This is a genomic window from Micromonospora sp. NPDC049301, assembly GCF_040678715.1.
GTDB lineage: Bacteria > Actinomycetota > Actinomycetes > Mycobacteriales > Micromonosporaceae > Micromonospora.
Map to the genome: position 1 here is coordinate 291705 of NZ_JBFAQO010000007.1, position 97900 is coordinate 389604.

At 69.1% G+C, this 97900-nt stretch carries 78 protein-coding genes and 7 pseudogenes; 37 read left to right on the plus strand and 48 right to left on the minus strand.

Annotated elements, in window-relative coordinates; genetic code table 11:
- Window positions 1-431, minus strand: a 431-nt coding sequence (locus AB0K07_RS22605; protein WP_363757390.1) for a PepSY domain-containing protein, incomplete at its 3' end; no start/stop codon positions are given.
- Window positions 432-760: 329 nt separating this feature from the next.
- On the opposite strand from AB0K07_RS22605, the pseudogene AB0K07_RS22610 reads away from it, so the two are divergent.
- The 4 genes and pseudogenes from AB0K07_RS22610 to AB0K07_RS22625 all read left to right on the plus strand — a co-directional run.
- A pseudogene (locus AB0K07_RS22610) lies at window positions 761-1020 on the plus strand (glycoside hydrolase family 15 protein); the annotation flags it as partial.
- A gap of 374 nt (window positions 1021-1394) precedes the next feature.
- Window positions 1395-1712, plus strand: a complete 318-nt coding sequence (locus AB0K07_RS22615) for an adenylyltransferase/cytidyltransferase family protein (protein WP_363757391.1) — start codon at window positions 1395-1397, stop codon at window positions 1710-1712.
- Between the two features lie 464 nt (window positions 1713-2176).
- On the plus strand, window positions 2177-2362 hold the full coding sequence (locus AB0K07_RS22620) for a hypothetical protein (RefSeq protein ID WP_363757392.1): 186 nt from the start codon (window positions 2177-2179) through the stop codon (window positions 2360-2362).
- Window positions 2363-2471: 109 nt separating this feature from the next.
- Entirely contained in the window at window positions 2472-3170 is a 699-nt protein-coding gene (locus AB0K07_RS22625) for a hypothetical protein (RefSeq protein WP_363757393.1), read from the plus strand.
- Between the two features lie 176 nt (window positions 3171-3346).
- Here the strand turns inward: AB0K07_RS22625 and AB0K07_RS22630 are convergent.
- Together AB0K07_RS22630 and AB0K07_RS22635 are read right to left on the minus strand one after the other, a co-directional pair.
- Window positions 3347-3460, minus strand: a pseudogene (locus tag AB0K07_RS22630) (IS6 family transposase); the annotation flags it as partial.
- 602 nt (window positions 3461-4062) lie between these two features.
- A complete protein-coding gene (locus tag AB0K07_RS22635; RefSeq protein ID WP_363757473.1) occupies window positions 4063-5016 on the minus strand; it encodes a S8 family serine peptidase in 954 nt (317 codons plus the stop codon).
- Window positions 5017-5063: 47 nt separating this feature from the next.
- Here AB0K07_RS22635 and AB0K07_RS22640 point away from each other — a divergent pair, with 47 nt between their 5' ends.
- Window positions 5064-5783: an IS6 family transposase gene (locus AB0K07_RS22640; protein ID WP_363757394.1), complete on the plus strand. Its 720-nt coding sequence runs from the start codon at window positions 5064-5066 to the stop codon at window positions 5781-5783.
- Between the two features lie 301 nt (window positions 5784-6084).
- Here AB0K07_RS22640 and AB0K07_RS22645 read toward each other — a convergent pair whose 3' ends face one another.
- Together AB0K07_RS22645 and AB0K07_RS22650 are read right to left on the minus strand one after the other, a co-directional pair.
- A complete protein-coding gene (locus tag AB0K07_RS22645) occupies window positions 6085-8517 on the minus strand; it encodes a M14 family metallopeptidase (RefSeq protein ID WP_363757395.1) in 2433 nt (810 codons plus the stop codon).
- A gap of 416 nt (window positions 8518-8933) precedes the next feature.
- A complete protein-coding gene (locus tag AB0K07_RS22650) occupies window positions 8934-9191 on the minus strand; it encodes a hypothetical protein (RefSeq protein WP_363757396.1) in 258 nt (85 codons plus the stop codon).
- A 325-nt stretch (window positions 9192-9516) separates the two neighbouring features.
- Here AB0K07_RS22650 and AB0K07_RS22655 point away from each other — a divergent pair, with 325 nt between their 5' ends.
- Complete coding sequence (locus AB0K07_RS22655; protein ID WP_363757474.1) at window positions 9517-12030, plus strand: S8 family serine peptidase; 2514 nt, start codon at window positions 9517-9519, stop codon at window positions 12028-12030.
- Window positions 12031-12098: 68 nt separating this feature from the next.
- Here AB0K07_RS22655 and AB0K07_RS22660 read toward each other — a convergent pair whose 3' ends face one another.
- The 3 genes and pseudogenes from AB0K07_RS22660 to AB0K07_RS22670 all read right to left on the minus strand — a co-directional run bounded on the left by AB0K07_RS22660 (window position 12099) and on the right by AB0K07_RS22670 (window position 13808).
- Entirely contained in the window at window positions 12099-12629 is a 531-nt protein-coding gene (locus AB0K07_RS22660; RefSeq protein ID WP_363757397.1) for a tetratricopeptide repeat protein, read from the minus strand.
- A 92-nt stretch (window positions 12630-12721) separates the two neighbouring features.
- A pseudogene (locus AB0K07_RS22665) lies at window positions 12722-12888 on the minus strand (N-acetylglucosamine-6-phosphate deacetylase); the annotation flags it as partial.
- Window positions 12885-13808 carry an ROK family protein gene (locus AB0K07_RS22670; RefSeq protein ID WP_363757398.1) on the minus strand — a complete coding sequence of 308 codons (924 nt, stop codon included), beginning with the start codon at window positions 13806-13808 and terminating at the stop codon, window positions 12885-12887. The gene AB0K07_RS22670 and the pseudogene AB0K07_RS22665, both read right to left, overlap by 4 nt.
- A 142-nt stretch (window positions 13809-13950) precedes the next feature.
- On the opposite strand from AB0K07_RS22670, the gene AB0K07_RS22675 reads away from it, so the two are divergent.
- Window positions 13951-14103 carry a hypothetical protein gene (locus AB0K07_RS22675; protein WP_363757399.1) on the plus strand — a complete coding sequence of 51 codons (153 nt, stop codon included), beginning with the start codon at window positions 13951-13953 and terminating at the stop codon, window positions 14101-14103.
- Between the two features lie 397 nt (window positions 14104-14500).
- Here the strand turns inward: AB0K07_RS22675 and AB0K07_RS22680 are convergent, their stop codons facing one another.
- Window positions 14501-16000 (minus strand): Gfo/Idh/MocA family oxidoreductase, encoded by a 1500-nt coding sequence (locus tag AB0K07_RS22680; RefSeq protein WP_363757400.1) that lies wholly within the window; start codon window positions 15998-16000, stop codon window positions 14501-14503.
- A gap of 229 nt (window positions 16001-16229) precedes the next feature.
- Window positions 16230-17123, minus strand: a complete 894-nt coding sequence (locus AB0K07_RS22685) for an SIS domain-containing protein (protein ID WP_363757401.1) — start codon at window positions 17121-17123, stop codon at window positions 16230-16232.
- A gap of 208 nt (window positions 17124-17331) precedes the next feature.
- Here AB0K07_RS22685 and AB0K07_RS22690 point away from each other — a divergent pair, with 208 nt between their 5' ends.
- Genes AB0K07_RS22690 through AB0K07_RS22705 form a run of 4 tightly spaced genes read left to right on the plus strand, consistent with a single transcriptional unit; the run spans window position 17332 to window position 21365 of the window.
- A complete protein-coding gene (locus AB0K07_RS22690) occupies window positions 17332-18666 on the plus strand; it encodes an extracellular solute-binding protein (RefSeq protein ID WP_363757402.1) in 1335 nt (444 codons plus the stop codon).
- A 21-nt stretch (window positions 18667-18687) separates the two neighbouring features.
- Entirely contained in the window at window positions 18688-19614 is a 927-nt protein-coding gene (locus AB0K07_RS22695; protein ID WP_363757403.1) for a sugar ABC transporter permease, read from the plus strand.
- A 3-nt stretch (window positions 19615-19617) separates the two neighbouring features.
- Complete coding sequence (locus AB0K07_RS22700; RefSeq protein WP_363757404.1) at window positions 19618-20544, plus strand: carbohydrate ABC transporter permease; 927 nt, start codon at window positions 19618-19620, stop codon at window positions 20542-20544.
- A 53-nt stretch (window positions 20545-20597) separates the two neighbouring features.
- Window positions 20598-21365 carry a DeoR/GlpR family DNA-binding transcription regulator gene (locus tag AB0K07_RS22705; protein ID WP_363757475.1) on the plus strand — a complete coding sequence of 256 codons (768 nt, stop codon included), beginning with the start codon at window positions 20598-20600 and terminating at the stop codon, window positions 21363-21365.
- A gap of 16 nt (window positions 21366-21381) precedes the next feature.
- Here AB0K07_RS22705 and AB0K07_RS22710 read toward each other — a convergent pair whose 3' ends face one another.
- Window positions 21382-22215, minus strand: coding sequence for a class II fructose-bisphosphate aldolase (locus tag AB0K07_RS22710; RefSeq protein WP_363757405.1), 834 nt, complete (start codon window positions 22213-22215; stop codon window positions 21382-21384).
- Entirely contained in the window at window positions 22212-23165 is a 954-nt protein-coding gene (locus AB0K07_RS22715; RefSeq protein ID WP_363757406.1) for a hexose kinase, read from the minus strand. The genes AB0K07_RS22710 and AB0K07_RS22715 overlap by 4 nt, the downstream gene beginning before the upstream one ends.
- A 245-nt stretch (window positions 23166-23410) precedes the next feature.
- Between AB0K07_RS22715 and AB0K07_RS22720 the strand changes: the two genes are divergently transcribed.
- Complete coding sequence (locus AB0K07_RS22720) at window positions 23411-25192, plus strand: glycoside hydrolase domain-containing protein (RefSeq protein ID WP_363757407.1); 1782 nt, start codon at window positions 23411-23413, stop codon at window positions 25190-25192.
- A gap of 825 nt (window positions 25193-26017) precedes the next feature.
- Here the strand turns inward: AB0K07_RS22720 and AB0K07_RS22725 are convergent.
- From AB0K07_RS22725 to AB0K07_RS22740, 4 genes are read right to left on the minus strand one after another with little or no spacing between them, the layout of a single operon-like run.
- Window positions 26018-26776 carry an amidohydrolase family protein gene (locus AB0K07_RS22725; RefSeq protein WP_363757408.1) on the minus strand — a complete coding sequence of 253 codons (759 nt, stop codon included), beginning with the start codon at window positions 26774-26776 and terminating at the stop codon, window positions 26018-26020.
- Complete coding sequence (locus tag AB0K07_RS22730; RefSeq protein WP_363757410.1) at window positions 26773-27513, minus strand: hypothetical protein; 741 nt, start codon at window positions 27511-27513, stop codon at window positions 26773-26775. Before AB0K07_RS22730 ends, AB0K07_RS22725 begins: the two co-directional genes overlap by 4 nt.
- Window positions 27510-28406 carry a dihydrodipicolinate synthase family protein gene (locus tag AB0K07_RS22735; protein ID WP_363757411.1) on the minus strand — a complete coding sequence of 299 codons (897 nt, stop codon included), beginning with the start codon at window positions 28404-28406 and terminating at the stop codon, window positions 27510-27512. Before AB0K07_RS22735 ends, AB0K07_RS22730 begins: the two co-directional genes overlap by 4 nt.
- Window positions 28403-29578 (minus strand): DegT/DnrJ/EryC1/StrS family aminotransferase, encoded by a 1176-nt coding sequence (locus AB0K07_RS22740; protein ID WP_363757412.1) that lies wholly within the window; start codon window positions 29576-29578, stop codon window positions 28403-28405. The genes AB0K07_RS22735 and AB0K07_RS22740 overlap by 4 nt, the downstream gene beginning before the upstream one ends.
- Before the next feature lie 81 nt (window positions 29579-29659).
- Between AB0K07_RS22740 and AB0K07_RS22745 the strand changes: the two genes are divergently transcribed.
- Window positions 29660-30880: a hypothetical protein gene (locus tag AB0K07_RS22745; protein WP_363757413.1), complete on the plus strand. Its 1221-nt coding sequence runs from the start codon at window positions 29660-29662 to the stop codon at window positions 30878-30880.
- A gap of 52 nt (window positions 30881-30932) precedes the next feature.
- Here the strand turns inward: AB0K07_RS22745 and AB0K07_RS22750 are convergent, their stop codons facing one another.
- The 7 genes from AB0K07_RS22750 to AB0K07_RS22780 all read right to left on the minus strand — a co-directional run bounded on the left by AB0K07_RS22750 (window position 30933) and on the right by AB0K07_RS22780 (window position 38288).
- Window positions 30933-31988, minus strand: coding sequence for a dihydrodipicolinate synthase family protein (locus tag AB0K07_RS22750; RefSeq protein WP_363757414.1), 1056 nt, complete (start codon window positions 31986-31988; stop codon window positions 30933-30935).
- Window positions 31989-31996: 8 nt separating this feature from the next.
- The gene (locus tag AB0K07_RS22755) at window positions 31997-33013 is read right to left on the minus strand and encodes an NAD-dependent epimerase/dehydratase family protein (protein ID WP_363757415.1); all 1017 of its coding nucleotides are present in this window, start codon (window positions 33011-33013) and stop codon (window positions 31997-31999) included.
- A 207-nt stretch (window positions 33014-33220) separates the two neighbouring features.
- Window positions 33221-34102: a Gfo/Idh/MocA family oxidoreductase gene (locus AB0K07_RS22760; RefSeq protein WP_363757416.1), complete on the minus strand. Its 882-nt coding sequence runs from the start codon at window positions 34100-34102 to the stop codon at window positions 33221-33223.
- A 55-nt stretch (window positions 34103-34157) separates the two neighbouring features.
- Window positions 34158-35162: a hydroxyacid dehydrogenase gene (locus tag AB0K07_RS22765; protein WP_363757417.1), complete on the minus strand. Its 1005-nt coding sequence runs from the start codon at window positions 35160-35162 to the stop codon at window positions 34158-34160.
- Complete coding sequence (locus tag AB0K07_RS22770) at window positions 35159-36058, minus strand: carbohydrate ABC transporter permease (RefSeq protein WP_363757418.1); 900 nt, start codon at window positions 36056-36058, stop codon at window positions 35159-35161. Before AB0K07_RS22770 ends, AB0K07_RS22765 begins: the two co-directional genes overlap by 4 nt.
- Window positions 36055-36984, minus strand: coding sequence for a sugar ABC transporter permease (locus AB0K07_RS22775; RefSeq protein ID WP_363757419.1), 930 nt, complete (start codon window positions 36982-36984; stop codon window positions 36055-36057). The genes AB0K07_RS22770 and AB0K07_RS22775 overlap by 4 nt, the downstream gene beginning before the upstream one ends.
- A 62-nt stretch (window positions 36985-37046) precedes the next feature.
- Entirely contained in the window at window positions 37047-38288 is a 1242-nt protein-coding gene (locus AB0K07_RS22780; protein WP_363757420.1) for a sugar ABC transporter substrate-binding protein, read from the minus strand.
- Between the two features lie 149 nt (window positions 38289-38437).
- On the opposite strand from AB0K07_RS22780, the gene AB0K07_RS22785 reads away from it, so the two are divergent.
- Together AB0K07_RS22785 and AB0K07_RS22790 are read left to right on the plus strand one after the other, a co-directional pair.
- Window positions 38438-39763 carry a Gfo/Idh/MocA family oxidoreductase gene (locus tag AB0K07_RS22785; protein ID WP_363757421.1) on the plus strand — a complete coding sequence of 442 codons (1326 nt, stop codon included), beginning with the start codon at window positions 38438-38440 and terminating at the stop codon, window positions 39761-39763.
- 150 nt (window positions 39764-39913) lie between these two features.
- Window positions 39914-41773, plus strand: a complete 1860-nt coding sequence (locus AB0K07_RS22790; protein WP_363757422.1) for a hypothetical protein — start codon at window positions 39914-39916, stop codon at window positions 41771-41773.
- Window positions 41774-41902: 129 nt separating this feature from the next.
- On the opposite strand, the gene AB0K07_RS22795 is transcribed toward AB0K07_RS22790, so the two are convergent.
- Window positions 41903-44170: a hypothetical protein gene (locus AB0K07_RS22795; RefSeq protein WP_363757423.1), complete on the minus strand. Its 2268-nt coding sequence runs from the start codon at window positions 44168-44170 to the stop codon at window positions 41903-41905.
- A gap of 180 nt (window positions 44171-44350) precedes the next feature.
- Between AB0K07_RS22795 and AB0K07_RS22800 the strand changes: the two genes are divergently transcribed.
- Window positions 44351-46303 carry a hypothetical protein gene (locus AB0K07_RS22800; RefSeq protein ID WP_363757424.1) on the plus strand — a complete coding sequence of 651 codons (1953 nt, stop codon included), beginning with the start codon at window positions 44351-44353 and terminating at the stop codon, window positions 46301-46303.
- Window positions 46304-46402: 99 nt separating this feature from the next.
- Here the strand turns inward: AB0K07_RS22800 and AB0K07_RS22805 are convergent, their stop codons facing one another.
- Window positions 46403-48454, minus strand: coding sequence for a hypothetical protein (locus AB0K07_RS22805; RefSeq protein ID WP_363757425.1), 2052 nt, complete (start codon window positions 48452-48454; stop codon window positions 46403-46405).
- A gap of 339 nt (window positions 48455-48793) precedes the next feature.
- Between AB0K07_RS22805 and AB0K07_RS22810 the strand changes: the two genes are divergently transcribed.
- Both AB0K07_RS22810 and AB0K07_RS22815 read left to right on the plus strand, forming a co-directional pair.
- Window positions 48794-50725 carry a hypothetical protein gene (locus tag AB0K07_RS22810; RefSeq protein WP_363757426.1) on the plus strand — a complete coding sequence of 644 codons (1932 nt, stop codon included), beginning with the start codon at window positions 48794-48796 and terminating at the stop codon, window positions 50723-50725.
- 102 nt (window positions 50726-50827) lie between these two features.
- Window positions 50828-52762: a hypothetical protein gene (locus AB0K07_RS22815; RefSeq protein WP_363757427.1), complete on the plus strand. Its 1935-nt coding sequence runs from the start codon at window positions 50828-50830 to the stop codon at window positions 52760-52762.
- A gap of 36 nt (window positions 52763-52798) precedes the next feature.
- Here AB0K07_RS22815 and AB0K07_RS22820 read toward each other — a convergent pair.
- A pseudogene (locus AB0K07_RS22820) lies at window positions 52799-52963 on the minus strand (IS5/IS1182 family transposase); the annotation flags it as partial.
- 226 nt (window positions 52964-53189) lie between these two features.
- Here AB0K07_RS22820 and AB0K07_RS22825 point away from each other — a divergent pair.
- Complete coding sequence (locus tag AB0K07_RS22825; protein ID WP_363757428.1) at window positions 53190-53882, plus strand: hypothetical protein; 693 nt, start codon at window positions 53190-53192, stop codon at window positions 53880-53882.
- A gap of 132 nt (window positions 53883-54014) precedes the next feature.
- On the opposite strand, the gene AB0K07_RS22830 is transcribed toward AB0K07_RS22825, so the two are convergent.
- Together AB0K07_RS22830 and AB0K07_RS22835 are read right to left on the minus strand one after the other, a co-directional pair.
- A complete protein-coding gene (locus AB0K07_RS22830; RefSeq protein WP_363757429.1) occupies window positions 54015-54779 on the minus strand; it encodes a hypothetical protein in 765 nt (254 codons plus the stop codon).
- A 759-nt stretch (window positions 54780-55538) separates the two neighbouring features.
- Window positions 55539-55994, minus strand: coding sequence for an AAA family ATPase (locus tag AB0K07_RS22835; RefSeq protein ID WP_363757430.1), 456 nt, complete (start codon window positions 55992-55994; stop codon window positions 55539-55541).
- Window positions 55995-56798: 804 nt separating this feature from the next.
- Here AB0K07_RS22835 and AB0K07_RS22840 point away from each other — a divergent pair.
- The 5 genes from AB0K07_RS22840 to AB0K07_RS22860 all read left to right on the plus strand — a co-directional run bounded on the left by AB0K07_RS22840 (window position 56799) and on the right by AB0K07_RS22860 (window position 61548).
- Complete coding sequence (locus tag AB0K07_RS22840) at window positions 56799-58109, plus strand: MFS transporter (protein ID WP_363757476.1); 1311 nt, start codon at window positions 56799-56801, stop codon at window positions 58107-58109.
- A 289-nt stretch (window positions 58110-58398) separates the two neighbouring features.
- A protein-coding gene (locus tag AB0K07_RS22845) for an IS3 family transposase (protein WP_363757431.1) occupies window positions 58399-59654 on the plus strand; the annotation gives its coding sequence in 2 pieces (ribosomal slippage) (window positions 58399-58690 and window positions 58690-59654; 1257 coding nt in all).
- A 66-nt stretch (window positions 59655-59720) separates the two neighbouring features.
- Window positions 59721-60293, plus strand: coding sequence for an integrase core domain-containing protein (locus tag AB0K07_RS22850; protein ID WP_363757432.1), 573 nt, complete (start codon window positions 59721-59723; stop codon window positions 60291-60293).
- Between the two features lie 146 nt (window positions 60294-60439).
- Window positions 60440-61231 carry a CPBP family intramembrane glutamic endopeptidase gene (locus tag AB0K07_RS22855; RefSeq protein ID WP_363757433.1) on the plus strand — a complete coding sequence of 264 codons (792 nt, stop codon included), beginning with the start codon at window positions 60440-60442 and terminating at the stop codon, window positions 61229-61231.
- 74 nt (window positions 61232-61305) lie between these two features.
- Window positions 61306-61548, plus strand: coding sequence for an IS3 family transposase (locus AB0K07_RS22860; RefSeq protein ID WP_363757434.1), 243 nt, complete (start codon window positions 61306-61308; stop codon window positions 61546-61548).
- 76 nt (window positions 61549-61624) lie between these two features.
- Here the strand turns inward: AB0K07_RS22860 and AB0K07_RS22865 are convergent, their stop codons facing one another.
- From AB0K07_RS22865 to AB0K07_RS22895, 7 genes and pseudogenes are all read right to left on the minus strand, one after another.
- Complete coding sequence (locus AB0K07_RS22865) at window positions 61625-62260, minus strand: SMI1/KNR4 family protein (protein WP_363757435.1); 636 nt, start codon at window positions 62258-62260, stop codon at window positions 61625-61627.
- A 290-nt stretch (window positions 62261-62550) separates the two neighbouring features.
- Window positions 62551-63036: a hypothetical protein gene (locus tag AB0K07_RS22870; protein WP_363757436.1), complete on the minus strand. Its 486-nt coding sequence runs from the start codon at window positions 63034-63036 to the stop codon at window positions 62551-62553.
- A 427-nt stretch (window positions 63037-63463) separates the two neighbouring features.
- Window positions 63464-63754 (minus strand): annotated as a pseudogene (locus AB0K07_RS22875) (transposase); the annotation flags it as partial.
- 251 nt (window positions 63755-64005) lie between these two features.
- Window positions 64006-66762 carry a bifunctional YncE family protein/alkaline phosphatase family protein gene (locus AB0K07_RS22880; RefSeq protein WP_363757437.1) on the minus strand — a complete coding sequence of 919 codons (2757 nt, stop codon included), beginning with the start codon at window positions 66760-66762 and terminating at the stop codon, window positions 64006-64008.
- Between the two features lie 4 nt (window positions 66763-66766).
- Complete coding sequence (locus AB0K07_RS22885) at window positions 66767-68122, minus strand: ABC transporter permease (RefSeq protein ID WP_363757438.1); 1356 nt, start codon at window positions 68120-68122, stop codon at window positions 66767-66769.
- Window positions 68119-69195 carry an ABC transporter ATP-binding protein gene (locus AB0K07_RS22890; protein WP_363757439.1) on the minus strand — a complete coding sequence of 359 codons (1077 nt, stop codon included), beginning with the start codon at window positions 69193-69195 and terminating at the stop codon, window positions 68119-68121. Before AB0K07_RS22890 ends, AB0K07_RS22885 begins: the two co-directional genes overlap by 4 nt.
- Window positions 69196-70988: 1793 nt before the next feature.
- Window positions 70989-73193 (minus strand): hypothetical protein, encoded by a 2205-nt coding sequence (locus AB0K07_RS22895; protein ID WP_363757440.1) that lies wholly within the window; start codon window positions 73191-73193, stop codon window positions 70989-70991.
- Window positions 73194-73524: 331 nt separating this feature from the next.
- On the opposite strand from AB0K07_RS22895, the gene AB0K07_RS22900 reads away from it, so the two are divergent.
- Window positions 73525-73812, plus strand: coding sequence for a transposase (locus tag AB0K07_RS22900; protein WP_363757441.1), 288 nt, complete (start codon window positions 73525-73527; stop codon window positions 73810-73812).
- Window positions 73813-75018: 1206 nt separating this feature from the next.
- Here the strand turns inward: AB0K07_RS22900 and AB0K07_RS22905 are convergent.
- Together AB0K07_RS22905 and AB0K07_RS22910 are read right to left on the minus strand one after the other, a co-directional pair.
- Entirely contained in the window at window positions 75019-75525 is a 507-nt protein-coding gene (locus AB0K07_RS22905; RefSeq protein WP_363757442.1) for an excalibur calcium-binding domain-containing protein, read from the minus strand.
- 350 nt (window positions 75526-75875) lie between these two features.
- Window positions 75876-76217 (minus strand): hypothetical protein, encoded by a 342-nt coding sequence (locus AB0K07_RS22910; RefSeq protein WP_363757443.1) that lies wholly within the window; start codon window positions 76215-76217, stop codon window positions 75876-75878.
- A 2106-nt stretch (window positions 76218-78323) separates the two neighbouring features.
- Here AB0K07_RS22910 and AB0K07_RS22915 point away from each other — a divergent pair.
- Window positions 78324-78611, plus strand: a pseudogene (locus tag AB0K07_RS22915) (hypothetical protein); the annotation flags it as partial.
- 506 nt (window positions 78612-79117) lie between these two features.
- Here AB0K07_RS22915 and AB0K07_RS22920 read toward each other — a convergent pair.
- Complete coding sequence (locus AB0K07_RS22920; protein ID WP_363757444.1) at window positions 79118-79480, minus strand: YciI family protein; 363 nt, start codon at window positions 79478-79480, stop codon at window positions 79118-79120.
- Window positions 79481-79960: 480 nt separating this feature from the next.
- Here AB0K07_RS22920 and AB0K07_RS22925 point away from each other — a divergent pair, with 480 nt between their 5' ends.
- The 3 genes from AB0K07_RS22925 (at window position 79961) to AB0K07_RS22935 (ending at window position 81622) form a co-directional block, all read left to right on the plus strand.
- A complete protein-coding gene (locus tag AB0K07_RS22925; RefSeq protein WP_363757445.1) occupies window positions 79961-80092 on the plus strand; it encodes a hypothetical protein in 132 nt (43 codons plus the stop codon).
- 73 nt (window positions 80093-80165) lie between these two features.
- The gene (locus AB0K07_RS22930) at window positions 80166-80588 is read left to right on the plus strand and encodes a hypothetical protein (RefSeq protein WP_363757446.1); all 423 of its coding nucleotides are present in this window, start codon (window positions 80166-80168) and stop codon (window positions 80586-80588) included.
- Window positions 80585-81622: a C40 family peptidase gene (locus AB0K07_RS22935; protein WP_363757447.1), complete on the plus strand. Its 1038-nt coding sequence runs from the start codon at window positions 80585-80587 to the stop codon at window positions 81620-81622. The genes AB0K07_RS22930 and AB0K07_RS22935 overlap by 4 nt, the downstream gene beginning before the upstream one ends.
- A 6-nt stretch (window positions 81623-81628) precedes the next feature.
- On the opposite strand, the gene AB0K07_RS22940 is transcribed toward AB0K07_RS22935, so the two are convergent.
- Both AB0K07_RS22940 and AB0K07_RS22945 read right to left on the minus strand, forming a co-directional pair.
- Complete coding sequence (locus AB0K07_RS22940) at window positions 81629-82525, minus strand: hypothetical protein (protein WP_363757448.1); 897 nt, start codon at window positions 82523-82525, stop codon at window positions 81629-81631.
- Between the two features lie 554 nt (window positions 82526-83079).
- The gene (locus tag AB0K07_RS22945) at window positions 83080-83556 is read right to left on the minus strand and encodes a hypothetical protein (protein ID WP_363757449.1); all 477 of its coding nucleotides are present in this window, start codon (window positions 83554-83556) and stop codon (window positions 83080-83082) included.
- Window positions 83557-83953: 397 nt separating this feature from the next.
- On the opposite strand from AB0K07_RS22945, the gene AB0K07_RS22950 reads away from it, so the two are divergent.
- Complete coding sequence (locus AB0K07_RS22950) at window positions 83954-84610, plus strand: tyrosine-type recombinase/integrase (protein ID WP_363757450.1); 657 nt, start codon at window positions 83954-83956, stop codon at window positions 84608-84610.
- A 93-nt stretch (window positions 84611-84703) separates the two neighbouring features.
- Here AB0K07_RS22950 and AB0K07_RS22955 read toward each other — a convergent pair whose 3' ends face one another.
- Window positions 84704-85306, minus strand: coding sequence for a helix-turn-helix domain-containing protein (locus AB0K07_RS22955; RefSeq protein ID WP_363757451.1), 603 nt, complete (start codon window positions 85304-85306; stop codon window positions 84704-84706).
- Window positions 85307-85372: 66 nt separating this feature from the next.
- On the opposite strand from AB0K07_RS22955, the gene AB0K07_RS22960 reads away from it, so the two are divergent.
- Window positions 85373-85711, plus strand: a complete 339-nt coding sequence (locus AB0K07_RS22960; protein ID WP_363757452.1) for a hypothetical protein — start codon at window positions 85373-85375, stop codon at window positions 85709-85711.
- Window positions 85708-86679: a zinc-binding dehydrogenase gene (locus AB0K07_RS22965; RefSeq protein ID WP_363757453.1), complete on the plus strand. Its 972-nt coding sequence runs from the start codon at window positions 85708-85710 to the stop codon at window positions 86677-86679. Before AB0K07_RS22960 ends, AB0K07_RS22965 begins: the two co-directional genes overlap by 4 nt.
- Before the next feature lie 500 nt (window positions 86680-87179).
- Here the strand turns inward: AB0K07_RS22965 and AB0K07_RS22970 are convergent, their stop codons facing one another.
- Window positions 87180-87401, minus strand: coding sequence for a transposase (locus AB0K07_RS22970; RefSeq protein WP_363757454.1), 222 nt, complete (start codon window positions 87399-87401; stop codon window positions 87180-87182).
- A gap of 65 nt (window positions 87402-87466) precedes the next feature.
- Here AB0K07_RS22970 and AB0K07_RS22975 point away from each other — a divergent pair, with 65 nt between their 5' ends.
- Window positions 87467-88075, plus strand: coding sequence for a class I SAM-dependent methyltransferase (locus AB0K07_RS22975; protein WP_363757455.1), 609 nt, complete (start codon window positions 87467-87469; stop codon window positions 88073-88075).
- 121 nt (window positions 88076-88196) lie between these two features.
- Here the strand turns inward: AB0K07_RS22975 and AB0K07_RS22980 are convergent, their stop codons facing one another.
- Entirely contained in the window at window positions 88197-88550 is a 354-nt protein-coding gene (locus AB0K07_RS22980) for a hypothetical protein (RefSeq protein ID WP_363757456.1), read from the minus strand.
- Window positions 88551-88952: 402 nt separating this feature from the next.
- On the opposite strand from AB0K07_RS22980, the gene kdpA reads away from it, so the two are divergent.
- Window positions 88953-90608, plus strand: coding sequence for a potassium-transporting ATPase subunit KdpA (gene kdpA, locus AB0K07_RS22985; protein WP_363757457.1), 1656 nt, complete (start codon window positions 88953-88955; stop codon window positions 90606-90608).
- A gap of 83 nt (window positions 90609-90691) precedes the next feature.
- Window positions 90692-91024 (plus strand): YnfA family protein, encoded by a 333-nt coding sequence (locus tag AB0K07_RS22990; RefSeq protein ID WP_363757458.1) that lies wholly within the window; start codon window positions 90692-90694, stop codon window positions 91022-91024.
- Window positions 91025-91168: 144 nt separating this feature from the next.
- On the opposite strand, the gene AB0K07_RS22995 is transcribed toward AB0K07_RS22990, so the two are convergent.
- The 5 genes and pseudogenes from AB0K07_RS22995 to AB0K07_RS23015 all read right to left on the minus strand — a co-directional run bounded on the left by AB0K07_RS22995 (window position 91169) and on the right by AB0K07_RS23015 (window position 96234).
- Window positions 91169-91891 carry a hypothetical protein gene (locus tag AB0K07_RS22995; protein WP_363757459.1) on the minus strand — a complete coding sequence of 241 codons (723 nt, stop codon included), beginning with the start codon at window positions 91889-91891 and terminating at the stop codon, window positions 91169-91171.
- A 437-nt stretch (window positions 91892-92328) separates the two neighbouring features.
- Window positions 92329-92547, minus strand: a pseudogene (locus AB0K07_RS23000) (DedA family protein); the annotation flags it as partial.
- A gap of 51 nt (window positions 92548-92598) precedes the next feature.
- Window positions 92599-93507, minus strand: coding sequence for a peptidase M23 (locus AB0K07_RS23005; protein WP_363757460.1), 909 nt, complete (start codon window positions 93505-93507; stop codon window positions 92599-92601).
- An 845-nt stretch (window positions 93508-94352) separates the two neighbouring features.
- The gene (locus AB0K07_RS23010) at window positions 94353-95750 is read right to left on the minus strand and encodes a bifunctional DedA family/phosphatase PAP2 family protein (protein ID WP_363757461.1); all 1398 of its coding nucleotides are present in this window, start codon (window positions 95748-95750) and stop codon (window positions 94353-94355) included.
- Between the two features lie 148 nt (window positions 95751-95898).
- Window positions 95899-96234 carry a hypothetical protein gene (locus tag AB0K07_RS23015; protein WP_363757462.1) on the minus strand — a complete coding sequence of 112 codons (336 nt, stop codon included), beginning with the start codon at window positions 96232-96234 and terminating at the stop codon, window positions 95899-95901.
- A gap of 249 nt (window positions 96235-96483) precedes the next feature.
- Between AB0K07_RS23015 and AB0K07_RS23020 the strand changes: the two genes are divergently transcribed.
- Together AB0K07_RS23020 and AB0K07_RS23025 are read left to right on the plus strand one after the other, a co-directional pair.
- Window positions 96484-97068 (plus strand): hypothetical protein, encoded by a 585-nt coding sequence (locus tag AB0K07_RS23020; RefSeq protein ID WP_363757463.1) that lies wholly within the window; start codon window positions 96484-96486, stop codon window positions 97066-97068.
- Window positions 97069-97383: 315 nt separating this feature from the next.
- A complete protein-coding gene (locus AB0K07_RS23025) occupies window positions 97384-97839 on the plus strand; it encodes a hypothetical protein (RefSeq protein ID WP_363757464.1) in 456 nt (151 codons plus the stop codon).
- The last annotated feature ends 61 nt before the right edge of the window (window positions 97840-97900 follow it).

Below are 97900 nucleotides of genomic sequence, written 5' to 3' on the forward strand. Positions count from 1 at the left end.
ACGTCAGCCACGGAGTCCCGCTCGTCCCGTACGACCTGGCCGGTCGCCGCGTCCACGTCCACCCGAATGCGGGTGCCGTCCTTCGCGATCCGTACGCTCCACACCAGACGGCCGTGTTCCTGCTCCTTCTCTACCTTGACGACCTGGCCGCCTCCGGTACGCGCGAGCGCGATCTCGACGGCCCGCTGTTGACCGACCGACGTGGCAGCCGTCGGCGCACCGCTCGGCCCGGCTGTCCGGTCCGGCGTCGGCTGGCCGGTCCGGTCCTCAGTCGGCCCGCCGGTCGGATCGTCGGCCCCTCGGCGGGACGAATCATCGGTTGGCGTGGTGACGGCGGCTGGCGACGAACCATCCCGGTTCGGGACCACCTCTGCGGCCCCGGCCCCGATGGCGGTACCCACCACTGCGGTGACGAGCGCGCCGCCGGCCAACAGGATCAGGCTCTTGCGGGTCATGGCGAACCTCCTAATTGTTGCTACCTGTGGAATCGAGGTTCGCCCGATGGGGGATAGCGGCGCGCTGTGCGGACGCTAAGCCGAGGTAAAGCCGCGCGAGCGCTAGGCGGGCCTGGGCGGTGGTCCCAGTTCGAGGACCACCCGTGCCCCGTCGACAGCTCGAGTCGGCCGCCGCTGTCCTGGACTGCGCGGCGGGCGATGTCCAGGCCGAGGCCGGTCGAACCAGCGAAACCCGCGCCGCGCTGGACGACCGCGCCGGCGTCAGCTGGGCTCCGTTGGGCGCTGTTGCACTATGTCATCGCGCCGTGAGGCGCTCGGCGAACGAACCCGCCGGCTTCGTGTGGTGCTCGTTCTGGCTGGTGGGGTGCCTGGTGCTCGCCGGCGACAACCAACGAGCGACGGAGCTCTTCGAGCGCACCTGCACCAAAGCCAACGACCTCGGCATCTTCGCCGAGCAGATCGACCTGGTGACGGGTGAACACCTGGGCAATAGGCACAGGCGCTGTCGCACATAGGCCAGATCATCGCCGCCGCCCGGCTCACCGACCCGACCATGCACTTTTGATCAACTCGGGGCGTGGCACGCGCATGCCGGCACCTCACCACCCTCGCCCTGGCAGCCCTCACCGGCCGCACTCGACTCCGTGGCGCTGCTGGTAGATGGTCGGGTCGAAGGTCGGTGGCCAGCCGGCACTTCGAGACCTTCTTTCCTCGGTTCGCGGCCTGGCTGCTCCCAATCTGCTCCCCCTCCCTGGGTTCCGAGCCGAGCCGAGCCGCTCGGCCGCCGCCAGACAGCGAGCCCAGCGACAGCAGGCACCGGGCTCCCTGATCTAGTTTCACAGCCCGTCGGTCCTACTGGCGCTCTTAAGGTCACCGCGCCTGGTTAGCGGCAGATCAGGAGGTCGGCGGTGACGACAAGGCCCAAAGTCGGGTCGGCACATGTACGGCTGGGATGATCGTGGCCATGTGGTGGGAGTCGCGGTGACGGCTACGTCGGATCGTGCAATGGCGCCGGTACTCGGTTCGTTGGCGGTCTATCCCGGTACGTTCGATCCGTTCACCCCGGGGCACCGCGACGTGGTGGCCCGTGCCCGGGTGATGTTCGACCAGATCATCGTGTTGTTGGCGGTGAACGCCGACAAGCGACCAACCGCCGCGGGCACGGCCAGGGCCGTACGCGTGCGTGACGCCATGTCGGCAGCCTGGGGCAATGTCGAGGTGGACACCTGGACCGGCCTAAGGATCTGCAGGTGTTGAGCATGCTCTGCAGGGCCGACTTTTCCGAGGACTGCAGGGTGAGGCTCCAGCCGTCGTACGGGCTGTACCAGCGGCCGGAGGTGGCCGCGCAGGAGCTGTTGACCACGACGGAGGTGCCGTCGCGCTTGAGGACCTGCTCGCAAGTGTCGCAGGCGCCGCTGATGGTGATCCAGTGCGGGAAGAGATCGCGGGAGTAACCGCTGGTCGAGCCCTGCGCCCGTACCGTCAGCGCGTTGAGCTGTGACTGTGCGGTCGCCTTGGACGGGATACCCGGCGGCGTGGCCAGGACCGGTTGAGCCTCCACCGCTACCAGACACGCGCCGGGGGCGCCGCTGCCTGGTATCAACACCTGCTCGCCGCTCTGGCCGACCCGGCCAGCCCAGACCGCGACGACGCTGTTGCGACGCTCGGCGCGGGCTTCGATCCCGCCCGTTACCACCACGCAACCGCCGGATAGGGCAGCCGTGACCACCAGTCGACATCGCGCGGCACTCGCCGAATTCCTGGACGCGCTGGCAACCCGGCCGCGGACCCTGGGCGTGGAGGGGATCGTGGTGGCACTCGTCGCGCACGCCCAGCGGCTACCCGCCAGCAGTCGCCGGGAACTCGCCCGGATCGGCGCGGAACTCACCGAGCGCTACGCACGCTGACAGCCCACCTTCGACACCGTCAGCTAGCCGGACGACGTTGCCTGACAGCAAGTTTAAGTTTTGCTTATCGAGTTGTCGATCAACGAGGGAAGCTCGGTACCTTGCCCGAATGCGACACATCAAGACCGTAATCGCCGCGCTCATCGTGGGTCCGCTGGCCTGGGTCCTGCTCGCCGCTGGACAAGGCCGGTCCCTGCGGGTGTTCGCGGATGCGCAGGACAATGGTGATGCGCTCGACCCCAACGCTCTGCTGAAGCCGTTGCTGGTATTGGCGGCTGCTGGCCTTCTCCTCGGGCTCATCGCCACCGTCCGGATCTCCCCGATCGGCTCGGTGCTGACCGGACTTGCGTACACGGTCAGCTACGCAGGCCTGTTGTTCAGCCCGGCACGGCTGCTGGACCTACTCAGTCACAAGCTGAGCATGGCGGGTTACCAGATTGACTTGCTCACCCCCGTACGGACCGGGACGACGCTGCTGCTGGGCTCGCTGCTCCTGGTCGGGGTCGCCAGTGTCCAGCGGTGGCGGCGCTGGCCGCAGTCGGACGCCGATGAGCCGACGATCGTTGTCCCGGACACGATCATTCCGCCGGTATCGGAACGGGACCGCCCACTCGGCGCGGACGAGCTCGGCTCGACGAAGCAGGGTGAGGATCCGACGAAGCCGGGTAAGTCCGACGAACCGGAGCCGGCGATGGTCGGCGGTTCACGCTGGACCGATTCGCCGCGCAGCCATTCCACGAACGAGCCCTGGCAGTCGGACGCGACGCGCTGGCAGTCCCCGCCGCGGGGGACGGGCTACCCGAGCTGACCGGGAAGCCCGCGTCAACGGTCCAGGCAAGTCGGCGCAGGGCAACACCGAGCGTGGTGATGCCCTCCCTGCTGACCCTGGTACGTCGCGACCTTCGGACGGCGCCGTTGCACCGATCATCCGGGGCGTGGCGAGCGAACCGGGCGGCGTCGGCCAGCAGCGGGTGAACCGTTGCACCACCGGAAGACGGTGACGTGGTCGACCTCGGCACCGCGCTCAGCCAGGAGTTCCTCCACGTCCCGGTAGGAGAGGTTGTAGCGCAATTACCAGCGGACCGCGACGACGATCACCTCTGCGGGGAACCGGAACCCGGTGAACGCAGACTTCGGCGGCGACCAGGGACGACGACGACTCGACCGCGGCACCGGTCAAGCCTGCCTCGATCCCTCGACGGGCAACGCAATAGACCCCTCCTCATCGATGCTCATGCGCCGACCTTGCCACAGCGACGTATGACAGGCCCCGATTCCTCATTCGGGCACACTCATCTGGCCGCGATCCGCGCGCTACGCAGCGTCACGCCGAGCTGGCCCGGTGGCCTTTCGGACGTAGCCGATGAGCGGGGGCGGTCATGCCGTCCGGGCTTGCCAATCCGAGTTCCGCTGCTGTTTGGATGGTGGTAACGGAGGCGGTTCACCCGGCTGAACCAAGGCAATGCCCCTCGGCGCACCCCGACACCAGGACCACGGCGGCGATGAAGCGTGCACCCCGCCGATGGTGGGCAGGTGCTGACGCGTCGCTTCTCGGTGCAGAGGGCAGCCGGGACGCCCTGACCCGGAGGACCGGGCTGTCCGTCGCGGACGCCCGGTCCCCCGAAAGCTCCCGGTATTCAGGGGAGCAGCCCAGCGCTCGAAGTGTTGCCTGTCCTCGAACGCCATCAGCTGATCGGCCGTCAGGCAGGTGTTGCCCTCAGCCGTACCGACGAGGCGTACGCGTCGACGAGGCCGGTTCCCTTGTCGACTGCGGTGGTGTAGGGCCCGACGGTCTGGTAGGCCGCGCCGTCCGTGAACTTGTACGCCGTGGCCTTGAGCGCGTCCTCGACCTGGGCCGGGGTCGCGTTCGGTGCGACCTGGAACAGCTGGGTGACGATGCCCACGACATGCGGGGTTGCCATCGAGGTACCGCTGATCGTGTTGAACGTGCCGAGGTCCAGGGGCCCGGGGCCGTTGTGCGGGTCCAGACCGGTCGAGCAGATCAGCAGGTATGGCCGGCAGGCCGAGGTGATGTTCGATCCGGGTGCCGAGACGTCCGGGTAGGTCTCCGGGTGTCCCGCCGCCCCGCGGCTGGAGAACGTCGACACGCTACCGTCGCGGGTGCCGGTGCCGTGATCGTCGTAGGAGGCGACCATGAGGATGCCCGGAGTGGGGTCCTGACCCGGAGGGTTGGTGGCGCTGTTGTCCGGGCCGTCGTTGCCGGCCGCCCAGACGGTGATGACACCCTCGGCGGCCAGCGCCCGTTGCAACTTGGTGGTCGCCGAGTTCGGATCGAACGCCCCACCGCCACTGGGGCCGTACGAGTTGTTGCTCACCTTGATCGGTGGGCAGCCCGCGCACGGGTTCAGGTGATGGTCGAGCACCCAGTTCAGCGCGCTGTCCGCACCGAAGATGCTCAGTCCCGCGCCGACCGACAGGCTGATCAGCGTGGCGTCAGGGGCAGCGCCGTGCAGCCGGGTGCCGTCGGTGAGCGTCGTGTCCCGCCCGGCGACGATCCCCGCGACGTGCGTGCCGTGCCCGCCGGCCGACAGCGTGTCGGTGTCGTTGGCCGCGGTCAGGTCGAGGAAGCACGAGTCGTTGGGGAGCGGGAGCGGTAGGCCCAGGTTGGTGAGCGGGCCGCAGATGTTCTTCAGAGGGTCCGTTGCGTTGCCGTGTCCGGGGACCGAGACAGGCTTGACGGGTGAAGCGGTCGAGTCGTCGTCGTCCCTGGTCGCGGCCGAAGTCGGCGTTCGCCGGGTTCCGGTTTCCCGCGGAGGTGATCGTCCTCGCGGTCCGCTGGTACCTGCGCTACAACCTGTCCTACCGGGACGTGGAGGAACTCCTGGCTGAGCGCGGTGCCGAGGTTGACCACGTCACCGTGTTCCGCTGGGTGCAACGGTTCACCCCGCTGCTGGCCGACGCCGCCCGGTTCGCTCGCCACTCACCAGGTGACCGGTGGTTCGTCGACGAGACCTACGTCAGGGTCAACGGCGTCTGGCGCTACGTCTACCGCGCGGTCGACCAGCACGGGCAGGTCATTGACGTGCTCGTCTCGGCCCGCCGCGATGCCGCCGCGGCCCGGCGGTTCTTCCGGCGTGCGCTGCGGATGCTGAAGGTGACGCCCAGCGAGGTCGTCACCGACGCCGCACCGGTCTACCCCGCGGTGCTCGACGACCTGATCCCCTCGGCTTGGCACCACGTCGAGCAGCACGCGAACAATCCGATCGAGGCCGATCACAGCCAGCTCAAGCACCGATTACGACCCATGCGTGGGCTCCGGACCGACCCAACCGCACACGTGATCATCGCCGGACACGCGTTCATCCAGAACCTCCGCCGCGGGCACTACGAACTCGGGCTCGACAGTCAGCCCAAGCTTCGAGTCGCTTCGGCTTTCAGTGAGCTCGCCTGGGTGATCTGACCGCAGACCCGACCCGGGCGTAACGCGCCTCCCGATCAGATAATGCAACGGCACCCGGTCACCTTCAGGCGCCGGTCTTGCTGCTCGCCGGCGAGTACGACGTCGGGCTGGACCGAAGCGCGCCGCCGAGTACGCCGGCCTGTTCCCGCGGGCCGAGTTGGCGGTGCAGCCGGGCGCCGGGCACTATCCGTGGCTCGACGATCCGGAGTGGTTCGTGGAGACGATGGCCGGTTTCCTGCGTTGAGCGGTGACGGCCGCGGCGCCCAGGAGCGCCGCGGCCGTCCCTACCTGCCGTGATTCGTCAGCTGGTCGGCAGGACCGCCTGGCCCTTGCGGTAGTTCTTGCCGCTGCCGTCCGGGGTGTAGTTGTTCTCGACGTTGCCGGCCGAGTCGACCGAGAACCAGTTGATCCGGGTGCCGGCCGGGATCGTCAGGGTCTCCCCGCCCTCGCGGATGCCCGCCGAGCCGTAGAGCGTCGACGAGTACGTTGGCGTAGCGCCGTCGAGGGTGTAGAAGACCGAGGCGGGCTCGGAGACGCCGAAGGTCACGTTCACCATGTCCGGCGTGGAGCTGGGGGCGACGGTGAGGGTGCTCTTCGGCCGGGTGTGGTCCTTGGCGAAGTCCCGGGCCACCCGCATCAGCTCGACCAGGCCATTGGAGAACTCCATCGCCTCGGAGTGCGCCTCCTCCCAGTCCGGTTGGAAGGACGTGCCGACCTCGAAGTTCCAGGCGTAGATGCCGTACTTGTACCAGAGCATGTCGCCGGAGTTGCCCGCCGCCGAGTAGAGCACGTCGGAGATCGGGCCGGTGCGTGCCGGGGTGACCGCCATGTTCCGGTGCTGCTTGATGGCGGTCAGGATGCGCGAGGACGCGCCCCAGAAGGCCGACTCCTCGGCCAGCGTCGGCCGCGGCGCCGAGATCCGGTCCGGCAGGGCGTACGCGCCCGGCGACCACATGAAGTAGTTCCCGGAGGAGTGCAGGTTCATCGAGAACTTGATGTTGGGTCGGGCGGCCAGCCAGTCGAGGTTGCGGTTCTCCGGCTCGGAGAGCTCGCTCGGCCCGGCGTAGGTGCCGCTGGTGCAGCTCGACGACGCGCCCGAGTATCCGTCGAAGAGGCTGTACTCGGTGTAGTTGCGGTTGTTGTCGACGCCCCACGAGTCGCGGCCGAGGAAGTCTGCGGCCCCGGTCGACGGGCAGTGGTTGGTCATGTTCTTGCGCTGGGAGTTGAAGTCGTAGAAGGAGTAGTGACCACCGTCCGGGTTGACCGACGGAGCGATCCAGATGTCCAGGTTGTTCAGCAGCTGCTTGGTCTGCCCGTCGTGCGCGTAGTTGCGCAGCAACCGCTCGGCGGTCTCGACGGTGACCAGCGGCGGCACCCACTCCCGGGCGTGCTCCTGCGCGTAGGCGAGCACCCCCGGCCTCGAACCGTCCCGAACCTTGCCGATCCGGATCGCGTACACCGGCTGCGGATCGCGGGAGACGGAGGCCGGCGCACTCAGGTCGTCGGTGAGCAGGGTCCGCGCCGCCGGCGCGACCACGCCGCCGCCCGGGCTGCCGCGATAGGTGTACGCCTTGACCAGCGACCCGGCCACGGCGTTGAGCGCCGCGACGACCTCGGCCGCCGTGCTGGTCACCGCGCCCGCGCCGTCGGTACCGAGGGCCACCCGGATGGTCTTACCGCTCACGGTCACCGCCAGCGCCGCGTTGCCGACGCCCGGGTTCACCAGTTCCACCGAGATGTCGTTGCCACCCTGGTGCCCCCAGGCCAGGGAGTCCACCGCGACCCGGCTGGCGTTGGCGCTGCCGAGGACGGCCTGGGCGTGCCGCCGGTAGCCGTTGGTCTTGTACGGCAGCTCGACGATCTCGGCCAGGTTGGGGAACTCGGCGGCGAGCTGGTGAATCCGCGCGTACAGCTCGGTCGGGGTGAGGTAGCTGGTGACGAAGTCCTTCTGGTAGCCCGGTCCCTCCGGGCTGGTCTCGGGGGTGGGCAGCCACTCCTGCACCTTGACCTCGGCCACGTCCCCGGTAGGGCTGGTGATCCGGATACGGTCCGGCCGGCTGGTCACCGACGAGGCGCCACGGTGGTAGAGGTAGACGCCGGCGTCGACAAAGCGGGAAATGGTCTGCGTGCCGCCGGAGCCGATCGCGGTTCCCGTCCCACTGTCCCGCTCGACGGTGAGCGTGTTGCTGGCCGTCTGGCCCTGCGCCCACTTCGCCTCGACGGAGAGGACCTGGCTGGCACCGGAGGTGTAGTAGTCCGCGCGGATGATCTTGATGTCGGAGACGTCCGGAGCGGTCGGGTCGGCCGCGGCGGCGGCGAACTCCCGGTTCTCGGCAAGGTGCGCGGCGATGGTCGACTCGCGCTCCTCGACGCGGGCCCGGGCGTCCTCGGGGCGATGCAGCACGTCGCCGAGGGTGAAGCCGGCCGCGGTCAGCCGGGCGGCTTCGCTCGGCGTGAGCACCGCGTGCGCGACCACGCCGTTCTCCGAGCGTTCGACATGGTGGTCGAGGTCTACTCCGGTGGCGACCAGCGCGTCCAGTTCCGCGGTGCCGGCGAGCAGCACCTCCACGACGTTCGCCGGCTCTCCGGCGACCGGGCCGGAATCGGCCGGTGCGGCGGCGTCCGGCGCGGTCGCCGAGGCCGGACTGACCAGCAGCACGACGGCCGTGGCGGCGGCCAGCGCCGCCGGGACCGGGAGGCGGCGTCGCCACCGCGCGGGTAGGGATTTCGGCATGGTGATGTCTGCCCTTCTGGCTACTCGGCCTGATGGCCGTAGGAGATGGCCGAGGGGCACGCCCGGGGTACGCGGCTCCATCCGTTGGGTCGCGTGCGGTCGTTGCGGCAACCGAGCGCGCGACACGCTGACAAAGGGAAGGTGACGTCGTCCGGCTCCGTCGCCTCGACAGGACCCGCATCGCCGAATTGCGGGGCGTCGAACGATGGTGACGGAGGCTCTCTGGTGACAGTTGGTGGACTGAGGCAATCCTCAGCTGTCACAGCGTGAACTGTCAATCCTATGCGGGGCCCGTTGACTCTCGGGCGGTAGTCCTCACCGAACACGCCGAAGAGGTGGGTAGGTGGGGCAGGTCCCGCGCCAAGCCTTCCTGAGCCCAGAAGGCGTCGACGGACCGCCTGCTGTCTCGGGTCAGGTCACCGCGGAGCGGACGCCGAGGCCGATGAGGACGCGCCGGTGAGCCGGTCGAGGGTACGGCGCACGCATGGGGTGCGCAGCAGCCGTGCGGCTGCGCCGGTGACCGCGGTCCAGCCGGCCAGCCAGAAGGTGTGCAGCAGGGCGTGTGCGGTGGCGAGCACCAACATGGGGACCAGCACCGGCCCGGACGGGTGGAGGAACTGCGGGGCGAGGGTGAGGTAGACGGCGGCGGCCTTGGGATTGTGCACGTCCGACACGGAGTCTCGACCAGGACCGTCACTCATCCGGCCCCGCGAGGAGACCATGGCCCGATCTATAACAGTTACATGCATCGATTTAGACGGTCACTCAAGCCGCTTCTGGTGGATCGATTTGCCCTCTTGACGAGGCCCTTCTGTCGCAGTCTAATTGATGATCATATCCGGGGGGCCGCGCGTGGGAGGGTTCCGGCTCGCCGTTCTGACGTGGCGGGGTTTCCTTATTTTGTCTCGACCAGCGCGTGTAGATCATGGGGCTCGGACGCAACAGGCCGCCCCCGTCCGTTAGAGATATCGCCCTATCGGGAAGGAGCCGGAAATGAGCATGAGGTCTACGAGTCGGCGGCAGTTCCTACGGCGACTGGGAGGCGCCCTTGCTGCCGGAGCAGGCATTGCGTTTTTCCCGGCCGGGTTCGCCTCGGCATCGTCCAAGACCGGTCCGACATCGACCCCTGGCCATACGGGCGGCGGGCCGGCGTACCCGGGAGACCCCGGCTTTGTCGCCACGAGTCCAGGGGAACTAGATGCCGCTAAAGCCAGTTGGGAAACGCCGGAATATGGTTATTATACCGGCCATAATCCTTCTACTCCTGGCACAGCGGTCAATTCTCCATGGCAGCTCGTCGCGGTAAACGCGTCCACCGCCTACGCCCTAGGGTACTGCGGGCAGGGCGTCACGCTGGGCATGATGGATTCGGGCTATAGGGCTACACACGAAGCATTCCAGACCGGGCTGATCGCTTCGGTGAGAGCGGAGGGTGTCTACGGCACGTCCGGCTTCGGGTATCGTAACGCAGCAACCCCGGCGAACCCGTTTACTGCGGGCGAGCCGTTCACTGTGGCCGGCGACCAGGCGAGAACAAGTGACTACGGGCACGGGACCGGCATGCTTGGGGTTACCTCCGGCATGCGCGATGGTAAAGACCAGCACGGCATCGCCTTTGGGTCGAAGATGTATGTCGCCAGGACCGGCGGTTCCGATACCCAGTCCCACGGCCCCTTCCACGATTACGTGTACTGGCATACAGCCAATAAGGCCCTGGTCGGCGCAGGCGCCCAGGTCATCAACAGCAGTTGGGGCTCCTATGTCCAGACTACTGACAGAACCCGCTTTGACGGCTTAGGAAACGACCTTGGAGTCAACGGCAATCTCGCCAACGCTTACCAACTGCGTGGCAAAGACGGCGCCAGCGCCACGGCGATGGCGACCATTATCCCCAACGAGTACCTGAAGGATCTGGAGTACCAGTATTTCCTCTTCAAGAAGAGCTATTCGGAAGGCGGCATTCAATACAATCCGAACTACCCCGGACGCTCCTTCATGGATGCCATCTGGGACGCCATCAAGGTCAGCGGTACCGTCAACGTAAGGTCGGCCGGCAACAACGACTGGAGCAACCCGTATTTTCGCCCGGCGTATCCCTTCTTCAATCCCTTGGCGGAAAAGCAGTGGGTCTCCGTCGGCGGGGTGCAACCGCCCACTGCAGCCAATCCCGAATACACAAAGCAGTTCGGGTACAACGAGGCGGGGCTCGCCAAATGGTGGACCGTGTCTACCCCTTCAAACAGCGTTCGGACCACGAACAGCGGTGGTGACACTAACTATTCAAACTCGAGCGGCACGTCTCCGGCAACGCCCGTTGCGACAGCGGTGATGGGGGTTCTGCTCTCCCGCTATCCGAACATGGACGCCAAGCAGGTGCGTGAGCTGATGTTCACTACGGCGAACAACAAGATGTCTGACGGTGTGAGATTCCTCGGCACTGGGCAAACCTCCCCCTCCGGGGCATCCATCGCCTGGACCGCTCCCGACGGTCTTCCGGACGAACGCTGGGGCTGGGGGATTCCCGATCTGGCCAAAGGCATGTACGGCCCCGGCCAGCTCCTGAGCCCCATGACCTACAAAATGGATAAAGCGCCCCTGGACGTCTGGTCGAACGACATCAGCCAGATCGCGATCAAGGAAAGGGAACGGGAAGATCTGGAGTGGCTGGCGCGCTACAAGGAGCAAGGCATTGCCTACGCCGGTGAATTCAGCCCCAACGTACTGAACCCGGACGGCACGCTTAACGAACAGGCATTCATGCTTCAGGGCATTTTGGCTGATCCTTACATCCAAGCTATCACCAACGGCCATCCCGAGTTGTACGACAAGATCACCTATGAGGACGCCGTCAAGTGGCGCAAGGAATGGATGGACGAGCGCGCGGCCTACATTCAGAACAACATCGACAACAACCTCTACACGGCTTCTCTGACCAAGCAAGGCCCCGGGACGCTGATCATGACGGGCGACGACACCTACGAGGACGGCACGACGGTTGAAGGCGGTAAGCTTTCGATCACCGGCTCGCACGCAAGCTCGATCGACGTCAAGGGCGGCACGCTCGGCGGCAGCGGTTTCGTGGCAGGCAGCATCGACGTCGACAGCGGCGTGCTGCAGCCCGGTCTGTCGTCCGGGGAAGCGGCGTCCGCGGCGTCCCTCACCCTCACCGACGTCGCGCCCGGCAACGTCCTGAACGTCGGCGGCGACGTGACCGTCAGCCGAGCGGGTCGCCTCGCCATCACCATCTCCGGCGACCACGACTACACGAGCGTGCGGGCTGCGGGTGACCTGGTGCTGGACGGCGAACTCGCCCTAGACATTCGCGCGCCTCTCACTCCGGGCACGGTACTGACGATCATGAGAGGCGACTCGATCAAGGGCAACTTCCATTCCCTGCCGGAACGGCGGATCCTGAACGCGGGCCACCACATGTTCAGGGTGTCCTACCAGGACGGCGATGTGACGCTGACCGTCGTGCGGACGCTGCCCAGGGCAGGGTCCGGCGGCGTCTAGCCGCACGTGGCCTGGCCAGCCAGGCTCAGGTTTTGCCTGAGCCTGGCTGGCCAGGCCTTCGCCCAGGTTCAGCCGCCCTGACCGCCATGGTCGATAAACCTGCCGAACCAGTCCAGAACCCGGTCGTAGGCCTGCGCCGCGGCGTTGGCGTTGTGGTTCGGGCCGATGTCGTTGAAGAACACGTGGTTCACACCGGGGAAGACGACCATCTCGTGTTCCAACCCGGCGGCCTCGACGTCCAGATGGCGACCGCACATCAGCCTCGCGTACGCCAACACCGACGGTGCCCCGGTCCGCCGGACCGCCGCGGCCGGCGACGACTCGGCGCTGGCCGACTCGGCCGCGACCGCGTACGCCGACACCGCCTCGTCGTGCCGTCCGGCACGCTCGAACAGCCGCCCCAGGCGGTCCGCGGCGGCCAGGGTCGTCTCCTGGTCCGGACCGGCGAGCGCGACCCGGTACGCCGCGTCGGCCTCGTGCGGCCGCCCACCGCGCCTCAGGGCCTGGCCGCGATGCAGCGCAGCCGCATGGGACCGCGGCCCGCCGAGCTCCGCGAGCTGGTGCTGCGTCTGGCCGCGGAGAACCCGACATGGGGGCATCGTCGCGTGCAGGGTGAGCTGGCTGGTCTGGGTTACCGGAGCGCGGCCAGCACGGTCTGGAAGATTCTGCCCCGGGTCGGCGTCAATCCGGCGCCCGCCCCGCCGTGGGTGTGGATGTCCACAGAGCCGGGCACGATCCGGTGGCCGTCCCGGATGGATACTCGGCGACGGCGGTGATCCGGTCCCCGTCGAGTTCCACGCAGCCCAGCTGGATGACCCAGGTCGGGGTGAACACCTTGCCGCTGATCCGCTCGGTCACGACGCCTGCAGGTAGTCGAGCGCGAGTAGGGCGGCGCCGAGGCTGCCGGCCCCGTCGCCGAGTGCGGCCCGCGCCAGCCGCGGCTCCCGGTGAAACGTAAGCCGCGCGCGCAGCGCCGCCCGGAGCGGATCGATCAAAACGGCTCCAGCCTCGGCGAGCCCGCCGCCGATCACCATCACCTCCGCATCGTAGAGCGCCTGTCCGGTGAGGAGCCCGTCGGCGAGCGCGTCGACCGTGTCGCGCCACACCTGCCCAGCGAGTTCCTCCCCGGCGGCGGCCCGCGCGGCGACGTCAGCCGCGGTAGCGGGCGTACGGGCCAGTTCCCCGTAACGTCGGCTGACCGCGGCCGCCGAAGCGACCGCCTCCAGACAGCCGAGCTGGCCGCAGCCGCAGCGCGGCCCGCCGGGACGTACCACGATGTGACCCAGTTCGCCAGCGGCGCCGTGCGCGCCCGCGTAGGCCGACCCGCCGACCACGTGAGCGGCGGCGATGCCGGTGCCGATCGCGACGAAGAGCACGTCCCGGCTTCCCCGCCCGGCGCCGAGCCGGGCTTCCGCCACGCCGCCCACCCGCACGTCGTGCCCGAGCGCCACAGGCAGCCCGAGCCGCGCGACCGCCAGGTCCCGCAACGGTACGTTCCGGAAGCCGACGTTCGCCGACCAGACCGCCACGCCGGCCACCTCGTCGATCACCCCGGGTACCGCGATGCCCACCGCCACCGGAGTCAAGCCATCGGCGCGGGCCTTGCCGGCCAGCCCCCCGGCGACGGACAGGACGGTCTCCATGACCGCCGCCGGACCTCGATCAGCGCCGGTGGCGTGCCGTTCGGTGTAATGGCTAGTTCCATCCGCCCGGACCAGCGCGGCCTTGATGCCAGTACCGCCCACATCCAACGCGACGACCACCGCGCCTTCGTTCACCGTTTCCCCTCGCCACACTCGCACCTGATCCTGCTGGTCCGCTCACTGCGCTCGCTCACGCCGTCCCGTCGCCGCGCTCGGCGCAGCTTGTTTTCAGGGGCGCCCGGTCCATGTAGCTGTGGTAGGCCCAAGCCGTCCGGGCGTGGCTGCGAAGGAATTGGGTCATCGGTTCCCCCTCTTCGTCGGCGTCTGCGCGCCGCGGCAGATCCTGCGCCATTCGAGCGGTGGGCTGGCGCCGCTGATCGGCGGCGAGCGGGTCATCGTCGTCGCCGCCTCACCCCGCAAACTGGGTTGAGCAAAGGCACATCACGCTCGCGCGACGCTGGCTGCTGGCAGCCGGCCGTGCGGGTCGACGGCCACTAAGCGCCTCACAGACGTCGGCGCGGATGGTGGCCACCGTCCGGGCCGACCCACGTTCACGGGCCGTACAGACCGTCTTGGTGATCATCGTCTGATGGACCTTGTCGCCGAACGCCTCCACCACCGGCTGGTGTGAGACAACGGGGGTGCGATTGGGTGGTGGACATGCGGCCGGCGGATCCGTAGGTTCACCGACTCGGTGGTCGTTGGTGTGCTCTGACGACGCTTGCGGCGGTCCACTGCGCTTCGGGCGACCCAGGGCACCGGGGTCGGGCACGGACAATACCGTTCGTGCCCGACCCCGGGAGCGTCAGCTCAGCCCGCGCCTATGCCTACCGGCGCGGCCGGCCGTTGCCGTCCAGCCACGGGTCCTCCGGCCGCGGCCGGTCGAATGTGGGGCGTGCCTGCGTCCAGTGGCCGCGGGTGAAGTCGGGCACCTTGACCGACTTGAAACCCTTGCCCTTCAGCGACTCGTGGCTGAGCGGGATCACCGAGCACCACGCCGCCGAGTCGTAGACGTCGATGTCCGGGGTCATGCCCAGGCGCATCAACTGGACCATCCGGAAGATGGAGATGAAGTCGCCGCCGCCGTGCCCACCGTACTGGCTGGCCAGGTTCTGCAGGGCCGGCCAGATCCAGTGGTCGTGCTGGTTCATGATCGCGCTGAAGGCACTGCCGGTCCGCCACGCGTGGTTCGTGTGACCGAGCGACTCCAGGTAGATCCGGGCGTTGTCCAGTTCCAAGGAACCCCGGGTCCCGGTGAGCGTGGTCTCCCGGCTGTACGGGTGGGGCGAGTTCACGTCGTGCTCGACCCGGATGAACCGGTCGTTGACGGTCTTGATGAAGACCTGCTTGCGGTCCCCGGAGATGTAGGGATCGTCGTCCCAGGACGGGTGGTCCGCGCCGACGCGCGGGTCCTCCTCGCGGAACAGGGCCAGCGCCTTGGGCCGCGAGGCTACCGCGACGAGTTCGTCAAAGCGGTCGCCGCGGTTGATGTCCAGGCAGGCCGAGACCGGCCCGAGCCCGTGCATCGGGTAGTGGGCGGCGTTCATCCGGGTTTGCCAGCGCCGCCGCCAGTGCTCCGGGTAGTAGGCACCCCCGAAGGTGTACGGCCAGCGCAGGTCGTGGACGTAGCCACCGGAGGCGTGCTGCAACTCGCCGAAAAGCCCCGCCTTGGCCATGTTGAACATCTGCATCTCGGGGCGGAAGTAGTTCACGTTCTCCAGCAGCATGCAGTGCTTGCCGGTGCGCTCGGAGGTACGGACCAGGTCCCAGATGTCGTCCAGGTGCGGCGCGATCGGCAGCTCGATGGCAACGTGCTTGCCGTGCTCCATGGCAGCCTTGGCCATCGGGTGGTGCCACTCCCACGGCGTGGCGACATAGATCAGGTCGATATCGTCACGACGGACGAGCCGCTCGAAGTCCTCCTCGCCGTTGGAGTAGCCGACCGGCTCCTTGTCCTGGAAGCCCTGGGCCATGACTCGGCTGATGGTCTCCGCGACGTGGTCGGGCCGGATGTCGCAGACCGCGGTGATCGTGGAGACGGCGGCCCACCGCATGGCCTGGTCTCCGCCGCGGTTGCCAAGGCCGATGATGCCGACGCGCACCTCGTCGAAGCCCTCAAAGGGCACGTTGACCATGGACTTCTCTTTGCCCTTGATCCGGGCAGGTTCGTCCGCGGGTGCCGCACTGGCCGCCGCGCCCGGAAGTAGGGCGCCGCCCAGTCCGGCCGCGGCGCCCAGCGCGCCCACGCCCTTCAGGACGTTACGACGCGACGGGTGGGACCCGGCCGCCGCGGTGGGCTCGTTCGGGATGGCTTCGTTGGGACTCACGTGGATCAGCTCCTCTGCGGGAATGTGACGCGTCACGCGAAATTTCAAGCAGTATCGATCACTCCACTTGCGAGCGCAATGGCCGATCGGAGATCTTCTGCTTGAAGGTGATCGATTGACGCACGATCCTGGCGCAATTGCTTAACCATGCTGGCGGACGCGGGGGGTCAGTCAGCGCCGGACCACCTGGCCCGGCTACCTTCGGCACCCTGACCCGGGTGTGGAGCGGTCAGCCGTCGAGGATGACCGACCGGGACAGGTTGCGCGGCTGGTCGGGGTTGAGCCCTGCTGCCCCGGCTCTCAGCAGGCACAACTGTTGCACGCGGACCAGATCGGCGAGCGGATCCACCTCGGACCACTCGAAGTGTCCGCCGGTGGATCGGACCTGGTCCGCCAGGCCGACGGGAACCTCTCCGAACGCCCAGACGACCCGGCCGGGCGCGGTGATGCTTAGCGGCCCGTGCCGGTACTCCATGGCGGGGTAGGACTCGGTCCACAGTTGGGTCGTCTCGCGTAGCTTCAGGGCCGCCTCGTGCGCGAGCCCGACCGTCCAGCCGCGTCCGAGGAAGGTGATCTGGTCGGCCGTCGCGGCCGGGCTCGTCGCGTCGGCGCCACGGTCGAGAATCTGCCGTGCCTGTTCGGCGACCGGACGTAGGTCGTGACCGAGGGCCGCCCGCAACAGCGCGAGGGTGGTCGTCGCGAAGCGGGTCTGTACGACCGAACGCTCGTCGACGTCGCTGAGCACGATCGGACGGGCCAGGCTCACCGCCGGGGACGTTGCGTCGGCGGTGATGACGGTGGTCGGCGCACCGTCGCGGCGCTGCTTAAGGACGTCGAGCACCTCGGTCGTGGTGCCCGAGCGGGTAATGCAGAGCACCCGGTCGTAGCCACGGCCGAGTTGGTGTTCACTGGCCGGCCACGCGTCGGTGATGCCCTCGCCGGCGCTTTCGCGCAGGGCCGCGTAGGCCTGGGCGACGAATAGCGATGTTCCACATCCGAGTACCGCGACTCGCTCGCCAGGCTGCGGAAGGTCCATCGCCACGGAGGGCAGCACGTCCAAGACACGGAGCCAGTCATCCGGCTGGGTCTTGATCTCGGCCGTCAGGAAAGTTCCTTCACTCATCGGGTGCCTCGTCCTCATGGTTCATGCGAGCGGGTTTGGAAGGGTCTCCAGAATGGAGCGCTCTGATCGAACCTGTCAAGAAGGCTGCGGAACCGGTCAAGAACATGCATCAGGTCCGGAAGGGACCACCCACGGCCTGAGCAGGAGTTACAGCGAAAGGCCTTGACGTTGCTCGGGGCGGCACCGCAGAATCCCTCCAGGCAACGGCATGATCGTGCACGATTCCAAAGAGAACCGGTCAGGAACGATCACGGCCAGCCAGGATTCCGATCACGACCTTGGCGATGTCCCTGCGTCAGTGGAGGCGGATATGAAGAGATTCGTGCGTTCGTGGGCAGCCGTAGCGGTTGCCGGCCTGACGCTGACAGGTTGCGGCTTCGGCGCCGACGACGGGCAGAGTGAGGGCGGCAGCACGCTGTCGTTCCTGGTGCCCAGCTACAGCGACGGCACTAAGGCGCTCTGGGAGGGCATCATCGCCGACTTTGAGGCGGCCCACTCGGACATCAATGTGGAGCTGGAGATCCAATCCTGGGACAACATCAACGATGTTGTCCGTACCAAGGTCCAGTCGAACGCGGCACCGGACATCCTCAACATCGACGCCTTCTCGGGTTTCGCGGCGGACGACCTGTTGTACTCCGCCGACGAAGTGGTGTCGGCGAACACTGCGGCGGACTTCCAGCAGTCCTTCGCGGACAACGCCTCGATCGACGGCACCATGTACGGCCTGCCGCTGATCGCCTCGGCCCGCACCATGTTCTACAACACCGAACTGTTCGAGCGCGCCGGCGTCGCCGCACCGCCGAAAACGTGGGATCAGTTGCTCGACGCGGCGAAGAAGGTGGCCGGTCTCGGCAACGGCGTCTACGGCTACGGCATGCCGCTGGGCAGCGAGGAGGCCCAGGCGGAGACTTCAATCTGGACCTTCGGCAACGGCGGATCATGGACCAACGGGTCGACCATCGCGGTCAACACCCCCGCGAACCTCGAAGCCGTCACGTTCATGAAACGGATGATCGACGAAAAGGCCACCCAGCCCGACCCCGGGGCTTCCGACCGGACCCCCATGCTGGACGTGTTCATCCAGGGCAAGATTGGCATGGTGGTGGCGCTCCCGCCCACCGTCGGGCAGATCGCGGAGAAGAACCCGAGCCTCAAGTACGCGAGCGCGCCGATCCCCACCAAGGACGGTCAGCCGATGACCCTCGGGGTCGCCGACCACCTGATGGCGTTCAAGAACAAGGGTGACAAGCAGGAAGCGGTCAAGACCTTCCTCGACTACGTGTTCAGCGCACCGGTCTACACGACGTTCGTCGACACCGAGGGATTCCTGCCCACCACCAAGTCCGGTGCAGCGGCGCTGGCCGGCAAGACGAAGATCGCGAGCTTCCTCGAGGTCCTGCCCAACGCCCGGTTCTACCCCAGCACGAACCCGCAATGGGCGACGACCCAGGGCGCGATGCAGAGCCTGATGGGACAGATCGGGCAGGGCAAGGAGCCCGGGACGGTGCTGGATGAAATCCAGGCCAAGGCCAACGGCTAGAGCCTGCGCGGTTCACAAATGATGACCAACCAACTCATGGAAGTGCCGGCACCCGCGATCTCGGCGCGTCGTCAGGCACGCCGGGACCTGGTGGCGGCACTTCCATGGCTGTTGCCGGCGCTGACGCTGATTGTCACTATCGTCCTGTTTCCGGCCGGCTATCTGGTCTGGACCTCGACCCGGGACGTGTCGCCGGTCGGGGTGGACCGCGGCTCGGCCGGGTTCGACAATTATGTGACGCTGTTCGACTCCCCCGCATTGGGCAGGGTGCTGCTCAACACCGCGATCTGGGTGGTCGGCGTCGTCGTGGTGACGCTGCTCGTCTCTATGGCGCTCGCGCAATTCCTTGACAAGGCCTTCCCTGGACGCCGACTGGTTCGACTCGCGGTCATCGTCCCGTGGGCGGCCAGTGTCGTGATGACGGCCACCGTCTTCTACTACGGACTCGATCCCTTCTACGGCGTCATGAACCAGTTCCTGGTCGACCTTGGGATCCTGGATACCGGGTTCGGCTTCACCCGACAGCCGGTGCCGGCCTTCCTGGTGGCCATGGGAGTGGCGGTGTTCGTCTCGCTGCCGTTCACCACGTACACGATCCTCGCCGGGCTGCAGATGGTGCCGCGCGAGGTGGTGGAAGCCGCCTCGGTGGACGGCGCCGGATCGGTGCGGACCTACTGGAGCGTGATCTTCCCGGTCCTGCGGCCGGCGATCGCCGTCGCCGTGCTGATCAACATCATCAACGTCTTCAACTCGCTGCCCATCCTCCGCACGCTGACCGGCAGCATTCCCGGGCACGACGCGGACACCACCACCACATTGATCTTCAAATACATCCAGCAGGACCGCCAGGTCGAGACGGCGAGCGCACTGGGTGTCGTGAACTTCGTCATCGTCCTCGCGGTCATCGGTATCTACCTCCGGGTTGTCCGGCCGATGAGGGACGAGTGAGCCTTGGCGACGACGGCAACCAAATCTCAAGGCGATGAGCGCGCCAAGAAGTCGGTGCGCGCCAGCGGAGACAACGGTCGCACCCGAAGCCGTGGCGGGCAGCGCCACGGCGGCCGCCGATGGTTGATGGCATCGGCCGGCGCGGTGGTGGCGTTGTTCTTCCTGGCACCCTACCTGGTGATGTTGATCGGCTCGTTCAAGCGGCACTCGGAGATCCTGCGCATTCCGGCCACATACGTGCCGACCGAATGGGTGCCCTCGAACTACGCGTCGATGTGGTCCACGCCGGAGACGCCGCTCGCCTACAACCTCGTCTCCACCATAATCATCTCGGCCTGCGGGACACTGCTGGTCCTGGTGGTGGCCATGCCGGCCGCCTATTACACGGCCAAGCACCGCTTTCCCGGACGGCTGGCGTTCCTGCTGCTGGTGCTGGTGACCCAGATGCTCCAGCCGACCGTACTCGCGGCGGGGCTGTTCCGGCAGTTCCTCGCGATCGGCATCGACGACACCTGGCTCGCTATGATCCTCGTCAACGGCGCGTTCAACCTCAGCTTCGCGGTGTGGATCATGCACAGCTTCTTCGCCGGGGTGCCCAAGGAGATAGACGAGGCGGCAATGATCGACGGTGCCAGCAAACTGCAGACGCTGCGGCGGGTAACCCTGCCGGTGGTCTGGCCGGGCATCGTCACCGCGATCATCTTCACGTTCGTCGCGTGCTGGAACGAGTTCGCGGCCAGCCTCGTCATCTTGACCACGGCGGAGAACCAGCCGCTGACCGTCGCCATCACAAAATTCGTCGGTCAGTACGATTCGGCGTGGCAATACGTCTTCGGAGTCTCTATCGTCGGCATCGTGCCCGTGATCATTCTCTTCGCGTTGGTTGAAAAGCGCCTGGTGGCAGGTCTCACGGCGGGGGCCATCAAGTGAGCACGGTCGAGGCCGCCGCCGACCGGGCGGACGGCCGCGACCGCCCCCAGCGCCTGCAGGCGCTGCTCGACATCCTGGGCGCGCGCGGCCGGCTATCCGTCGCCGAGGCGGCCAGCGCCCTGCAGGTCTCCGAGGCGACGGTCCGCCGGGACTTCACCACCCTGGCGGAGCAACAGTTGGCGGCTCGGACGCACGGCGGCGTCGTGGCCACGTCCGTCTCGTACGACCTGCCGGTCCGCTACCGGGGCCGGGGCGACAACGGCGCCAAGGAGCGCATCGCCGCGATCGCCTGCGATCTCGTCGAACTGGGCGACGTGGTCGCGTTCAACGGTGGCACCACCACGTCCGCGACGGCCCGACGACTCGCCGCGCGGGTCGACCTCGCCCAGGCCGATCAGCGGCCGGCCGTGACGGTGGTGACGAACGCACTCAACATCGCCACGGAGATGGTGCTGCGACGCCACGTCCGTACCGTCATCCTCGGCGGTGTGGCACTGCCCCAGTCGTACGAGGTGACCGGGCCGCTGGCCACGATGGTGCTGAACGAGCTGTGGCTCGACGTGCTGATTCTCGGGGTCGACGCGTTTTCCCCCGACGGCGGCACGTCCTGTCACGACGAAGGCGAGGCCGGCATCAACGCGACGATGGTCCGGCGGTCCCGTCGGGTCGTCGTCGTGGCCGGCTCGGAGAAGCTGGGCCGGCACTCCTTTGCCCGGATCTGCGACGTCAACGCGGTGGACACCCTGGTGACCGACGACGGCGCGGACGCGAAGGTCGTCGCCGACCTGCGCGCCGCCGGGGTCAACGTGCTGCTGGCCTGAGGCCCGCCCCGCGCCGTCACGGGGCGAGCAGGGTGACCAGATGGGCGACCTGCCTGGCCACCGCATCCCTGCCCGGACCGAAGTACTTGCGCGGGTCGACCAGGTCCTCGTCGGCGGCGAGCGCACGCCGGACCGCACCCGTAAGGGTCGCGTTGAGATGGGTCGCGATGTTGATCTTCGACATCCCTTGCGCGACTGCCGACCGCAGGCCCGCCTCGGAGACCCCGGACGAGCCATGCAGGACCAGCGGCACCGGCACCTTCGCCGCGATCGCGGCGATCAGTTCGTCGTCGAGGACCGCGTCACGGATCAGCATCGCGTGCGAGGAGCCGACCGCGACCGCGAGCGCGTCGACGCCGGTGGCGGCGACGAAGGCGGCCGCATCGTCCGGATCGGTCCGTACGCCGGGTTTGTGCGCGCCGTCCTTGCCGCCGATCTCACCTAGTTCGGCTTCGACCCAGACCCCGCGCGAATGACACCAGGCGGCGAGTTCCGCGGTCAGGGCGACGTTCTTCTCGTACGAGTACCCGGACGCGTCGACCATCACCGAGGGCACGCCGAGTTCGACCGCCTGCTCGACGAGCTCACGCCGGGTGGCGTGATCCAGGTGTACGCAGACTGGCACGGACGCTTCCGCCGCGATCCGGAGGCAGGCGAGCGCCAGCGGCGCCAGGCTGCCGTGGTAGCGGGCCGTATTCTCCGATAGCTGCAGCACAACAGGGCGTACCGCACGTTCGGCGCCGGCCACGATGCCCTCGGCATGCTCAAGCTGGATGACGTTGAACGCCCCGACGGCCCGGCGGTCCCGCGCCGCCGGGATGACGAGTTCCGCCATCGAAGCCAGCGTCATGCTTCCTCCACTTTCACCTGATCACGCCAGCGCCGGTAGGCACGGACGTCTACCTCACCGGCGACCGGACGGAGCACCGCTGCCGCCGACAGCGCCACCGCGTCGACGAGCAGGCCGCGCCAGTCGACGGCGTCCAGCGACCCGGCGGCCGCGAGCTGCCGGGCGACGGCCGCGCAGGCCGCGTCCCCGGCGCCGGTCGCGTTCCCCTGGATCCGCTCCGGCGGCGCAGCGAGCATGGCCCGATTCGGTCGCACCACAGCCATCCCCTCGGCGCCCAGGGTCAGCACGACGGCGGGGACCTGGCCGGCGGGGGGCAGCAGCCGGCGGGCCGCCCGCACGGCCTCGGCCGGCGTCGAGGGCCGGTGGCCGACCAACTCGGCCATCTCGTCCGCGTTCGGCATCAGCACGGCCCCGCCAGCAGCCGCCACCGCCTGCAGAGCCGGGCCGCTGACGTCCACGACGGCCGGTACTCCGGCGGCGATCGCCGCGTCGACCAAGCGGGCCGGAAGCCCCGGGTCCACGCCGGGCGGCAGGCTGCCGGAGACGACCAGCGCGTCGGCACCGGCCAGGAGTTCACTCACGTGCCGGGTCAGGGCGTCGGCGGCGGCCGGCGGATCCACCGGTGCATAGCCAGGCTCCCACAACGACGTCGTCACTCCGTCGGTCTCCTGTACGACCAGCGTGCGCCGGACGTCCGGCAGTACGTCGAGCAGGTCGGCCGGCACGCCGGCCCGGTCGAGAGCGGCCTGCAGGGCCACGCCCCCCGGACCGCCGCACATGCCGGTGACGAGGACCCGCTCCCCCAGTTCGTGCAGTACCCGGCCGACGTTGACGGCCTTGCCACCGGGGCGTTCGCTGACGGTCCGCACCCGCTGCACCCGGCCCCGGTGCAGTTCCCCCAGCCCATAGGTCACGTCGAGCGCCGGGTTCGGCGCAACGGCGAGAATCACGTTTCCCGCTCGGTCATCGTGACTCCTCGTCAGGGTTTGGTGCCGGCTGCTCAGCATGGAGTTTCATGCTCGATATTACCAAAAAGTTGTCGCTATCGCGCACCCCCTCGACCGGTTCGGCTCGGGTCGACCCCCGCCCAGCTGAGCCCGGCGTCCAAAGTGGCTTCTTGCCTCGCGGCGTGCGCTGATCAATACTGATCGCTATCAGTCGGATCCCGGCAATATCGCTCACAGGAGTTGATCACGTGCCTCCTTCCGCACCGTCGAACATCACCCGTCCACGAACCACAGCGGTCCGATCACGCCGCCTCAGCGTCGGGCTCGCGGCCGTCGCGCTTCTGGTCGGATCCGTCGCCGCACCCACTCCGGCCAGCGCGCGGCAGCCCACGGACGCCCTCAAGATCTGGGTGCCGACCGGCGACTTCGCGTCCTCGTCGTTCGAGCGCGTCCCGCAGGTCACCCCGGAGTCGGTGCCCACCGGTACCGACCGACAACTGTCCTTGACGACCGTCCGGGGCGGACAAGCGTCCGCCCAAATCGCCGTGGCCAGCACCCAGGACCTCGAGAAACTCCGGGTGCAGGTTGGTCCGTTGAAGCCGACCGGCAAGGGCGGCGCGATCTCGAAGGCGATCCAGGTCCGCTATCCCGCCTACATCCCCGACGACCGGGGCGGGATGATCGCCGACCCGCTGCGCGAGGTCGACCGGGTGGACGTGCCCGCCGGCCAGGCGCAGCCGGTCTGGTTCACCCTCGCCGTACCACCGGACGCCCGCCCCGGCACCTATCACAGCCGGATCACCGTGACCGCCCACAAGGTCAAGGCGGTCGAGTACGACCTGACGGTGGAAATCGCCGACGTGACCCTGCCGCCGGTCGCCGAGCGGGACTTCCACCTGAATCTTTGGTTCCAGCCGGACACCGTCGCCGACCAGGCCGGCCTCGAACTGTGGTCCGACCAGCACTTCAAGGCCATCCGGCCGTACCTGGAGGACCTGGCCTCGCGCGGCCAGCGCGTCATCAACTCGGCGATCGCCGAGGACCCGTGGCCGGTGCTGTGGCCGGACGGCCAGTGGCGGTCGCAGACCTACGTGCCGTACCACTCGACCGTCGACTGGTTCCACGACGGCGAGCAGTGGTCGTTCGACTTCGCCAACTGGGACCGTCTGGTCGAGGAGGGTATGCGGGCCGGCGTCGGCCCGTACATCCACGCCTTCGGGCTGCTGATGTTCCGCGGCTACCAGCACGTCGTCTACACCGACACCCGGACCGGTCAGCGGGTGGACCAGGAGGTCTCACTGGGTGGCGCGGAGTGGAAGGACGCCTGGTCGGCGTTCCTCGTCGCGTTCGAGGACCACGTACGGGACCGGGGCTGGCTGGACCGGACCTACCTCGCCTTCGACGAGCGGCCCGCGAGCGAGATGCAGGTGGCCATCGACCTGGTTCGGGAGGTCGCACCGGTCTTCGTCGACCAGATCGCGATCGCCGGATCCGCGAGCACCGACGCGTTCGCGCAGGACCTGTCGCTCAACTACTCCGACGTTGACGACTGGTCGCAGGAGATGATCGACCGGCGCAGGGCGGAGGGCAAGAAGACCACCTTCTACACCTGGTCAAACCCGGCCTACCCGAACACGGTGACCCCGGCCGCACCCCTCGGCGCACGCGTGCTGTCCTGGCTCGGCGCACAACGCAACCTCGACGGCTACCTGCGTTGGGCGTACAACTCGTGGCCGCAGGACCCGTACACCGACGGGTCCTACCGCTACCGCCAGGGCGACGAGTACCTCGTCTACCCGGGCAAGGACGGACCGGTGTCGAGCATCCGGTGGGAGCTGTTCCGCGACGGTCAGGATGACTTCGCCCTGCTCGACCAGCTAGCCGAACGCGGTGGCCAGGACCACCCGGTGCGGGTGGCCGCGCTGGCCGGTGTCGAACCCGCGGCCACCCCCGGGCCGGCCGCCTACCAGGCGCTGCTCGACGCCCGAGCGGCGGTCGTCGAGGCATTGGCGGACTACCCGACCGACTGACCACCGGCCGCCACCGGCACGGCCGGCGGCTTGCCGCGCACGCCGTGTCGCGTGACCTGCGGCGGCCACCGCCAATCGGCCGCGAGCGCCCCTCAAAGGCCGCCTCGACGGAGCGGGCGGTGGCCGTCGCGGCCCCCGCATGCCCGCACACGAACAGGCATCGCCCACCTCTTCAAGCACCTGATGTTCCATCCGTTTACAGCACGGCACGCCCTACGGGCCGAGGGCAATCGACCACTGAAGTTCGGTTTCGCTTCCGGCTGAAGACGATGGCGTCCCTACTGAACGTTGGTGGCGCTAGCCGGTGAAGTGCGGCTTGCGCTCAACACGAGGCACCCGGAGGCCCCCCAGCTCAGGAACGGACGCAGTTGCCTGTGCGTCCATAAGGGTCGGCTACATCAAGAGATCATGTGGGATGTCTCGTGCGAGGCGCCTCGTGCCGGGGCAAGGCCGACGATGCTCGGTGCCGAGGAGATGCTCGAGAAGGCTACGGACAACGAAGTCCTCACTAAGGGGCGGGGCGTCGAACTGCCGGGCTGGTGTCCCTGCCATCAACTCGCTCACCCAACCAAGAGCTTCGAAGGGTCCTGTCGTTGCTGCACGCAGGTCGCGGCCATCGGGGTGGATCCGGTTGCGTCCGTCGCAGTATCCCGACCTCCGAGCACCATCGGAGCACCAACCGGATCGGGCAAGTGCGGGATCACTACGTTGTTGATCGCGTCGGGCCGGTGGGCCCTTCCCAACTTCGATCTCGTTGAGATCGAAGTTGGGGAAGGGCCGCCGGTGTGACGCCTCGCGGGCGCTGCCGGGCGGCGGCCCGCTGCCTCATCCGCTGGCTCGGGAGACCGTGTGGGCGGACAGGTCGAGCCGGAACAGTTCGGCGGCGTTGCGCCAGGCGACCCGCTCGGCCAGTTCGGGCGCCAAGTTGGCGGCGAGCACCGCCCCGTACGCGGCGGCCGGATCGATCAGCGTGGCGTCGGTGCCGAAGAGCAACCGCCGTGGGTTCACGGCCGCCGCCACCGCGGCGAAGCGACCCGCCTCCGTGTGCGAGAAGCAGGGCTCCAGCCAGAGCCGATCCACCCCGTTGGCCGCCTCGATGGCGTGCCGCCACCCGTTCGCGCCCATGTGCCCGGCGATGGCCCGCGCCCCGGGGACGTCCGCCACCGCCTGGGCCAGGTCGAGCGGCGTCGTGTCCCAGGTGTGCACGAGGGCGGGCAGGCCGTGCGCGGCGGCCAGTTCCAGGGCCGCCCGGGTCTGCGCGGAGTTCGCCGGCGAGCCGGTGTAGTCGGTGTGGATCTTCACGCCGACGAACCGGCCGGTGGGCAGCAGCTCGCGCAGGTCCCGTTCGGCGTCGTCCAGCCGGCGCGGGTTGATCGTCAGGTAGCCGAGCAGCCGGTCGTTGCCCTCCAGCACGCGGGCCATCGCCCGGTTGCCGGCGGCCGCGTCGTAGATCACCGCCTCGGTGGCGGAGACCACGGCCAAGTCGATGCCGTACCGGTCCATCACCGCGAGATTGGTCGCGACCGCGCCGACCTCCATGCTGAAGAACCACGGCCCCCAGTGGGCGTGCACGTCGATGATCATCGGGCCAGCCCCAGGATCCGGCGGGCGTTTCCCCCGGTCACCGCCGCGACCGCGGACGGACCGATCCCGGTCCGGGCCAGCCGCAGCCGCGGCACGACGGGCTCGTAGAACGGGGTGCGGGAGCCGTAGAGCAGGCGCTCGACGCCGAGGTGCGCGGCGACGGTCTCCAGCGCATCCGGCGAGTTGAGCAGCCGGGTGGAGGTGTGGAAGCCCGGCTCGTCGCGGGCCACCACCACGAAGTCGCCCAGGTGGTAGAAGTGCGTGTCGAGGAAGACTACGGTCGCGCCGCGCAGCGGCCGCCAGAACCGGCGGACGTCTCCGCCGGTGAGGACGACCAGGCCGGCCTCGGCGGCCCGGCGGGCGACATGCCGCACAGACGGGAAGTCCGCCTCGACGCGCTGCTCGTCGGGGAACAGCCGAACGGCCCGGAAGCCGCGCTCGGCGAGCCGGACGACCTCCCGCTCGGCGCCGAGCGGGTCGCGCAGGTCCAGCCCGCCGACCGGCAGTACGCCGGGGCCGGCGAGGGCGGCCACCTCGTCGTTGCCGCTGCGCACGTCGAACAGGGCGGCGCGCAGGCTCGCCACGGCTGCCCGCTCGATGCCGTTGGCGGCCAGCGTGTCGGCGACCGCCGCCGGCTCGCCGCCAGGCCCGGGCCGATCGGCGTACCGGCCGACGAGCACGTCGATGTCGAGGGTGATCGGCGGCAGGTCGCCGGCCACGAATGGGTTGCCGGTCACCCGCGCCCCGCCACCCGCAGCACCCGGTCCCGGTCGCCGTCGGGCAGCGCCGGTGCGTGCGGGTCGCCCGCGTGGCCCACCGGGATCCGCCCTTCCTCGGCGGCGATCCAGAGCATGCGCTGCACGTACCCTTCCATCGGTTCGGTGAACGTGACCTCGGCCTGCCGGTCGAGGTCGGCGGAGGCGGTGACGAACTCGTCGTAGCGCTTGTCGGCGTAGGCCCGCAGCACCCGGGCGGTGACCGGGACCGCGGCGGCGGCCAAGCCGACCAGGGCTGCCTCGGCGCCCCACATGAGCGACGGGCCGAACATCCGGTCCTCGCCGGTGACCGCCAGCCGGTCGGCGCGGTGCGCGGCGGCCAGGGCTGCCTGGCAGGCGAGGGCGTCGTGCAGCCGGGCCACCTTCACCCCGGCGACACCGGGGTGTCGCAGCAGCTCGGCCAGCGTGGGCTCGGCGTACGGCCGCAGGTAGAGGTCGAAGGCGAGCATCGGCAGGCCGGCGGCGTGCCAGAGCGCGTCGTGGTGGGCAACGGGATCGTTGTGCACCGGGAAGACCAGCAGGCCGGCCGCACCGAGGGCGGCCGCCCGCGCCGCCTGCGCAACCACCTCGTCGGTCCGCTCCCCCGGCTGGCCGCCGACGCCGACGATCACCGGCGCCCCAGTGTCGACGGCGCGGCGGATGACCAGAGCGCGGGTGGACTCGTCGTGGTACGGGCCGCGTCCGGTGTGCGCAAGCACCGCCAGGGCGTCCGCCCCGTCGGTGACCAGCCCTCGCAGATAGCGGCCGAGCACGTCCGGGTCGACGGCGCCGGTCGCGTCCACCGGGGTGGCGGTCGCGGCGATCAGCCGCCAGCGCAGCCGGTCGCGCAGCGCGGCGGCGATCGGAGCGATCACGAGGTCACCGCGGCGCGGACGGCCCGGGCGATCTCGTCGACGTGGGCGTCGGTGTACCGCTCGTTCCAGTCGACCACCAGTAGGGTCCGCTCGATCATCCGCTCGGCGATCGGGAACGACCCGGGTCCGTAGGCCGGCAACCGGTCCGCCGGTGGCACGGTCAGCGGGAAGCGGGAGTCGCCGTAGACGGGGGCCTCGGTCAGCGCCGGGGCGCAGTGCAGCGGCTGTTCCAGGTAGCCGGCGCGGGCGGGGATCCCGGCGGCGGCTAGTTTCCCGGCCACCCCGTGGTTGGTCAGCGGCGGGTCCAGCACGATCGGGAACAGCCACCAGGCGTGCGCGTCCACGTCCGCCGGCAGGTGCACGCCGGGCAGGTCGGCCAGCGCGTCGACCAGCCGCCGGGCGGTGCGTCGCCGGTCGGCGAGCACCCCCGGCAGCTTCGCCAACTGGGCCCGGGCGACGGCTCCGGCGAGCTCGGTCATCCGGTAGTTCAGGCCGAGGCCGACGTGCCGGCGGGACTCGTCGCGCGGCCAGCCCTTGTCGGCGAAGAGCCGCATCCGGCGGGCCAGCACCGCGTCGTCGGTGACGGCCAGACCGCCGTCGCCACAGGTGATGTGCTTCCACTGCTGGAGGCTGAAGCACCCGATCGCGCCGGCCGCGCCGGCGAGGGTGCCGTCCGGGTAGCGGGTGAGCCACGCCTGGGCGCAGTCCTCGATCAGCGGCACGCCGGCGGCATCGGCGACCGCGCGCAGGTCGGCGGCAGCGCCGAACAGGTGCACCGCGAGGATCGCCCGCGTGCGCGGCCCGATCGCGGCGGCGACCGCCGCCGGATCCAGGTTGCCGGTGTACGGATCGACGTCGGCGAACACCGGCACCGCGTTCTGCGCGAGAATGGGCGCGACCGTGCCGAAGTCGCTGATCGGAGAGGTGATGATCTCGTCGCCCGGATCCGGCGCGACGGCGGCGACGGCCAGGTGCAGGGCCGCGGTTCCCGAACTGGCGGCGACGGCGTGCGACACTCCATGGCGGTCGGCCATCTCGCGTTCCAGGGCGCGGACCTCCGTGCCCCAGACCGAGCTGAGCATGCCTGACTCGAGCACCCGGCTGACCGCGGCCAACTCCTCCGCGCCGATCGTCCGGCCGCTGGCGTCGGCCATGCTGGGAAACGACGACACGTACCCTCCCGGGCTACAGTAATACCGGGCCTGACCGTAATCTTGTGCTGCGAACAATGCAACCCCCGACAGGAGGCAGCGGTGACCATCGAGATCGGGGTCATCGGTCCGCACGACCTGGTCGACGACGTGGCCGCGACCTGCGAGGAGCAGCCCGGCGTCACCGCCCGCCGGCTGCACTACGACCACGAGTCGCAGGCCCCCGCGATCGTCGAGGCGCACGCCGGCCAGGTGGACGCGTGGCTGTTCACCGGCGTGGTGCCCTACACCCTCGCCCGGGATGCGAACTCCCTCAACCGTCCGGCGGTCTTCGTCGACTACACCGGAGCGACGCTGCTCCAGGCCGCCGTGCGGTTGTTGCGCGCCGGGCACGACGTCACCCGGATGTCGATCGACACCGTCACCGGCGCCGACGTCGCGACCACCTTCGGCGAGGCGGTCCTGCCGATGGACCGGGTCCGGTCGCTGCCGTACCGCAGCGGCCTCAGCTCGGAGGACGTGGTGGCATTCCACCAGCGGCAGCGCAAGGCCGGCGCGGACGTCGCGGTCACCTGCATCAGCTCGGTGTACGAGGTGCTGCGCCACGAGATGCCCGCGTTCCGCCTGGCCCCGTCGAACCACTCGGTCCGCACGGCGCTGCGCCAGCTCCTGCTGCAGGTGGGCAGCCAGGCCCAGGAGGACGCCCAGATCGCGCTCGGCCTGGCCAACCTCTCCGACGGCGACGACGGGCTGCTCAAGGAGGTCGCCGGGCTCGGGGGCACGCTCGCGCGGTTCGCCCCGGACACGTACCTCATCGTCACCACCCGTGGCCCGCTGCACGACGCGACCGGCGGGTTCACCGCGCTGCCGATGCTGCGCCGCCTCGCCGACCGGCACGAGACCGTACAGATCGGCTTCGGCCTGGGACGCAGCGCCGCAGAGGCGGAGAACCTGGCGCGGCGGGCGCTGAGCCGGGCACGCCGGGTCGGCCCGACCACGGCGGTGCTGTCGCTGCGCGGCGAGACCGACATCGTGCTCGAGTCGACCACGCCGGCCCCGCCACCGTCGGAGGTGAACCTGGCCGTCATCGCCCAGCGGGTCGGCCTGTCGGTGCCCACCCTGCTGCGGCTGCGGGAGGTGCGCACGACGGTCGGCGACGAGCCGCTGACCAGCCGGGAGGTGGCCGACCAGCTGCGCGTGCAACAACGCACCGCCCGACGGATGCTGTACCGGCTGGAGCTGGCCGGCCTGGCCGAGCGGACCGGCAACCTCGCCTCCGGCACCAGCGGCCGCCCGCTGACGCTCTACCGGCTGACCCTCTGAGACGATCCGGCCCACGCCCCCGTCGGCGTGGACCGGATCCTCTCGGCACGCGTCAGGACAGCCACTCGTCCAGGTGTTCGGCGACGAAGTCGTCGTCGCGCAGGTGCTGGTAGGCCCGGTGCACCCGGTCGAGTTCGGCGAGCTGTCCCGGCGAGAGCTCCTCGTCCGGGTCCAGGCACCACCGGCCGGCCAGCAGGCCCTGCCGGCGCAGCACCTCGTGGATGCCGGGAATGCAGCCGTGGTAGCCGTTGGCGGCGTCGAAGATGGCCGCGTTGGCGTCGGTCAGGTGACCGTCCAGGGTGAGCAGCCGACGCAGCGCGGTGTCGTCACCGGCCCGGGCCCGCCGGGCCTCGTCGAGCAGGGTCACCGCGGTGCGCGCCCAGACCGCCCACTGGCCGAGCAGGCCGCCGACGAACTCGACCTCCACCGCCCGCCCGTCGACGACGACCCGGTGCGGCGCCACCAGGTCGGCCAGGATGTGGTCGTCGTTGCCGGTGTAGAGGGCGAGGTCGCCGTTGCGGCCGGCCGCGCAGACGCCGTGCAGCACGTCGAGCGTGCGGTAGCGGTCGAACGGCGCCACCTTGATCCCGACCACCGAATCGAGGGCGGCCAGCCGGGCCCAGAAGTGCCGGGACAGCACCCGGCCGCCGACGGCCGGCTGCAGGTAGAAGCCGATCACCGGCAGGACCTCGCCGACCGCCCGGGCCCGTTCGACGAGAGCGTCCTCGTCCAGCGGCCCGTACGGCGACAGCAGCACCATGTGGTAGCCGAGCGAGGCCGCCAGTTCCGCCTCGGCGACGGCCTGCGCGGTGTCCCCGCAGGCCCCGGCGACCAGGATCGCGTCCGAGCCGGCCGCGGTCTCGGCGGCCAGTTCCAGCACCGGGGCGAGCAGGCCCACCTGCGGGTCGTGGATGGCGAACTGGGTGGTGTGCACGCCGACGGCGATGCCGCCGGCGCCGGAGGCGAGGTAGTAGCGGGTCAACGCCCGCTGCCGGCGCTCGTCGAGCGTGCGGTCGGCGTCCAGGGCGAGCGGGTGGGCGGGGATGACGCACCCGTGCCGGAACCGGGCCAGCGCGGCGGCCTGTCGGGTGCTCGATGCGGTCAACACGGTCTCTCCTAGAACTTGCCGTCGCGGCGCTGGAAGCCGGTCGGCTTGTCGAGCAGGGGCTGGCCGTCGGCGACCCAGTCCGCCGTCAGTTCGATCAGCTCGGCGAGGGGTACGTCGGGGTAGCCGAACAGGCCGTGGCAGAGCTGGGCGTTGGACAGCAGCGCGGTCGGCGCCTCGGTGCCGGTGAGGATCGGCTCGCGGCCCAGCCGCGCGGCGACCGCGGCGGCTATCTGGCGGACCGAGACCAGCTCCGGCCCGGTCAGGTTCAGCACGAACGGCGGTGTGGCGGTGTGGTGCAGGGAGCGCAGGACGACCTCGTTGGCGTAGCCCTGCCAGACGACGTTGGCGTGTCCCATGGTGAGGTCCACCGCCTGGCCGGCGTGCACGGCGCGGGCGATGTCCACGAGCACGCCGTAGCGCATCTCGACGGCGTAGTTGAGGCGGATCAGGGCCAGCGGGGTGTCGTCGCGCAGCGCGAAGTTGGTGAGGATGCGCTCGCGGCCCAGGCAGGACATCGCGTACTCGCCGACCGGCTGGAGCGGGGTCTGCTCGACGCAGCCGCCGGCGGTCACCGGCACGAGCGGGTAGACGTTGCCGGTGCTCAGCGCCACCAGGCGTGACCCGGCGAAGCGCTGCGCGACCCGGCCCGGCAGGTAGGTGTTGGTGGCCCAGGTGGCGTGCTCCCGGCCGGAGGTGCCGAACTTGGCACCGACCAGGAAGACGACGTTCGCCGCGTCGGGCAGCGCGGCCAGCGCGGCGTCGTCGGCGACGTCCGCCTCGACCACCTCGGCGCCCTCATCGCGCAGCGCGTCGGCCAGGCCTGCCTCGGAGAAGCGTGACACGGCGACGACCCGCGCGCCGGTGCCCGCCGCCGCGACCCCCCGCAGCGCCAGCCGCACCAGGCTGGGCCCCAGCTTGCCGCCCGCGCCGAGGACCAGGATGTCGCCGTCGAGCTTGCGCAGGTCGTCCACCAGGACGTCCCGCGGGCGGGAGAGCCGCTCCTCCAGGTCCGTCACCGTACGCATGCCACCACACCCCTTCCGAAGTAACGGTCATGACCGTAACTTCCGGCCACGGGAGCGTCAAGGTGTCCGGGGAGGTGGGTCGACCGGCGCGGGCTCGACGGGCACGGCGAACCGGCCGTCCGGTTCGCACGTCAGGGGCAATCGGCCGGCTGCCCGGTGTCAGGCCGGGCGGGCTGCGCGGCGTCCGGCCGGGCGGGCTGCGCGGCGTCAGGCCGTGGCGCGCGCTGCGGCGAGAAGGCCCAGCACCGCCCGGGTCTGCGCCCACGGCACCGGGCTCGGCCCACCTCGGACCATGCCCCGGAACGCGTCGATGGTGGCCCGGTAGCCGAGCTGGTCCGGGCCGCCGCGCAGCACCACCCGCTGCTCCCCACCGCCGGTGTGGACGGTCACCTCGTACGCCTCGCCCTCGCTGACCCCGAGCACCTCGACCGCGCCGGGCACCCCGTCCTCCCACTGCAGCGCCAGCAGCCCGGTGTCCTCGGAGTGCAGTCCCCGGTGCCGGCGTACGGTGCCCGCGGCCCCGACCAGCCGTACCGCCGGCCCGAGCAGCGCGACCAGCAGCTCCACGCCGTGCAGTCCCATCATCACCAGTGTGCCGCCACCGACGGCCGGGTCGTCCTGCCACGGGTTGTAGCCGGTGGCCCAGAGGCCGACATCGTGGCGCACCGTGGCCCGGACCGACAGCACCTCGTCGCGCGGCACGTCGAACGCCACGAAGTCCGGCGCGAAGCGCAGCACCGAGGAGGTGAGCACGAGCTCGGGCGCCCGCTGCACGACGCGTTCCAACCGGTCGAGCTGCCCGAGGGTCGCGGCGGCCGGCTTGTTGACGAAGCAGGGCAGCTCGCGGGCCAGCACCTGGGCCAGCGCGTCCGGCACGTCCGGGGTCGGGACGGTGAGCACCACTCCGTCCGGGCCGGTCGCCAGCAGCGCGGCCAGGTCCGGCGCCACGGCGACGTCCGGCTGCTCGGCCCGGAACCGGGCCAGCCGCTGCGGATCGGGCTCCCACACCACCAGCTCAGCGTGGTCACGCAGCGCGCGGGCGTCGGTGTAGGGGTGACTGGTGGCGAGTCCGGCCAGAGCGATGCGCATGAGCGCAGAGGCTACTTCTCCGGTCTCCGGCCGCGCCAGAGCAGGTCAGCCCGGGTCAGCCCGTCCGGGCGAGCTGCTCCGGCCGCACCTCGTGGGCCAGCGGCCGCCCGCGGAGGAACCGGTCGATCTCGGCCACCACGATCGCGCCGGCCCGCCGCCGCGACTCCACCGTCCCGGCCGCCTCGTGCGGCGTCAGCAGCACGTTCGGCAGCCCGCGGAGCGGATGGTCGACCGGCAGCGGCTCGGCGTCGAAGACGTCCAGCGCGGCGTCGATCCGGCCGGTGCGCAGCGCGGCGAGCAGCGCGGTCTCGTCCACCAGCGCCGAGCGGGCGGTGTTGACCAGCAGCGCCCCGTCCGGCAGCAGGGCGAGCTCGCGTGCCCCGATCATCCCGGCGGTCTCCGGCAGCACCGGAGCATGCAGGGAGACCACCAGGCTGCGGGCAAGCAACTCGTCGAGGCCGACCCGTTCGACGCCCAGCGTCACGGCCTCCGCGCCGGACAGGTAGGGGTCGGCCACGAGCACCCGCGCTCCGAGCGCCCGCACCAGGCCGAGGTACGCCCGGCCGGTCCGGGACGCGCCGACCACCCCGACCGTCGCGCCGCGCAGCTCCCGGCGGGGCGGGGCGCCCTTCGCGCTCGCCCAGTCGGCCCCGGTGCGCAGCGCGTGGTCGAACCGGTGCAGCCGGTGCAGCAGCGCGAGGGTCAACGCGAGGGCCTGCTCCCCCACTGCGTACGCCATCGCGTCGCCGGCCTGGGTGACGCGTACCCCGCGGGCGAAGCTCTCCGGGGTGACGAACGGTTTCACGCTGGCCCCGGTGTGCGCGAGCAGCCGCAGCCGTGGCGCGGCGGCGAGCGCCGCGGCCGTCAGCGGTGCGGTTCCCCAGCCGGTGACGACGACGTCGGCGTCGGCGAGCAGTCCCGCGAGCACGGCCTCGTCGCCCACGTCGGCGCGGTCGGCGGGCAGCCGCACCTCGCCGAGGCGCTGCAGCGCGGCCCAGGTGTCGGGGTCGAGGAACAGCTCGCGGACGTACGGCGTCGCCGCCACGGCGATGACGGTCACCCCTTGATGCCCGTGGTGGAGACGCCCTCCTGGAAGTACCGCTGGCCAATCAGGTAGGCCATGAAGATGGGCACGAACGCCACCACCGAGCCGGCGAGCAGCATGTTCAACGGCACGTTCTCCTGTTGCAGCGAGGCGATGCCGGTGGTGAGGGTCCGCATGTCGAGGCTCTGCCCGACGATGAGCGGCCACAGGAAGTCGTTCCAGTGCCAGAGGAAGACGAAGACGCCCAGTGTGGCCAGGATCGGCTTGATCAGCGGCAGCACGATCGAGACGTACACCCGCCACTCGGAGCAGCCGTCCAAGCGGGCCGCCTCGAACAGCGAGTCGGGCAGCGACGCGATGAACTGGCGCATGAGGAAGACCGCCTGGGCGTTGGCCAGCGTCGGCACGATCATGCCCCAGTAGGTGTCCACGCCGTTCAGCTCGGAGATGATGATGAAGGTCGGGATCATCGTGACGTGGTACGGCACCATCAGCATCGCCAGGAACGACCAGAACATCGTCTCCTTGCCCGGGAATCGCTTCTTGGCGAAGGCGTAGCCGGCCATCGAGGCGAACAGCAGCACGCCGACGACGGACACCACCGAGTAGACGAGCGTGTTCCCCATCCAGCGCAGCACGCTCTTGGCACCGATGACCTGGTCGTACGCCTCCGTGGAGAACGGCCAGGGCAGCAGACTGTCCGGGAAGGTGACCGGCCCGGTCGGCTTGAGCGACAGCACGACCATCGCGTAGAAGGGGAAGAGGGTGAGCACGGCACCAGCCAGCAGCAGCGCGGTGCGCCCGATCACCCAGCCCCGGCCGGCCCGGTCCGCGCGGTAGGGACGCCAGGCCCGCCGGGGCCGTTCGGTGGCCGGGGCGGCGGCGGCCGGGGGCGTGATGGTGTCGGTCATTCTTCCCTCCCCAGGGTCAGCCGCTGGATCAGCGCCACGACGATCGTCATCACGAACAGGGCGACCCCGACCGCGCTGGCGTAGCCCAGGTCGAAGTACTTGAACCCCTGGTCGTAGAGCAGGTAGACGAGGCTGTAGCTGGAGCGGACCGGCCCGCCGCCGGTCATCACGTAGATCATGTCGAAGACCTGGAACGACACGGTGGTCTCGATGATGGCGACGAAGAACAGCGCGGGCCGCAGCTGCGGCAGCGTGACGTACCGGAAGCGCTGCCAGGCCGAGGCGCCGTCGGTCAGCGCCGCCTCCTCCAGTTCCGCCGGGATGTCCTGGAGCCGGGCGAGCAGGATGAGCATGCCGTAGCCGAAGCGGGACCAGACCGATACCAGCACCAGGGCCGGCACCACCAGCGCGCTGTCGGCGAGCCAGGAGCCGGCCGGCAGGCCCAGCGCGCCCATCGCCCGCGACCACGGCCCACCGTCGGCGAAGACCCAGGTGAAGACCACCCCGGCGAGGACCAGGCTGGTCACCACGGGCAGGAAGAAGATGGACCGGAAGAGCTTCGCGCCGCGAAAGGCGCGGCGGGTCAGCAGTGCCATGCCGAGGGAGGCCAGCATCGACAGGGGTACGGACAGCGCGGTGAAGAGGACCGTGACGCGCAGCGCCGACCAGAAGGTCGGGTCGTCGATGAGTCGGCGGAAGTTCTCCAGGCCGGCCCAGCTCGTGTCACCGCCGATGGTGTAGTCGGTGAAGCCGAGGATCACTCCGGCGATCGCGGGGGTGAACCGGAAGATGGCGAAGAGCAGCAGGAACGGCAGGACGAACAGCAGGGCCGTGCCGGCCTCACGGGCGGACGGCCGGCGGAGGCGCCGGACCTCGCTCCCCGGCCGGCGTGGCCGCCGGACCTGGCTCTCCGGTAGTGCAACCATCTGACAACCTTTCTCGGCGGCTCGCGGTGGGCAGGGTACGCCCACCGCGAGCCGCGCCAGGATCAGCGGAGCAGCGGTGCGGCGGCCTTCGCCGCGTCGTCGAGCGCCTGCTCCACTGACTTCTTGCCGAGCAGGGCGGCCTGGATCTCCGGGAAGAGGACGCCCTGGACGTCCCGGGCCTTCTCGTGCAGCGGGCCGACGGTGCTGGTGGCTACCTGCTGCTCCTGCACACTGAGGACAGGGTCACCGGCGTAGAGCGTGCCGGTGGACTTCCGCGGGGAGAAGAAGTTGGAGGCCAGGTCGTACTTCTTCGTGTTCTCGGCGTTGGTCGCGAAGGCGATCCACTTGCCGGCCGCCTCCTTGTTCTTGGCGCCCTTCAGCATCGACAGGGAGCCAACGGTGCCGTAGCCGATCTGCTTGACGTCGGTGAGGTGCGGGACGGCCTGGATGTTCTCCTTGCCCCACAGCTTCTCGACCTCCGCCACCGGCACGTGCCAGACGCAGCCGACCTTGTTCTGGCCGATGCGGGTCTGCTCGATCGACGGGACGTTGGTGATCAGGCTCTTGTCGACGTAGCCGCCGTCGACGAGTTGCTTCACAAAGGTCAGCGCCTTCTTTCCGGCGTCGCTGTTGAAGGCGACCGACGTGCCGTCCGGGCTGAACACGTCACCGCCGGCCGACCACAGCAGCGGGTAGAAAGTCTGGTTCAGGGTCTGCTTGGAGTCACCGGGGTACGCCGCGATGTCGTAGCCCTTGGCCTTGAACTTCGGCGCCAGGGTGAGCAGGTCGTTCCAGCTGGTGGGGTAGGTCGTCTCGCCGACGGCGGCGAAGACCTTCTTGTTGCAGATCGGGGTGGCGGCGCTGGTGAGGATCGGCGCGCCCATCATCTTGCCGTCGATGCTCACCGACTTCGTCAGGTTCTCGTGGTAGTCGCTCTTGGCCGCGTCGTCGAGGTACTTGTCGACCGGCTCGATGTTGCGGGCGTACTTGGGCAGCTGGTCGGGGATCAGGTAGACGACGTCGGGCCCCTTGTTGCCGGCGATGGCGGTGGCCAGCGCCTGGTCCCGGTTGGCCCAGGGGAAGACTTCGGTCTTGACCTCGATGTTCGAGTTGGCGGACTGGAACGCCTTGACGGTCTCGTCCCAGTGCGCGCGGTGCTTCGCCTCGTCGACGATCACCGGATATATCCACATCGTCACGGTGGTCTTGCCGGAGCCACCGGAGCCGGAACCGCCACAGCCCGTGGCCACGAGTGCGGCGACGAGCGCCACCGCGACGGCCGACAGCCTCTTGCGAACACGCATCTCGCATCCTTCCGGGGGAGTCAGGTTCGCCGTACATTAACTTACGGTCCGGGCCGATACTAGAGCCGAAGAGTATCGAGGTCGCACCGTTACTGTTCGTACGAGCGTCGCGCCGGATCGATCCAGCCCCGTAATAGTGAAGGAACCCGATGACCGTCTCCCTGGCCATCGTCGGCGCGGGCGACCGCGGTACCACCTACGCCGGCTACACTCTGCGTTCCCCCGACGAGGCGCGGGTCGTCGCCGTCGCGGAACCCCGGGACGCGCACCGCACCACGCTCGCCGACGCACACCGGCTGCCGCCGTCCGCCCGGTTCGACTCGTGGCAGGCCCTGGCCGCCCGGCCCCGGCTGGCCGACGCGGTCGTGCTGGCCACCCCCGACCGCGAGCACGCCGAACCGGCCGCCCGCTTCGCCGCACTCGGCTACCACGTCCTGCTGGAGAAGCCCATCGCACCGATCGAGGCCGAGTGCGAGGCGGTCACCGCGGCGGCGGAACGCGCCGGCGTCCTGCTCGCCGTCTGCCACGTCCTGCGCTACACCCGCTACACCGAGGCGGTGAAGCGGTACGTCGAGGCGGGCACGCTCGGCCGCATCGTCGGCGTGGAACACCTGGAGCCGGTCGGCTGGTGGCACTTCGCCCACTCCTACGTGCGCGGCAATTGGCGCCGCGCCGACACCTCGTCCAGCAGCCTGCTCACCAAGTGCTGCCACGACCTCGACTGGCTCCGCCACGTCGTGAACGACACCCCGGTACGGGTCAGCAGCGTCGGCGGGCTGCACCACTTCCACCCCGGCAACCGGCCGGTCGGCGCCGCCGACACCTGCCTCGACTGTCGCGTCGAGCCGCACTGCCCGTACTCGGCCGTCCGCTTCTACCGCGACTGCCTCGCCGATCCCGACCGTCGGGTGTGGCCCCTGTCGGTGGTGACCCGCGACCTGACCCCTGCCGGAGTGACCGAGGCGCTGCGGAACGGCCCGTACGGGCGGTGTGTCTTCACCGGCGGCAACGACGTCGCCGACCACCAGAGCGTGACGATCTCCTTCGCCGGCGGGGCGACCGCCACCCTGACCATGAGCGCCTTCACCCCCGGCGGTCACCGGCGCACCCGCATCATGGGCACGCACGGCTACCTGGAGGGCGACGGCGAGCAGGTCACCGTCACCGACTTCGTTACCGGCGCCACCGTCACCACCGACACGCGGGGCGGCGGGGCGGACGCCGGAACCGGCCACGGCGGAGGGGACATGCGGTTGATGGCGGCCTTCGTCGAGGCCGTGTCGACCGGTGATCGGTCCGCGGTGCGGTCGGGGCCACAGGAGTCCCTGGACAGTCACCGGATGGCGTTCGCGGCGGAACGCAGCCGGCTCGCGGGCGGGATCCCCGTCGCGCTCGCCGCGCCCGACAGGGGCCGACCGAGCCCGGCAACGACCCCGCCGGCGCTCCGGGCCGATGTTGATTCTTCGACGAATTGATGATTACGGTGAGGGCCAAAATAGACGAAGGGATGTTTCATGGCCCTCGATCGACCACGGCGCGCCGCGCCGCTCGCCGCCCTCGTGACACTGCTCGCCGCCACCGCCGTCGGCGTCCCCGCGCGCGCTGCACCGGTGACAGAAGTACTGGTGGGAACCCCTCACCACAACCTCGCGATCTACGGCGCGACGTTCGGGTCGACCGCCGCCGGCGACTACGCGTACGCCGTCGCCCGCGGCACCACCGGCGAGTTGAGCGTGGTGGACACCCGCACGGCGGAGGTGATCCGGACAATGCCGTTACCCGGCGCTGGAGGATCCTGGGGCGGCACGGTCATGCCCGACGGCACCGCCTACATCGGTGCCGACAGCAAGCTCTTCCGCTACCGGCCCGGGGCCGACCAGGTGGAGGACCTGGGCTCGCCCGTACCGGGCGAGACCGCCACGTGGCGCCTGGCGAACGACGGCCGGCGGGTGTTCGTCGGCACCTTCCCCAACGGAAAGGTTTACTCGGTCGACCACCGCAGCGGGGCAGTACGCGACTACGGCCAGGTCTGGCCCGGCGAACAGTACGTGCGCAGCCTCGGCGTGGCGAACGGAAAGGTCTACGCGGGCCTGGGCACCGTCGCCCGGATCGTGGAGGTGGACGTCGAATCCGGCGACCGCCGCGAGATCCCGCTGCCGGAGCAGTACCGGGCCGAGCAGTTCGTCTACGACCTCGACGTCCACCAGCAGACCCTCTTCGCGCGGCTGACCAACAGCAACCGGCTGCTGGTCCACGATCTCAGGACCGGCGAGTGGGTCGCCGACCTGGGCACCAGCCCCGGGTTGAACGTCTCGCCACCGGACGCCAAGAAGAACGTCTACTTCGGATCGACCGGTGGCCGCCTCATGGCCTACAACCTGAACACCCGCACCGTCACCCCGACCGGCTTCACCGGATTCGGCACCGCTCGCGGCTTCGGCTGGACCCACCTCGACGCCGACGGTTGGCCCGGCCGGACGCTGGTGACGATCAGCCTGGGCGGGATGCTCTCCTACTTCAACCCGCAGACCGGGGCGCACAAGGTCGTCTCCTCCGGCGTGCAGGGCCTGCCCGCCCAGTTGCAGACCGTGGTAGCCGGCCCCGACGGCAAGATCTGGTCAAGCGCCTACCCCAGCGGCGGGATCACCTCGTACGATCCCGCCACCGGCACCTTCACCGAGAATCCCACCGCACTGGGCCAGGCCGAAGGGCTGCACTCGTACCGCGGCCTGATCTACGCCGGTGTCTACCCGGGCGCGAACCTGTTCGAGCTCGACCCGGCCAGGCCCGTCGTCCGGGGCAGCAACCCGCGCCAGTTCGGGTCGCTCAGCTCGGCCCACCAGGACCGTCCCTTCGCCATCACCGGCGTCGGTGACCGAATCGCGTTCGGGACGATCCCGGAGTACGGACAGCTCGGTGGCGCGCTCGCGATCGTCGACCCGGCCACCGGCGCGCAGCAGGTGCACCGCGACGTCGTACCCGAGCAGAGCGTCACCGCCCTGGCCACGGTCGGAGAGTTGGTGCTGGGCGGCTCCGGCGTCTGGGGTGGGCTCGGCGCGGTACCGACGCAGACCGAGGCGAAGCTCTTCCTGTGGGATGCGGCGACCTCGACGAAGGTCTGGGAGGGCGTACCCATTCCCGGCGCGAAGGCGATCACCCGGTTGATCGTCGGCGCGGACGGTCACGTGTGGGGCGCCACCGCCGGGACGCTGTTCGAGTTCGACCCGGTGGCCAGGACGGTGCTCAGGACCGTCGAGGTGGAGCCGTTCGACTGGAACGTCGACCACGTGTGGCGCAGCGACCACCTGGCCTTCGCGCCGAACGGCGACCTGTGCGGCAACTTCCGCACCACCGTGGCGTGCGTGGACCCGGCCACCCTCGCCGTCCAGAGGCTGGCGACGGGGATCGACGACGTCTGGACCATGGACGCCACCGGCACTATGTACTACGCCCGAGGGGGCCAGCTCTACCAGCTCACGCGCTGAGCCCCGACGTCGACCAGCCCCCGCTCTCCCCGCGAGAGGAGAGCGGGGCTGGTCCGTCTGATCGCCGCCCGGCGGTGGCTCGGCACGCCGGGGATGACCTGCTCAGGAGAGCAACTGCCGGCGCGGCGGCTACCGGCCGATGCCGGACCTCGCGGCCGCCGCCACGATCGCGTCCTTCTCGCCGCGGCTGAGCAGGCCGGCCTCGACCAGATCGCCGGTGACTGAGGCGACGTGTGCGACGAACGCGCCGTGGCTGTCCCAGTGCGCCTCGTCGCGAATCAGGTCGTTGACCGTGCACCCACGCTCGGCGTACCTGTTCGGCACGCCGGACCCGCCGCCCGCGTGCACCTGGGACCGCAGGTCGGAGCGGGGGCAGTCGTCCGGCTCCGGCACGTACCGCAGCAGGTGCGAGCCGTACTGGACCGCCCCGTTGGCCGCCTTGACCCCGTTGCGGAACCAGAGGTTGCCCTCGCCGTCCTGGGTCACCCGGTAGGTCTGCGTGTCCCGGATGGTCCGCACAGCCTTCGACAGTGGATCGATTCTGTGCAGGTACCCGTCGAGCGCGGCGTAGACGTGCTCATCGGCGGCGCTGACGACGAGTTCGTCGGCCACCCCGGAGGAGCGGCCTGGCACGTCGAGGCGGTGCGTCACCGTGCCGGTCGCCGGGTCGAGGACGAACACGTCGCCGTCGGCGAGGCCCCAGATCATCCCATCCGGGGCGGCGACCAGCGAGGTGATCGAGTCGGCGCCGGGCACCGGGGTGTACTCGGCGGTCTTCTCGCCGGTCGCCAGGTCGGCCGTGAACACCTTGGCCTCGGCGGCGCGCGGCACGGTGCCCCCGCCGCCACTGATCGTGGTGCCCGCCCACAGCTGGTCGCCGACCACGGCAAGGCTGATGACGCCCTGGTCAGCGACGATGTTCCGGCGGGTGGTACGTGCGCCGGTCGCCGTGTCGTAGACCGTCAGCGCACCGCCCCACAGGCCGTAGTCGGGGGTGCTGCCGATGTAGATCCGGCTTCCGGACGAGGCGAAGGCGATCGGCCGGTTCTGCCCGTCGGGCTGGAGGCGGAACAGCTCGCGCGGGTTGGTGCCGAGCTGGTACGGCCGGGCCGGGTCGTAGACCAGCACCCCACCGTACGGGTACACGCCCTGGTACATCCTGCCCTCGTGCCAGCCGAAGCCGTCGGCCTGCCCGAGCCGGCCCACGTTGGTCGCCGTGCTGGTGGCCGGGTCGAGGACGGCGAGGTTCCCGTTGATGTAGAGGTTGGTCCAGATCCGGCCGTCCGGGCCGGCGGTGATGGTGTTGATGTCCAGGGCCTGCGGCGGGAACGGCAGCTGGTACCGCTCGCTGGCGCCGGTCGCCGGGTCGTAGCGCAGCGCCTGCCCGGCGTAGTTGCCGATCACCGCGTACAGCCGGCCGTCGAGGAAGCCGAACCCGATGCCCGCGCCGTCGCTGCGCACCGGCGCCCCGGTGGTGTCGCGCACCGGTCCGACGGTGTCGGTCGGCAGGTCGTAGCGCCAGAGTTCGGTGCCGGAGGTGAAGTAGACCGACCGGCCGTCGGGGGCGAGCGGCGAGGTGCCGCGCGAGCCCATGGTGAACCCGTCGGCCAGGACCGCGCCGGTGTCCGGGTCGAGCACCAGCCCTTGGAGCTTGTTGCGTTTGACGAAGAGCTTCCCGCCGACCAGGTTGATGTCGTACGGGTAGTTCGCGTCGCCGCGCAGCGCCTCCGGCCAGATGTCGCGCTTTTCCCCGGTGCCCAGGTCGAGGCGGACCAGGTGGCCGGCGGTGCCGACCGCCGCCCAGAGCACATCGCGCGCGGGGTCCACCGCGACATCGACGACGTACTGCTCGCCGGCGTACATCCGGCCGTGATCGCGGAAGCCCTCGCCCGGGACGTAGGAGAAGACGTGCGCGCCGGGGTAGGTGCCGCCGTAAACCCGGCCGTCCGCGCCGGGCCGCAGGCCGTAGAGGACGGTCTGCCCGGCGACCGGGGCGCCGAGGTCCACGGTGGTCCGGGTCTGCGGGTCGTACGAATAGAGATGGGCGTTGGGGTAGCTGCCGGCGTACACGGTGCCGTCGGCCGTCTGGGTGATTCCCCAGGCACCGGAGGAGTCGGGCAGGTAGGCGGTGTCCAGCAGCTCGCGGGTCACCGGGTCGGTCACGCTGAGCACCCCCGGTGATCCCATCTGGACCCCGTAGACGACCGGCCGGTTCTCGGCGCCGGTGCCGTAGTGGGCCTCGAAGACGGTGAGGGCGGTCTGCTGGACACCGAAGTCGGTGACGGTGCCGGGCGTCGCGCCGGCCGGAACCGCCGAGGCGGCAGCGGCGGCCGGGAACAGGGCGGCGGCGAGCGCCAGGACGGCGACGGGCACGAGGGTACGGCGGAACGACGACACGGGCGACCTCCACGTTCGACGATGCCGGCACCCTATTACGGTGGCGTCCGGAATTCCAGAGCCGCCAATCGATGCATACGATCGGTGGTGAACTTACGGGTGGAACCTCGACACGATGCGCCCGACATGGTGGGCTGTAGCAGTTACAGTCCTGACCGAAACCCTGAGTCCCTGGAGGTCGTGTTGCGACTTACCGCGCTGACCGCGGCCCTTGCCCTCGCCGCCGCCGCGCTGGCGGTCCCGGCGGCAACCGCCCACGCCGAGCCGCCGGCCGCGGCGGCAACCGTCCACGCCGGAGCACCGCCCGGCACCGTCACCGACCTCGGACCCGCGTCCGAGGTCACCTCCGTCAACGGCGCCGAGCTGATCGACGGCACGATCTACACGGCCACCGGTGGTGTGACGCCGATCGTGGTGGGCGGCTACGACCTGGCCGAGCAGCGGGTGAACCGGCGCTACGAACTGCCCACCGGCGCTGGCGCCTGGGCCACCGCGGCGGTCGGCACCGACCTGTACGTCGGCACCTATGACCCGGGGGACCTGTACCGGGTGGACACCGCCGGCACCGCCGTCACCAAGGTCGCCGACGTCTCCCCCGACCAATTCATCTGGGCCCTGGCCGCCGCGCCCGACGGCGTCCTCTACGGCGGCACCTATCCCAACGGCCGGGTCTTCTCCTACGACCCGGTCACCGGCGCCACCCGCGACTACGGCGTCGCCGTCCCCGGCGAGCAGTACGTGCGCAGCATCGCCGTCGACGCGACCACCATCTACGCCGGGGGCGGCGCGCACGCCCACTTGATCGCCATCGACCGGGCCACCGGCGCGAAGCGGGAGATCCTGCCACCGGAGTTCGCCGACCGTACCTTCGTCGGCACCCTCGCCCTGGAGGACGGTCTCCTCGCCGCCGCCCTCTCCCCCACCGGCACCATGCTGCTGATCGACACCGCGGACCCGTCGCGCTACGAGGTCGTGCAGACTCCGGACAGCTACATCACCGCGATCGCCATCGACCCCGGCCGCGACGACGTCTACGTGGGCACCCGGCCCTCGGGCACGCTGCGCCGGTACGACCGGGACACCCGGCAGCTCAGCACCCTGGCCGTGCCCTACGACGGCGCCTCCTTCGGCCGACTCTTCGTCACGGGCGACCAGCTGCGCGGCGTGGTCACCAACACCGTCGTCACCTACGACGTGACCACCGGCGAGTTGACCGGCGTCGACCTCACCGAGGCCGGCATGCCGCCGGCACCGGAACTGGCCATGGCGATCGCCACCGACGGCCCCCGGGTGTACGTCTCCGGCAAGGCCGGTGTGCAGGTGCACGACCTGGTCGCCGGCACCTCCACCCGCCGGTTCCTGCCCGGCGAGGCCAAGGCGATGACCCCGGTCGCCGGTGAGATCTGGATGTCGGTCTACACGCTGGCGTACCTGTTCCGGATGGCACCCGACGGCGACCCGCGCCGGGTGACCACGATCGGCCACGAGCAGACTCGGCCGCTCGACGCGATCTGGTCCCCCGCCGACAAGCTGCTCGTCGTCGGCACCGAACCGGAGTACGGCCGCCACGGTGGCGCGGTCTCGTTCTACGACCCCCGGGCCGGCGCGCTGGACGTGCACCGCGACGTCATCCCGGACCAGTCGATCCGTTCGGTGGCGGTCAAGCACGGCACCGCGTTCCTCGGCAGCAGCATCAACGGTGGATTGGGCACCACGCCCCGGGCCACCGAGGCCCGGCTCGCCGGCTTCGACCTGGCCACCCGGACGAAGACCTGGGAGATCAGCCCGGTACCCGGCGCGAAGCAGATCGTCGAACTGGTCGCCACCGGCGACCGGATCCTCGGCCTCACCGAGACCGGCGTGCTCTTCGCCGTCGACCAGCGGACCCGCCAAATGGTGGCCGCCACCACTGTCGCGTCCGGGCAGAACACTCTGGTGCAGGTCGGATCGGCGATCTACGGCACCAACGGGAGGGACGTCTGGAAGCTGGACCCGGCGACGATGACGGTCACCCCGTTCGTCACCGGCCTGAACGCCGAGTGGTACGGCGGCGGGGCGCTGCTCACCGCCGCCCCGGACGGCTCGGCGCTGTACGCCCTGCGCGGTCGCAACCTGGTCCGCATCCAGCTGTAGACCCCGCATTCCGGTGCGCAGGACGCGGGCCGGCGATCCCGAGGGGGGATCGCCGGCCCGTCTCCGTCTCTGCGCTGTGCGCGGCCGAACGGGCGGCGGTCAGCCGGTCACGGTGACCCGGTACAGGTGCTCGCCGGCGCCGAGGAAGAGCCGGCCGTCCGGATGCACGGCGAGGAACTCCGCCGGCTGCTTCAGCAGCTGCCGCGTGGCACCGGTGGCCAGGTCAACCTGCACCACCTGCTCGCTGCGGACCAGCGCGTACAGCAGGTGACGCGGGGCGTCGTAGCCGAGCTTGCCGCGGCTGTCGGCGACACCCGGGGCGATCTGGAGGCGCTGGACGACCGAGCGGGTGGCCAGGTCGACGGCGAAGAGCTGGCCGCCGGCCAGGCCCCAGAGCAGCCCGGTGCGGTCCACCGCCAGCGCGGGGATCGCCGTCGCGCCCGGTACCGGCACGAACTCGAACGTCTTGGCGTCGCCGGCGACGTCCCAGCCGAACAGCATCGCCTCGTTCTGGGTGGGCGGGGGCACGCTGTACCCACCGGAGATGGAGGTGCCGCCTACGAGCAGGCCGTTGACGTGGCTGAGGCTGACGATCGACTGGTCGGTGACCACCGGCCGGTGCACGCGCGACGCGCCGCTGGCCTTGTCCACGATGGCCAGCACGCCACCGAGGGTGGTGTTGGGCATGGTGCCGTACGCGACCTTGTCGCCGGCGTCGGTCAGCGCCCGCGCCCGCACCTGGTCGGCGGCCTTCAGGTCGAGCAGCTTCGCAGGGTTGTCGGCGCTGCCGGGCAGGCCGGGCGAGTACTCGGGGCTGTGCCACGGCGCGGCCGGGTCGTACCGGTACAGCCGGGAGTCCGGGTACGCCCCGAGCCAGATCCGGTCGCCGGTCTCCAGCACGCTCTCCACCTGGGCGAACCGCTGGAAGGTCGACACGCCCGTGTCCGGGTCCACCCGGGCCAGGCCGCCGTTGAGGTAGCCACCAAGCCAGACTGTGCCGGTCGGGCCGACGTGCAGCGCCGCGATGGGGATCGGTGCGCCGGGCACGTCGGTCGGCACCACGTCGGCCCGCCCGGTGAGCGGGTTCCAGCGGAACATGTCGCCGCGCCAGAGCAGCCCGACCAGCGTGCGACCCGGCCAGTCCCGGTCGTGGAGGTTCACCCAGCCGATGCCCCGGTTGTTGACCACCCGGCCCGGGAAGACCAGCGGGGTGTCGGTGAACGTCCGCTTGCCGGGGTGGTAGCCGGTGAGCCGCCCGGCGCGGGTCAGGTAGACCAGGCCGCCGGGCCCGGGTGCGGAGACGTCCAGGCCGGCGACGTCGTCGATCAGGTCGGTCCACCGCCGCCGGGCGATGTCGTACACGCCGAGCCGGCCGGTGGTGGCGGAGCCGAACCGCGCGTACACGCGGCCGTCGTGGGCGTTGAGGTCGTACACCGTCTGGCCGGTGCCGTCGCCGAGGCCGTCGGGCAGCGGGAGTTCGCGCTGCTCGCCGGTCAGCTTGTCGATCTCGAACAGGTGGGCGTCCGGCTGGGTGCCGGCGTAGATCGTGTCGGCGGTGACCGCGAGGCTGCGGACGTACTGGGCGCCGGGCAGCACCTGGCCGTAGTCGCGGGTCGTCCCGGTGGCCGGGTCGTGGGCGAAGACCCGCGCGCCGGGGAAGGTGCCGCCATAGACGATGCCAGCGTCGTCCACGGCGATCCGCCAGATGTACGTCTCGGACGGCAGTGGACGGCCGAGGTTCTCGATTGGGCTGTCCGGGCCGGGCTGGCGGCGATACAGGTCGCCGGTGTTGTACGCGCCGACGTAGACGGTGCCGTCGGGTGCGGCGGCCACCGCGTACGAGCCGGGGGCGCCGGTGAGGTCCTGGGCGGAGACGGTCCGCCCGGTCGGCGGGTCGATCGCGACCAGCCGGGCGGGCTCCCCGGACACCGCGGACCAGAGCACCGGCGTCCCGGTCGGGCCGGGGGCGACGGTGCCACCGATCAGCAGTACGTCGCGCAGGGGGATGCCGAAGGGGTCCACGGTCACCCCGGCGGCGGACTCCCCGGTCGTGACGCCGGCGGTCGCGGGGCCCGCGGTCCAGGCGACGGGCAGGGCCGGCACCGCGGTGAGGGCGACGGCGGAGCGGAGCAAGGTACGGCGGTTCGTCATGGGACGCCTGCCTCTCTTCCAGCGGCCACCGGGGAGCCGGCGGCCGAGCCGTGACGGTCAGATACCGGAATCTCGATGAGGCCTGGGATAAGCGATCCATCCCGGGCGTCGGTGAGCTGTTGCTGGTGCTACCCCTCGCGACCCATATCGGACAGGGCCGCAATGACCCTAGGCCGCGTTCTTCGTCGGCGTCAACGCCTCGCGGTCACCTGCCGGCAGCTGCATTCCCGGTAGGTGTCCCCCTCCCTTCATCAACGAATTTCTCTTCGACCATGTCCCGGCGGCAGGCAGTCGTACTAGACTCTTCGCAATTCCGGTCCCGGCCGAAAGGCAGTGCCCATGGTCGCCCGTCGTCATCTCCTGCAGGCCGCCGCGCTCACCGGCGGAGCGGCACTGCTCCCGTCAGCCCCTGCCCACGCCCAGGCCGCCGCCGAACCCGAGGGCACCGTCACCGATCTCGGCCCGGCCAGCGTCACCACCCCGCTGGGGAACGGCGAGTTCGTCGGTTCGGTGCTCTACGCCGGTACCCGCGGCCTCTCGCCCAACCTCGTGGGCGGCTACGACCTCGCCGCCGACGCCGTCACCTCCCACACCGACATCCCCAGCGGAATCGGCGTGTGGGCGATGTGCCGGGTGGGCACCGACGTCTACGTCGGCACCCACAGCCGCTCCGACCTCTATCGGCTCGACACGGTGACGGGTGTCCTCGACAGGGTGGGCGCCTACCCGTACCACTTCATCTGGAACCTCGCCTCCGCACCGGACGGCAAGGTCTACCTCGCGATCTCCGAGCCCGGCCGGGTCGTCGAGTACGACCCGGCGACAGGAGAGAGCCGCGACCTGGGCGTGACGGTCGACGGTGAGGCGTACGTGCGCAGCATCGCCGCGGACGAGACCACCGTCTACGCGGGCGTCGGCGCGCACGCCCACCTCATCGCGATCGACCGGGCGACCGGAGCCAAGCGCGACATCCTTCCCGCCGCGCTCGCGGGCCGGGACTTCGTGGCGAGCCTGACGCTGTCCGACACCCACCTGGCCGGTGGCATCTCCTCCAACGGCGAGGTGCTCGTGCTCAACAAGGCCGACCCGACCGATCACCGGGTGCTGGCCACTGGCGAGAAGTACGTGACCTCGGTGCTCATCCACGGCGGCTACGTCTACTTCGCCGGACGGCCGTCAGGGATGCTCTACCGCTGCGCGATCGACGGCGGGACCGTCGAGGCCCTGGGCGTGGCCCAGCCCGAAGCCGCCACCCACCGGCTCCTCGTCCGCGACGGCCTCGTCTACGGCGTGCAGGACGGCGCGATCGTCGTCGTCGACCCCGCCGACCGTTCGCTGCGCTACGTCAACCTCGTGCAGCGTGGCTTCCGGGCCGCGCCCGAGGAGCCCATGTCGGTGCACAGCGACGGGAGGCGCGTCTACGTCGGCGGTAAGGGCGGCGCGGACATCCACGACCTCGCCACCGGCACGCGTACCCGCCTGGGCATACCAGGCGAACCCAAGACGGCGCTGACCGTCCGCGACGCCACGTACCTCGGCGTGTACACCCAGGCCCTGCTCTACCGCCACCGCGCGGGCGAGCCCGAGGCCACCCTGCTGGCCAGGACCGGCAACCAGCAGGACCGCCCGCGGGACCTGGCGTACGACGAGGCGACCGGGCTGATCGCCATGACCACGCAGCCGGAGCCAGGACACCTCAACGGGACGCTGGCGCTCTACGCGCCGCGGACCGGCCGGTTCGACACCTACCGGCCCGTCGTCGAGCGGCAGAGCCTCTACGCCGTAACCTGCCGCGCCGGCGTCGCCTACCTCGGCACGAACATCCAGGAAGGGCTCGGCCTGCCGCCGGTCACCACCACCGCCCGGCTCGCCGCCTTCGACCTGCGCAGCCGCCGGTTGTGCTGGCAGGTCGAACCGGTGCCCGGGGCAAAGGTCATCCCCGGCCTCGCGCACACCGCACTCGCCGTCTACGGCATCACCGACAGCGGGGTGCTCTTCGAGTACGACCTGCTACGACGCAAGGTCACCCGAACCACGAAGGTCGGCGCGCGCGGTGCGGACCTGCACATCGTCCGGCGGGTCGCCTACACCACCGACGGCAACGCCGTTTACAAGATCGACCTGGTGACGTTCACGGTCACCACCATCACCGACGGACTGGCCGGAGAGTGGTTCGGCGGCGAACCCAAACTCGCCCTGGACCCGTCCCGGCGCGCCCTGTTCGGCCTCAAGGAACGCAACCTGGTCCGCATCACGATCGCCGGCCACTGACAACGGGCGACCGCCCGCAACCCGCCAGTGCCAGCCGGACTCCCACGGGCTGCGGATAGGGGCCCGACTTCGAGAGATCTCTTATGGAAGAGGAGCAGGCGCATGACGCATCTCAACCGACGTAACGTGATTCAACTAACGGCACTGTCCGCGCTGGGCGGCAGCGTGCTCGGCGAACTGCCGGCCGCAGCCGACGGACTACGTCGGCCGGGGCAGTTCGGCCCGGCGTCGCTGAGCGCGGCCATCGTCGGCATGGCCGTGGACGGCACCACCGGGTACTTCGTCACCCGGGGGCAGACGCCGCCGAAGGTGGTCACATACGACATCGTGTCCCGCACCGTGACCGACGTGGTCTCGCTCGAGCGGGGCGACGGCGGGTGGGCCTGCACCGTCTCCGGCGGCAAGGTCTACATCGGAACGTACTCGTTCGGCGACATTGTCGAGTACGACCCGGCGACCAGGGTGGCCCGGCGACTCGGCACCATCGGCCCGTCGGGCACGATCGTGTTCGCCGCCACCACCGCGCCGGACGGCGTCGTCTACTTCGGCACCTATCCCCGTGGTGAAGTGTGGTCCCTGCAGCCGGCGACCGGAACGCTGACCAACCTCGGGCGCGCCTTCCCCGGATCCCAGTACGCCCGCCTGCTCGCCGCGGACGAGACCTACGTCTACGCGGGCACGATCCCCGCCCACATCGTCCGGATCGACCGCAGCACCGGGGCGAAGGTCGACATCATGCCCGTCGGCACTCCGCTCGATTCGGGTCTAGGCGCACTGGCCGCGGGTAGCGACCGCGTCTACGCCGCATCCTCCTTCGGGGTCCACGACATCGCCCGCGACGGCTCCGGCTACGTCGAGGTGCCTGCCGACGAGGAGTACCTGGTCGACTCCCTGACCGTCACGGGCGACGGTGGGCTGCTCGCCCTCGGACGGCTGACCGGATCGATTCTCCGCCGGGAGGGCGACCGGTTGGCCAGAATCGCCCAGGGCCCGGAAGGCGACGAGGGACGCGGCGTGGCGCTGCTCTCCGACGGCACCGTCTTCGCCGCCAACGGCAGCGGTCGGGTGTCCATCCTCGCGCCCGGCCGGAACACGGTGGAGCAGGACGATCTGACCAACGACACGCGGGCCGCCGGACCCGAACTTCTCCAGTCGATGTGCGCGGCGCCCGACGGCTCGGTGTATGTGGGCGGGCACTTCGCAATCACCGTGCACGAACCCGCTCGTGGCATCAGCCGCCGGTATCCCGTCGCCGGTGAGGCCAAGGACATCGCCGCGTGGCGGAACCGGATGATCAGTGCCCTGTACCCGAGCGGGGAGGTCATCGACCTGGACCCACGGACCGGTCGGGTGCGCAGCTTCGGCAGGATCGACAACAATCAGCAGCGGCCCTGGGACGTGGTGCACCACAAGCCGTCGGGCCTCGTCCTGATCGCGTCGGCCCCGCGTTACGGCAGCCTACAGGGCGCCCTCACGCTCCTGGACCCAGCGACCGGGAAGATGGAGGTACGCCTCGACATCCTGCCGAACCAGGCGCTGAACGCCATCGCGCTAGACGGGGACCTCGCCTACATCGCCGGGGACACCTGGGGCGGCAACGGTATCCCACCCACCGAGCCGACCGCCCAGGTGGCGATATTCGACATCAGCCGTCGCGAGGTGGTCGACCGGTTCGCGCCGCTGCCCAACCAGCCCAGCATGCAACACGTCGAGGTCCTCAACGGCGTGCTCTACGCGCTCTATAAGCGCACGAGCGGCAGTTGGCTCGCGTACGACCTCGCCACCCGCACCGTTCTGCGGTCCGGCAAGCTCAGCGGCTACGGAGAGATTGTCGCCCACCGCGGCCGCATCTACGCCGGGGCGAACTTCGGCGACAACATCTACGAGCTTGGCCCCGGGCTGGAGTCGGCGGTGCGGCTGCACACCGGCATCGGCACCAACTGGTACACGGTTCCTCGGATCGAGCCTGTCCTCGGGGCTCGCAAGGCATGGACGGCGGTAGATCGGAAACTCGCCCTAATCGAACTGCCGTCCTGACGGGCCGCGGAGGGTGTCGCTCCGCAGCCCCGCTGATCATGGAAGCCAGATGATGGCGGCGATGAGGACCAGGCTGGGGCGGTAGAGGGATGCGCGCTTGGCGTACCGGATGGCCACGTCACGGCATTGCTTGAGTCGGTTGAAGCAGCATTCCACGACGTTGCGCTTGCGGCAGATCGCCTTATCGAAGGCTGGTGGCCTGCGGCCGGCGCTGCCTTGCGCACCTGTGGGGCTCGAGTACCCGGTTCGGCCGTCTGAAGTGCGGGCTTGAGCCCGGTGCAGCCGTCATGCTCGTGGCCATGAGCACGTCGTTGGTGTACCTGCTGCTTCGCCAATTACTGCAGATGTTGTCCCAGCTCGCCCGCGACGATAGGCCAAAAGACCTGGAAATCCTGGTGCTCCGCCATAGGGTGTGCTGCGCCGCCAGGTGACCCGCCCCGACCTCGAACCCGCCGACCGGGTGGTGCTGTCGCGGCTGCTGCCCCGTCCGCGCTGGTCGGTGTTCTTCGTGACCCCGGCGACGCTGCTTCGTTGGCACCGTGAACTCGTCGCGGAGTTCGACCGGGTCGTCCCACCGTCTGGCAATCTGCAGGTGGCCGGGAAACAGTTCTGGCTCGGCCCGGCCAGGTCCGGAGTCACGGTGGCGCTCTGGGCCGACACCGACGTCATCCACCTGCTAATCGCCGGCGCCCGGATCAAGTCAGTGCGTTCGCACCTGTCGGTCGCCGACCTCTCTGCTCTGATGCGTCAGGGCGGCCGCCCGGCCGGTCCGCCACCGCTGCCGCCGGCCGAGCAGGGTGAAGCGGTCGAGGTGGACCGGACCGTGAATCGGGCCGGCAGCGTGTCGCTGGGTCAGCACCTGGTCCTGGCCGCGGAAATCCTCGGCGGGCGTCGGGTCGGGATCCGCATCGAAGCAGCGATGCTGAGCGTCTTCGACCTCGACACCCGTCAGCTGCTACGGACCCGGCCAAGCCCGCTGACCCCGGCCGGCCCGGCGCTCGGCCCGTTAGGGCAGCAGACCAAGCAGCCCGAGTCCCTGGTCACAGGTGACACAGCGCCCTCCGTGACGTTCGCTGCGCTGCCTCCTGCGCCAAGCTTGGTCATGATCAAGCGCGTCTAGTCGGTCACAAGCGTGGACGGAGGGGGCGCCCACACCGAGCAGCAACACGCCGACCCCTACCAGGTCTGCTCACCCCCGCCGGCCGGACTTCGCCGGCCGGAACGTCTGCCGCCGGCTACCCGGTAGGTGCGCTCAGGGGAGCAGAATCGGGTCACCCAGACCGATGCCGGGCAGGCCGCCGCCGTTATTGCCGCCAGCGACGTCTACGCCCGCCTGTAACGGGCTTTTTAGTTTTCCCGGGGCGTACAACTGGATCCGCAATCGGGAGATGCCGGCCACGCTGATGTTAATCGATGCCGGGTTCCCGGGCGTGGCGGTATATGTCTTGGGCGTGTGGCGGTCCAGCGTGATGTCGATTCGGTACTTGCCGGTGCTGGTATCCAAGACGGCCGCCGTGGCCTTGAACCGGCTGAACTTCTTGCCCAGAGTCACCTCGCGTACTTGTGGAGAAGATCCGTCGCAGTAGAGCGAGCATTCGTAGACCAGTGCTCGGCCGTACGTCGTGCCGTTGATTTCCACCGTGCCGGGCTCGTCGAGGTCGATGCTGCTGTTGGTCTCTTCATCGACGGCGGGCAAGTCGAGCAAGGAGGTCGCCATCACCGCAGGTGGTTCCGTGGTCGTCGGCGTAGATGGCCTTGCCTGCGTCGATGTCGCGTTGGCCGGTGGGGTTGGCGATCCCCGTGGGGTCGTCGGACCCGCGTCCTGGGGGGAAGTTCCGGCATCCGGTTGTGACCGGAGCTCCGCTACCGCCTGGATACCGCCGAAGACAACGAGAGCCACGATCAACGCGGCCACATACCGTCTCATGCGATGGGTTTTGTCCGCCATGGCGTCAGCGACGACGCCGGCGATCGCGCCGCCGATGAACGCTGCAATGGCCGCCACGAATGTCAACATGACTCAAGTGTGCATTGCCACAAGCCGGGTGCAGTGGTCGACCCGGCCGATGGCTTGGGTCCGAGTCAACGCAAGCGGGTGACCCTCGCTGGCCGCGACTAGGCGTTCGCGCTGGCCGGGAAGCAGCCACTCCCCTGGTCCAGCGGCATCGGCCAGCCGAAGCACCTCGCCCGGAGCCAGTGGCGGCAGCTCAACCGTCCGGTCGTCGGTGATCAGCGCGTCACGGATCGGCCGCGGCAGGATGCCAGTCGTCTGTGTGCCAAGCACGACGAACACCCCTCCGGTATGCCTGCCGGTCCGGGCAACTCCTCCAAGAGCGAGCGCGACGGGTTCTGCTCGCGCGGGATGTGGTCGAGGCCATCGACTACGATCACATTCGCTTCCTCGCTGTCGCCACCGCTCGCCGGCGTCGGCAAGCTGCTCCTGCAGGACGGCGCGCTGGGTCCGCAGGTCGTTGCCGTATCCGCGACGGCGGAAGCCGACACATTCCAGCGCGAGACTGACGTCGTGAAGGAAGCTGTCGGCCTCACCGCGCCCACTCAGCGGGTCGGACGCGTCGGGAACGAACGCGTAGTACCGGACAACCCGCCGCTGTGGCCAGGTCAACCACCGCCGCAGGTAGGCACGCCGGCAACGCAGAAAGAGTCCGCTGCCTCCACCCGCCCGAAGGCAGGTGGAGGCGGTGTCTCCTCGCTTGTGAAGCTGTCAGATCCGGTTCTTGACCGTGGTGCGTACGCCGTCGTCCGTGGCGACCGCCTCTCAGATGAGGCCGACCGACGTAGGCGTCTGCCCGATCAGCGCGGTGGTAATGGTGATGCTGGCGGTGCCGTTGACCGACCAGCCCTTGTCCGTCTCCCAGGTGTCCTGGAGCTCCACTCCCGTCACCGAGATCAGCACGCCGTCGCTGCCGCCGCCGACGCGGTCGGCGCGCTGGTCGGCTTCCCGCTCCATCGCGCCGCCGTAGTTATTGCCGACACCAAGGCGGTCGATCTCAGTGGCCACGTTGTAGAACGACTCGGCGCGCAGGAAGAACCCAGTGCGTGGCTTACCGATCCCGCGAACCGATCGCAGGTACTCGCCCAGAGGCCACTCTGCGGCTCGGGTGCTGAATCGGAAGTTGACTGATCCGCCCTCGGGGTTGAACCCAGCCGCCACCGCGATCGCCTCGATCAACGTCGACTTGCCGGTGCCGTTGTCGCCGACCAGAAACGTCACTGCCGGCCACCGGCGCGCCCGCTTCAACGGCGGGTTCTAACAACATCGCAAACCTGTGCTGGTCATGCCTGTGGTGCAACACTTGGCCAACCGAACGACACCCCGGCGCAACAGACCACGGCGGGCACCAACCGACGGCGTGAATGCTAACGACGAGTAGACCGCGGCAGGTTAGATGACGACACGACGCGACTCCTGAACATAATCTTTAGGTCTCGACACCCGAAAGATCATCAGAGCCGCGCTCGTCCCACAACTCCCACCTCGTCCGATCCTCAACACAAGGACAGAACACCCCAAGCCGGAACAACGCTGGGGCGGTGACCGATGCCTCGGGCGTCTGGGAGATTCCCTCCGCCATGACTCCCTCCCCGGCGCTCGCCCTGAATCCCGTCCCCGGCTTCCGGTCACGGGTGGAGCCAGCGCTGGCCCGCGAGAGCCACGGATGCTGGGACCTCCGGATCCGCGGAGAGCTCACCAGTTCACTGCCGTTGGGTGCAGTTGAGGGCTGTTCAGTGCACCCCGCTGCTCCCAATCTGCTCCCCGATGACGATCACCGGCCAGGCGCTCGGGCGGCACGGGTTGCCCGGAGTCAAGAGCTCGGACGCAAGAAGCCGACTCGGGATTGTGAAGGCGTACCTGGGCGTAAGCCGGGCTCATCAGGGGATGACATCGGTGATGAGTGAGAGTTTCCACAGCCGGGGTGAACGGGCACGACGCCGCCCTGGTCGACGGCGGCGCGTTTCAGACACGGTTCGGGTCGTCGACCGGTCGAGGCTGCGGCGGACAACCGCCGCCACGGCGATGGGCAACATGATCGAGTGGTTCGACTTCGGGGTCTACAGCTACGTTGCTGTGACCCTGGGCAAGGTCTTCTTCCCGGGAGCCAGCCGGCCCGTACAGCTCATCTCCGCCTTCGCCACGTTCGCCGCTGCGTTTCTCGTTCGGCCGCTGGGCGGGTTGTATTTCGGCCCGCTGGGCGACCGCATCGGTCGCAAACGCGTGCTGGCAACGACCATCATCCTGATGGCGGCCGGGACCTTCTCCATCGGGCTGCTGCCGAGCTACGCCAAGATCGGCCTCTGGGCACCGGCGCTGCTGCTGATCGCCCGGCTCGTGCAAGGCTTCTCGACCGGCGGTGAGTACGGCTCGGCGATGACCTTCATCGCCGAGCACTCCCCCGATCGGCGCCGCGGGTTTTTGTCCAGCTTCTTGGAGTTCGGCACCCTGTCCGGATACATCCTCGGCGCGGGGCTGGTCACCGGTCTGGTCGCGACGCTGTCCGAGCCGGAGATGCTGTCCTGGGGCTGGCGGGTTCCGTTCCTGCTGGCCGGCCCGCTCGGGCTGATCGGGCTGTACCTGCGCGTGAAACTGGAGGAAACTCCGGCGTACGAGGAACTGGACCGGCGTGCCCCAGTCCGCGCCACCGGACTGGGGCAGGAGCTCCGGCGTATGGCCAGCGAGGAGCGTCGGGCGTTGCTGGTGTGCGCGGGCCTGGTCGTGGCGTGGAATGTCACCAGCTACATGCTTTCGGCATACCTGCCCAGCTATCTCTCCACAGAACTCGGTCTGCCGCAGACCCGCGCGCTGGTGGTCGTGCTGGTCGTCATGGTCGTGCTTTTGGCCCTGATCGCGTTCGTCGGGCGAATCTCCGACCGAGCCGGACGCCGGCCGGTGCTGATGGCCGGCAGTGGCCTGCTCGTCGTCGGATCGGTGCCCGCATTCCTGCTCATCCGCTACGGCACGCTCACCACGATCTTGTTGGGCAGCATGTTGGTCGGGCTAATGCTGATCTGTTTCAGCAGCACCGCGCCGGGCACCCTGCCAGCGCTGTTTCCCACCGACGTCCGGGCCGGGTCGCTGTCGGTGGTATTCAACTTCGCCGTGTCGCTCTTTGGCGGCACCACGCCGCTGGTTACCGAGGCGTTGGTACACGCAACGGGAAACCTGCTCGTACCTGGCTTCATACTGGCCGGGGCAGGACTGATCGGGACGGTGTCCGTGCTCTTCCTACCGGAGACGGCCCGAAAGCCGCTGATCGGCTCACCGCCGCTGGCCAGCGACGAAGAGGAGGCTGAGGAACTCGCACGCCAGCACGTGCATCGGGCAAGCTGACTGCTGGTGTCGCCGACGGCTGGCAACGCCACAGCCGTGCGGCGCTCTGCGAAGCCCTGGCCTACAAGCTGACCGAGCCCCTCACCTGAGGAAGAACCTCGCCTGACCGCCGCATTCGCCGGCCACGCTGGCCACCTTACCGGGGCGAGCTCAGACTGGGTTTCCCCCGCTTTGATGGAGCGCGTCGAGCAGGCGATGCGGCAAGCCGTCGCCACGCTGCCCGACGAGCTGGTTTGCACCGTCACCTGGGACCAGTGAACCGCCCCGAGGCTGGTAGAGACCTCTTTGCTTGAGAGGATCTGACCATGCCGAAGCAGTACCCGAGAGACTGCGGGAGCGGGCGGTGCGTCTGGTGCTGGAGCACCGGGGCGACTACGCCACCGAGTGGGAGGCGATCGGATCGATCGCTACCAAGCTGGAGATCGGGTCGGCCGAGACGCTGCGCAAGTGGGTCCGCCAGGCCGAGGTCGACGCCGGCCAGCGCGCCGGAGTCAGCAGCGAGGAGTCGGCGGAGTTGCGCCGTCTGAAGCGGGAGAACGCGGAACTGCGGCGGGCGAATGAGATCTTGAAGGCCGCATCGGCTTTCTTTGCGGCCGAGCTCGACCGGCCACAGCATCGCTCGTAGCGTTCATCGACGCGCACAAGGAGCAGTTCGGCGGAGTCGAGCCGATCTGCCGTGTCCTGACCGGTCACGGCCTGAAGATCGCCGCCAGCACCTACGACAAGAGCAAGGCCATGCCGCCGTCGGCACGGGCGGTGCGGGACGCCGAGATCACCGCGGAGATCCGGCAGGTGCACCAGGCCAACTACGGCGTCTACGAGGCCCGCAAGATTTGGGCGGCGCTGCGCCGCGACGGCCACCAACTGGCCCGGTGCACGGTCGAGCGGCTGATGCGCCAGGCCGGCCTGGCCGGCGTGGTGCGGGGCCGCAAGATCCGCACCACCATCGCCGACCCCGCCGGTGAGCGGGCGCAGGACCTGGTGCAACGCGACTTCACCGCGCAGGCGCCGAACCGCTGCTGGGTCGCGGATTTCACCCACGTGGCCACCTTCGCCGGCGTGGTCCACGTGGCGTTCGTCGTCGACGTCTACTCCCGGGCGATCGTCGGCTGGTCCGCGGCCCCCACCAAACACACCACCCTCGTCCTGGACGCCCTCGACATGGGCCTGTGGCGCCGCGACCGCGACGGCCGCCCGGTCGAGGCGGGCCTCATTCACCACTCGGATGCGGGATCGCAATACACGTCGTTCCGGTTCACCACCCACCTCGTCGACGCCGGCATCGACGCCTCCATCGGCACCGTCGGCGACGCCCTGGACAACGCGCTGATGGAATCCACCATCGGCCTCTACAAAACCGAACTGATCAAACCCAGGCGGCCGTGGCGCAGCCTGGCCCAGGTAGAACTGGCCACCGCTGAATGGGTCGACTGGTACAACCACCGGCGGTTGCACTCCGCCCTGAACTACCTGCCGCCAGCCGAATACGAATCGATGTTCTACGCTCACCACCAGCCCGACCAGCAAGCCCTGGTCACAGTCTGAGGACTCCACCAGACTCGGGGCGGTTCAGTCGGCCCTGCCCCGCGTGAGATCGACGCCAGTTGGCGGATGTTCCTGCGGGCCCAGGCCTCCGGGCTGCTGGCGACCGACTTCTTCCACCTCGACACCATCACGCTACGACGCCTGTACGTGCTGTTCGTCATGGAGATCACGACCCGGCGGGTGCACATCGTCGGCGTCACCGCCCACCCGACCGCCGCCTGGACTACCCAGCAGGCCCGCAACCTGCTGATAGATGTCGGCGACCGGATCAACGCCTTCCGGTACCTGGTTCGTGACCGCGACGCCAAGTTCACGCCGATGTTCGACGCCGTGTTCGCCGCCGAAGGCATCGACGTGGTGAAGACACCGCCACGCACGCCTCGGGCGAACGCGTACGCGGAACGCTTCGTGCGCAGCGTCCGGGCCGAGTGCACCGACCGGGTCCTTATCTACAACGAACAGCACGCCCGCACCGTGCTGCGCGACTACGAGGACCACTTCGTCCGGCACCGGCCCCACCAGAGCCTGGAGCAGCATCCACCCGACTACGACCCCGACGCGGTCGTCGCGATCGACAAGCCGATCCGGCGACGCCGCGTCCTGGGCGGCGTCATCAACGAATATCGTCGAGCCGCTTGATCCGCCAGGCAAATCTCCAGCACACAGCCTTAAACAGAGTTTTGGCACGGTACAGGCCGGAATGATTCGGCCGAAGCGGGGTAGCCGGCGCCGTGATACGGCGGCGAGGCGTGGACCTGACTCGGTATGAAGGAACAGAGGGTGGCATGACGCCGCCGTCGAACTCGCGGCACCTCCTACCGGCGGACAGCCGACGCCTATCCGTGGTCGCGTTCGTCGGCATGGTCGTCGCCTACCTGGTCGTGCTCCACGGGCTGGCACTGACCCTGACCAGTGGCCTGGAAACGAGGTACGCCGCGCCCAGAACGCTGGACGAGATGTGGCGCAGCATCACGGTTCCGGAGGCGGTCTCCGTCGTGCTGGTGATCGCGGCCATCTCCTGGCTTCGCTGGTGGCCGCCGGTCCTGCGGGATAACCATCCGGTCCAGCGCTGGGTCGTGGTCGTGCCCATCGGCATGGGGACCTGCGCTCTCATCGTGACCGACTACGGCGCCCTCGCCACCAAGGGCGCCACTTTCACCCTGACACTCCTGCTCTCCGCACTGCTGATCGGCGCCAGCGAGGAACTGATATTCCGTGGGCTCGGGGTGACCGTGTTCCGCTCCACCGGGTTCACCGAAGGAAAGGTCGCCCTGTGGTCCACGGTCATCTTCGCCCTCGCCCACGCCACCAACCTGCTCACCGTAGGTGCCGTAGCCTTCGCCCAGGTACTGACCACCATGGTCGCCGGCTACTTCCTCTACCTCATCCGACGCCGCTCCGGCGGCATCACCGTGCCGGCCATCATCCACGGAATGTGGGACTTCTCCCTCATCTCAGCCCAGGTAATCCCGGGCAAGCCCTACCTCCTCTCACTCCTGGCCATCGTCACCATGGCGGTCCTGGCCATCGTCGTACTGGCACGCCGGCACCACATCGAACCAGTCACCGCCCAGTAACCCTGACGGCCGGTCGTTGGCGCACCAACGTCGGCGCTGATCAGCTGACCGCGCCCGGCAGCACATCGATCCCGGTGACTGGCCCGCTGCAATCGCAGACCGACCTTCCCGTCGCCGAGGCCACCTTCTCCACCATCAAGGTCGAGTACGTCCACCGCCGCCACTTCCGCACCCGCACCGAGGCGCGCCTGAAGATCGCCACCTGGATCACCGACTTCTACAACCTGCGCCGCAGGCACTCCGTCTGCCACTGGCGATTACCCATCGACTACGAACGATCAACGGCCGGCGCCCTGGAGGCCCAGTCCCTCTCCTAGCGATCCAACTCGCTGCGAGGGGCGACCTTCTCGCTTAAACCGTGTGGCGGAACCTTCGAGGCAGGTCACGGCGCGGTTATGGCCGGCTCCAACTCTGGAACATGTCTGCGTACGGATCGGGCTCGCCCGTGATGGGGTCGAGGCCGGCTAGGAACTGACGGTCCTGTTCACGCCAGTGGACGAAAGGCTCGATGCGGCCCCACAGGGAGACATCGATGAGCGGGCACTTGTCGAACTCGCCAAGCAACAGGCGCCTGAGGAACTCCGCCATCCCACATTCAAAAAGCGCCAGGCTGGCTTCGCCCCATGACACATGGCGTCGGTACACCACCACTGGCCACTGGTCCGGATCTGAGCCGCTCATCAGCCAGCCCAGAAGGTCGGGGTTGCTGCAGCCGACCCCCCAGGCCAGTACGGCGTCCGCCTCTAGCTCCGTGCCTGCTACCCCACCCTCCTCTTCCCAGTGGTGGCGCAAGTTTGGCGTCTCGCCAGCGATCGTCCCGCCGCCCCACGCCGAGTCGACGGGCAGCGGTAGGAGGATGCTTAGTTGGCCGCCAATGCTGCCGCCGCCGTAGACCGCCATGAAGGCGCGATAGTCGGCCGGCAGACGGGCGCTCAACTGTTTTTCGGCGGCATCCCAGTCCACCTCTTCGTCGGCGCCATGGGTTGGCGGCATGATCCGGGTAAGTGCATCGACCTGAGCAGCAGTCACGACTTCTACCCCTCGTTGGTTGTGCCGCGATATTAAAGATCGAGACTGACAGAGCGACCTCACGGGCCCACTGCTGGATTCCCCAGGGCACGTCGGGAGCCGGGGTTGGGAGCCACCGGGCCGAACGGAGCGGAACGAGGCCGCGACCGATGGCGCTGCGGAGCCCGCGCCGACCACGGCGACGCGGACCGGTGTGGACGGTTCCGGAGTGGCCTCGGGAGTCTACGGATCAGATGGCGGCGGCGTGCCAGCCACGTGCCCACGTTGTAAATCTTGCGGACCGTGGAGGCCTACCGCCGGTCGCCTGTCGACAGGTGGGGTGCCATGTAACGGATCAGGGGCCCGTCCGGATCGTGGTAGTCGAGAATGATGTCCGGTACACCGACCGCCGTTGGGTGCGACTCCCCTGCCTTCTGGTGGCCGACGTCGCCATTGCGTGGAGTGGGGGCGGCGGAAGCTACGGTGATATTTACGCGCTGCACCCCACGGTCGGTCTGCCTGGCCGATCCGGACGTAATCACGACAACCGTCGAACTGTTCTCCTGCCGATCCGACGGCGGGCCGCTTGCGCCTACCGGGTTCGGCTTCACGGGCAGGCATCGGCAGGCGCGGCCGCGGGCGTGCAGCGCTTGCGCCAGGTGATCGACCACGGCGAGGTGTGAGTTTGGGCAGGCCACGGCCACTCTTAGGCCTTTGTCGACCGACGCGGCGATGATCGTGTCGGCAATAGTCGCTAGCGCTGCGCGCTCGCGCGCGATGGCGAAAAGGTCAGGCACGGTGGTGCCCTTGACCCGGGCTGGACTTCACGTCGGTAGAGGCGCGACCACCCCGGGCGGTTGTTACATCGGTAAGGCCTCAGCCAGCAGGGCTACGCCATGACGAACGGGCTCTGCGCCCCCATAGCAGCCGCACGGCCTGTCTTGAGCAGCTGGCTGTCCGCGCGGAGGCGGTACGAGCACGGCCAGTAGGCCTGGCAGTCTCGACACCGGCGGGGGTCGTCATCACACTGCCGGTGCCGGTCTGCCAACGCCTGCCACTGCTCCAGGTCCATGTCCATGTCCCTCTAATGCCCACCACCGCCACCCCGTCACACTGTCCAGGCGTAGTAGGTCGACTCGGCGATGTTGAGAACCCGTAGCAGGAGCGCGACCGCGAAGCGGCCAGTGTGTTCAGAAATGAACGTCATGACCGTCGCCGGGTCGGGTCGAGCTCCGCCGCGAAATACGCGCTCGCGGCCTTGAGGATCTCGTTCGCCCGGCGCAGCTCAGCGTTCTCCTTGGCCAGCCGGCGGTTCTCTTCAAGCAGGTCCGTCCTCGGCCGGTCGTGGCGCTCGCCGGCGTCGGCCTCCGCCTGACGAATCCAGTTACGCAACGCCTCGTGATGCACGTTCAACTGCTCAGCCAGACGCCGGATCACCGGCTTCGGGTCCGACTCGCGATACAGTCGCACAGCCCGCGCCCGCAGCTCGTCGGGGTACTTCTTCGGTGCTGCCACGGATCTTCCTCCCCATGGCCATCAGACCATGATCAAGAGGCTCCATGGAAGCGGGGGGAACTCAGGGCCTGTTCGGGTGGCTGGTGCGTTCGACCTCGCGGCGGGCTGCGGCGGCGTTTGCGCTCGGGTGGGCAGTGATCCGCTCGGGCAGACATCGATGGGTCAAATCCTGTATTTGCCACACAGGGGACAGAAGGGCCCCTGGCCAGCGGTGACGCCGGTCAGGGGCCCCTTGACGCGATCGGCCTACGTCAGCCGTCGGATTCCGGCGAAGGGATGTAGGCGCCGGGCACGTCCTCCGGCGCGACGATCTTGTCCTCGCCGGGGTACGGCTTCTTCCAGTCGTGCGCCTGGTACCACGTGAAGTGGTTCATCTGCGCGGGGTTCGCGTAGTCGGGCTTGGCGTCGGGTCCGGTCAGACGCTGGTGCGACTTCCACTCGTCCCACTGCGCCGCCAGTTGCTGCTTGTCCGCCGGCACAGTCGCCGACGGTGCGGCCGCGGCGAGGGGGTTCTGCGGCGCGGGCGTGTCGAGGCTGCAGGCAGGCGGGGTCTTCAGACCCGCGGTCAGCGAGGTCCGGTTGGGCAGTGCGGTGAACGGCGTGAAGTCTGCGTTCTGGGTGAACGCCTGACGCATCGGGCTGGCGGCGCTGTCCTTCTGGTTCATCGGGTGGATCCCGAGGATCTGCTCGATGGTCCGGATCATTGTGATCTGCGTGTAGTAGTGGCTGTCGACGACGCCGCGCTGGGCCCAGGGGCTGATGATCTGGATCGGGGCGCGGTGGCCGTCGACGTGGTCGAGGCCGGCCTGGGAGTCGTCTTCGACCACGAAGATCGCCGAGTCCTTCCAGTACGGGCTGTGCGAGATCGTGTCGACGATCTTGCCGACCGCGAGGTCGTTGTCCGCGACCTGAGCCGCCGCGTTCGGCGGGCCACCAGTGTGGTCGCTGGAGAGCCAGAACATGTTCAGGTTCGCCGGCCCGTTCTTCTGGAAGTCACGCTTCCAGATCTCGTACCGGTAGATGTCCGGGACGCTGGTGTCGTACTTCGGGAAGCCGGGCACCGACACGCTGTTGAGCGACGGGATCGGCGAGGACGAGACCATGTTGTAGGCGGTGTCCTGCCCGGTCGCAGCCATGTTCTTGGTGTCGCAGTACAGGTTCTGCCAGCTCGCCCCGGCCGGCTTGCTCAGGAACTGGTGGAACTCGCCAAAGTCCCGCACGGTCTTTCCGGCTGCCTGCGCACCGGTCCAGATGAATCCGGTCCGCTGGTGGCCGAGAGCATCGTCCTCGGTGTCGTAGCTGCGGATGTACTCACCGCCCGTGGACTCGGTGTACTCCGGGTTGTCGGCCTGCATCAGCCAGTTGTGGCCCTCGGCCGAGTTCGTGCCGATGTCGTAGGTGTTGTCGTACAGCCCGAACTGCTTCGCCATCGCGTGCTGGTTCGGCGTCACGTTCTCGCCGAACTGCGCCAGCGACGGGTCGCCGTTGCCGCGCGGGTCGTCACCGAAGAGCTGGTCGTAGGTCCGGTTCTCCTTGACGATCATGAAGACGTGCTTGATCGTGGACGGGTCGCCGAGCCGCTTCGGCACCGGCTCCGCCTTCGCCTTGGTGCCCTTGGCCAGCTTGACCGAGCCGCCGGTCCAGCCGTTCTGGCTGAAGACCTTGCCGGTCTCGGACTTGATGACCTTGTCGCTCGGCAGCCTGAACCGCTGCAGGCTCGACGTCGTGTCGTGGGTGCCGTGCCCGGCGCTGTTGGTGGGTCGACGGGCGTCGATACCGCGGGTGTTGGAGACCAGCACGTCGTTTCCGATCGTGGCGATCTCCGCGGGGAAGTAGTCCGTCGGGAGCAGTCCGACGTAGCTGACCGGCTCCAGTGGGGTCGTGTAGCGGTAGACGGCGACCGCGTTGGCGCGGCCGAGCGTTACCAGCAGGTGGCCGTCGTCGGTGAGCGTCACGGCGTTGGGCTGGTAGCCCACCGTCGCCTCCGGCCACGGCCGGGTGGCGATGGTCTGGACGACCTTGTTGCTCGCGGTGTCGATGACCGACACGTCGTCGCTGTTGGTGTCGGTGACGAACAGCGCCCCGTTCTTGGCGTACAGGGCGGTCGGGTGCAGGCCGACGTCGATGCTGGCGACGGCCGCAGCCGGGGTCGCCAGGTCGATGACGCTGACCGTGCCGGTGGTGGTGGCAGCCGTTGACGGGTCGGCCGGCACCTGGGTGTTGTACGAGTTGATCGTGGTCTCGCCAGGCAACGCCTTCCGCCCGCCCTCGTTGCTGACGTAGAGCTTGCTGCCGACCATGATCACGTCGCGGGGGGCGTTGCCCACGGCCCAACTCTGCGTGACAGCCCCGGTCGCCGTGTCGATGGCGACCACCCGGTTCTGACCGTTGACGGCGGAGTACACGGTGGTGCCGTCGGGCGAGAAGACCGCCTCGGCCACCAGCGCGCGCTTGGGTCCGTCCTGGGGGATCTGGATGAACGCCGGGTTGGCCAGGGTGCCGTCCGGGTTCACGGTGAACCTGCGGTAGCCGTCGGCCTGGCCCAGCCACAGCTGGGAGCCGTCGGGCGAGTACGTGGGGCCTTCCTGGCCCACGTCGTTGCCGCTGATGCGCAGGTTCGCCGCAGCGTTGTTGCCGACGAGCTGCTGCACCTTCCAGGTCTTCAGGTCCACGATGGCCAGCGCCATCCCACCGTCGGTGACCGAGGCAGTCAGGTGGGTGCCGTCCGGGCTGACCGAGGACGACATGATCTTGCCGTTGTTGACGACGAGACGTTCACCGATCGGGTTGATGTACTGGTCGTCGGACACGACCAGGCCCTTGTCGGTCAGCTGGCCGACCTGGTCGGTGCCGAACTGGTGCGTCTGGGCGAAAGCGATGCCGGTGCCTGCGGCGACGACGACAGCGGTGGTGCCTGCCGTCGCCAGGGGTAGCCGGCGGGCGATGCGTCGACGGAGAGGGCCGGATTGGTCCTTCTCCACACGCCGACGGCGGCGCGTTACCTGCATGGAGTCATCCCTTCGTGGTGTGGAGCAGTTCGACGTTGCCGTCGAACTGCCAGAGCGGGTTCGGTGCGTCCCCGGTTGAGGTCCGCACCAGGAAGTAGCCGTTCACTTCCTTCGGTCCGTCGCCATCGGCTACGAACCGCCCGTCTGGGGTGACGTCGAGCTGGTAGATGGCCGACCCCGCGGCCTCGACGTCGGGGAGATGCCAGGAGACGACGCAACGCCAGTCGTTGCCCGGCCCTTCGGCGGCGAGCTTCCCGCCGCCCTTGTTGCACGTCGCCGTTGCCCGCAGCTGCGCTTCGGTGACGTCGGGGCGGTTGAGCTGCCTGGTCTGCATGCGGTAGAGGTGGGCGAATGCCGTGGCGACCGAGCGCTGCACCTTGTCCTGCTCAACCCCGGTGCCCGTGGCCGGCGACGCTACGGCGACCACCCCGACCGTCACGGCGAGCAGCCCGACCAGCGGCAGAGCTCCGACGGTGACCGCGCGGCGCGCCGAACCGTCGTCGGTCAGGTTGGTGAAGTCGCGTCGCAGGAACAGCATGTACGCCAGCGCTGTCGCGGTCACGGCCCACACCAGGCTGACCACGATCCCGATCAGGAGCCGGCCGAGCTGCGGCGGGCTGGTGAACAGACCGTTCCAGGCGATAAAGGCATAGCCGGGCAGCGCGAGGCGCACGGCGACGGGCAGCGGCAGCATCTGGGCAAGCTGCATCGCGAGCGCGACGAGCGCGGGCAGCAGCAGCCCCATCGGAGACCGCCCCAGCGCGACGGACCCGAGCAGTCCGACAGCGGCGAGCGCCAGGGTCGGGGCGAGCACGCAGACCCAGGCGAGCATGGTCATCCCGGCAGCGTCCCCCCGCGTCAGCAGGTGGCCGTCGAGGCCGACCAGCGGCTGGTTGCCGACCGCCACGACCCCACCGACCGCGCTGGAACAGGCCAGCCCGGCCACGAGCAGCAGGATGACAGTGAGGCTGGACAGTGCCTTCGCGGCGAAGATCCGTCGAGGCGACCGGACCGCCACGAGCAGGTGGCGCCAGGTGCCGAGCCGGTCCTCGGAGGCGAACACGTCGCCGGCCACCACCGAGGTCAGCAGCGGGAGTGCCCAGGTGCCCGCGAAACCGAGCGTCACCAGCGGTCCCGCCCACCCCGTGGCGTGCATCCAGCGACCGAAGAGGGTGTCGACGGGCAGCGAGCTCTGCTGACTCACCGCGGCGACGAACAGCGCCGGCGCGATCCAGCAGGCGAGGACCAACAGCCGGATCCGCCATTGGGAGACCAGCTTGACCAACTCAAAGCGATAGCCGCGCGCCACCGAGACGCGGCGCGCGCCGACAACGCGGTCGGCGGCGATGGTCGCGGTCACTGAATGGCCTCCTGCTGTTCGGTGAGGGCGAGGAACGCGGCCTCGAGCGGCGACACCACGGGTGCAAGCTCACGCACCCCGATGCCGGCGTTCACGAGCCGCACCACCAGCTCGTCGAGGGCGGGTGCCAGCGCGCGCACGACGAGCACCTCGGCGTCCCGTGCGCCGGCGTCGTCGACGTGGATCCCGGCCGTGTTGGCAGCCAGCCGCCGGGCGGCCTGGGGGTCCGAGGTGCGCAGCCGGTAGTCGAGTTCGCGGTTCTCGGCGGCCAGCTTGCTGAGCGGGCCGGAGAAGACGACCCGTCCGGTGGCGAGGATGGTGACCTCGGAGCACAGTGCCTCGAGATCGTCCATGCGGTGGCTTGAGAGCACGACGCTGGTTCCGCCGGTCGCGAGCCGGGTGAGGACACTGTGTACGTGTTTTTTGCCGGCCGGGTCGAGGCCGTTGGAAGGTTCGTCGAGCACGAGCAGCCGGGGCTTGGTGAGCAGGGCGGCGGCGAGCCCGAGCCGCTGACGCATGCCCAGGGAGAAACCGCCTGCGCGGTCGTCGGCGACATCGGTGAGCCCGACCTGGTCGAGCACGTCGTCGATCCCCGTGGTCCGCGCGTCGTAACCGCGGAGAGCCGCCAGGGCGGCGAGGTTCTGCCGGGCGGTGAGCGAGGGGTAGAGGCCGGGCCCATCCACGAAGCCGGCGACGCCGTCGGGAGCGGCGAGCGCCCGAGCGATCGGCGTACCGAGGATCTCGAGGCGGCCGCTGTCGGCGACGGCCAGGCCCAACAGGAGGCCGAGCAGTGTCGTCTTGCCGGCGCCGTTCGCCCCGACCAACCCGTGGATCTGCCCCTGGGTTACATCCAGATCGATGCCGTCGAGCGCGACGACGTCGCCGAAACATTTGGTGATCCCGCGAGCCCGGATTGCGAGGAGTGCGTCCATGAGCCCCTTCTTTCGTAGCCTTAAGCAACTTAGGGACGGCACACAACGCAGGCAGGGACAGCTGGCTGAACGCTCATGGAACAGGAGACGACGGGCATCCCAGGGCCCGGAGTAGTCCACGATGGGCTGCCAGTTCAACATCGGCCGCTACAGGGTGCCGGACGAACGCACGCTGCGTAACGCCAAATTGGCAGGGCCGATCCCGCCGCGCTGACCACTCGCTCGCCTTCGGTCGCGACCCACGGGCTGATCAATCCCGGTCGACGCCAGCCGGTGCGGTGGCCCTGCCGGGTACGGGAACCTGTCTACTCTGGTCCGAGCCGAGCGAGATGTACTGACCACGGACGGCGTCAGTGAGCGGGAACAGCACCGTAGTCCACCAGGCCGCCGCCGCTGATGCGCCGCGCTCGCCCACTGAGCCATCCGCTTGCGAACACCTGACGCCGGCACCGAGAAACGCAACGTGCACTCGTCCGGGACGATCCTCCTTATGATCAGCGGCCACGCGCGACACGCGAGCGCCACCTCCCGACACGGCCTCGGGCAGGATTTGCGTTGTGCTCGTAGCCTCCGCCGGCACCTGTGCAGCGGCAGCGCGCGGTGCAGGGGGGCGGGGGCGCGGGAGGGACCCGATGCCCTCACCGAGCGCTCGCGGCGAGCATGTTGCTTTCTGGCCACCCTGGCGGGCCCGGACGACCGCCAGCCGGATCAGCCGTTGCGGCTTGCCAGAACGACGGTGGAAGCGCCACCAGGCATCGGTGGGCGCGGCCGCATGATCGACCCACATCGGACGATCGAGTCGACGCGGACGCGGCTACACCGACGGAGAAGGACAGGCCGGGACGTAGGACAGCTTCGTCGTATGAGCACCATTCGAGCACCAATGCGTCCAGTCGGCATGGAACGACAAGAGGCGCCTGACCCCCTTTTGGCAGGTCAAACGCCTCTTAATCTTGTGCGCCCGAAGGGACTCGAACCCCTAACCCTCTGATCCCTAGACAGATGACTGTCTATGCACTTCGAGGTTGGTTCAGACAGCACCCCCGGTCCCGCTCAACCCAACTGCGTCCCGGTAGATACCAGCAGGTCGGGGCAATGCATACATCGAAAGCGATGGCTTTGAGTTTCTCTGGAAGGGGGCAAGTCCGACCAAGTACCGGCGTGTCCGCTCCAGTTCGCCGACGTACGATCACCACCCGAGCACCAGGGTCCGCGGCTGCACCGATACCCCCATCACCGGCCGCCGCGCCAGGCCGTGGGCTCCCGCTGACTGTGCAGGTGGGAACAACGGCGCAGCAGGCCAGCCAGCTCGTTGTTCGACACGGAACCGCTGGCGGCACCCAGCCGAGCCAGCGTTTCGGCCCTCCCCTCTGCTCCGGTCACCAGTGCCCGGGAAGCCGTGGTACGCCTGCCAGATGTCGCTGGATTCTTCCATCCAACAGGTAGCGCTGCTCGAACCATGGCGGCGATCGTCATCGGGGTCGGGCAGAGACATGGAGTGGGCCCTACGGCAGTAAGCAGGTGGTGGATTGCGGCTGGCCGTTGCCAGATGGCCCGGCCCGGCGGCCACGGGGGCAACCGCCGAGCCGGACACCGCGAACCTATCTTCAGCTCACTAGGTTCCACGTCCGTCTACTGGTCGGCCGCTTGCACCTGCTCGGCTGGCTTGCGGCACCCGTCGGGTGATCTAGACGGCACCACCACGGGCCGGCGCGGTTGAGTCCCGGCAAACCGGCGGGCCAGCAGCCCGCCGAGGGCGTAAGCCTCGCTGCGCGCGTCCGCCGCGGTGTCGCGCTGGCCGGTCCCGCATCTCGGCATGGCGGCCACCGCCCATGCCAGCGGTACGCGGCTAGTTCTTCCAGGGCTCACGGGTCAAGACCCGGCCGAACCGGGCGGCTCTCGCCAGAGGGCGGTGGAGAGAACGGGGACGGGTTCTACTGGCGCACTGCGGGGTCGGGTGGGTCGAGGGAGTCCGCGAGTTCACGGACGGCCTCGCAGTAGCGGACGTCGGTGTAGTAGGGCCAGTGGGCCTGGATCGGCGGTGGCACCGTGTCCATCGGTTGAACGGTGACCGCACGGGGATCGCGGAGGCGGATGTCGACGCTGCCGGCTGGGCCCGAGGCGGTGGGCGGGTTGCCTGGGCGGTGGGCGGAAAAGATGGGCCCGGCGATTGCGTCGGTGCTCCGCCACAGATTGCGCCACCGCCATCCCACGCGGTCGCCGACCTCGCGCAGAGTGTCTTTGCCGAAGTAGGCCGGCATCATGTGGCCGTAGAGCCGTCGAAGTGGGGAGCCGTAGGTGAGCAAGGCGACTCGGCTCAGGGTTTCCGGCGGCAGCTGCAGGATGGCCGCCGCGGCCAGCGCGGAGCCATGGCTGTGCCCGGACAGCAGCACGTTCTGCTCGCGGCTCAGGTCGATGACCCGCTTCGTCAGCTCGGGTACGGCGCGCTCGGCGTAGGAGGGCGGCGCGAACGGATGCGTGGTGCGGGGGAAGAAGGTACCCAAATCCCACAGCACGCCGACGCTGCGCCGGACTTGCGGGGAGACATAAGTCAGGACGCCGACCATCAGCAGTCCGAAGGCGAGCAGTCCGATGGAGAAGGTCCCGACGTCGGTGAGGTAGGAAGCGATCCGGGCCCACCTGCTGTTGTTCCCGCTGGCCTGTTCCGCGAGCTGGGTCGGGCCGATGTTGGCGATGTCCAGGGCGGTGATCGCGAGGCTGAGTAGCAGGAGCGTGAAGTAGGCGACGATCAGCGGGGCGAACTGCTCGGCGAGATGCGCTCTGCTGATTGCCCTGCGTACGGCCCGCAGACGGCCGGCCGCGTCCGGCGGCGCGTCCGGAAAGTCCTGCTGGCTGATCCGGGCCGCCTCCTGATCGCGCCGATGCCGCGTGAGCCGGCCGGCGTAGAGCGCCACCATGGTGACCATCAGGATGGCGACGAAGGCGCCCATCGCAGCCCACCGGTATGCGGTCGGCGGGTCCAGCGGTGGGCCCCGGAAGTTCGGGGGGTGCGTGGTGGGGATGGCGCCCCGGTCCAGGAAGTCGGCGACCCGGTAGACGAGCCCTGCGGCGAAGATGGCCGCGAGCCCGACCGAGATGGAGCCGAACACGGGAGCGCCCAAGCCGCGGAAGAACGCCCTGGCCGGGGGCGGGGCGTTCCGCTGCCGCAGGAACGTGAGCACGGCGAGCGCTGTCAGGAGCACGGCCTGCACCAGGATCAGTCCGCTGACGGTGATGTCGTAACCGGGCAACCGCCCGACGACGGGTGGGGCGGGACGCGGCACGAGGGCATAGCCGACGGTGAGAACGGTGAGCGCGAAGGTCGCCGCGCGAAGCGGCCGGGTCGCGCGTCGGCCCCAGCTCTGGTCATCGAACGGGTCCTCCACCGTGGGCAGGCACAGCAAAATCAGACAGGCCGTCACGAGCAGGCCCGCCGCCGCGATGAGCGCACCGCCGATCGGGTCCCGGTCCTCGCGGGCGGCGAGCGCGATGAGGATGCTGGCGTCCAGCGTGCCGTACGCGATCGCCACGTGAATCGACCGGAGTCGCCCGACGAGCGTCTCACCGCTCCAGAAGGTACGGGCGTCAAGCCGGTCGTGAGCGGGCCGTGCGGACGTGTCGTAGGACTGCCGGAACCCCTCGTAGGCCCGCGCGGATCGCGAACCCACCCACCACAGGAGGCGGATGGCGGCGGCCGGTAGCACGGCGAGCACCACGAGGCGCGCCCCGGCGGGCAGCGCCCCGAGCCAGGACAGGTACCACCGCCCCGCCGCGCAGGGATGGTAGGGCACACACTGCCAGCCAACGAGGTCCAGGGTGATGCCGACAACGGACAACACGAACATGGCGGTGACGGTGGCGGCGAGCAACCGGCACAGCGCCTTCACCACTGCGCCGTCACCGGCCGGGGGTCGCATCCACACCGCCAGGTTGCTGAACATGAAGGGAAGCAGAAGCAGCAGGGACAGGGTCCGCGCGACGGTGCTCGCGGTCAGGTTCCGCCACTGGTAGGCCTCAATGGTGATGTCGGCGGGCGTGGACGAGTAGTCGAGTCCCGGGCGGGGACGGTAGAAACCGGCGTTCTGGTCACCGGCGACCCGGACGAGAACCGGGTAATCAAGCAACGCCTCCGCCCGCACACCGGAGACCCCGTGCACGCGCAGCTCAATCACATCTCGCGTCATCCGCCCCTGTTCGCGTTGCGGTCGTGGGCCACCTAAGCCCGCTGGCCCAGCACCCGGCCGGTTACCCCTGGACCAGCCCTCCATGCATGCCGAACCGGTTCTCCGGCCGCTCCGATGAGCCGCTCCGCGCCCTGGTGTGGAAGGCGAGATTGCCCCGAAAGCACCCCGGCTCTGCGGGGGTCGTTATGTCCAGCTCTTACCTCAGCCCAAGCGCCCTGGGCCTGCCCCGTTTTGACGGACATCCGAGATCAGGGGACCTGGGGTCTCCAGGAGGATGTCCAGCATCATGGAGAACATGGGAAAGAAGCGGCCACGGCCTCGGCGTTCGTTCACGCCGGAGTTCAAGGCCGAGATTGTCGAGTTGTGCCAGCGTGGTGACCGCACGCTCCGGCAGGTCAGCCAGGACTTCGACCTGACCGAGACGGCAGTGCGTGAGTGGGTCAAGCAGGCCGAACTCGACACCGGCGCCCGCGCCGACGGGCTGACCACCGACGAGCGGGCCGAACTGTCGGCGTACGGGTTCAGGGGTCCAGGCAGGTACGTATCAACGGGACCAGGTACTGCTGCCGTGTAGGTAGCCATCCGCCCAGGCCGACAACACGACCAGACCGCCGTACGTACCGAAGGCATCGACGACCTCCTCGACACCGACCCCCGACGCTCGTCGACGCCGGCTACCGCCGCCTGGCCAAGGACCACCCAGACCAGGTCATCGCCCCACCACTCAGACCGAAGAAAGACGCCCGGCCCGAGGAAGTTGTCGCCTACGAGGCGGCACGCAAAGCCCAGTCCTCACAACGCATCCCCGCCCACCACGCCATCGCCGCGATCAAAATGGTGGCGCGCCCTGCAACGCTTCACCGGCCGCCGCGATGTCCTACCAGAGATCATCCGCGCTGTCACCCGCCTGGCCAGCGACCGCGCCGCAGCCCGATAACCCACCACCAACACCCACCTCAATTGCTCCCAAAGTCGTTACGTGCGCGAGACGCGCGGATCTGCCGAAGCTTGTGTCATGCGCCAAGCGCGAGTCGGCTATTCGTGTCGAGTTGACCTCGCCGTGGGGCCAGTGACCGGGGGTATACCGCGGCCACCGCCTCGCCCGTCCTCGCAGCCGCCAGCAGCGGGGCCGATCGTGGACGGGATGCCGTCGGCGCCGGTGATCCGATGGGGTGCTACGCCGGCTGCGAGCCGTCCGGGAACCGCGGCTCCCGTCCCACACTCCGGAGCGGCAGAACGCCTCAGCCTCTGGCCCCGTAAGAAACTGCGCCCCGCGGGCTACCTGGCCAGCAGGACGACCACCATCGCCAAGCACCCGAGCAGTAGGGTCACTGCGCCGAACACCGCATAGGGCCACCACTCGCCCGAGCGTTGCGGCTGTTGGGGAAGTGGCTGGGTTGGCAGGTTCCAGACGGCAGGTGGTGCGGCGACGCCGTTGCGGCTGCCCGGCCAGCGCGGCGGTGGGGTACGAGGTGTCGAATTGGCCATAGGGATGTCTCCCGACGGGCTTGATGGTGCGCTGTTCGGACCAGGTACCGGGCGAGATCGCGGGGGTGGTGGGTCCCGCCCGTTCGTCAGGCCGCGCACCCGACCTGTCCATCATTTACAGGCGTCGCGGGAATGTGGGGCGTTACATCTACACTCGTCCGGCGCCGCCCCCTTCGCCACCTTCGCCGCACTCACCGTGCGCGACCTTGGCCCGGTACGGCCAGGAGCGGCAGGGCGTAGCGGTGGGCACAAGTGATGATCGCTTGCTCCGTTCCGCCGGGGCTGGGACTTATCAGTCGCACACCACGCCGTCCTTGTTCCGGTCGATGTACCAGGCGTACTCGGGGTCGACGCCGCGATAGTACGGGCCGTAGCCGGCGTTGTTGGCCTCTTTGCAGGTGCCGAATCGCGGGTCGGTCGTGGGCGCGGGTGGAGGCTTCGGCCGGGAGCTGGTGGGCGCTGGCCGTGGCGTGGTGCTGCGGGTGGCGGTCGGATTCGGCCGGGCTGATGACGGGCTCGGCCGCGCCGCGGACGTCGTCGGGGTAGATCGTGTCGGTGTGGGCAGTTGCTGGAGGACGTTCGAGTCGGTGGGGGCGGTCGCGCCGCCATCGGAGGGTGCAGCGGCGGAGGGGCCGGCCTGGGTGGGGCTGTTTCCGGCGGAGGGGCGGCCCGGTTCGTCGTCGTTGACGGCGATGAAACCCCCCCAGCAGCAGAGACCGAGCAGGACGCAGGCGGCGATCACCCATGGCACCGCCTTCTTCCTACCTGCTGACGGGGGCTGGTAGATGGGTAGCTGCACGGTGTCATCCTGCGGCGCCTGGTGGGGGTCGGGTGTCATCAGTGGCGGCTTTCTGTCGGTTGGGTAGGAGACGAATCTGGTAGGCCGGGGTCCGGGCCTGGCCGACGGGCAGCAGTATTTCTTGGCTTCCTTGTGTCGTCGAGGCCCGCGATGAGGAGCACGGGTGTGGCGCGCCCGTGGCGGTCGGCTCGGTGAGAGCGACCCGCAGCGTCACCTGGTTGGGCGCCGGCGTCGGCGTCACCGTGCTGCGCTGTGCGTCATGTACGTCCAAACTGCTGCGCCTGGGGCGGGCCGGGTCCGTGGATGCGGGCGAAGAGCGTGGGCGGCATCTGCACCCCGGCCTGGCCGGGTCAGGGAAGCGGTGGCAGGTCCGCGAGGGTGGTTGGCCGAGGTGGTCTCTGAACGGTGATGCGCCCGATGGCGACCCGCCAGGAGGCCGCCGCACGATCGGCGGCGTAAGCGACTGCCCGGCCTGCGGCTATGGGGGCGGTGGTGATGTCGTCGGCCATGACGCTCAGGGTCACCTCGCAGGTGTTTGTTTCGCTCATGCCGCGAACGGTCGGCGCGATGACGCCTTCCCACCGGTGCTGAAGCTGCGTCAGCTGATCGCGCAGATCGTCAATGAATGCCGGCAGCGAGGCGTCCTCGGGTGCGGTGATCAAAAGGATGAGACTGACCTGAAAGACCTGCACGCAGGATTCACCCCTTCCCGCGATGAGAGCGGGTCCGGTCGGCGCCCGCGGCTGCAGGCCCGAGCAGGTCCGACACGCCCTCCCCCAGGTCGGGCTCTGCGCCGCCCCGGGCGGACCCAGTGGCCACGCTCGTACAGCTTCGCGCGTGAAGCGCTGACGGCGGTGGTGATGATGATGACCTGCTCGTGAAGGTGCTGCAGGTACCAGTCGGATCTGGGAACGGTCATGGGTACTTCCTCGACGAGGATGCCGGGTCGCGGCACACCGGCGGTGGCGAACGTCGCTGGCCACGCTGGGCGAATCACCGCGTCGGGTAGGTCGCGCAGCGGGAAAGCCGCGTGACTTCCTCGTAGGGCATGCCGTGCCGGGCTATTTTGCGGCTGTTCGGGTGGAGGCGGTTGCGGGGCGGCATGTCCGCGTGCCGGATCCGCAGGAAAGTGCTGCACACGCCGCGCCGTTGCCGGGGCATCAACCCCGACGATGAGTCCAGTCATCGGGCTTGCCTTCGTTGCGTGCGGCCGGGAGGGCAGCGGCCCCACCAACCGCGTTGCTGGGGGCGACGGAGGCGGTAGGGCCGCTGCGTCATCAGCCGGGAACGGGGGGTCGGCGTCCCCGACCGATGGTTTAGGACCAATGACCTACCGCCAGATCGCGGACGGCACCACCGCGAGAAGCCACGGTCGGCGAGTACCCGCCCGAATCCCGGATCCCGCCGTACAGCCAACTGTCCGCGCTCGACCGCGTCTCCATCGCCACCGCCAGCGTGCGGGCATGGTGCTGCACGTCAAGGGTGTCGTCTACGGAGAACCCGGCAAGGGTGTCTTCGTCAAAGGCCACACCTAGTACGGCGGGTCAGGCCGGGCGGACGTTACGCCCGTTTCGTGGAGCTGCTCCGCGAGCCGGGCCGTGGGAGCGTTTTCGCCGACCAACCAAATCGGCCACCTTCGGTAGCCGACGCAGGTCATCGCGTACTCGCGATACGCCTTCGCGTTGCACCATTTGCATAAACGGTCGTAGTGAATGTCCGCAGGCTCCGGCCCATCCCACGCGCAGCCGTCTCGCAGTCGCTGCCGGTGGGTGTCGAACACCGCGGCGCTTGGCTCGGCTTTGCCGGTTGCTGTGGTGCCGGCACGGATCGCAGCAAGCGTCCTGCCACAAGTCGATGTCAACCGCTCGTCCGAAGAACGGCGACGTTGGCGAGTGGTGGCTGTTCGCCATGTCACCGTGCTGATCGGGTGCGTCGCCATGGTCGTGGTCGCGTTGGGCCTGCTGAGGCTTCGACGGCTCGCCCGCGGTTGCCGTGGCCTCTTTGGCGCCGCAGCGGGAACCTCCCTCAGTTCACCGTGCTACGAACCTGTCCCGGCGCCAGCCCCGTTCGTGGACGTAACGCGGCGTTGCCTGCCAACGCCGATACGACGGATGCCCATGGGCGAGCGTCCAGCGGCAGGGGCGGGACACCCGGCCCCTCCCCAACCTTCGGAGGGTGGTCTCGTTCCTGCCGCTATCAGGCGCGGAGCATTTGGTTTCCATTGACCATCGCGAGCACGTGCTGGGCATGACCGCCCACCGCCTCCCCACTGGGCGACGCGCAGGGCCGGGGCACGCTTCCACGCACGATCGAACGCGTGGTGCAACCACGATCGAACGAAGTTCCTGGCCCACGGGCGCCGGCATGGCGTCCATCGCGGTCCTGGTCGGCGGACTGCTGCTCATCGGCGTCCGGCCGGCAAAGCGGCGGTGGAGGGCCGGCGGACAGTGAGGCAGTTGATGAACGCCAGGTGCGATCCCGTCCACCGCAACGGTCGCCAGCGAGGTGGACGTGGATTGTTCCGGCAACGTGGGCTCCGGCGAGATGGAGATGCAGAACGGCTACGGCGATGATCTGTAGCACTACCGGTGCTGACTGCCGCAGGAGCAAGGGCAGCCCGGTGACCGCTTTGGCGGCGGTCGTGCCAGGCGGACGGGCGCGGTGGGCGGGCCCGCAGTATGAAGAAGCCGCTTCAAAGTTCGCGCCCATCAGGGCCCCCACCCCAGGACGCTCCGCGGGCCCGCCACTGGCGGTAACGGTTGATGCACGCCCAGGTCACGGGTATTACCGTCAGGCTTGTGGTTCAGGTCGGGAAGCTACCGCGAGGGCAGCGCATCGCACTCGCTGAGCTATCCGGGGTGGCCGGCCGTTACGGCAACGGCACGGACCGGGACAAGCCGCGCGCCGAGGCTCTCGCCGCAGTGCTCGCCGTAACCACGGATTCGACGCTGCTGGGCATCCAAGCGGGCGTGGCGATGGCCGACCCGATCGGGATCAGCAGCCCGACCGTCGAGCTCCTGAAGGCGGCCGGCGCCGACATGCACGTCGCCGAGCAGCATGCTGCCGAGGTGCGGGCCCGATTGGAATCTCAGGGCACACGGTACGACCTCGACAACCCGAGAGAGCAGGTCGGCAGCCCAACGGCCCTTGCCACTCCATCCGGAAGTCCTCCTGCCTGCCGGCATCGCCGACGGCTCGAACCCCATTTGCCTCGCGTCGCGGCAGGCCAGCTGTCGGCGTACGGCTCACCGTGCCCAGCCGGGTACGGCCGAACGTGCACAGGTCTGAATCGACGTTCACCGATTGACTACGGCGGGTCTGGCACCCATGCGATCGATCCGGCCATCGGCTTTTGCGACGAACACTGTCCGAGCCAGGCCGAGATCGTGATTACTGAGTGTAACTTACCTTGCGCCCAAGTGGCCGCGCGGATCGCGGCAGATGAGTACGGCGAAGCGCTTTCGTCGGCCGGCTCCGGGGGCGGCACTTTTCTGGCCGCCCCCGTGTCTGGTCGAATCCTTGCCGATACCGCAGCAGCGACGTCGCCCCGGTGCCGGCCACGCCTCGGCTCAAGCCTCAGCCGACGAGGATCTCATCCCTGCAAGACGCGCCGCGGCTTGAACCGGCGAACCTCCTGCGGCCAGCCGCATGCCTCCGCGATTTTGCCAGCCCACATCCGGGCGGTCGTCTCATCCGGCACGTCCACGATGGTCAGGCCACCCAGGAACTCCTTGCTCTCGACATAGGGCCCGTCGGTGAAGACCATCGCACCGCTTGTGGCGTCTGCGCTGAAGACCGGGCCGTCCTCTTCCTCCAGGCCCCCGGCGAAGACGAATGCCCCGGCGGCCTTGATCTCATCTACAACCGCCCTGGCGAGTGGACCGCGCCCGCGGAACCACTCCTCGGTGTGGTCACCCACCCACTGCTGATTGAAGTAGATGAGGTACTCAGGCATATCCGCTCCCTCTGATCGTCCGGACCCGACGTCCGTCTCTGCATACGCTACGAACGGCAGCCTTTGTGTACGACCCCAAGAAGAAGTAGGTCTTCCCGCGTTGGCGGTGGAAGCGGATCGGAAAGCATCTGAGCTGCACAAAGCGGAACCCACCGTCTCTACCGCGCCTGGCGCGAACACGTGCCCCGCCTGCCCGCCCACCTGCTCACCGTGCAGGAGACCTGCCAAATCCGGGACGACCTGCTCCTCGGACCACACGAAATGTCCACCACCCCGCCGTCGACCCGATGACGCCCACCGTGGCGCAGGGTCTGCGACTGCCGCTGCATCATTCACCACCGCCTGCCGCGCACCACCTACAACGAGCCCGGCTGTGCCTGCACCATCACCTGCGCCACCCAACCCCTCACGCTGCTGGCCCACCAGCGGGGCTGCGCATTCTTCCTCGACCAGGGCGGCGACCTCTGGCACGTCCCCGCCATGGCCAACGGCACCTGGGACTGGGACAACGCCACAAGGGTCGACACCCGCGCCGACGTCTACGACGCCGGCCTCGTCATCGAGCACCTGCTACGCCAGGCCGCCAACGTCCTCGGCACGTCCACTGACTGACCCGACCGCTCAAGGTGGGCCGCCCACGAGGGCGGCCCACGACCTTTTCGTGCTTCACGACCAAGGAACAGCTATGCACCGCACCTACCGCAACGCCCGCGAGCGCGCCTGCGACTGCCGCTGCCCGATCCACCACGACCTACCGCGCTCGAACTACAACAACCCCGACTGCCACTGCCTGGCCACCTGCGCCAGCCAACCCATGACCCTGCTCGCCCCACAGATCAACGGCGCCGTGTTCCTCGATGTCACCAACGCCTTCTGGTACGTGCCCAGCTTGGAGCCCGGCCACTGGGACTGGCGCTACGCCGCCTGCGTCGACGTGGGCCACCCGCTGTTCCCGGCCAGCACCCTGATCACCGGTCTCCTCCGCGAGACCCACGCCGCACTACTCCCCCTTCTCTACCGCCTCGAGAACGCACGTCGCGGCAACCGCCGCGCACCCGGCACGCAGACCGGCCTTTCTCACTGCTATTTCGAGAGGTCATCACCATGACAAAGGTCATCATCGGCGTCGTCACCGTCGTCGTCATCGCCTGTTTCGGCCTGCCCCTCCTGCTGCTGTCCTCCGTCACCGGCGGCGGCCCCGGCGGCTGCGCCGTCGCCGCCCCACCCGGCCTACGCCCCTCGGGGCAGCCGCCCGGCGCCGGCCGATGGGACACCGAGCAACTCGACATCGCCGCCACGATCATCGACGTCGGGGTCGCCAATGACGTACCCCGCTGGGGCTGGACCGTCGCCGTCGCCACCGCCATGCAGGAATCCGGCCTACGCAACCTGCCTCACCTCGGCGACCGCAACGACCACGACTCCATCGGCGTCTTTCAGCAACGCCCCAGCCAAGGCTGGGGCACCATCGCGCAACTGTCCGAGCCTGCCTACCAGGCCGGCAAGTTCTTCGAAAAGCTCCAGACCGTGCCCGGCTGGCAGACGATGCCGCTCACCCAGGCCGCGCAAGCCGTCCAGTTGTCCGCCTTCCCCGACGCCTACGCCAACTGGACCGACGACGCCCTGCACCTCGTCAAGCAGATGACCACCACCCTCGCCGACTGCACCACCGACGCCCTCGACGCGCTCCCCGCCGGGTTCGCGTTACCCGCCAACACCCCACCCGCCGTAGCGACCGCCATCTTCTGGGCCGTGAACCAACTCGGCACCCCGTACCACTTCGGCGGCTCCTGCACCGACCCGCACTCCGGCGCCCCCGACAGACAATGCGACTGCTCCTCACTCATGCAATCGGCATACCGGGCCGCCGGCATCTCCATCCCCCGCGTCACCACCGACCAAGTCAACGCCGGCAAGCCGGTCGCCGACCCGACACTCTTGCTACCCGGCGACCTCGTCTTCATCCCCGGCAGCCAAGGCACCATGGCCAACCCACGCCACGTCGGCATGTACCTCGGCGAAGGACTCATCATCCAAGCCCCGAAGACCGGCGACATCGTCAAGATCACCAGGTTGAGCAGCTGGACCGACGAGATTGCGGCGATTCGTCGTATCGCGATTCGAGGCTCACGTGGTTTATGACCGCGGTCAGCGATGGAGGATCTCGACCTGGATCGCACCGCCGAGCACGCCGGCGGGACAGATCGCCACCAGGGCTGTGAACACGGCAAGGAGGGCCCTGGGCCCACGCTCCAGATGCGGGTTGAGACGGTAGACCGCCGTCGCCATGAGCAGCAATCCGGGAAGCATCATCAGGAAGGAACGTCCACCTTCGGCAGCGCTAGTCGCCCCGACCATAAGCACGAACGCGATCGCGAGCAGCCACAGGTCGCCGGTGCGAGGCGGCGCGACCTTCAGGTCGGTGACTCTGATCTTGAGTGCGTCGGCGAGTTCGCCACGAGTTCGGGCGGCCTGGACGGCGACCGTCACATCCGCCATCTCGTCCGGCGCCATCTGACTTGCCGAGACTTGCGCGGCAAGCATCGCCAGAACATGCTCCTTATCCCGTTCGGTGATCAACCTTTGAGCGATCGCAGCGGCACGCCTGGCATCCTCGACGACTGCGGGTTCGCACGCGTCTCTGTTGAAGTAGGACATCTGCTGTGCCCGCACGAAGACAAGGTCGCCCGCTCGCAGGGGCAACAGCTCCGAGACTGTCCACGAGGTCCCTCGTCCAGCCCCGCTGAGCGGCTGGAGAGTGATTCGCGGCTGGCCGTCCTCGATCGTGATGTCCTTGACCACGTAAGGCTTCCATCGACGATCGCGCAACTCGCTCGGCCGCTGCGCGATGCTGAAGTCACGGAGGCTGGGTGCCTGGCGACCGCCCACCGTGGTCACGTGCCGCGCGGGGTGGTCGGTGCACGGATGCTTGGGCCACGGCGGTCCCACATCATCAAAGAAGACGCGGCTGCCATGCTCATTCGCGTAGAAGTAGACGGATGCGCCGCAGAGGGGGCAGCGGGCATTCGGGGCGATCCACCCCACCGCAGTGCTGGACGGCGTTGGAGATGATGACGATCTCGCATAGCTCCGCCGAGGCGGCGCGGAAGCCCTGGCGAAAGAACGACTCACGTTGTGGCTGGCCACCCAGTGCCGCTTGCCGCCCGAAGTTGTTCGCCAATGCCCGCGACGTCGGTACGTCGTCACCAGATCGCCGCAAGGCGCTGCGTCAGCATCGCTGGAGGATAGCCACCGTCGCCGACTAAGCCGCTAGCGGCTGGCGCATGGTGGTGCGTGGTTCGGCGTGGCGGGCGCCGACGCACGTCGAGCTGGTGTCAACGCCGGCGCCGAGCATGGTGGTCACGAAGGGTGGCTATGACAGACGAGACCGGTCCACTGGGACTGCCGTAACCGGCCCCCCACGGGCCGGTCTCGCCGATCGTCAAGTTACGCCGTGTAAGGACTACGACTCTTGGTGCTGCCGCCGCCAGTGCGCGGATCTGGCTCCCCTCTGTGTCAAGACACCGCCGGGAGGAGACAGGTCAATGAAACAAGTAGCCGAATTGAGTACGGCTGGCATGCCGTTCCTCGGTTGGGGATCAGTCGAGCTGCTCGAAATGGAGATTAGCGTGAAAGACCGCTGACCTGTTCGCGATCTCGACGCCTTCCTGCGTGAAATCGAAGGCGACGTGCAGTACGACGTCGATGTACAGCGAACGGGCCGCACCGAACTCCATGCGGGTGATGTCGACCGGATTGTGCCCTCCACCCAGGCAGATGCTCGCATCGATGTAGCCAGCATGCGGGTTGATCGGGAAGTCGAAGGTGCGGTCCGTCAGTGCGGCCAGGTCGTTGCCGGGCAGATCAATGAACTCGCCGACGATGGCCGTCTTGATGATTTCGGGTCCATCAGTGCCGGGCCGGAAGGTCGCGGGATCGAAACGGTCTGCCGCCGAGAACGGCACGAGCGGTACGGTGATCGCCCAGGTACCGGCAGCTGGGCCTGACCGCAGCGGTGAAAGGTAGACGATCCGACCGGGCTCCAGCCGCAACAGGTCGTCCGACAGTTCGAGCACGACGAGCATGCTAAGCCCGAGTCGGTGCTTTGCCCTCACGGGCCTGCCGTGATTTCAGTTCCGGACCGTGCCAGGCGCCCGCTTCTGCCGCCTGGAGGGCGTTGCCCACCGACTGTAGTTGTGACGCACCGTGAGGTATGACTACCTCTCCTGCTTCCGGTCCCGGTGTCGTCTCTCCTGATCGTGTCGTTCTGCGTGCAGCGGCCTCTGCCTATCTCGGTCTGTACCGAGGTGACTCGCGGCTGCACACCGAGTCCGACCTGCGGATCTTCCTGACCTGGTGCACCAGCCATGATCTGGATTCGCTGTCGGCCACACGCGCGGACATCGAGCGGTACGTACGCTGGCTCTAGGACGTGCGCGCTTCCAGCCCTCGACCGTCTCTCGCCGTCTGTCGGTGGTGGTCGGCTTCTACCGTGTCTGCGTCATCGACGGCCTCCTGCCGCACTCGCCGGCCGACTACGTGCGCAGACCGGTGGTGCCACCGGAATCGCCCACCCTGGGGCTGGGTCACCTGCAGTTCGAGGCCCTGATCACCACCGCACAGCAGTCGGCCAAACCGAACGACTTCGCGCTGATCGCCATGCTCGGCCTGCTCGGGTTGCGGATCTTCGAAACCTGCGGCGCCAACATCGGTGACCTCGGAGAGGAACACGGCCACCGCGTCCTGCGGGTCCGCGGCAAGGGCGGCAAAGTCGTCCTCGTTCCGCTGCCGCCTGCCGTGGCCAGGGCCGTGGACCGTGCGGTCGACGGCCGCCTCGACGGTCCGATCCTGCGCAACACCCTCGGAGCGCGGATGGACCGGCATGCGGCAACCCGCCGGCTCAAGCACCTGGCCGCCACCGCCGGGATCCGGATGCCGAGGATGCACCCGCACATGCTGCGCCACACCTTCGTCACGACCATGCTCGACGCCGGGGTCAGCCTGCGCGACGTGCAGATCGCCCCCCGCCACGCCGACCCCCGCACCACCATGCGCTGCGACCGCGCCCGCAAGAACCTCGACCGCCACCCCAACTACATCCTCGCCGCCTACATGGCCTCCGGAACGTAGCGACCACGACAAGCGACTCTGTCGAATTGAGCGTGCCACTCGTGTTGGTTGCGGCGATGTGCTGCCCGGCCTCGGCCGGCGCCGCGCAAGGGCCTAGGCCGCCGCCTCCGCCCGGATGCCGTTGAGCAGCAGGCGCAGGCCGTATGCGAATTGCTCGGCCGAGCCCGTTACCGGCAGTTCGGCACCCGGCGGGGCGCCTGGCAGCGCCGAGAACATCTCGCCGAGCTGGCGCCAGCGGGCGTCCGGCTCGCCGGCGGCGATGCTCATCGCGAGAGCCGCCACGACGTACGCGATCAGGGCCTGTGTCGCTCGGACGACGTCGGCGGGCGAGAGCCCGGCCTCGGCGAGTGCGGCCGTCAGGGCGGCGGCGAGGCGGAGGCCGTTGTCCTGCAGGGGCGGACGGGCGGCGACGTGAGCGGCGATGCCGGGGTGCCGGAAGGCGGCCTCGCGCACCGCGGACAGGATGCCGCGTACCCGCTCGTCCCATGCGCCGGGGGGCACGGTGACGTCGGCGAGGGCGAGGTCGGCGACCGAGTCGAGCAGTGCGGTGCGGTCGGGAAAGTGCCGGTAGAGGGCCATCGGGTCGCAGTCGAGTTCGGCGGCGATACGTCGCATGGTCATCGCCTTGGGGCCCTCGGCATCGCCGACTCGAAGCGCCGCGGCGGTGATCAGCTCAGGGGTTAGGCGGCGTTGCACCCGCTCATCCTAACGCTCTCGTCTACACCGTAGACAGCAGCGGTACCTCATGTCTACGATGTAGACATGAGCCCTACGCTTCTTCGCCTCGGCCGGATCACCGCCGTCGCCATCAGCGCCGGCACGCTTGCCTTCCTCGTTCCGAACTGGACCGCCGACAACCTCTTCCTCGTGCCCGACCTGCTGCTCTCCGCGACCCTGCTGGCGGCCGCCGCCCTGCCCGCGCGCCACGCGCGCACGGCGCTGCTCGCCGCATTCTGCTTCGCGGCCGGCGTGCTCATCACCGCCGTAGCGTCGTACGCGGTCCAGGGCCGGATCGGCATCGGCAGCCTGGTCGGGGCGGTCGCGGCCGTCGCCATGGGCGCGGCGTTCCTCCGCCTCCGGTCGCCGGCCGGCTCGCCGTGACCACCGCGCGCCGCCGCGTGGTCGTCGAACACGCCGGTGGCCCGGAGGTCCTGCGCGTCGTCACCGACGCCGCGCCGGAGCCGGGCCCCGGCCAGGTACGGCTGCGCGTGCTCGCGGCCGGGCTGGCGCGCGCCGACCTGCTCATGCGGGCCGGGTGCTATCCCGGCCGGGCGCCCCGGCCTCCGTTCGTCGCTGGCTGGGACGCGACGGGCGTAGTTGACGCGTGCGGGCCCGGCGTGGAGCCGTCGTGGGCCGGTCGGCGCGCCCTCGCGCTGACCCTCACCGGCGGCCATGCCAGCCACGTCGTCGTGCCGGAGTCTGGACTGGTAGCGGTGCCCGACGGCGTCGATACGGCCGCGGCGGCATGCCTACCGCTCAACTACCTCACCGCCTACGAGATGCTGCATCACGCCGCGCGGGTGCGGCCCGGCGAGCGGGTGCTGGTACATGGAGCCGCCGGCGCCGTGGGCACGGCACTGCTGGACGTCGGTCGGCTGCTCGGCGCGGAGACGTACGGCGTCGCGCGGCCCGCGGACCGGCGGCTCGTCCAAACGTTCGGTGCGTCGCATGTGGACCGCTCCGGGTGGGACCGGATGCGTGCCGACGTCGTGCTCGACCCTGTTGGCGGCGCCCACGTCCGGCGGTCGTTCCGGGCGCTGCGGCCCGGCGGGCGGCTGGTGGCCTACGGCTTCCTGGCCGACGGCGCGTCGCCGCTAGGCGGGCTCGCCCGGCTGCGGCTGTGGGACGCGCTACCCAACGGCCGTCGCGCGGCTTTCTACCGGCTCAGCGTCGCCGCGCGGAGGAATCCGCGTCGCCTCAACACCGCCACCGCAGCGCTCGTCGCGGCGCTGGCCGCTGGCCGGCTGCGCCCTGTGGTCGCCGCGTGCATGCCACTAGACGCGGCCGCGGAGGCCCATCGCTTGCTTGCGGCCGGCACCCTGCGCGGCAAGGTGCTGTTAGCCCCGTGACGGCAGACGGCCCTTGTTAACGGCGAACGCCACAATGTTCCTCCACCTAGGGCAAGCAGGGGGTGCCAGCCCAGCGATCGGTGATACATCTTCTCCGGGGGCATGCCGGCCATCGTCCGAGTGTCTCCCGCCGCATCGCATGGCGTGCTCAAGGCCGCGCACAGCGAGCCCGTTGGTCACCTGGATGGCCCACTGATCTAGCAATCGGCATGCCTCTGCGCCGGTCGAGCAGTGCGACCCGACTGCATGCGAGCGAGTGGAACGTCCGCAACTGCCGCCGAGGGGGCGTCAGGGGCCGCACCTGCGAGACCGACGAGTCAGCCGGCCGCTCGTGTCGATGTGCGCTCACTCCGGCCGAGGACCGGCTCCTCACAGACACGAGCACGGGACTGACAACAGACGCCGCACCCGAATTACCTTCACTCGATGATCCGACCTGAATTCCTGGACGTCGCTGAAACCGCCGCAGCCCTGTTGCGTGAACCGATGCTAGTGCCCCGTCATGCAGCCTTGAACGGGTAATCCGGATGGCGGATCTTGGAGCCGGCCGCGAATCCGGATTTCGGTTTGGCGCGCCGGTTGCGCCAGCGGATGTAGTCGCCGATGGCGGCGTCCTGCTCGGCGTGGCTGCGGTGGTCGGTGCCGTTGAGGGCGAAGTAGCGCACGGCAGCGAACTCGGCCTCGATCCAGTTCAGCCAGGACGCGTAGGTCGGGAGGAACACCAGTTCGACGCGGTTGGTCGCGCACCAGGCGCGGACCTCGGGGTGCTTGTGCGGGGAGTCAGGCGGTGAACTTGGAGCAGGTCCGGCAGGCGTATGCATCCGTCGCAGAGCTCTACATCGGGCTGTTCGGCACAAGCCAGCAGGTACACGCCGACGACCTCGCCTTCATCGGGCGACATCTGGCGGGCCGATCCGGCAGGGTGCTCGATCTGGGCTGCGGGCCTGGCCATATCACCGGCTACCTTCGCTCGTTGGGCGTCGACGCAACGGGGCTCGACATGGTCCCCGAGTTCATCGCACATGCGCAGGCGGCCCACCCGAGCGTTGAGTTCCAACTCGGGTCGATGGAAAGCCTCGACGTCGCCAACCACTCCGTCGCCGGCATCCTGGCCTGGTACTCGTTGATCCACCTGCCGCCGCAGAACCTCGACGGCGTCCTCACTGAGTTCCGGCGAGCCATGGCCCCGTCCGGAACGTTGGTGCTGGGCCTCTTCGACGGCGACGAGGTCGACGCCTTCGACCACAAAGTCGTGACCGCCTATCGCTGGCCCGTTGACGAGCTCTCCGAGCGACTGACGCGCGCCGGCTTCACGGAAGTTGAGCGCCTGCAACGGCCCAGCGACGGCACTCATCGGCCGCACGCCGCGATCGCGGCAATCGCAACCGACCGGTGAGCTGAGTCGGCGAGCCTCCGTGCTCGCTCACCGATAGAGTCGCTCGTCGCCACCGTGACATAGCCCGGTCGGCGCCGCTGCGGCGCACGCGCCGCTTCGTTGCCGGTGAGTTCACCCGTGTTCAGGTGACTTTCAGGGGGAAGGTGTCGACCCGGTTGCCGCGCTGCACGTAGTGCGGCAGGTAGAGCTTCCACGTGACCGTCAGCTCGCGCCCTGCGCGCATCGAGGCCGGTACCTCGGCGACCATTTCGAACACGGCGGTATCGCCGGCGGGGATGTGCGTGAGCGGGCGGCAGTTCAGCCGGTACAGCTGGGACGTGTTCACCGCCTCATTCGTCGCATCGCCGAGGGAGAAACGTTCCATCAGATATCCCGGGCAGGGGTCCAGCGTGAGCGGACCGCCGCTCGGGTTGTTGAGGATGCCGGCGCAGACTGCCGCAGCGGTGTTGCTGATGCTGTCTGGTTGTCTGAACACCAGTCGCCTGGAGGAATTGCGTCAAGATCGACGCTGCCGGCGTAAAGATCGCGTATGGAACCCTTGCCCGCCGGCCGCCGCACGCTTCTAATGGCTGACGCCCGGTCGCAGACGAGCGCCGGATGGCCATAAGGAGTGGAACGATGGAGCGGACCCGAACCTCGGCGCCGAGATGCGGCGCGGCCGGGTGTCCGCCTCGTCGCGGCCTCCGCCTGCCCGCCCGGCCGTGATCGAGTCGACCGTGACTGAATCGACCGTGATCAAACCGGCCATGACTGGATCGACTGCCGGACCCGCTGCCGCCCCGGACTGACCGCCGCGGTCGCTCCGGTGACGCGTGGTTCCACGGGCGATTTGGCCACGCTGGCTTCCCACTTCTGTCCCTTCCCCCTAAGGGTTTCGATGAGTACGTCCGCCGCTGGCGTGATCTTTTTTCTTTCGCTTCTCGCCGCGCTCGCCGTGGCTTATCGCTACCTCGGTGACTACATGTTCCGGGTCGTCACCGGTACCCGGCACTCGCGCGTCGAGCGTGGGTTCTACCGGCTGGTCGGTGTCAACCCTGCCGGCGAGCAGTCGTGGGCCCGGTACGCGGGTAGCCTGCTGGCCTTCTCAGTGGTCTCAACCCTCCTTCTGTACGCGTTCCTGCGGCTGCAGGGCAAGCTGTGGCTTTCGAACGGACTGCCCGGCGTACCCGATCATCTCGCCTGGAACACGGCGGTCAGCTTCGTCACCAACACCAACTGGCAGGCGTACGCGGGTGAGTCGACCATGGGGCACCTGGTGCAGATGGCCGGGCTCGGCGTACAGCACTTCGCGTCCCCTGCGGTCGGCATCGCCGTAGCGGTCGTCCTCGTCCGGGGCTTCGCCCGCAGCCGGACCGACCAGCTGGGCAATTTCTGGGTCGACCTGACCCGGATCACCCTGCGGATTCTGGTGCCTTTCAGCGTCCTGGCCGCCATCGGCCTGATCGTCGGCGGCGTGGTGCAGAACCTCTCCGCGGGCACGGACGTCTCGACGTTGACCGGCGGGTCGCAGACGATCACCGGCGGGCCGGTGGCCAGCTGGGAGTCCATCAAGCTGCTGGGTACGAACGGTGGCGGTTTCTACAACGTCAACAGCGCCCACCCGTTCGAGAACCCGACCACCTGGACCAACTGGCTGGAGCTCTTCCTGGTGTTGGTTATCCCGGCCAGCCTGCCGCGGATGTTCGGCCGGATGGTCGGGCAGAACCGGCAGGGGTACGCGATCGTGGCCGTGATGGTGATCCTGGTGGTCGCCAGCGGCATCCTCGTCAACGTCTTCGAGTTGACCGGTCACGGCACGGTGCCGGAGGCGGTGGGTGCGGCGCTGGAGGGCAAGGATGTCCGGTTCGGTGTCTCGGACTCGGCTACCTTCGCCACATTGAACACGTTGGGGAACGGTGGTGTGGTCATCTCGTTCCACGACTCGTACACCGCGTTGGGCGGCGGGCTCCTGCTGATGAACATCATGCTTGGCGGGATCGGCCTCGGCTCCGTCGGCACCGGCCTGTTCGGCTATTTGATGATCGCCGTGATGACGGTCTTCCTGGCCGGCCTGATGGTCGGCCGGACCCCGGAGTTCCTGGGCAAGAAGATCACCGCTCGAGAAATCAAGCTGGTGTCGCTGTATGCCCTGGTGCCCCCGGCACTGGTGTTGATTGGTACGGCGGTGGCATTCACGACCGGCAACAACTCCACCGCGCTCAACGTCGGGCCGCACGGCCTGTCCGAGGTGCTCTACGCGTTCACCTCGGCGAGCTTCGGCAATGGCTCGGCGTTCGCCGGTATCACCGTGAACACGCCCTGGTGGGATGTCGCGTTGGGCCTGATCATCGTCCTCGGCCGGTTCCTACCGATCATCTTCGTGCTGGCACTCGCCGGCTCCCTCGCGCGCCAGCGGAAGGTGCCGGTCACGGCGGGCACGGTACCGACGCACACGCCGTTGTTCATCGGGATGGTCATCGGCGTCACGGTGATCCTGGCCGGCCTGACCTTCCTGCCCGCCCTGGCTCTCGGCCCGCTGGCGGAAGGACTGTGAGGCAAGCAGTGGAGGCTTGAGGCCGCAGCGAGCCACGGAAGACTGTGACCAAGGCCAGCGAAGGAAGTGATCGGAAAGTGGACGTGACCGTTCTCCGTTCCCTGGCGCTGTTCGGGTTGGCAGCCCTCGCCGAGATCGGTGGCGCCTGGTTGGTTTGGCAGGGCGTACGCGAGCACCGCGGCCTGCTGTTCGTCGCCGCGGGGATTGTTGCCCTCGCCGGGTATGGATTCGTCGCAGCGTTCCAGCCCGACCCGAACTTCGGGCGGGTGCTCGCCGCCTACGGTGGCATCTTCGTGGCCGGGTCGTTGGCTTGGGGCGTGGTCGTCGACAAGTTCCGCCCCGACCGGTACGACCTTGCCGGTGCGGCCATCTGCCTGGTCGGCGTCACGGTCATCATGTACGCACCACGCGCCTGATCGGTTCTTGATGCCCCGCTGCAACCCCTTATTTACCAGGCTCTGACGTGTATGACCTCTCGGCTCGAGTGGCTTTGCGTTGCAGCGGAGTCAACAGTAGAGAATTCGGAGCCGCTGCGGTTGCTGCCTGTACGAACAACGCGACTACTCCGCCCCGTTCAGTCGTTCCGACGCCACAGGGTCGGGCGTTGCCAGCGAGGGCGGATCGTCGGGGGACGACCCTCTTCCCTCGGGATGGCGGCCGAGCGTGCCGCCGAGGTAAAACGGCAGGTCCTCGAGGGAGCGACCCATGGACCGACGGATCGCGTTCAGCAGCGCGAGATGCGCCGCGGCCGCCGGGCGCGACGCCTCGGTCAGGACCTCTTCGTCGACCGGATTCGCCACCGGATCCCGGGTTGACACCGCGTCGAGGTAGACGCCGACAGCGCGCCCAAACGCGTCGATCGCCCGCGCCACGCCTAGCGGGGCCACCAGGCTCGCGGAAGTAAGCGCGACGCTCCAGGCGCCCCAGTCGATGGCGACCGGCGTTCGGCTTAGATGTGCTCGCCGCATCGCCATCATGAACCGGGCGTACTGCGAGAACAGTTCCTCGTACGCGCGCAATTGCTTGTCGCGCAACCAGTGCCGCTCCTGCACCCGACGGGTGACCGCACCGCCCACAAGAACACCCAGCGTCGCCGAGAGAGCACCGCCGAACGTCGTAATGATTACTGCCACCGTATCCACGACACGACAGTCTGGCAGCGACGTATGGAGGAAGCCAGATCGATACCAGATCACGATCGGCCGACCCCACGCCACCTGGGCCTCGGTGACCACTTCGCCGGGCCGCACCCAATCTGCTCCCAACGCAAGGCCCACCACCACGCCGGATCGTTGCCGCCCTGACCTGCTCACACTCCCCCACCAGGCGACATAGAGAGCGGTTGACGTCCGCAGGTTGGGGCGTGTTCCGTTGGGGTGCCGTTCAGTGCCGTTGAATGCAGTTCAACGCCGTTCAGTGCACCCGACTGCTCCTCACCCCAGATGGCGCCCGGAGACCTCAGTCCCCGGTGGATCCGGCAGCCTCGACGATCGAGACGGGAGTGCCAAGTTCGACGGTACGGGAGACGGTGCAAAGTCGGTCGTGCGACTGCTGCAGCGACCGCGGCAGCGCCTCGCGCGCCCTGTCGCCGTCCGCGCCCACCGGGAACGTCACGGTGAACTCGACCCTGAGGTTGGCCAGCGACTTTCATGTCGTCACCGTCGATGGGCTGCTCGACGTGCCCGCCTACCAACCCGACGTGGGCCATTGACGGGACCGCTCAGTCACGGATCGTCGCCTTGTCGGACGCCTGGGCGGCGTGCCGCCGGGACCGGAGCAGCTGGATGCCGATCGGTACCAGCAGATCACCCACGATGCCGAGCAGGATGAACTCGATGTTGGACTTGACGAAGGCGATCTGACCGAGGAAATAGCCCAGCACGGTGACGCCGATGCCCCAGAGCGCCCCGCCGAGGACGTTGTAGGTCAGGAACGTCCGCGGCTACATCGGTCGGTAGTAGCCCGAGAAGCGCGGCGCCAGCGGCCCTGGTCAGGCGAGGATTGCGTCCACGACCTCAATGGCTCGCCACTCGTGCTGGGCGTACAGCCACCCGAACGCCGACACCTGCACGGCTTGGGCCGCGTCGGTCAGCGGAAGGTCCTGCCAGCCGGGGATCTCCTGCAGGGCGGTGAGGAACTGCCGGGTGGCGAACTCGGGCTTCATCAGGTCTTGCACGCTGCCCCAGCCACTGCTGGGCCGCTGCTGGAAAAGCCCGACGGAGTCGTGGTCCCAGCCGATGGCTTGGTGGGGGTAGTTCTGCGACTCGGGCAGCACGCCACTGGCGTAGTTGTAGAGGTTGCTCTCCTGCATCGCGGTGGCCACCGCGATGACCAGTGCCCGGCGGGGCACGCCCATCTCCTGCCCGGCGCGGACGATCCGCTTGGCGTTGTCCATCTGGGCCTGGTCCAGCCCGGCCACCGGGACGATCCGCTTCGGCTTCGGCTTTGACGTCGGCTTTGACGTCGGCTTTGACGTCGGCTTGGGCTTGGGCTTGGGCTTGGGCTTGGTCGTCGGTGACGGGGAGCTTTCCGGGGCAGGGGTTTCGGTGACCGGGGCGGCGGATTGGCGGGCAAGGCCGCGGGAGGCGGCGTCGACTTCCGCACGCTGGGCGATCTCGGCGCGCTGATCGGGCGTCAGTGACTCTCCGGCAGGGCCGGCGCCGATCAGGGTGACGCCCACCAGTCCCAGGCAACACACCACTCCGGTCGCCACCGTCACCCGCGCCCGGCCCGTTCGGGCGGCGAAGAGGTTGCCCAGGCCGCCGAGGCGGGAAAGCAGAGAGCCGGAGAGTCGGGGCTGCGGCGTGCTGGTTGGCCGACCGATGGAGGGGGTATCGTCCGAACGGTCAGTCGGGCCGCCAAGGCTGTTTGGCTCGTCGGGGTTGCCGTCGTTACGCATCCGACGAGGCTAGGCAGCAGCAGCTTTGATCACCCAGGGTGATCAGGTGGCGCTGCTCACACTTTCAGGTCTAGAACGGGAGCCTCCGGGCTGCTCAGCCGGCCCCAGGTAGAACACTCGCTATCCGGGCGAATCGCCTTTTCCCATGCCGCTCGGCAGTGCGAGGCCGAAAGGACGCGGAGAGACGGCCTCCGTCGGCTGATCCATCAGCTCATCCTTTCGGGTGATGCCACACTCCTTCGTTCGCATGTGGGTAGTACCAGATCAACGGATTCGGCCTCATTTGACCACCGACTCGCCAACCGATGTCGGCTGGTTCCCTCACCGTTCACCGGGCCGCCTTATCGGTGCCGATGGCCCGGCCGCCACGTCCGCAGGTCTGCGGCGACACCCACCGCGAGGCTGAGCGCAGCAGCCCCACCGCAGGCCGCGCCGACACGAGGCCATGCCCAGGCCACCGAGGCGCAACTGCGGGAGGCGCTGATGACCACGTCGGAGGGCCGTGGGAAGCCTCGTCGGCTTGGTCGTCGTTTGGGTGCGCGGCTGGGCGAGCTTGCTCAGCCGCTGACATGAACGGCGCGGATGCGGGAAGTAGCGGTTCTCCGTCGGAGCGGATCCGGTCGAGGAGGGAAGTCGTCCGAGTGACGTCAGGGGCCGGGAGTAACAGGACCGGGCGGTGCGCACACAGCAGACGACCCGGTCCTGTCCAGGCGGGCGGACGCCGCCTACAGGTGCCCGGGAAGCCCGGCGACGTGCCCGAGGACGACTTCGTCCTGATCACCGGTGAATAGACGCGATGGCGCTCAATCATTCTTCTGAGCGCATCCCATGATCAAGACGGACAATCACGGAACACTCCGGGGCCCTAGCCCGGCGGCTGGCTGGGCGGACCAATCCCCTCGGCGCAGACCAAGCGCGAGCAGCAGCGCAAGCCAGGCCGCGCCGAGGGCGTAACCGGCGAGAACGTCGGTGAGCCAATGCGCGCCGAGGTAGACACGGGAGGCGCCGACGAGCAGCACGACCACAGCTGTGGCTGCCAGCACCCTGGCGCGGGCCTGCGACGACCGGCCGGCCAGTACCACGACGGCGAGCATGCCCCAGACGGCAATCGCCTGCGTGGCATGCCCGGACGGGTAGGCGGTGCCACCGCCCGCTCCGATCAGGTCCACGGCGGGCGGGCGGGTCCGGCCCACGAGCGGCTTCGCGAAGGCGTAAAGCAACACGGCGCCGACATACGCGGCCCACAACCACCCGGCGCGCCGCCGATCACTGCGGCGCAGCAGAACGATCGTGGCGGCGACGAGGACCGGGACGAGAACCCAGCTGGACCCGAGCCAGGTGACGGTGCGCATGACCGGCGTCAGCCAGCCAAAGCGATGTGCCACGGCGAAGGCGTGCACGCGCGCGTCAAGCGTGGCGAGTCCTTCGCCGCTGATCACGTCTTGGGTGAGCCCACCGAAGATCCACGCGGCGAGCGCGGCGGCGGTCAGTGCGGCGGTCAACGGCAGCCCGTGGGGCGTGGCGGGATTCAGACGCCGGCGCGCCCACCCCAGCTGGGCTGGGAATCGGCGCCGGGCCCACCGGGCGGGCGGTATCGCGGCCAGCCGGTCGCCGAAAGTGTGCAGCCGGGCAGAATATCGGCGGGTGGCCCGCGTCGCGTACCGGAGCGCGAACCCGAGTACGAGCAGGGCGAGCAGCGCCAGTCCGATCCGGCTGGCCCACTGCGCCGCCCGCTGCCAGCTCGCCCCAGCCAGATAACCGGCAAGCACCACGGCGGTTGCCCACACCGCGCCACCGAGGACGTTGTAGACGGCAAAGGTGCGGTACGGCATCCGGGCCATCCCCGCAAGCCCAGGGATTATTACCCGCAAGGCGGCGGTGAACCGGCCCAGAAACACCGCATTGCCGCCGCGTTCAGCCAGGTACCGTTCGGCCCGCTCCATGTGCTCTCGTTTGATGATCAGCCGACCGAGCCTCGCGCTCAGTAGACGCCGACCATAACGGCGACCAACCGCGTACCCGATGGTGTCGCCGATGATCGCGCCGGCTATCGCAGCGGCGAGCACGGCGGCGAGGCTGACCCGATGCTGGAAGGCGAGTACCCCGCCGAGCAGCACCGCGATCTCGCCGGGGAAGACGAAGCCGACGAATGCCGACGACTCCAGCAGTGGCACCGCGAACACAATCGCGAGGGCCGCGAAGCCGTGCAGGTCGAGGATGTGGCGAGCGATCGTGTCGATCACGAGCTAGCGCCCCACCACCAGCCGACGGCGCTGCGGTTTAGCAGCGAGGACCAGCAGACAGCCAAGCGCGTGGGCGAGGCCACCCCGCGGATCGTTCATTCCGTTCCCCTCCTCCTGCCTCAGCTGCGAGACCGCCATCTACTAGCCGTCAGTTGGCGAGGACGCGGGTTAGTACGGCAGTTGCGGCCAAGAATGGGCCGGTCAGCAGTGCCGCGGCCCGCACCAAGGGTCCGGTCAAGGTGAACGGTCGGGTACCGGGCTTTTCCCGATCCTGGACCACGCCGACCACGCTCTTTATCTCGATGAGGAGGCCGGAGACCGCGTCGATCAGCTGGCCGAAGATCAGGACCCGCGCGCACAGCACGGCGATGATGGCCTTGTAACGCGTCAGCAGGTTCGCCCAGAGGATCTGCCGCGGTCGGCTGGTGCGACAACGCACCCCGTTGACCGCTCCGGTCGCCACCCGGTCGGTGACCTGGGGCACTCGTCAGCCCGCGAGGCATGTCCCGAGCCTCTCTAGTGCGGCGGTCATACGTCCGAGCGTACGGACCACCCAGCCGGTCAGTGGGCGAACCGCCGGGGTGGCGTTGCTCGCGGACTCGCGAGTCACTCTCTCGTCGAGGATCAGTGCGTCCCAGAGTTCGCGCGGCCCACCAAACCCGTCGGACGCGGTCGCCCCAGTGAATGAAGTCGATCTAGCTTCCTCCATGCATCGCTGCGAGACTGTTGGGTCGTGGATACGGTGGCAGTGATCATTACGACGTTCGGCGGCGCGCTCTCGGCGACGCTCGGTGTTCTTGTGGGCGGTGTGGTCACCCGTCGGGTCCAGGAGCGGCATTGGTTGCGCGACAAACAATTGCGCGCATACGAGGAGCTTTTCTCGCAGTATGCCCGGTTCATGATGGCGCTGCGGCGAGCGCACCTGGACCGAACGCCAGTTGACGTCGACTGGGGTGCCTGGAGCGTCTCGCTTACCTCCGCGAGCCTGGTCGCTCCGCTGCGCGTGGCGCGGGCGATTGACGCGTTTGGAAGCGCTGTCGGCGTCTTCCTCGACGCGGTGTCGACCCGGGATCCCGTCACGAATCCGGTCGACGAAGAGGTTCTGACCGAGGCGTCGCGTCCGGCGGCGGCGGCGCAGCTGGCCCTGCTGAACGCGATCCGTCGGTCCATGGGGCGCTCCCTGAAGGAGCTGCCGTTCTACATCGGCGGTACCCTCGGTCGCCATCCCGAGGGAACGGAGTCGCCCCGCGACCAACCACCCTCGCTGACAGCGTCCGACCGTGAGGCATCCGAACGACTGAACCAGGCGGAACAGTAGCGTTGATCGCACAGCTGCGGACCTCGCGCCGGCATCCTCAACTGCCGCGATCCGCTCGTCACATGGCGTAGCGGAGGTCGGCGGCACTGGCATCCTGTCGTGCCGAATTAAGTATGTCCACCGTGGTTGACGCCCAACCGCAATCCGACTCGCGCGCCGCCCGCGAGGCACTAGGCCATCAGTTCGGGCGCATGCCGCTGGTCGCGGTCATGCGAAGTTGCGTGTGCCCGAGAATTTGTGCCTCCTTCCAGTGAGGGAGATGAGTCCCCTCAGGATGGGAGGCGTCATGGCGCCCGAGTCGACGATGTTGGTGGTGTGAGAGTTCAGGGCAGCCCTCGTTGGGCGCACGGCACGTTCGCGTGGCTGATCTTCTTCGTCGCGTCCCACGTGGTAGCGGTGTTCCTCCCCGGTGACGATCCGACCGGCGGCGGACCTTGGGGCCTCAGGGCATACGTGATCTTCAACATCGCTCTCATTCTCATGTCGGCCGTCGGGGCAGTTGTCGTTGTAGCCACCGTCCGGCCATGGGGACGACGCGCCCCTCGATGGATACTGCTCACGCCGCTGTGGTTTGGCAGCACGCTACTCGTCGTCCGAGGGGTTCCCGGGATGGTCGAAAACCTGCTGATGGCTACAGGCATCCGCCGAGGCGGCTTTGTGGGCGCGCAAGACATCTCCACGGCTGAGTTCTGGGCCGGCATTGGGATCAACACCTATTTCTTCATTGGCGCGGTGCTGCTAGTGCCCCGTCATGCAGCCTTGAACGGGTAATCCGGATGGCGGATCTTGGAGCCGGCCGCGAATCCGGATTTCGGTTTGGCGCGCCGGTTGC

What these genes read in the sequence shown, in the direction of transcription:
- AB0K07_RS22810 (WP_363757426.1), top strand. Translation starts at nt 48,794, where the DNA reads ATGGTCGCCCGTCGTCATCTCCTGCAGGCCGCCGCGCTCACCGGCGGA.
- AB0K07_RS22925 (WP_363757445.1), top strand. Translation starts at nt 79,961, where the DNA reads ATGGCCAACGGCACCTGGGACTGGGACAACGCCACAAGGGTCGACACC.
- AB0K07_RS22655 (WP_363757474.1), top strand. Translation starts at nt 9,517, where the DNA reads ATGAGGTCTACGAGTCGGCGGCAGTTCCTACGGCGACTGGGAGGCGCC.
- AB0K07_RS22960 (WP_363757452.1), top strand. Translation starts at nt 85,373, where the DNA reads ATGAGCCCTACGCTTCTTCGCCTCGGCCGGATCACCGCCGTCGCCATC.
- AB0K07_RS22880 (WP_363757437.1), bottom strand. Translation starts at nt 66,762, where the DNA reads ATGCAGGTAACGCGCCGCCGTCGGCGTGTGGAGAAGGACCAATCCGGC.
- AB0K07_RS22690 (WP_363757402.1), top strand. Translation starts at nt 17,332, where the DNA reads ATGATCGTGCACGATTCCAAAGAGAACCGGTCAGGAACGATCACGGCC.
- AB0K07_RS22770 (WP_363757418.1), bottom strand. Translation starts at nt 36,058, where the DNA reads ATGACCGACACCATCACGCCCCCGGCCGCCGCCGCCCCGGCCACCGAA.
- AB0K07_RS22615 (WP_363757391.1), top strand. Translation starts at nt 1,395, where the DNA reads ATGTACGGCTGGGATGATCGTGGCCATGTGGTGGGAGTCGCGGTGACG.
- kdpA (WP_363757457.1), top strand. Translation starts at nt 88,953, where the DNA reads ATGAGTACGTCCGCCGCTGGCGTGATCTTTTTTCTTTCGCTTCTCGCC.
- AB0K07_RS22935 (WP_363757447.1), top strand. Translation starts at nt 80,585, where the DNA reads ATGACAAAGGTCATCATCGGCGTCGTCACCGTCGTCGTCATCGCCTGT.
- AB0K07_RS22890 (WP_363757439.1), bottom strand. Translation starts at nt 69,195, where the DNA reads ATGTTGAACTGGCAGCCCATCGTGGACTACTCCGGGCCCTGGGATGCC.
- AB0K07_RS23005 (WP_363757460.1), bottom strand. Translation starts at nt 93,507, where the DNA reads ATGCGTAACGACGGCAACCCCGACGAGCCAAACAGCCTTGGCGGCCCG.
- AB0K07_RS22625 (WP_363757393.1), top strand. Translation starts at nt 2,472, where the DNA reads ATGCGACACATCAAGACCGTAATCGCCGCGCTCATCGTGGGTCCGCTG.
- AB0K07_RS22760 (WP_363757416.1), bottom strand. Translation starts at nt 34,102, where the DNA reads ATGCGCATCGCTCTGGCCGGACTCGCCACCAGTCACCCCTACACCGAC.
- AB0K07_RS22685 (WP_363757401.1), bottom strand. Translation starts at nt 17,123, where the DNA reads ATGAGTGAAGGAACTTTCCTGACGGCCGAGATCAAGACCCAGCCGGAT.
- AB0K07_RS22645 (WP_363757395.1), bottom strand. Translation starts at nt 8,517, where the DNA reads ATGCCGAAATCCCTACCCGCGCGGTGGCGACGCCGCCTCCCGGTCCCG.
- AB0K07_RS22755 (WP_363757415.1), bottom strand. Translation starts at nt 33,013, where the DNA reads ATGCGTACGGTGACGGACCTGGAGGAGCGGCTCTCCCGCCCGCGGGAC.
- AB0K07_RS22805 (WP_363757425.1), bottom strand. Translation starts at nt 48,454, where the DNA reads ATGACGAACCGCCGTACCTTGCTCCGCTCCGCCGTCGCCCTCACCGCG.
- AB0K07_RS22780 (WP_363757420.1), bottom strand. Translation starts at nt 38,288, where the DNA reads ATGCGTGTTCGCAAGAGGCTGTCGGCCGTCGCGGTGGCGCTCGTCGCC.
- AB0K07_RS22660 (WP_363757397.1), bottom strand. Translation starts at nt 12,629, where the DNA reads ATGCCCCCATGTCGGGTTCTCCGCGGCCAGACGCAGCACCAGCTCGCG.
- AB0K07_RS22775 (WP_363757419.1), bottom strand. Translation starts at nt 36,984, where the DNA reads ATGGTTGCACTACCGGAGAGCCAGGTCCGGCGGCCACGCCGGCCGGGG.
- AB0K07_RS22930 (WP_363757446.1), top strand. Translation starts at nt 80,166, where the DNA reads ATGCACCGCACCTACCGCAACGCCCGCGAGCGCGCCTGCGACTGCCGC.
- AB0K07_RS22695 (WP_363757403.1), top strand. Translation starts at nt 18,688, where the DNA reads ATGACCAACCAACTCATGGAAGTGCCGGCACCCGCGATCTCGGCGCGT.
- AB0K07_RS22815 (WP_363757427.1), top strand. Translation starts at nt 50,828, where the DNA reads ATGACGCATCTCAACCGACGTAACGTGATTCAACTAACGGCACTGTCC.
- AB0K07_RS22920 (WP_363757444.1), bottom strand. Translation starts at nt 79,480, where the DNA reads ATGCCTGAGTACCTCATCTACTTCAATCAGCAGTGGGTGGGTGACCAC.
- AB0K07_RS22855 (WP_363757433.1), top strand. Translation starts at nt 60,440, where the DNA reads ATGACGCCGCCGTCGAACTCGCGGCACCTCCTACCGGCGGACAGCCGA.
- AB0K07_RS22830 (WP_363757429.1), bottom strand. Translation starts at nt 54,779, where the DNA reads ATGTTGACATTCGTGGCGGCCATTGCAGCGTTCATCGGCGGCGCGATC.
- AB0K07_RS22725 (WP_363757408.1), bottom strand. Translation starts at nt 26,776, where the DNA reads ATGATCATCGACGTGCACGCCCACTGGGGGCCGTGGTTCTTCAGCATG.
- AB0K07_RS22710 (WP_363757405.1), bottom strand. Translation starts at nt 22,215, where the DNA reads ATGACGCTGGCTTCGATGGCGGAACTCGTCATCCCGGCGGCGCGGGAC.
- AB0K07_RS22900 (WP_363757441.1), top strand. Translation starts at nt 73,525, where the DNA reads ATGGAGAACATGGGAAAGAAGCGGCCACGGCCTCGGCGTTCGTTCACG.
- AB0K07_RS22840 (WP_363757476.1), top strand. Translation starts at nt 56,799, where the DNA reads ATGGGCAACATGATCGAGTGGTTCGACTTCGGGGTCTACAGCTACGTT.
- AB0K07_RS22785 (WP_363757421.1), top strand. Translation starts at nt 38,438, where the DNA reads ATGACCGTCTCCCTGGCCATCGTCGGCGCGGGCGACCGCGGTACCACC.
- AB0K07_RS22850 (WP_363757432.1), top strand. Translation starts at nt 59,721, where the DNA reads ATGTTCCTGCGGGCCCAGGCCTCCGGGCTGCTGGCGACCGACTTCTTC.